The following is a 115,343-nucleotide window of genomic DNA, read 5'->3' as shown; positions in this document are numbered from 1 at the left end:
GGAAAAGGAGATAGGCAAATAGACATTGAAGCGATGAGAGCAGGTGCTGCAGATTATTTAGAAAAAAGTCAGTTGACAGCTCCCATGCTTGAACGTTCTATTCGTTACGCAGTTGAGCGCAAGCGAGCAGAACAAAAGATTCGCGAACACGCCGCACTCCTTGATGTTGCAACCGATGCCATTTTTGTACGGGATTTAAACAAGAGAATTTTATTTTGGAATAAATCAGCCGAACAACTATATGGTTGGAAGGCAACTGAAGCGATTGGCAAGAATACATCAGATCTTTGGCATGAGAAAGATATAGTACAATTTCAAGAAGCTATTGCAACTTTATTGAAAAATGGTTCCTGGGAGGGTGAACTGCATCAAATAACAAAATTTGACAAAGAAATTATTGTTGAAAGTCGCTGGACACTTGTGCACGAATTTGATAAACAGGGACAATCAATTCTTGTTGTTAATACTAATATTACACAAAAAAAAGAATTAGAAGCACAATTTTTTCGTGCTCAGCGTTTAGAAAGTATAGGAACTTTAGCAAGCGGTATCGCCCACGATCTAAATAACGTTCTTGCACCCATTTTAATGACCGCTCAACTTTTAGAATCGCAACTGAATGATCAGCGGAGTAAACGACTCCTGCCAATATTAATATCTAACGCGAAACGAGGAGCAAGTTTGGTTAAGCAAGTGCTATCATTTACTCGCGGAATTGAGGGCGATCGCACTCTTTTGCAATTAAGGCATTTAATTAGAGAAATTCAGCAAATTATTAAAGAAACATTTCCCAAATCTATTGAAGTTTCCACTTCACAAGACCAAACCCTTTGGACAGTTTCAGGTGATGCAACTCAATTGCATCAAGTCCTGATAAATTTGTGCGTTAATGCTCGTGACGCAATGCCTAATGGCGGTCAATTGACAATCTCGGCGGAAAATTTCATTATTGATACAAATTACGCCAAGATGTATATTGATGCTCAAGTTGGTTCGTATGTTGTCATTACTGTTAGTGATACTGGAGGTGGTATTCCACAAGAAATTATAGACCGCATTTTTGAACCATTTTTTACAACGAAAGACTTAGGCAAAGGAACAGGACTTGGTCTTTCTACTGTACTTGGGATTGTTAAAAGCCACGGTGGTTTTGTTAACGTGTATAGTGAGGTAGGGAAAGGCACCCAATTTAAGGTGTTTTTACCAGCACAAGAAGCTAGGGAAACTCCAGAAGAACGAGATTGCGAATTACCAAACGGTAATGGAGAACTCATTTTGGTTGTGGATGATGAAGATTCCATTCGGGATGTTACGAAAACATCCTTAGAAAGCTATAATTACAAAGCAATAACTGCTAGTGATGGGATTGAGGCGATCGCTCTTTATGCAGAACATCAAGATAAAATCTCTGTGGTCTTAACAGATATGGTTATGCCTTCTATGGATGGAATAACCACAATCCGGACCTTAAAAAAAATGAATCCTGCAGTCAAGATTATTGCCGTTAGTGGACTCGCTTCTAGTGAAAAGGTGAATACAGTCAATAACATGGGTGTTAAAGCCTTTTTATCTAAACCGTATACCGCAAAGCAGTTATTACAGACTATTAGTGCTGTCAAAAGTGGGAATTAAAATAAGGGAAATCGTTAATTGTTAGTAGTGACTAACTACTAACAATTAATAAACAACATTTGCTATTCCCAATCTCCACGAAGAATAATGACTAACCAATCTTCTGAAGTTTTAGCCGTCAACGCAGCTTTTTATCGAGCTTTTGAAAAAAAAGATATTGAGGCAATGAGTACTGTCTGGTCTCAAGGAACTGGCAGTTTTTGTGTTCATCCCGGATGGAATGTACTGCGCGGTTGGAAGGAGATTCGCTCCTCCTGGGTTAACATTTTCAAAAATACTGCTTACATTGAGATAAATACGGAGATAGTGACGACAGTTGTGCGTGATCACATCGCCTATGTTGTACTTGTAGAAAATGTTCTTCAAATCATTAACGGTCAGAGAAGACTAGAAGCACAATCAATTGCTACGAATATGTTTGAGCTTCTAGGCGGTAAGTGGTATCTTGTGCATCATCATGCCAGTCCAATTATGCGCTAAAGGAGTGATAGGAAGATAAGGAACTAATCTCCAATCAACTCCACTGCATCACGTCTATCCCAATTGTCTAAGTAAACTTTGACAATCTCTTCTTTAGCAGTGGGTAGTTGCTTACCAACAAAATCTGGATGAATTGGTAACTCCCGATGACCTCTATCTACCAGCACGGCTAGACGAATAATTTCTGGTCTGCCATACTCGTTTACCGCATTCAAAGCAGCACGAATTGTCCGTCCTTTATAAATGACATCATCGACGAGGACAACTGTTTTCCCTGTTAAATCAAAAGGAATATCAGTTTTTGCAGGAGTCCGCAACCCAATTTGGTCGAGGTCATCACGATAAAATGTAATATCCAACGCTCCGGTCGCTATCGGTATACCTTCAAGCGCCTCAATTTGACGCGTCAGTAACTGAGCTAAAGGTACACCTCTAGTATAAATACCTAACAGTACGAGTTGAGACAAATCACGCGTTTTTTCTACGATTTGAGAAGCGAGACGATTCACGGTACGACGGAGTTCTTCAGGTGAGAGAATCTCAACCACTTTGGTTTCGACAGACGCAGTCATAGACCAATACCCCTGAACAATGAGTTAAACGACAACAAATCGGTCATTGTGACTGGTAGCTTTGGTGGTTAGTCGAATTTTCTACTAACCACTAACTATTCACAACTAGCCATTCCCAATTCCCTATTTCCATGATGATTCACGTTCACGCTCAAATTCAAAGTTTGCTTGTTCAAAATTCAAAAAAATACATCTGATGAACTGTGTTCACCAATTTGTCCCCTAAAAAATGGGCAGGCTTTGGCGCACTCAAAGGACGCGCTTCACTCCCTCAGTTACTCAGCAGTAAAACTACTGCAACCCCCAACCACAGCAAAAAACAATATCGAGTGAGTTGCAAAGCTTGATAAATGCAATTTGGGGTGATGGGATGGATGGCGTCTCCCAGGAGAGGTTTATGTTTTGCTACCCCACGATACCAATTTGTACCTCCCACCTGCACACCTAAAATAGCAGCATAGGCGCACTCACTCCAGCCAGAGTTAGGACTAGGATCACAAACAGCATCCCGACGGCAAATTTGCCAAATATATAAGGGTTTCCCGGACAGAAGTGCCAAAGTCATCACAGTGAGGCGACAAGGAATCCAAGTTAAACAATCTTCTAACCGTGCACTGAACCATCCTAAATATGTATAAGGTTTTTCTCGATAGCCTACCATTGAATCAAGAGTACTGCTGGCTTTATATGCCAAAGCCAGGGTTGTCGGACCGATAACAGGGATAAATGCACCAAGAATCGCATAAAAAAGAGGAGCCATAACTCCATCAGTCGCATTTTCTGTTACTGTTTCTAGAACGGCTCGTAAAATTTCTAGTTGTGTTAAATTTTCTGTATCTCGTCCTACGTAATGACTTAAAGTAGAGCGGGCATCTACAATATGTCCTGTTGTTAATGGTTGTAAAACTGTTTCGGCTGCTCTTCTTAAACTTTGAAAAGCAAAACAGCTAGCTAAGAGAATACTTTCTAACGCGACTCCCAAAAACGGATGCAGTAATCTAGCTCTTTGAATAAGTAGGTAGCCTATAAACCCGCTACCAATTATTAGGATAATGCCTAGCACAATTCCAGCAAGGCGCTGTGTCAGGGAATTTTGACAATATGTGATACTAAATTTGGTAAAGCGAGAAATTGCCCACCCCATGACTCGTACTGGATGAGGCCAACCCCACGGATCGCCAATAAAGTAATCTAAAGTAGCAGCAATAATTAAAACAGCAGCTGATGTCATTAGTCAATGGTCAAAAGTCAAGAGTTAACGATCAAAACTTAAGAGTCAACAGTCAAATTACTAATGACTAAACAATAAAATTGGCTTCTTCCCCAAGAGAAGCCTGCCAACTACGAGCGTCGTAATAAAGATCTGCCAAGGTAATACTGTACAATGCTTCTTTGAGCTTTTGGTGCAGCCTTTGCCAAAGAGTAAATGTGACCCAATCTTCTGCTTGTGTTTGAGAAGCTTGGTGGTGGGGTAAAGGTTCAATAGTTTCTCCAACTGCTTCTAAAACTTCTCCTAGAGAGATTTGTGCAGGTTCTCGAGCCAATTGGTATCCACCGATGCTACCACGCATTGATTTTACTAATCCAGCACGACGCATTTCTATGAGCAGTTTTTCTAAGTAAGGAGCTGGAATATCTTGACGAGAGGCGATCGCCTTAGTAGAAACAGGACCATACCCAGGCTGTAAACTCAAATCGAGCAAGGCTTTCACACTGTAGTGTCCTCTAGTTGTTAGTTTCATTTTGCTAAGCTTTGTCCTTTGTCTTTATGTAATGACTAAGAATTAGTTTTGCTTATCATTGTGTGTGCCAGTGATCAAATTTTGTAAGTAGACAACTTTTTTAGGTATGCTTTATGAAACTTAAACAAATACAGCCTAGTCGTCACCACCAAGCCAGAACTGTAAAGTATGAATTATCCTGTACCATCCATCTGGGGGGTGAAAACAGTGAACAGTGAACTAGGGGTGGACGAGTCCGTTTCCTACCTGATAACTGATAACTGATATTGCGCTTCCTTGATAACTGATAACAGGTTGAAGTAAGGATACTGCACTGGAATATTTTCTCTAGGGTTCAATCGAGGACTTGTTTCCTCTTACTTGACCCTTAATTTGGTCATTGACAAACATACAAACTATAGTTATCACCATTGCCTATCTTCTTTAAAATATATTGTATTGTTAATGTTGGTCATCCCGTCAAAATTTTGCTATCTGGGTGCAATCTACTTGGCAATAGGACCAGATAAAAAATAAATAATGGCGCTCGCATTAGCATAACATCAGCTAAAATAAAATCGATTCACTGTATTTGACCATTCGTTTTTGAATTAAGTTGATGGCTAAACAGAAAAAAATTGAACCCCTAGTTGGTGAAGATCTGCTCAAGAAAGTCAAAGAGCTAGAAAATCTAAGCAAAGAAGAAAAAGCTAAACACTGTGGCTACTATACCGTAACCAAAAACGGTATAGAGCGTGTCAACATGATGAAATTCTTAAATGCTCTTATTGATGCTGAGGGCATTCAGTTAGACAGTGCTCCCAGTGCAAATGGTCGAGGTGGACGCAGTGCAAGCTATAGAATTAGCGTGCAGTCAAACGGTAACTTGCTGATAGGTTCAGCCTATACCAAACAAATGAATCTCAAACCTGGAGATGAGTTTATCATTACTTTAGGCAAAAAGCATATTCGTTTGAGACAAGTAGACTCAGACGAGAGAGAAGAGATCGAGCTAGCAGAAGTTGCTGTGTAAATAGTTATTAGTCGTTAGTCAAAAGTCATTAGACTGTAAAGCTGTTGACTAATGACCGTTACGGCGAACCCCAGTTCCCTGCGGCGGGAGACCCGCCTACAGGACTGGACTAACTTTTGACTGTTGGCTATTGACTAATGCTGACACCTGTTTTGCGAGTCATTGGTAAGTAGTGGCGAAGTGCTCTGCGCGTTACAGCGACGTTGCAGGTTAATCCAATTTGCTCTCTTTCTAGTAAACCTAAAATACGCTCTTGGTTATCTCGTGAAACCACTGGTAAGTGATGCAAACCTTTAAGAGCCATGCGGTCTAATGCTTCGGCTAGAGGTTCATCTTGTAATGCATAAAGAATATCAGTGGTACAGATATCCATGAGTGTTTGATTGCCTGTGTTAGCTTGGATTTCACTTGAGGAATTTGGATATTTTTCCCAAAGGCAAAGAGCTCGGTTGACATCTTCTAAAGAGACGATACCGACTAATTGCCCTGCTTCATTAATAACTAAAGCACTCTGGCAGAGATCACCGCTCATTTCCAAAGCTGCTTCTATCACATTCATGGTCGGTAGCAGCTTTTTCGGACTAGAATACATAGCATCTTCTACCAAGATTTGCTGCAAAATTTCTGCTTGCTCGTCTTTTAACTCAGGAAGACCGATTTGCTGTAAGTTTGAATTAGAGTTAGAAGTTGGTTTGATTCGTTCTACAAGCCAAACACTCAAACCCACTGCTGCCATTAAAGGTAAAACAATGCGATAGTCTCGCGTTAATTCAAAGAGCAACAAAATTGCTGTTAATGGAGCTCTGACAGTTGCAGCTAGAACTGCTGCCATCCCCACCATTGCGTAAGCAGGAGGAGCTGCCATATACTGTGTAACTACAGGTACTAGGCTTGCTAAAATTTTTGCATAAGCTGATCCAAAAGAAGCACCTAAAAACATGGCTGGTGCAAACACACCACCAACAAAACCACTACCAGCACTAACAGCCGTCATGAAGAGCTTCACCACCAGCAGCACGAGCAACAAGTTTAGAGAAAACTTCACATCCTGAAGCATAGCTTCTATAGTGCCGTAACCGATGCCCATAATTTGAGGAAACTTTAAAGCAACAATGCCAACAATGGTTCCACCAATAATCGGATGAATCGGTTCGCGTATGTTACCTAGCCATCGCAAATAAGGTATTTGCCCATGAAAGCAGGCTTTTGCCAAAGCAATGAGTTGGGTATAAGCTAGAGAAATTAAACTGGCTCCCAAACCTAAGCCGAGATAAAGCGGTAATTCCAGAAGGCTGCGGACTTGGTAAGCGGGTAGGGCAAAAGCAGGCTGTGCACCCAAACCAATTTGAGCAACTAATGCCGCAACGACCGCTGCAAGCAGCACGACACTCACGGCAGAAGTGGCAAATGATGTTGCGCCTAACACCACCTCTAAGGCAAAGAAAACTCCGGCAATGGGCGCATTAAATCCTGCAGCTAAACCAGCAGCAGCACCAGCAGCCAAAAGCAACCGCTGTCGTTCTTGAGATACTTGTAAAACAACAGACAGCAGCATACCAAAACTTGCGCCAATTTCTACACTTGGCCCCTCTGGTCCTAGAGAAGCACCACTTCCTAAAGATACTGATGCTGCCAGCATCTTTGTGACTGGTCGTAATTGTCCCTTGATCTCTCCTCCTTGGGATGCGGCGATCAAAGTTGACAGTCCAGGACCAAAATCTTGCGTGCGCCAGCGCATCAATCCGATAATCAGTCCACCAAGGATGGGAACACAGGCTAGAGTCCAAGAACCCCAAGCACCAATGACACCCATAAAATTTTCCAAGGTCAAGCGGTGAATCAGCTCAATCAAAAAGTGAAAGGTCACCACACCCATCCCAGCACCACCGCCTATAAGGACGGCTAAAAGCAGCACAACAGTTTCTGGGGATGGTTGAAAACGGTTAAGCAGATCAGTCAAACGGGCAGAAGGAGTGGTAAAAGCAGGTTGTTCTACCACCTTCCTTAGTTCAGTTGAAGGCAGAAGAGTCATTGAGTGGAGAAGTAAATCTAATAAAAAATTTAAATTTTTCCGTCTTACATTTCATTGTGAGTGATCATTTAGCAACCAGACAAGTCAATTGCATATGTTAGTTTTACAAAGCTTTGGTAAATTAATTCCCGTTGCTGGCAATTTGTGTAAGGACAATGCTTAAATGGGAAAGAATTGAAGGTGAATGGTTATTTGCAGCGCTCATTTAGAGTTGTGAGGAGTAAATTGAAGGTTAAACAGTGTAGACGCCCTATCACCATGAGACAGCGCTATGCACGAGGGCAGCCACTGCAAAGGAAGCGGGTTTACCGACACTCAGTGCAAGTGGCGTTTTTCCGTGTCTTGGCGATTGTATGTCTCTTTGAGAGACGCACTCACCTTGGTGTAAGCGCAAAACGCACGAACTCTTGCGTTGCAAGAGCATGTGCCTTTGGGATTTACAAAGCAGCGGGCAAGGCAGGGTGATAAAAACACCTAATAGCCCTCCGAGTGTGCGCTCCACCATAGGGGTTGCCATAGCTACGATAAATCATTAACTAAAGGCAAAAGTGGATATACACCTTGAGGATGACTCCCTACAGAATGGTACTCACGATAATGTGAAGTATGGAGTTATTGATCCTTTATTATTTTTTGGTCATTCTCACAAAAATCTAGCTATACTCGTGTTGCAATCACTCAGCCATGCTTGTAGCACAAGCTTTTGCTTGTCTAAATTATGGATATTTTCTGTGTGATTTCTGACTGATGTCAGATCACACTAGGTAATTTACACACATTTTGAGCAGAAATTATCGCTCAGGTATTGAAAAGAGCAAGTAAGTGGACTAGACGGACGAGGTAGATGAATACACACACCTTTGATAATCATTATGTGACTTGCCCAATTTGCCAAAAAAATACTAAGCCAAAGCTAGTAAAAACGTGCATGGGATTGTATACCTGTTCGTATTGCCAGGAAAGGCTAGTAGTCTGTCAAAGCGGTCATTATGTCCGCGACCCGTTTGCCTACAAACAGATAATGATATCGTCGGTACTCCGTCGCCAAAGCCGACCTTTAGCTAGGATTCTCAGGGATTTTACCATCCTCAAGGGCCCCTTAGTCGCTCTGGTTATAGGAGGTGCTATTCTCTTGAGTGTCATTGGTATGACACAGCAAGCCTCAGACCAGAATTCTCCAACGTTGCCAAAAACAGAAAAGCAACGTTGACATTAGCCTTAGCTTAATTCAAAGTATGCCCTATATTCACAAAACACGCACTCGCGTGTTTAACAGCTTCTCCCGACAAACGTAATTTGGATCAGACGAGTGCTGTTAAACAGCCTCTCTACTAATATATATTGACAAAAACAAAATTATGTGGATAAGGTCAAAATGATTTTTTGCGGCTTAATTTTTCGGTCTGGTTTTTAGCAATACTCTAAAACTTCGATTAACACAACACCCATATCCTGCATTTTACGTCAAGACTTCTACTAGCTACCGCTCCAACAGTTGTTGGAGCGGTAGCTAGTACAGCACGGCGTAAGTTAACCAGGTATTACTGTGGGAGAATGAGTAATTAGATTAAAAGTAGTTTTTGCTGAGAAGCGGAGAATTAGGATGTGGCAGGATTAGCTCCAAAACAATTAAACTTAAGCGATGGCGATCGCTCAGAACTGCAAGAGTTGGTAAACCGACACAATACAGGGCAACAAATAGTACTACGTGCAAAAATAATTCTTCTAGCGTCAGAGGGGAAAAATAATGGCGAAATTGCTCGAACATTAAATATAAGTCTGGATATGGCTCGTTTATGGCGAAACCGATGGTTTAAAACTAGCGATAAAAAGTTGCCTACTTTTGAGAGACTACGAGATTCGGAGCGTATTGGGGCACCAGTAAAATTTAGTATGGAGCAAGTAATCAAACTGTTTGCCCTTGCATGTTCAAAACCCGAAGACTACGGACGACCAATAAGTCATTGGACACCAAGAGAACTAGCAGACGAAATTATAAAGCAAGGGATTATTGAAAGCATATCTGTCCGCCATGTTGGAAGATTACTAGAAGAGGCAGAACTTAAACCCCACCAGAGTAGTTACTGGTTAACCCCCCCCTAAGGACGAAGAATTTGACGTAAAAGTTGAAGATATTACTGGTTTATACATAAGTGCGATTGAACGTTATCAAAACGCAGAGCGTACAATATCAATTGATGAAATGACGGGTATTCAAGCTACAGAGCGTCTAGAAAAAGATTTACCGATGCGACCTGGTAAAGTTGAAAGAAGGGAGTTTGAGTATATTCGTCACGGTACACAGAGTTTAATTGCTAATTTTGATGTCGCTACTGGTAAGATTATCGAGCCTACTTGTGGAGATTCTCGAACAGAAGTTGATTTTGTTCTCAATATTCGTCGAATCATTGAAAGTGAACCCAATGCTAAAAAATGGCATCTAATCATGGATTGTCTGAATACGCATCAGTCTGAATCGCTGGTTCGTTTGGTTGCAGAAAAAGAAGGTTTGAATATCGATCTGGGTATTAAAGGAAAAAGGGGAATACTCAAATCCATGAAATCCCGTGCTGCTTTTTTAAGTGACAAAACACATCGAATTGTTTTCCATTACACCCCTAAACACTCTTCTTGGCTCAACCAGATTGAAATTTGGTTCAGTATTTTGGTTCGTAAGTTACTTCAGCGTGCTAGCTTCAAGAGTCAGGATGACCTAAAAACCCGAATTCTTGAATTTATCGACTACTTTAATAAAACAATGGCTAAACCTTTTCAGTGGACATATAAGGGTAAAGTGTTAGCTGTCTAATACTTGGTTTATTTACGCCGTGCTGTACTAGTAAGTTCGATCCTTTGCTTATTTGAGGGGAACTCTGACCACGCATCGGGCGTAAGTGCTTAGCGTACGCTAAGCACCCCCTTATTCACTGCACGGCTAAGGTCTTTACATGCTGTTGTGTATGTGATTCAAATCACAAGATTTATATTTTCTTGTCTTTTTTAAGATTATTTAGTATTTTTCGTAACTAGTGACCAACCAGAATCATGTTTAACTACCTTTATCGACTCTAATTTAAGATTGTTAAGTGCAGTTTTATCTAGCAGAAAGTAAGGTTGTTTGTCAGATTGCCAATAATCCTTTAGTTCAGTAGAGGAAGCTGGAAGAATAGTGCGATCGCTATAAAAATCCAATGATGGACGACGGTAATCAAAAGATGTGTAAATTTTCTTTGCGGGTGGGTTTGCCTGCTGGATCATCTGTGCTACTGGCTTGACTGGATAAGCTTCATTCAGTTCCCAAACCCAGTCATTGGATTTCATCAACAACAATAGCGAAACATAACTACCCCAAAATAGAATTTTGAGGAATTGCCTATCACCTCGCCTTGCCAAAATAGCGGCTATTGCCATTGTGATCGCGACTGCTGCAAAAATCTGTTGTAAGTCTGGTTGTGTTCTATCCTCTAAACTATAGTAAATACAAACTCCACTTCCCAATATAGATATAAATACTAAAGATAAGAGCAAATACCGAGGATAAGATGATAGTATTGGGGTATTTTCAATTTCCGCAAGCTTAGCACCACAAGCTAAGGCTATGCCTGGGTAGATTGGAAACACGTACCAGGGAAGTTTTGTTTCCATCAATGAAATAGCGATCAAATAAACAGCACACCACACCAATACTAGTTTAGCCCAGCTCAAGTTTCGATTTTCCCAAGTGAATCGCAAACTAGAAGGTAAAAAAATGAGCCAGGGCCATGTGTACTGGAAGATCTCTAGTAAATAATACCACGGCGGTCTAGAATGACCTTCAACAGATTTCCAAACACGCCTCAGGGATTGCTCCATCATGCCAGTTTCGGTAAAACTGTTGCCATAGTGTACAAACTGGGCACCATACCAATAAGCCACAGGTAAAATGCCAAGTAAAATTCCTGTCCACATGTATCGACTGGTAAGCAGTCGGGGTGTGTCCCAAAACAGAAAAACTAGTGCGATCGCCCCTAACAAGAAACCCAACAGACCTTTGGTCAGGCAAATTAACCCAAAAGCGATGCCAACACCCAGACAGTAGCGTAAGTTGCGGCGCGATCGCAGCAAACACAACATCATGACCATGAAAAAACAAACAGCCACCCCATCCAACATTGCTAACCGCCCATGACGTACCACTGGTAGCATTGTTAGGTAAGTCAAGGCGCTATAGATAGCTGCCCAACGTTGGTGAAATATTTCCCGCCCAATGTAATACAGTAAAGGTACTGACAGAGCGCTCAACAGTGCTCCAGGTAAACGTGATGTCCACTCATTGACTCCTCCTAAGGAGTAAGCCCAAGCAATCAGCAAGTGTACGAGCGGTGGCTTATTATGATATGGTTGACCCCCAAGCGTTGGGTAAAGCCAATGCATTGAACCAAATGGGGCACGCCATATTTCGCGCGCAACTTGTGCGACAGTACCTTCATCCCAATCTCGCAGCGGCAAATGTCCCAAATTTATGGTATAGAGTAAAACTGCGGCTAAAAGTAGCACTAGGACCCATACCCAATCAATCCATTTGTCTACTGTGCGATGTTGCTTTTCCAGACGACCCCAAATAAAGCTTCCTTCTTGCATGTTCGGTGGATATTTATTGTGCTTGCTGGTTTGATTCAACTCCAGACGCTTTGGAGTCTTGAATGTTGCCACTTGTTACCACAAGTGTTGTTAAACAATCTCTTCTTCTTTAAATTAACTTATATTTTCTCGTCAATACATAAGATTTCTTACGAAAATTTTCTCTTTTTTTCATTTTATTTCATACTCTTTGCTTTGGCAAAAGTGCTACAACTATTACTAATCAAAATACCCAATTCGTTTTTTCGGGAGAAGATGTATGAATCTACCTGTTATTGTAGATATTGCTGTTGGCTTGATTTTCATTTACTTAATTTTGAGCTTACTGACTTCGGAAGTTCAGGAATTAATTTCCACTTTTTTACAATGGAGAGGTAAACATTTAAAAAAATCAATTCAACTGCTTGTTGCCGGTGGTAGCGAAACTCAACAGCAAGATATTGATGATGCCACAGTTTTGGTACATAAGCTTTATCAAGATCCTTTGATTAACACGCTGAATCAACAAGCCCAAAAACTAGTAGAAAAAGAAGTACAAGAAATTAATCAATTTAGATACAATTCAAAAGCCTTAAAAGAAAAACAAAGTTCTCCGTCTTACATTCCTTCAGAAACATTTGCCATTACGTTATTAGAAGCTTTAAGAATCCCAGAGTTGGTTAATTTTGTTCAAACTCCCTCTGAGAGAAAAACAAACTTGTATATGGTTTTATCTTCTTACAAGCAACTGAAAACAGCTATTACTGATAAGAACAGTGATAGCTATCAGCAAATTCACAATATTTATGGAGACATTACTGAAAATAACGAATTTAAAAAGCTTGTTCAAGATTTACCTGAGTACGTACCAAATAATCTCATCACGAGTCTTAGTGTTCTTGCTCAGCGGAGTAAGTTAAAAATTGATAATATTAAAGATGAGACGAGTCAGTTTCAAAAAGAGGTTGAAACATGGTTTGATCGTTCTATGGATCGCGCAAGCGGTGTTTATAAACGTAATGCCAAAGGAGTTGCCATTTTAATTGGCATCTCAGTTGCTATATTAACCAATACCGATACATTTTTCCTACTCAAAAGACTGTCGCAAGATTCGGCTGTCCGCTCTGCCATAACTGAAAGCGCTATTCAACAAAAGGATTTTCTGAATGACCAAAATGCCAGAAGTCAATTTCAGGAACTTTTAGGCAATGCTTCTGTACCTATTGGATGGCAAAATATTAGTCAACAATTTGAGCCATTAAAGACTAGTCGGGGGAATAGCGCTCAAATGTTTATACTCAGAATTTGGCTAGCTTTTAAAATTCTTTTTGGTTGGATTGTAAGCGGTTTAGCTATTGCTATGGGTGCGCCTTTTTGGTTTGATGTTCTCAATAAAGTGATCAATGTGCGTAATTCAGGACCAAAACCTGTTGCATATACTAAGGATCAACCACCTGAAAAGTAACATTTCTATTCAATTAAAAAATAAAAAGTATTTGCAATTTCCACTCTTTATCTTGACGAAGAATCTCAATGTGCCGAATAAACTCTCGGAAGTAAAATCGTCGCTCTGTTTCAGATAAGTCTAACCAAAATTGCTGAATTGAAACAGCTTGGGCGACAGAACGCAAATTAACAGGTGGTAAAGTTGCTAGTTTTGCTTGAAGTGTAGAGATTTCCGTGCGAAGTTTGTATGCTCTTAACTGAGCAGTTTCTGCATCCAAAACTCCAGTTTCTAACAACGAGGGTAGCTGATTGAGTATTTCTTGATGACGGGTAATGTTTTCAGTTAAGCTATTTTTGACTGCATCCAACTGAGGAAAATTCATCCCCGCCACAGCAAGAGGTAAATCACGACAAACAGCTTGAATTGTCTGTTCTAAAATTTCTTGGTAGCGAAGGGCGCGACACTTGGGATTTTTGGGACAGTTAATCGGACGCAAATAAAGATATTCTTTGTCTTGGTTGCGCATAGTCACACGAGTGACACTCATATGAGACTGACACTCCTGACAGACAACCAACCCAGCCAGAGAACGCGGTGCGCTAGCTGTGCGACGAGGTAAACGACTGTTGCGGCGTAACAGTCGATCAACTTGGGCGGCTTCTTCTTTAGTAATAATAGGAGCATGGGTATTGGAGATAATTTCTCCGTTTTGATAAGCTGTATCACCTCGATAAACTGGATTTGTCAACCAACGGCGTCCAGTGGTGACAGAGATTTTCTTGCTGTATTTTTTCGCTAGGTAACGTACTGCTCCCCGCAGAGAACCATACAATAAGAAATGTTCAAAAAAATCTTTGACAACTGGTGAAGTAGTACGGTCAATGATGTATTTTGCTTTACCTCTGCGGTAACCGTAGGGTACTCTACCGGGTGGTGGCGCAGCATTCAAACGGTTGCGGGCGTGTCCTTGGCGGATGCGGCGGCTATGTTGCTGACGCTGAATTTCGTTGAGTAATTTCAGCAACTGGGCGTGGAGGTTGGGATTTTGTTGGGAAGAATTGTAGCCTTGCTCAACAGCAATGAGTGTTATTCCCATTGCTTCAAGTTCTGCAAGGCGCGAACTGACTTCTTCTACAGTATCTCCTAATTCTTCTAGGCGACGGATAAGGAGACAATCAGGCGGTTGTGTTTTGCAGTCGTTGAATAATTGTTGTAGTTGAGAGCGTTTTCCTAAGTCTTGGTAAATAAAATCTAACTCCCATCCCCAGGTTGTGGGGTCAGGAGTGGGTTCTAGTATAGGGTTAGTGTAGGTGTAGGCGAAGATTTTCATGAGGCGATGTGCTACTTTCCCTAACTCAGATCTTGCACCTTGACTGAGTACGCCTTGAACTTCAGTTCAAGGCTTATAGGCAAAGTCCGTTAAAACGGACTGGGTAAGTTTTTGAGGAGGCACTGCGTTGGGGAGCCAGTACTGCAGGAGGGTTTCCCTCCGTAGGTATCTGGTGAGACAGCGCTGCAGGAGGGTCTCCCTCCGTAGGCGACTGCGAACCCGAAGGGCATCCGGCAATGCCCGACTTGTAGCATGTGCCGTTCCGTTTTAACGGACTTGAGCTTTGAGCCAAGAAATTTATTTCTTGGCGGACAAAAACTATGGTGCAAGATCCTATCTAATGAAAATCGTAACCGTTCAGGAGGGGCTTGTCGCCAGATATAGCTATTTACCCAATAAAAAATACGGCAAAATCATTTACTACTTGCCCCACGAGACTCATCTCTTGATTGTGCAGCACTCTTTCTTTTTCTTTTCTCTTCTTCTTGCTCGTTATGCATTTCTTCATACGCTTCCACTGCTTCAGGATCTATTCCGAGATACTCGTTATTTTTATCTATCATTTCTTTTATATCTGCTAACGGGGAATTTTTGGATGTAGGCATACCTTGTTGAGTTAAAACATCTATTGATGGAAAAAACACTTCATCAACCAATGCAACTGTTTTTGTAATTAATGTACCTGTAATAGATGTTGCTAGCATGAGAAAAGCTGGTAAATTTTTACTAGTATCAACAACTTGTTTCAGAAAGTTTATCAAATCTGTAGCGTAGTCTACAGGTTCTTTAGCTTGTTCATTCCGAGGTGCTAAATCACCAGCTTCTACTTGTTTAGTCTCATTCTCAGATACCGTTGCTGATTGCGTGGATGAATTTCCACTTTTAATTGTTGAACCAGTCGTCTGATTAGTATTCTGTTTTTTCTCTGAATAGTGCTGGAGAGGTTCAGAACCCCAATGTTGATTAATTTCAACGAGACAATCGGCAGTATATTTAATTTGAGTTTGGGCTTGCTCGCATAAACTTTCTATTTCAGCAAACAGTGAGGCTAATTCATCTGTGGAACATTCAAAAAGCTTGTTTGCTAGCTGATTGACTTCTTCTAATGTTTCGCTTGACTTAGCAGTATGCGTTTGGAATTGCTCAATATCATCAGTAAGAGTCATATTTTTAGCCCCAACGTGAGCGGATATCTTCAAGTACATCATTAGCAGAGCGTAGTTCCCTCTCTATTTCTCCTAAATTATCCATAAGCCCTGAAAACTTTTTAGTTAGCTCACTTGCAGATGTTTCAGGAAGCGTTTTAGATGATGAATTAATTTCCTCAAGTTGGTCAACAATTCTACTAATCATTGTGCGGAATTCTTCAATATCGGATGAAAGGCTCATGTAAGTATCTCCAGTTATTTTTCAAAAAGATTTATTTTTTAACGTGAATATTAGCCCAAAGAGTGTCAGATATTTTGACTTTTGATCCAATAGGCATTTTGATGAGAGGAGTGTTCACAAACTTTGCACCACTATAACCACTCAAGTAAGCTCTACCTTTAGCATCTTTGGATATATCGCCTGCGCTCGCATCTTCTAATATGCGATAGCTAGCATCTGGACTCACCCTAAAAACGACTTTTTCTTCACATTGGTCAGTCACTTGTTTAGTTATAACTTCAGTAGTTGGTCTTTGGGTACAGTAAATGATATGAATTCCAAATTTACGACCTTTACGAGCATACTCTTTCAGTCGCTTTTCAATGGTGTCTCGCAGTTTACTGGAAACATCTGCAATGTCAGCGGCTTCGTCAATAATCCAAAGTGTACGGTCAATTTCAACTCCTTCCTCCTGCAATTCTTTCAGGTTAGAGACTCCATACTCCTGCATTAACTGCAAGCGTCTTTCGTACTCTTGTTGATGAATTTTCTCTACTAAATTTGGGCAATTCTCTGGAGTTGTCTCTATCTCAACATTAACTTTCATATGATTTAACCATTGAAAGTCAACTCCACCAAAATCAGCAATGTAAATCCTACGTTTTGGGTTAACGTATAAAAATTGGAAGATGATCCATTTCAGAAAATTGCTTTTTCCAGCGCCAGACACCCCAGCTACTAGGCGATGGGGAATTTCACTCCAGCTAGATATTACAGGATTATCTTCATCATCTAAACCAACTATATATTCGTCTTTTGTCATCAGGTGTTTATAGTTGTTGAAGATTTCCTCAGCAGTGCTGTAAGCCAAGCGAGTTGTCGCCATACCCGGAACTGGAGTATTCCCAGGAATGACAAGGCGGAAGAATCCACTAATTTCTTCCAGTGTTGCAAGACGGTGTAATGGTTTTAAGTCTTTTATTTGTGCAAGAGGAAGCCTGCGTGAATTATTTGAAGATTGAGTTATTGCTGAAGCGCCAGTCCGGATTATTGCGCCTCCAGATGAGGGTAAAGCTGGATGACCAAAATTTGCAGAATTAAAAGAGTTTGAGTAAATATTTGTCGAACCATCACCCAAGTCATTGCTAAGTTTGGGCTTCATAGGTTGTCTTATGTACTTCTCTCCAAAGTCACCTTCCCAACTTTTGCGTTCAACAGCAGTAGAAATGTCTACATTTTCAGTTGCTCTCAAGGTTTCTAAAAACTTTTGCTCGTCTCTATCCCGACTGACAATTTCAATATAATCTTGTTCTCCATAACTATTAGATTTGGTTGCACTCTGTACTAATGTCATTAAAACAGTACGAATATTGCTGCGGGTTTCTGCCAGTGCTTTGATACTGTATTTAAATAAATTTCTATTTACATATGATTCTTGATATTGTTTGTAAGTTTTTAAGGCTGTGTCTATAAAACCATCCTTGCTTTTAGTTGTGAGCAGTTGCAGTTGAGCTACCATTTGACTAAGAGCATTAACCCACGTTTCCCTATCTTCTGAACTTTGACAGACTTGAAGAGTGATTTCTAGTAAAAACTTTTCTTTTAATCTATGGAGAACATCACAGACAGCTAACATGTTGTTATCTTGGTTAGCTTCAAATAAGTAAGGTAAATAGTAACCTTGCAAATTGAAGATTTCTGGCTTGATGACTTCTCCAATGTGGCTAACCCATTTGAAATCATGAATTTGAGATAACTCTTTTTGCAATAACTCAAATTTATAAAATGTGCTTAAGTTCCCAACCTCAAAAAAACTAGCTATCTCATCTCTCGCCTGTTGAAGGTTATGAAAATCATTAGCTGAATAATTAGCGATTAGATAAAGCTTTAATTGTTGTTCACTGGATTCTTCAGGATTATGAAAGTAACGTATGGATAGCGTTGAGTTATGAACGTTGTTTAAGCTGAGCCAATGCAGTAATAACTCTCGCTGACTATTTATCACTAATTTATTAGTTGAAGTGCCATATTGTTTAGTAAATTTATGAGAATTGTGATTAGGTAGTTCTACTACTTTCACAGAAAAAACACTGCGTTTCATTTTTATCTATTATAAAATAACGCTTACCTATTTATATACTGTAAAGATATCAACCAAAGCATCACGAAATACATCAATAAAACTATCAATAACAAAAATACAATGAATAAAGCAGGTGGATATATTATACTTAAAAACAAAAGTCCAAAGACTGCGAAAGCAGTAATTAGTACATTCTTTCTTTGTTCTTCCGCCCGCCTTCTTCGTTTTTCGGCTTCTTCTTCAATCTGCCTTCTTCGTTCTTCCGCCCGCCTTCTTTGTTCTTCAGCTTCTTTTCTTTGTATATCTTGCTTCTGGGCATCTAGCTTATTGATACAACTTTCTATATAACCGTTATACTCTTTCAGCTTAGTTGATAAAAATCTTTTGACTTCAGTAGCATCAGCTTTACAGCTAGAGATTGCATTTTGAAATCTTTTGTCAAAATCTTTCTGATACAGCCTTTTGTCCCCAATCTTTCTATCAATTTCTCTAATCGTCATAGTTTTTACATCAAAATCTTCCAATTGAAATTTAAAATCTAGTCCTGTCAGGATGTAATTTGATTTCATATCAAGTAAATCTTGATGCGGTTTCAGAAGTGATACAGTTGTATCTCTTATCTTTTCTTCAGGATGTTGGAGAAATTCTGAAAAAGTTGTGACTTGTTGCTCAACATTATAAAAATAAATTCTACTAATACACCGAACTGCTTCTACTTGTTCTCGTAAGTTATCTTGTGTGTCAAATTGAAGTGAACCTCTAACAGCCTCTATCAAAAATGGAACTGATGCTTCACCTAGTTCTTCTAATTTCTTCCAGTCCCTTAATATAATCGCTGCTTTAGCCCTGATAGTATCATTCAACCAAGACCATGATGGCTCTACCTCATTAATTAATTCAGCAGCAAGTCGCCGTAAATCAATATCACTATTATCTAAAAAAGGAATCAGAACATCTGATAATCTTCTTTGTGTGCCAGCATCCTGATATTGTCTATATTTGATAAGTAAGCCGGCTAAATGCAAAGCAGCTTCTACAACAAAGTTCTGTAATGTAGAAGCGGAACGAGCGATAAACTCAACACCTACAACACCGAGTCTAGCTATAATTCTCTCAACAACATCCAGGTAAGATGAAGGAATTGTCTGCAACAGTCGTAACAGATGTCTTTTAGGTGCATAAACCCAAAAATCAATGTATTCTTTAGAGATTGACCGATTGTTAAGATGATTTAGACTTTCACTAATAACTTGACTTTGAATATCCTCGGCTGACTTCGGAAGAAATCTTCCTGTAATCATCGCAGAGTAACCTATTTGCTGAATTGCCCAAGCCGCTGATAAACGAATCAAATCGCTACCCGATTTAGCTTCTTGACACAACTTTTCAAGTATCCTGACATTATGCCGCTTGTACTCTTCTGGATCAGGTAGCAGAGAGATTTCCTCAAGAGGTTCGTCAAGTCCCTCAATATAGTTGAGTGTTGCAAGTTGCGCTTTGATTTGCGGGTTAGTAATATAGCCAAAACTCTGAAGCCCCATAGCCAAGATGAATTCATCTTGGTAGTTCAACAACTCTTCGATCGCTCTTAGCGGTACATCTTGTCTTTGGGCTGTTTCCAAAAATAGCTGGATTTTCTCCCCATCGTCACGACATTGGGCGAGGTTGTCAAAAAAGTCTTTGCCAAATTCGACGGGGGTGAACTTACTTACACTAGCGCCTTGTCCCCCTAGTTGGATTTCTGAGAGATTGTCCATAACTCTGGATTATAAAGATTACATCCGTGACATTGTTTATTTTTTTACTTTTATATTGTAAGCGTTTTAATATGTGAAGTATAAATAAGAACTTTAAAATTTTGATTTTGATTTTGATTCAAGTTACAGCTCTTTTCAGTTCTCGCTCTACCTCACCCCGGTTTTGTCTTGCGCCAAAACCTCCCCTCTCCTTAGTAAGGAGAGGGGAGGTAAAGCGTAGCTTTAGGGGGGTGAGGTCAAACCAACGTGGAATTTACTTGAAATGCGCTCTAATCTAACCTCTGCCCAATCACTTACTGGTTTTTACTCTGCTGCGTAGAAGTGCTGAGGCTTGTCGCTAGATATTGCCCAATACTTGAGAAAAAATAGGCGATGCAGAAGCCGCCGGCTTAAACTCAGATCTTGCACCATACTTTTCGTCCGCCAAGAAATAAATTTCTTGGCTCAAAGTCTAAGTCCGTTAAAACGGACTGAAAAACTTACGAGAGTCCGTTTTAACGGACGCGTGTTTATGAGCCACGAACTTGAGTTCTGGGCGTACTCAGCCGGAGGTGCAAAATCTGAGTAAAGGCGATCGCCCCAATATCATCCGCCCAAAAAGTACAATTTCCCCAACTTCTCCACTTTCCACCTCACTGCTGACTGAGTTCCACAATATTCCCATCAGGATCTTTGGTGAAGAGGGCTGGGCGTCCGGAGGCGCTGGGTTGAATCAAGCAGTTGTTATCTAAAAGTTGTTGTTTGGCTGCGTCTAAGTCAGCAACTGAGAATGCAACGTGGGGATTGCGCCCCCATTTTTCGTTTTGCTCCTCAGTGGGGACTCCCTGGGCAGCTATCAGGTGAATTTGATGATTCCCAACTTGGTACCAAGCGCCAGCATATTTCAGAGATCGCTCTATTTTGGGTAATCCTAACACCTCTGTATAGAAATGTTCGGCTCGTTCTAGATCCGTGACAAGAATGGCTGTGTGGAGACACTGAGTAATCTGCATTGGTCTTGGTAGGTTGAGAGTTTTATCATAGAGCTAGCTTACAATCCTGGCTAGCTTTAAGTTATTTCTTCCATCACCTGCAAGTAGTAATTGTAGGCATTTTGCCCAAAACACACGAAGATGATTTGTTCGAGAGAGTTATTGCTGTGTAAAAATTTATTAACTTCATTGACAGCTATTTTAGTAGCACGTTCTAGTGGAAAACGATATGCGCCTATGCTAATGGCTGGAAAAGCAATAGTTTTTATTCCGTTTTGTACTGCTAAGGCTAGACTATTGCGATAACACTCTGCCAATAACTCATCTTCTCCAGAATTTCCACCTTCCCACACTGGACCAACAGTGTGAATCACCCACTTTGCTGGAAGATGATAACCTTTAGTTATCTTTGCTTGACCAGTATCACATCCGTGTAACTTGCGACACTCCTCCAAAAGTTCTGGTCCGGCTACACGATGTATTGCGCCATCAACACCACCGCCTCCTAGTAAAGAATTATTGGCAGCATTGACAATAGCATCTACCTGTAGGTGGGTAATGTCCCCTAAAATAACGGAAACTCTATTTTCCATAATTAATACCAAGCAAGTTGCAGGTAAAAAGCCTCACCCCATCTTTACGGGCACCCCTCTCCTTAATAAGGAGAGGGGTTGGGGGTGAGGTGACACGTATGAGTACAACGCGCGTATGAGGCACAGTTGCTGCAAATGAAGTGTTCTGGTTAATCATATTCCCCGCTTAGCAGAGGTGGTAAGGTTTATAGAGGAATATCCTGTATTTTTTACCTATTTATTATATTTTTATGATTGATTTAACATTTTAATCAACGGATTTTTGATAAAGCCTTGTAATAATTACACTAAACTGAACACCAGCGCTATGCAAACCGATGAAACTTGGACAACTACCAATGTAAGTGCGGTTGAGGAAAATTCCTCCCTCAACTCAGAACAGTACCGTAAAAAGATGCAGCGACGCCAAGAAGTCCAGGAGATGCGAATCAAGAATGCATCTAACGAAAAAGGGTTAATTGTTGTTCATACTGGTAATGGTAAGGGAAAAACCACAGCTGCACTGGGGATGGTGTTGCGGGCGCTAGGTCATGGGTATAAAGTTGCTATAATCCAATTTATCAAAGGAGCCTGGGAACCTGCAGAAAAAAGAGTTTTCAGTATATGGCAAGATGATTTATTAGAATTTCATGCTATGGGGGAAGGCTTCACTTGGGATACTCAGGATCGCGATCGCGATATTGAAAAAGCCATAGCCGCTTGGCAAAAAGCATTAGGATATATCCGCAATCCACAGTTCAAACTGGTGCTGTTGGATGAAATTAATATTGCTCTTAAACTTGGTTACTTACAAGTTGATGAAGTTTTAGCTGGGCTAGCTCAAAAGCCAGTTAACAATCATGTTATTCTCACAGGCAGAGGTGCACCTGCGGCATTGATTTCACGCGCTGACTTAGTTACGGAAATGACTTTAGTCAAACATCCCTTCCGAGATCAGGGTATAAAGGCACAACCAGGAATTGAGTATTAAGAAGTGCTAAGTGAGGAGTTAGGAGTTGTATTCTTACCTCCTGACTCCTCACTTTTGAACATTTGCCTGACAGGTTTGTAAAACTTGGCGATCGCTACTACTAATATTATTTATCTGATTATAATCTTGCAACGTCACAGAGTGAGCATAAGTGCTTGACTCACCATCTTTGACCTGAGGTAATGTATTGTTTGCTGCCACTTGAGTTGGGCTTTCGTCACCTGCGAAACCATTCACTGTCATTGCCAACTCTCCAGAGGAACGGAGTGTGCCATTAAAACAACTAAACTCAGAACTAGGCATATATAACGCACCTGTCACTTTGTTTTGGTGCTTTTCAAATATGATATATCCTTGCCCCAATTGACCAGACTTGGGTGATTGACCGTAGAGGTAAACGCCATCTTGTTGAGGGAACCGGGCTGCTGTAGGCGTAATACTGGCAGTTTTGGTGGGTGTTTGGGGTTGTGCAATTGCGACTGTGCTTGTGGCTGCTTCCAAACCATTTGATTTGGTGACATCAGTTGGAATAGTAACCGAGGCGAGTGCTTTACGCAGTCGGGTTTCTTTGTGTGCAGTTAATTCAGAGGATCTAGAAGAGGCTTCAGAAGAATTTTGGTGCAACCAAGTGTAAGTTGGTAACCCAGAATCTTCAGCCGATTCAGCGGATTGGTCAATATATGCAAGCTGATTACTCATTACTGGTTTTGGGCGATTGACAACTAAGCCAACCAACACAAGTGCACCTACTAAGGGGATTCCTAATAAACCTGGGGAAACAAATTTTTTTATGTTGTTTTGTTTTCTTATGTTGTTTTGCATCTGATTCCTCCTGTGAAAAAAATCTTTTGGTTTTCTGGAACTTACCTACAAACGTATCAAAGTATTCATCTGTATAGGCTCCCTCAATGGTTTGATTTATCTTGTATAGAAAATATCTCGGCTACAAAATCAATTTTTATTGTATTTCTAAGGGGTCATTTTGAGTGATAATCATAACTTACCATTGTTCGGGCTATTATTACCTCATTCATAAGATTTACTCAATTGGATAATTTTTTGAAATGAAAACTCAAAACGAAATGCTAATTTTCCATATTTTTCTTCTTTTGTAATTTAATTTAAAAAAGAATTGACAGCTTCTTGGTGTAGTCCTCTCTCTAATGTCTGAACTATTTGAACAAGGAAAACTACACAAGCAATTCTCTTGATTCCGGATGTGATTCAAAGATTTTGGCGAAGAGTAGGGGTGTGGGGGTGTAGGGGAGAAGAAATTATAGCAGGGAGCAGGTGAGACAGCGCTGCGGGAGGGTTTCCAACGCCAGATACCAAGTGAGGGAAACCCTCCTATGGCACAAAGTGCCACGCTGCGCGAACAGTACTGGCTCCTCCGCAGGCGACTGCGTTCGCCGAAGGCGTGTCGAAGACATACCCGAAGGGGAGCAGGCTGGGAATTGTCCCGTGGTTTCCGTGTTTTCTCATTAGTTGATGTCCTAATCTACCTGGCAACTGCTATACATCGGTAATCTTACACGCAGTCAGGGAAGTCACCCCTAGCCCCTCAAATTTCTTGATGGGGTTCCCCTACACCCCTACACCCTTACACCCCTACACCCTTACACCCTTACACCCTTATATCAAGTTCGCCTAATTAGTTACGATAAAACGACCTCACCCCCAGCCCCTCTCCGAACTCCGGAGAGGGGAGCGTTTGCGATACTCAAATGCGGGGTGAGGTTCTTCGTTTTTTATAAGTGTTCATCCGAACTTGATATTACACCCTGCCCAAAGGGCGTTGACAAAAAAAATCGCCCCCTGAATTCAGAGGGCGTATGATCACCTTGTGACATAGCGCTGCTACGTCTTAAGTTTCACTTTGAGTGTTAACTAGCAATGTACTCTTTAACGTTGGCACGACGGCGACGCAGATGAGCAAGCGCTTGATGTTCTAACTGACGAACACGTTCGCGGCTAAGGTTCAAGCGTTCGCCAACTTTTGCCAAAGACATTTCGTTACCATCTAATAAACCGAAGCGCAGGGCTAAAACTTCTCGCTGTTGGGGGGTAAGTTCTGAGAGCATGTTATTTAAGTCTTGGCGTAAGAAGTCCTGCGTCATGTAATACTCTGGGGATGGGCCTTCATCTTCGAGCATTTCTTGCAGTTCGGTATCTTGGTTATCACCAACCTTGACATCCAAGGAAACTGGTTGACGCGCCATGTTCAGATACTCACGGATCTGAGCTGGTTCTAATTCTAGCTCTTTGCCAATTTCAGCAGGAGTTGGTGATCTTCCCAACTTCTGAGCTAGTTCGCGCTGGACTTTCTTAATTTTGTTTAGCTTCTCGGTGATGTGGATAGGTAGGCGAATGGTACGACCTTGTTGGGCGATCGCACGAGTAATGGCTTGGCGAATCCACCAGTAAGCGTATGTTGAGAACTTATAACCCCGAGTTGGGTCAAATTTCTCTACACCCCGCTCTAATCCTAAGGTTCCTTCTTGGATAAGATCCAGAAACTCCATGTTTCGCTTCTGGTACTTTTTGGCGATCGCTACAACCAAGCGCAAGTTTGCTTCTATCATCTTCTGCTTTGCTCGCTTGCCTTGGTGTACAATCTGTTTGACATCTGTCTCAGACTTACGAACATGAGCAGCCCACTCTTCTGAGCTAGGTTCGCGGCTTAATTTCTTCGCCAAAGCCTCCTTAGCATCCACGAGTGTCATCATTTGTTGAACCTGCTTCCCAAAGACAATCTCTTGCTCACGGGTTAGCAGTGGTACACGACCAATCTCGCGCAGATAGGTTCGCACCATATCAGCCGTGAATTTGGCGTTAAGGTTTTCGGTTTGGGTTTCTACAGTGGGCATTGGTGCGTTTTCCTCTACTCCGTAAACAAAAATTAATACTCAATAACTAAGGCGGATTGGGAAAGTTAGTACACGTATTACGCAACCAGGGAAACGATCAGGTGAAAATTGATTTCTACAGACTCTACTTAGACGATCACTCTCTTGGATTGGTTTCCCTACCTTCCCTAAATTTTGAAATCACTTATGAGCATGCTGGCTTGTTTTCAATAATTCTTATAATCCTTATGTCGCTAAGACGACCCTAATTATACGAACTCGGTATGACTTCTACTTTATCTATGATACGACAAATCATCCCAAGAGTAAAGTAGTTCTGTTAAATCTTTCTATTGTAGTGCAAATTTATCTAGTTACACAAAAAAGCTGATTTTTTTTTCCTAACTTACTACATATATAGTGACTCTAAGATCCCATGATCAGTCCTCCATCTATAGCCGGATAACCGAACAGAATCGATTCTCCTGATGGAGGGATGTCACGAAATCTATAAATCAGGAATAGGATATTGGGAATTGGTAGTTGATATGTTTTTCCGTTAAGCCGCATTTACAGCTAGCACTTTTTCCACTAAGGACTCAATCGTTGAAAAACAAGCCCCTGATTTTAGAGCAACTTCAAAAGCCACGTAGGTTTGTGGATCATGAATTTTAAGCCAGTTCCAACTCTCTTTTGAACCAAGATACCACTTCTGACGTAAAGCAAAGTAGTCTTCAAGCAGTGCATACAACAGCCACACACGACGGTAGTCAGCCTCAATATTTCCTTGCGAGATGCGCTTTAACATTTTACTGAACCAAGTACGTCGCAGTTGAATTTCACTTGCTGATAGCGCCGCAGGACCAGTGGCAAATAACTCATCCATTCGCTTGAGGAGTCTTTGCCCAAAACCTTCGCATTCTCGCAATACTACGCCCCCGAGAATTCGCAGGAAGGAACTATCTACTATAATAACATCTTTCTCGTTATAGATGAAAATATCCAGATAGTAATTATTCCAGAGGCGAGCATCGTGTAGACTCTCGCCAGTTTCTCTCACGGCAAAGAGGTCGTAGTCACTTTCAGCAGTGTGTGTGCCTTTCGCTCTTGAACCGTATAAAATCACAGTATGACAGTTATGAACATGACACAGTTCATCTACCAAAGCTCCAAGATAGTGGTCATCTTTAAGTGGATTTGAGTGGCTGGACATAGTCGCATTTATCTGGCAATTGGGTAATGGGTTTGTAGTGACGCTTAAATATTAACTACCAATTACCAAATCGCAAATCCCTAAAAGCCAAGATCTGCTTTAGCTAGTTCAGCCGCAGCAAACACTTCTTCATCTGGCTTTTCCTCCCAAGCAGTCTCGCCAATTTCTTCATAAAATATGGTATCGTAAGGACGAGTACGCACAACCACAGGCATCGGAACAGCGTGTCCTAAAATCAAGGCTTGTTGTTTAGAGTCTAACTTTGCCAACACAGAACGCAAGGCACCTCCACCAGACACCCCAGTAAAAATCGCCTCAATATCTTTTTCATCGTTCAGCAAAGCGGTAATACGAGTACCAATCTGGGACATGACTTCATTATCTATGCCCGATGGACGTTGATCAACCACAAGAAGCGTTACGAAGTATTTCCGCATTTCGCGGGCGATCGTTCCGAAAATAGTACTTTGTACCGTTGCAGGGTCGAGGAAACGGTGTGCCTCCTCAATTGTAATCATCAGTTGCGTTGGTTTATCGTTGGGATTTTTGGTTTGTAAAAACTTTTCTGCTTTGGTGACATAATGTTGGTGAATCCGCCGGGTAATCATATTTGTCACCAACATATAAGAGAGCATATTTGACTGAGAGCCAAACTCCACGACAATATTCTTCCCAGCTTCTAGGGAACGCAACATTTGATTGACATAATTTTGCGGACAAGCTGCACGCATATACTTTAAATTTTCCAGTCGCAGGAGTTTGCGCTGTAGTGCTGTAATCGAACCTTGGTGTCCCCGCTTCTCTTCGCAGAAAGTCTTAATTTCTTCGTTCGTCATATTTATCAATTGAAGAATCCAAGACTTGCCAAATTCAGCAAATAAAATATTGGCGTTATCTAAACTTGCTTCTGAAAGTCCTAAATCACGACTGCATAATTTTATATCTTCGACTTCAATTTGATCGTAACTTAAATAAAGTTCTTGAGCATGAGGTACGCCTCGACGCTTGGTGGATTCTGGATCAAGAGTGTAGACTTCAACTGAACTGGGAAAAAGCTGTTTTAATCCTTTGACAGTACTCATTTGCTTGCCTTCAGAAACGGCTTCCCAGCCATACTCTGAGTGCATATCAAAAATCAAGTTCACCGCCGCATTTTTGCGGATTGTCCCAGCTAAAAGTAAACGTGTCAAGAAGGATTTACCAGTTCCTGATTTGCCAAAAACGCCGTTGCTTCTTTCCACAAACCGATTTAAATCAAGACAAACAGGTACCTCCATGTCCAGTGGTTTCCCAATAGAAAAATTCTTCCTTTGAGGATCGTCTTCCCAACCAAATACCCGGCGAAAATCTTCTTCAGAAGCTTCATAAACTTGGCTAAAGTGGCTGGGAATCGTTTTGACTGGAAGGAGTTCCATTGTTGTACTGGTTTGAGGCTGGAATGATGCCAAGCCAGTCGCTGATGGAACAAAAGGATTTGCAGATTTGCCGTTTGTTGCAGAATAAGATTCTTCAGATTCGGGGGTAAACATCAACATCGGTGCGAGGTTGATGGTACCGTATGTCCCGCCTCCTGCTAAAATATCTCGTAAAAAAGTGTCTTCCCAACTCGGAGGATTCGCAATAATTCTTTGGTTGGCAATTCCCAATGCTACGTCTGTGAGCATACAAAAAAAACGCGATCGCACCCCTTGGACAACTAAAAACTTACCAACGCGCATATCTTCTACCGAAACGTCGGGGTGCAATCTAACTTCTAATCCTCCTGTGAGAGAGCCTTGTATAACTGAACCTAATGGCTGTCCCAAATTCATTTCATTAATCACACAGTGATGAGCTTGCTCTTATCAGTTATCAGTTATCAGTTATCAGTTATCAGTTACCAGTTATCAGTGAGGCAGCGCTCTTTGGAGGGTCTCCCGACCTAGGCGACTGCGTTCGGGCAAAGCCCGTCGTGCTGGAGGCATACCCGAAGGGTTATCAGTTACCAGTTACCAGTTTCCACTGTTCACTGTTCACTGTTCACTGTTTACAGTTGCATTGTAATTGTAAAAGACAAAATTGGTGATGTAACTTTTGTCTTTTGTCATTTATTGAGAACGAATGATTAATGACTCATGATTAATAACTAATCAGTCAATGTTAATTGAAGTAGGCGCACTTGAACCTCCTGTTGTGGTATAACTTAGAAGCGGTCTACGATATTGGGCGTAAAGGCGATCGCGCCAAGTAAAGAACGGTTGATAAAGTAGGTTATCAGCCAATTCAGGGACTCCCTTACCTATGATGGTTTCTGGCAAATTCAAATAAACAGCATTAGGAAACTTCAGCAATATTGATAAACCAGCGACAGCAAAGTCGGCTAAAGTTGGTTCATCTCCTACTAGATAGGGACTATCTGCTAATAATAATGTCAGGGCTTCCAAATCTTGCTTTAAGTCGGCGATCGCACTGCGTATTGCATCTGGACTATAACCAACGCCAAAACCCAAAACTTTCAATAGATCGTTAGGAACTCCTTCTACCAGACTTTTCAGGACATCTGGTGTCGCCCTAGGTAGTAAGGACTTGCGGAAATTCTGGTTTTGACTAATGGCAGAAAACAGTGCTTTGCGACCTTTGATGCCAATTGATTCATCCGCCCATTCTTCCATCATTAAACATAAGCCCCGCTTTTTTGGATCGGTTGGTATCAATGGGCGTGCTGGATATTGTAAGTCTAAATACTTAGCTATCTCCGTTGAATCTGCTATATATCTGCTACCATCTCTTAATACGGGTACTTGTCGCTGACCAGTCAGCCGATATAGTTCTACCTGTCCTACTCCTGGTGTTACCTCGATTTTACGGTACTCCAGCCCTTTATAATCAAGGATAAGACGCACTTTCTCTGAGTATTGAGATAATTCAAACTGATATAATTCGAGCATGTTTTGTTTCCAGTACGTGGTTCACTTAATAAATTTTACAAGTTTATTTTGGTTCGGATAATTTATCTTCACGATTTACGTCTGAAAAATTGAATAAAAATGGATTTATTTGTGAGGTTCTTTTGTATTCTCAGTTTTTTTGACACAACTCTGCGGTGAAATTCTACTGAACTGAATTTTTCTCTATCAAAGTCCATCTGTTACGCCTTCTACAAGCTGGCATAATGCAACTATGCGATATTTTTGCTTTTGCACAAACATGCGGGGGTAATTCTATCGTCCTTGGCTTCCTTCGTTCTTTATACAGACAGGCGATTATACTCATAATGAGGCAAATTATTCAATGTTTTAAGATTGATATATAATGAATTCCTGCTTACAAATCTTGTTTCTTTAGTTAGATTTTCTGTGTGGCAAGATGATATAAATCATTATTGTAATGTGTGGAAATGAAAGCCAAACAAAATTTATGAAGGTTGAAGACAGCAATTTGCTGACCAAGTTGGCTGGTATAATAGGAGTGACGGGCATCAGTCTTCTTACTGGTCTACCCACTGGAGCAAACGAAGTATTAAATTCTAACCCTGGTATTTTCAAAGAAGCGTCGTATCATGGCGAGCAACGTCTTTTAGTAAACGCTGAGTATACTCAACCTAGTGAGGCCACAACAGCAGCAACAAAGTCCAAAAAAATCTCACCAGCTAAAGACACAACAGTAACACAGAGACCGAGAGGATTAAACCCTCGCCCGAGTATTTTGCAGGAGTGTCCTTACAACCGTGCTGCTTGTCCTGGTGGAGGTGACACTTCTACACCTCCTGCGTCTCCTCCACCAGGGGTACCCACAACACCTGGTGGTGAGATACCCACAACACCACCACCTGCCACACCCACGCCTCCTAGTCAGCCAGGAGCGGGTACAGAGAGTAAAAATATCGTAGCAGTTGCAGAGTCCAATGGTTCCTTTACAATGCTAACCAAGGCTTTGAAAGCAGCTGGATTGGTACAAACCTTGCAAGGCAAAGGCCCTTTCACCGTCTTCGCACCTACAGATGCAGCATTTGCCAAATTGCCACAAGACGCTGTACAAGATTTATTAAAGCCAGAAAATAAAGAAGTCCTGGTGAAGATTTTGCGATATCATGTGCTGCAAGGTTCAGTAGTATCCAAAGATTTGAAATCTGGTGAAGTCAAAAGCATTGAGGGTGGTCCGATTAATGTCAAGGTAGATCCAAAAACTGGTGTAACAGTCAATGACGCCAAGGTGGTTCAGCCTGACATCAAAGCCAGTAACGGCGTTATTCATGTGATTGACAACGTGATTTTACCTCCTGACTTGTAAGTTTTTGACACTGGTGCATTATGTAACAAAACTAGGTTGAAATAAATATTTCAAAAAACCCGTATCAAGAGTGATTTGGACGGGTTTTTTCATATTGGGAAACCTGTTATCTCAAACGATGTTCCTAACGAGATCGATATATTGTAATAAAAGAGTTGGATGAATCTTTATGCTATTAGAGTTAAGACAATTGAGGATTCAACCGGGACAGCAACTACTACTTGAGGACGTTAGTTGGCAGCAATTTGAAAGTATTTTGGCGGAATTGGGAGAACATCGTGCAGCCAGACTTTCTTATAGTCATGGATTTTTAGAAATAATGGTTCCTTTACCCGAACATGAAAAAGCCAAAGAAAAAAATTTTATTGGAGGCACGACAAATTGCGTTTGAGTCGTTGGGTTCGACAACTTTGAAAAATGAACGCATGACTCAAGCAGTCGAACCGGATGCCTGTTTTTACATTCAAAATCAAGCGGCAGTTATTGGTAAAAATCGCCTCGATATGAGTGTCGATCCACCCCCAGATTTAGCTATAGAAATTGATTTAACTTCCCGCACGCAGTTGGAGAATTACCAAATTTTGGGAGTACCAGAACTTTGGCGATATGGAAAACAAGGGTTACAAATTAATGTCTTGCAAAGTGGAAAGTATGTAGAATCGAATTTTAGTCCTACATTTCCAGAGATTCCGATAATTGAGCTAGTAAATCAATACGTCCAGCAGAGTCAAGTTGTTGGTAGCAGCCAAGCAATTCAAGCTTTTAGAAATTGGGTGCGGGATAATATTTAATTTTGGCTTTAATTTGAGGGAGTTAGTGGAAATTGTTGGATGCCTGACTTACAACTTCATTCTCTCGTTCCCATGCTCGGCATGGCAAGGCCCATCAAGAGGTTCTGCCTCCAGAAGAATAGTGAGGTAGAACCTCACAGTATGCATTTCCAGCCGGGGTCTGGGAACAAGAAATCAAGTAAAATCAAAACTTACGCCACCAACCCACCATCAATCAGTGTGAAAACAGACACAATATTCTACCGCCTATTCCAAAGCTTCCCCAGCATTTTTTTTGAACTCATCAACCAACCTCCCGAAACCGCTGACACCTACCAATTCTCATCCGTCGAAGTCAAACAACTTGCTTTCCGCATCGATGGCGTGTTTCTCCCCAAAAGTAATCCATCATCCCCCATCTACTTTGTAGAAGTCCAATTTCAGCCCGATAAAAAATTCTACTCTCGCTTGTTTACGGAAATCTTTCTTTACTTGGATAGAAGCGAACTTACCAACAACTGGCGCGGGGCGGTGGTTTATCCAAGCCGCAGTCTTGATGTGGGAGAAACAGAACGCTATATTGAATTACTCACATCTGGGCGAGTTAGCCGCATCTATCTTGATGAATTAGACTCCGCAGCAGAACAGTCGATTGGTATTGGTACAGTTAAACTGGTTATAGAGCCACAGTCAGGCGCAGCTACCAAAGCCAGGGAATTAATCAACCTTGCTAAACAACAAATAGCTGATGAAATTACCCAACGGGAATTTCTCGAATTGATAGAAACGATTATTGTCTATAAATTCCCTTTGAAAAGTCGGGAGGAGATAGAGCAAATGTTGGGATTAAGCGAGTTAAAGCAAACTAAAGTTTATCAAGAAGCTAAGCAGGAAGGTAAATTGGAAGCAATTCCTTTTATGTTGACTTTAGGTGCAACTGTAGAACAAATAGCTGATGCGTTAAAGTTGGATGTTGAGTTAGTTAGGTTGGTTGCTGCTAAAGCTAAACCAAACCAAGAACAAAGCCGCGAATAGAACACTCTCTCCTACTTGCGGGTATAGCGATGCTTCACCCCAACGGGGAAATATTCTGGATCGCCTGTAGGAGCTAGTGCAACTCGCGGGATTTGGTATTCTGGAGGAACGTAGTTAGCAAATTCGCTATTGAGGCGCTGGAGTTGGGTGAGAATGGAAGATGCGATCGCCTCCCTTTTCTCTTCACTTTCCTCCATTCTCGGTGCTAACTCCACAACCACCGATAAAAATCGGTTCTTGTCTGCATCTTCTTGCACTTGCAACACGAATTTACCTGTCACCCATTCTCTAATAACTGGTTGCTCTAATCCCACCGTCACATTTTCTGGGTAGATATTCGCTCCAAAGTAAGAAACTGTAAAATTAGAGCGTCCGAAAATATAGACGAATGGTAGCGCACGAACACCTCTTCCACCCATCTGTTGTATTTCCGCCACTGGATTGAAGCCCCATTTTGCTAAAAACTGGAGCATGGCATCATAACTCATTATCCCTCCAGTATCCAAGATGTTGTAACGCACCAGAGGAATGCCATTATTTCCAGAAAATAGCAACGTGCCGTCTATAACTTCAAAAAAGCGGCTGATGGGATCATATTGTACCAGTGTGGGTAAACGAGACTCCCCAAACAAGGCACGCGCCGCTTCTGGATTTTGTGCTAAGAAACGACGAATGCAGATACTCAAAGGTGTTTCGTTACCCAATACACCTGCATCTGCTGTTCCATAAAGCGAGACAGAGTCGTAGCAGCAATGTTGGGAACCAACTCTTTCACTCACTAAACTGCGCCATTCCTCGCTGAATACTTCTCCCGCCATCACCAACTTTATCTGATATCGCTGCCATTCAATTCCACGGGCAATTCCAGTATCAATAATATCTTTGAGAAATGGTGGATATCCTAATAAGACAACCTGCTCAAAAGCCGAACCGAGTTCTTGAACAACTCGAAATATTTCTTCTTTATTATTACCAGGAGTTACCAAAGTAATCGGATAACCTTTGCTGGCAAGATAGCGGCAGCAATTGGTTGTGAACATTCCGCCTACCCAGGTACCTAAACTGAAACAAATCACAGCTAGAGTTCGTCTACTATCTGCATGAAAACTATCATGAAATACCTGCTCAAAACGGGTAGCAATTTGCATTTCATCTGCAAAAAAGCGAGGCCAAAATGTTGGTTTTCCTGTGGAACCAGAAGAAACAGCTATCATGTCGCATGTTTCTAGCTGTCCGTTGCGGCATAATTCAGCTAGAGGATAACGTTGCAGGTAATTTTCTTTTACGAGTTGCGGTAATCTTTGGAAATCTTCTAAGGTTTGGTATTCATCAGGATTAACTGCGTGATTTGCTAAAAAATGTTTGTAAGCAGGTACACTAGCAGCCATATCATGAAATAACGCCAAAGCTGCCTCTGTTGTATCAGTGTTTATATGCTGTTGTAGGAGTGTGTCTAAGGGAGTATGTAAAAAATCTGTAAAGGCTTTAATTGCCCGCTGGCGTTGTGCTTGCGAATTCATGGCGTTGGTTTGTGTAAAAAATTTCGATTGTTCATCCCACCAAGTAAAACTCAGACCACTGCTACCTACTGTCAGTATTTTAACCTTTGTTGCATTCTTTCTCATTCTCCTGAGCAAAGGAGTGCAAAATATATAGAGAGAGTATGCGTAATTGTGGCTTTCTGTTTTGTAGCAACTTATAAAAACCTTCTATTCATGCTTCAGCATCATGGATGTTTATTGCAGCAAACAACACGTAAACAACGAGAAGAACCGCTTTTGCACTCAGTGTGGGGAGCCGTTACCTCTGGCGGTAGGGCAAGTTGTCGATAACCGCTATCGGATTGTACGTCATTTGGGACAGGGTGGCTTTGGACGCACTTATTTGGCTGAAGATTTAAATGAATCTCAACAAAAGTGCGTGCTCAAGGAGTTTGCACCCCAAGTTGAAGAACAGGATTTAGAAAAAGCCAAAGAACTGTTTGAACGAGAAGCGACTGTACTCAAAAATCTACAGCACCCACAAATTCCACGTTTCCACGCCTCGCTACAAGTGCAGTTGAGTAACAAAGATTTTTTCTTTTTGGTGCAAGACTATGTAGAGGGTGACAACTACTGGGATTTGTTAGAAAGCCGTATAAATCAGGGACAAACTTTTAGTGAGGAAGAAGTTGTCAAACTGCTGCAACAAATGTTGCCTGTTTTGTCTTACATTCACAGAGTGAATGTTGTTCACCGTGATCTTTCTCCTGATAATATCATTTTGCGGCATAGTGATCAATTACCCGTGCTGATTGACTTTGGTGGAGTGAAGCAATTACCAGCTTCTAAGGGTTTTTGGTTTACGCAACTCGGTGGAATTCGGACTATCTTGGGTAAGAAGGGCTACGCACCAGAGGAGCAATTACGTCAGGGAAAAGCATTTCCCAGTAGCGATTTGTACTCTTTAGCTGTGACGGCGCTTGTGTTATTAACTGGTCAAGATCCACAAAAACTGTATGATTCTTATCAGGGAAATTGGCGTTGGGGAGAACAAATAAAAGTCAGCCCCAAAATAGAAGCTGTGTTGAAAAGAATGGTGGAATATAAACCAAGCGATCGCTACCAAAAAGCTGACGATGTTCTCAAAGATTTACAGTTTTACAAGGGCGCTACCAAACCTATAAATACTCAAATGACTAAGCTCAAGACGATGATCGCTGCTCCTGGCGGTAAACGTGTCAAAACTCTTGTTGGTAAGTTCCATAACAACACTCAAATGGCTGCTCAGGCGTTACCTCTGCCTGTTTGGCTTCGTCCTTTTGCAGTCAGTCTGATCAGCACAAGTGTGATTGTTTTGACACTAGCAGGGACTTGGGCAGTTGTCAATGCAGTTTTTCACGCTGTAACATCTATTTCTCTACCAACAATATCATTACCTACAATCCCCAAAGGTTCAAATCCTCCGGAAAAACCAACTACTACTAGAAGCCAAGAAAATCGCGGTAACCAAATTATCCGTCGCCGTCAGGAGCTAGAAATACCAGAAGTCTTTTTTACAAAAATGGTAGATCGAAAATTTTATACTAAAAATCCGGATGCAAAAGGACGTACTCTCACGGGGAACTCAGAAGATAACGCTTTACGAAAGGAATGGTTTGCGATCGCACAAGATGTGTTAAATCAACTAGAACAAGCGAATCTCAGCAAATCAGCGCGTCGGAAACTGGGAAGCTACACTGCGCGAGATTACGACAATTGGAGACAACAAGCACAAGCAGGACAACTGGGTAACTATACCATTGACCAACTCAACAAAGACACAAACAAAAAATTTGACCGATTGTTTCCGGGAGAGCGACGCAATAATGAGAAACTTGATAAACAGACACTCGGTCAAATATGGTATGCACTTGCTGCTGACCAAGTGAGTAAAGTAGAATCTGCGAATTAAAGTAAAAGTCAAAAGTACCTGACTTATGAGTCATGACTCATGAGTCATGATTAATAACTATGAATTCTGTTTATTGCTCTAAAGGACACGAAAATCCAACTGGTAGTCGCTTTTGTTTACACTGCGGCGAAAGTTTGGATCACCCAGTGAGTCAAGGTATTCAAAATGGGCAAACTTTGGGCGAACGCTACTTTATTGTCCGTCAATTAGGACAGGGAGGTTTTGGACGTACTTATTTAGCTGAGGATGTTAACCGCTTTCGCGAACCTTGTGTTTTAAAGGAATTCTCCCCTCAAGTTCAAACACCATACGTTTTACAAAAAGCTGAAGAACTGTTTCAGCGAGAAGCCAGCGTTCTCTACAAGCTGCAACACCCGCAAATTCCCCGCTTCCGGGAACTTTTGCGCATTAACTTAGGTGGTAAGGAATACCTGTTTCTGGTGCAAGACTTTGTAGAAGGGCAAACTTACGGCTCTTTGTTTGATGCAAAGAAGCAGCAAGGTTTACGATTTACAGAAGCAGAAGTCAGTTTGCTCATGCAGCAAATTCTGCCTGTTTTGCAATACATCCATTCTATAGGAGTGATTCACCGTGATATCTCTCCTGACAACTTAATTTTACGCAACACTGACCAACTCCCAGTATTAATCGATTTTGGTGGAGTTAAACAAGTCGCTGCAACAGTCGTCTCGCAATATTATCAACCTGGTGCAGTTTCTCACGGACTCCCAACACTATTGGGTAAGATAGGATACTCACCTCCAGAACAGATGCAGACTGGGTTAGTAGAGCCTCATAGTGATTTGTATGCTTTAGCCGCAACAGTACTCGTTTTGCTGACAGGTAAACAACCCCAAGAATTAATAGATGAGTATACCCTCACCTGGCAATGGCGACGAGAAGTTAACCTCAGCCCGAGTTTCGGGATGGTGTTGGATAAAATGCTATCGCCAAAACCAAAAGAACGCTATCAAAGCGCTAATCAAGTTCTGCAAGCACTAAACTTATCACCTGTCAGCTATCCTTCTCCACAGCAACCTGTTCCGATTTCACCACCACCACAAACACAACAAACTCTAGCTGTATCCCCGACTCCCACTCCTCCCACTCGACAGGAATCGTCACCTTACACAAACCCACCCTCTCCTACTCCCACCCTCAGCTGGTGGACACCTGGTAAAATCATTGCCATAGTCGTGGTTTTGGCTACTGCAGTGAGTGTGGGTGTGTGGGGAGCAAATCAGTTATTTGATTCTTCGTCCCTGTCGCCTAACGATCCAAAACTTTCCTTACAAGAACAACAGCGTAAGGAAAAATTAGATCAACGCCGTCAACAACTCAATATCGACAATAAATTTTTTACTAACTTAGTTAATCAAATTTTTTGGGAGAAAAATCCAACTCTACGCAACCGTACTTTGACAGATGAGCCAGAAGATGAACAATTGCGGGCACAATGGGACAGTTTAGCAGAACAGCTGCTAGAAAAACTCACGGTTTTGAGTTCAGATGCACGTCAAAAATTGGGTAGTTTTGGACAAGCAGAACGCGATCGCGCAAAAGTCGAAGTCAACCAAATCAACGTTGGTAGTCGTTCTTTATATGATTTAGCAGATGCAGCATTTTATCGGCAATTTCCACAACAGCGCGGCAAGAATTTTATTGATCAGCCGATTGGACAAGTTTGGCAAGGTTTTGTCAGCGACAAACTCAATGCTATCCTTTCTGGCAGTGCCTTCAAGAAAATAGCCTTTGACAAAGGAGCTATTACTAGCAGAGTCAGTGGTACTCTCAAACCAGGAGAAGGTAAAGTTTTTATCGCCCAACTTAACGAACAGCAATCGATGAGAGTCAGGCTCAATGCGAATTCTAAAATTTTGCTTTCCGTGTATTCCCCCAGTGGAAAATCGCCATTTTTGGAAGATTCAACACAACGTAGTTTATCCGTTCAACTTCCAGAAAGCGGATTTTATGAATATGTGATTGTTGCGACGGGGTCAAACACATCAGATTATACACTTGCAATTACAGCAGAAAATCCTGCTCCACCTCCATCGCCTACCCCAACTCCTATAGAAACCGTTACACCAACACCCACACCTACAGAAACACCGACACCCACACCTACAGAAACACCGATACCCACGCCTACAGAGACACCGACACTCACGCCTACAGAGACACCGACACCCACGCCTACAGAGACACCAACACCAACATCAACACCAACACCAACACCAACACCAACATCAACACTCACACCGACACCGACACCGACACAGACAGCACCATAAAATACGCTTGCTGTTAAGGATTGATCCCAATACCTCTTTGTTAAGGGGAAAAGGGATGAAAACCAAGCTATTTCCCCTTTGCCTTTACCCCTTGCCCTTTAACCGAAAAGTATTGGGATTGATCCCCTCTAGGGCGTGTTTTCAAACTCGTTATTTGTCTCGGTAACTCTTGAACAAACCCATAATTTTGAAAGTGTAACAAGAGCATAGAAGGTGAGGGAAAGTTACTCGCTCAAACCTCCACTACCACCAAGCGATTCTCTTATATTTTCTTGCGGAGAATTTTTAATTTCCCATTTCAAATAGTACAAATCGACATCTGATAAATTCAATAATTCTTTTATGAAATCAACTGGATTTTCAGGATATTTCTCCAATTTCCAGTTTAACTCTTTAACACCTTGACTACAATAACAAACGGCTGAAAGGTTTAACATGTTTTCTTTGTTAAGTTAACTTCTCCTAGAATTCTTCTCCTTTTGATGTTTTAATTTTTTACTATAGGTTGTTGAATTTTGACTCTTACTTTAAAACCATTAGCTTGAATAACTAAAGTAACACCTCCTATTACAGCCCTATAATTCGTATCATTCAGTTTATTAAAAAAATCCGATTTTTATTCAATATTTTCGTTAATAATGATGTCTTCTAAATGTATGTAAAAAATGATTTTTAAAAATTATATTTAAGTAGGAAACGTCATTAAACTAACACGAATAAAAAAAAGACACAAGGACAGTTAAGACAGTTAAGACAGTTAAAAAAATAGGTTACTCAAATTTTCCCGGAGTCAGCTAAAAAAGGGTTTCTTTTCTTAAACGCCGACCTAGGTGACTGGCGTCGCCAAGGACGCCAAGAAAATCACAAAGAAGATAGGTAATCTTGCACGCCTGATGGGAGTAAGACAGGAAGTGATTGCCGCATTTTTGCGTAAGTCCTAAATGTATCTTTGCTTCTCCAATCTGGGAATAATCAACCCAGTAGACTTGTTGAGGATGGGGAATTGGGACAAGAACGTGCATATTGGCTAGCTTGGTCGCAAATTTCAGGAGTTGGTCCAATATTATTACAACGGTTGCAGCAGCATTTTGGTACACTGGCAGCAGCTTGGGACGCAAAACCTACAGAGTTGGGACAAGTAGAAGGTTTTGGTTTTCAAACGCTGCAAAAAGTAGTGCAACAACGTTCTCGTTTACATCCTGAACAATTTTTGCAGCAACACCAACAGCAAAACCCGAATTTTTGGACACCAGCAGATGCAGACTATCCTCGCTTACTATTGGAAATACCTAGTCCACCGCCGATTGTGTACTATCGTGGTGAAATAGATTTGCAAGAAAATCTGGCACAAAAACAACTCGTCGGGATTGTAGGGACACGCCAACCCTCAGAGTATGGTATGCGATGGACTCGCCAAATTAGTACGGCTTTGGCAAAAAATGGGTTCACGGTTGTTTCTGGTTTGGCAGAGGGAATTGATACTGAAAGTCACGGCGCTACTGTGAAAGCTGGAGGACGCACAATCGCAGTTTTAGGTACAGGTGTAGATGTTGTCTATCCATCTAAAAATATCGAACTCTACAAACAGATTTTGACTGCAGGCTTGGTTGTAAGTGAGTATCCAGCAAAGACACCACCTGATCGCACCCATTTTCCTCGTCGCAACAGAATTATCGCAGGTTTAAGTCGTGCTGTGCTGGTGATGGAAGCACCGATCAAATCAGGTGCTTTGATTACTGCAAGTTACGCAAATGATTTTGGGCGAGATGTCTATGCACTTCCTGGAAGACTGGATGATCACTCATCGCAAGGGTGTTTAAAACTGCTTAGCCAAGGCGCGACTCCGATTGTTAAGGAATTAGACGAACTATTAAAAATGCTGGGAGCAATACCACAACTAGATTCTGTTGAAGCATCCCCATCAGTGCAGCAGTTAACTTTACCAAGTTTACCACCAGAACTTCAACGAGTTATGGATGCAATTACTTCAGAAGCTTTAGCGTTTGATTTTATTGTTCAACAAACGGGCATAGCTACGCCTGAGGTTTCGAGTGCTTTGTTGCAATTGGAGTTGATGGGTTTAGTTTCGCAATTACCGGGGATGCGGTATCAGCGGTGCTCATAGATTTTTGGATTTTTGATTAGTCAACTACTTCCTCACCCTGCCTTAACCCCGCAATTTTGGGTTGGTCGAACACTAGTAGTCCACCATACTAACTTTGCGGGGTAAACCCATTTTTATATTTATTCTTCTTTCTCTTCCTTTGCGTTCTTGGCGCTTTGGCGGTTCGTTCTTAACTCATCAAAGTTGCTGTGGTCGAGTACTAGTAGGACATAATTTCTAAAAACCGTGTTTTCATTCCTCATGGAACTTGCGTTGAATAAGCGTTTTACAGAAAACAAAAACACGGGTTTTAACGATTAAGAACTACTAGGCCGTGTTTTCAAACTCGTTATTTGTCTTGGTAACTCTTGAACAAATCCAATGAGTTGGTACTGATGCAGGCCATCCCTTTTGTATAGCTTCTGGACAAATGGCATGAAGCGTTAGCTGACAGTCGATAAGTTCCAGCCCAGCTTTTTTCACTTGTTTGGTCGCTTGTTTGATAATAGCTTGATTGCCAAATTCAAGACCCTGATGACATTGGACACAAACAATATGATGGTGATGAAAATTAGAGGTGGTGTTGAGTTCGTAGTACTTTTGTGCCTGTGCTAATTCTAATTCTCGCAAAATTCCCATCCGCGCCATAATTTTTAGAGTGCGATACACTGTAGACAAACTCATCCCCTCTCCACGCTCAACCAGTAACTGGTGTACTTTTTCTGCGCTGAGATGATCACCTTTAACCACATGTTGAAAAATTTTAAAAATAACTTGACGTTGCGGGGTGAATCGATAACCTTTTGCCTTGAGTTCGGCTTTCAGTGTGTCAGAAGTATACATATATAGTGATTTTCATTTGAGTTTTATACATTTCCACGAACTGCTGTGAAAGTGGATGCATTTTCACATTCACAGCAGTTCGTGTGTATTGGACTCATGTGCGATACCGTTTGCGTCCAGTGGTTTATGGCCTACACTAACTTTTGCCCGATAGCGATACCACCACATGACAATACCACTCACGAATAGAACCAACGGTATATATCCAACAAAGACGTAGAAAATGCGAGTAGGCAAGCCACCAAATGTACCATAGTGTAGGGGAGTAAAAGAGTTGAGGATGCGATCGCCCAATGACACCTTCAAAGAACTATCAACTCGCAAAACCTTACCACTATATTGGTCAAGATAAACACTGCTTTGACCATAGTCCTCAGTTTCGTGGGGAAGTTTAAAAGCAACATTTAAAGCTTCTTCTGGTTTAGTTGGAAAATAAATTCTCCTGAGTTCTCCTTGAGGTAAGGCAGCAATAGCTGTTTGTAATTGTTCTTTAAGTCCTAGTGGAGACTTACCAGCAACAACAACAGAAACTGGAGTTGGTTGCTGCTTGGAGAAACTGAGTGTGTAAATCATCGGGTTGACGACTTCAGAGAAGCTCCAGCAAAATCCTGTGAAAAATGCGAAGATTAAAAATACTGATGCAATAGAGCCAGCAACTTTGTGAATATCAAAATAAAGCCGCTTGGGATGGGCATTCCACTTGATTTTGAATCCAGATATCAACTTACGCCAACCAGGCCAAAGGATAATACCTGAAATACTCATAAACGACATCAGTAAACCAATAATCCCCACAAACTTATAGCCAATGTCACCGCCTAAAAGAGCATAGTGGAGTGGGTAGAGGATTTCAAAAGACTTTTGGATGAAGCTTGGCTGCAAGTTATTACCCAGAATTGCTCCAGTGTAAGGGTTAACGTAGTTTTCTGTCCATTCCTTTTGTTTGGTTTTCAGGATTACATTCATCGGCTCATTTGGCTTTGAGGGCAAGTGAATCCTCTGCACTGTTGCGTCTGGTTGATCGGCATAAATTTTTTTGACAGTGTTGAGAACAACCTCAACTGGCAGAGGTTCACCTTGAGGGGTGATTGTGCCAAAAAGGCGCTGCTGATCGAAGGTGCTAATTTCGGAATGGAAGACTAATAAACTACCGGTTAAGCCGACAATAATTGCAATCAGTCCCACCGCTAAACCGATGTAGCGGTGTAGGGTAAATATCAAGTCGCGTAGTTTTTTAGAGTTCATAGTAGGTACCTTAAAATATAATTGCTAAGCTAGAGGAGAGTTGGGTATTTCCCCTACACCCCTTGTTGGTCAAAACTCCCAATAAATCGTTCCTTGAACTGTAAACGGTGCTGTAGGATAGGCTGTGTCAAAAGCAGCTGTCTCGAATTTTTGTTCATGAGCGCTGTATAAGATAGTATTGAAAGATTTTTGTATTAAAGAAACAAGCTTAATGAAACTAAAATCAACAAAAGTTTACATATGTGCAGGTAAGTACAACACCGCTTAATGAGCAACAGCACTATGGCAATCTGAAGGGGCGATCGCTCTTTTGAGGTTACGCAAGGCTTAAAAAAGCGATCGCTCTTTTGAGGTTACGCAAGGCTTGAAAAAGCGATCGCTCTTTTGAGGTTACGCAAGGCTTAAAAAAGCGATCGCTCTTTTGAGATTATGCGATCGCGAAGCGCTGACTTGTCAGTTGGCGTTGGCGTGGGATCAAAACTGTACGGAAACTGTCCCTAGTACTGTAAACGGTGCGCCGGGATATACGCTAGTCCGGCTCAAAGCACTTTCAAAGTAATACACATCAGATAAGTTCTTGAAATTCAGTCCCACTCGCAAGTTGTTACGACGGTAATAAATAGCTGCATCGGCTCGGACATAGCTAGGCAATGCGAACGTATTCGGTAAGTCTCCTTGTCGCTCGCCTACAAAAAACAATCCGGCTCCAAATCCCAGCCCTTTCAAGCTTCCCGTCTGAATTTCATAGGTTGTCCATAAACTGGCACTATTTCGAGGAACATTACTCGGCTCGTCACCTTTAAAAGCAGGTCTGGGATCTTCGGTGAATTCCGAATCAATGTAGGAATAGCTGGCAATGATGTTCCAACCGGGCAAGATTTGTCCGGCAAGGTCAAATTCAATACCCTGACTTTGTTGTTCACCGACTTGAAGGCTGAGTCTTGGATTCACTGGATCAGTCACAACAATGTTTTGTTTAGTAAGTTGGTAAGCCGCCAGTGTTGCTGCAAGTCTGCCGTTGAAAAATTCTGTCTTCACCCCAACTTCAAATTGTTCGCCCGTGGTTGGTTTAAACGGTGTACCGTCTGCATTGCCTTGAACCGGACGAGAAGGTTGAAACGATCTCGTCCAACTGGCGTATAAGGAGACGGGTTGAATCGGTTGGTAAACAATACCAACACGAGGGCTGAAGGCACTATCTTCTTGTTCGCTGGGTAGACCCGACGAGAATTGATTGTTAGTGGAGCCTGCTGCATAATCAAAGCGACCACCTAGCAAAATTTTCAGATTGTCACCAATTGAGATTAAGTCTTGGGCATAGACACCAATGAAATTTTGAGGTTCATTTTGATTTCTCGTCAATTGGCGTTCAAGGGGAGGGCGGCTATAGTTTGGATTGAAGATATTGATCGGCGGTACAGCAATACTAAATCTTTCTAGTGTGAGATTGTTTCTAGCCAACTCTAAGCCGAATAGCAAATCCTGCTTTACACTACCCGTTTGAATCTTGCCAAAAACATCTGTTTGCAGAACGTAATTCTCTGAGTCACTGTTGTCGAAGCCAGCACTACGATTTAGGGTTCGATTGTCTGCTTGCAGGCTTCCTGCAAATACATAACCCTCCTCATAATTTTGAAATTCGGCTCTGAACCCATTACGAATTGACCAATTATCACTGAATTTGTGTTGCAAACGATAGCCGAGCGCCACTCGATCAAGGTCTAGATCCAATTCTGGGTCATCAAGATACCGGGAGCGAGGAATTTCTCCAAAAGGACTCTTAATTACTGAACCAACTGCTGGAATACCAGCAAGATACTCAACTTTAGAGACATGGAAGTATTCACCTTCCAGGGTCAAAGTGGTATTTTTACCAAGTTCAAAGCTGATAACAGGCGCAACAAATATCTGGTCAGACTCAACAAAATCTACATAGCTACCAGAGCTTTCATAAGCAGCATTCAACCGATAGCGAATTGTTTTATCTGCATTTAAGGGACCAGAAATATCCAGGGTCGGACGGTAGAAATCAAAGCTGCCGATGGTTGCATCAACCGCGTAATAAGGGGTTGAAAGGGGTTGCTTAGTTGTGATATTGAGAATGCCCCCCGGTTCACCCTGACCATAAAGAACAGATGCGGGTCCTTTGAGAATCTCAAGTTGCTCAACATTCGCGGTATCCGAAGCGCGGTTGCCAAAATATTTTCTAAAACCATTGACAAACGTGCTACTGGTAATAGCGTTTTCTGCAAACCCTCGGAAAATCAAGGTTGCACCAACCGCAGTTTGAGAACCTGCGCTTCCAGGAGTCACCCCACTGACGTTCTGAACTGCTTCCCTGGGTCGCGTAATTAGTTGATCCTTCAGCACGGTTGCTGGGATGACCTGAATCGACTGAGGAATGTAGAGGATGGGCGTGTCAGTTTTCGTCGCAGTTGTCGCATTAGGCACCTTATACCCATCTTGCTCACCCGTCACCACCAACTCAATTGGTTCATCACCAGTAGAGTACGGTTGAGTGGGTTGTGTCTGACTTTCTGGCTGCTGTGCAGGTGATCGTTGTGTTTGAGGTTGCTGCCCCTGTTGTGCCAAAGATGCAGTACTGGCGACACTGAAGATCAGACCTTCTTTTGGACTGTCATACAACTCTACAATTGGTGCAGCTGCTGAACCTATCACCGTCACCCGGATAGTATTGGCATCAAAGTTTGTTACGGTTATCTCAGTAATACCCGCAATTGGTTTTTGTGAGCGGAATACGAACGGGCTGTTATCAGGTGAACGCAGTTGAGCGTTTGGAATGTCAACGATGAAGGTATTACTATTTACCTGAGTACGATTCTGCAGTTGCAGGTTAGCAGCAAGTGATGTTTGTAAAACTAGTTCCAAACCTTTGTTTGTGGGATTTGCCTTCACGAAGCTGACTTGTACGATTTGTTCAGCAGGTGTTGTTTGTGGGGTTGGCGACTGCACCAGCATTCTGGCACTACGAAGTGGATGCTGTATCTCGCTGAGTCGCGGAATTTTTGTTGTCGGCGTCGGTTTTGAATTACTGTTTGCACCAGAATTGCTCGCCGTGCTTAAAACGGGCGACTGTGTTGTCTGATTTACCCCCTGTTTAACCCTGAGCGTAGCCGAAGGGTTAACTTTGTCGCCTAAAATCGTGGGAGCTACAGCATTTTGGTAAGAATTTTCCCTACTCTCTAGTTTTACCTGTGCCGATGCACTTTGAACAACAACAGCACTCAAGCATCCTGATAAACCTACTGCCAGCCACTGATGAACACCACACTTCAATTGCCAACGCTTCATCACAACAGTCCTCAAACATTAAGTTAGCAAAAGTTCAAATTCCCTAACTCTGCTTAAAAACAGGAACTCAAATTCCAGTTCCCTTTTTTATCCGGAGCTAAGGCAAAGTGAAATCTTTATTGCAAACGCTTTCTAGTATTGATTCATTGAGTATAGAGAATCGCTAGCAACTGAGTCTATGACAAAAACGGTATCATGGCTCTGAAACGGACATTTTACCTAAAAAACATTCACTTGGCGTGATACCATACTTGCGCTTGAAGGTAAGAGCAAAGCGCCCCTGATGGGAATAGCCAATCCGATTGGCAACTGCAGCAACGGTAGTGTTACCTTGTCGCAAGAGCTGCTCTGCCCACTCCATACGTTTATCAGTCAGGTAGCCAAATACTGTTGTACCAAAAAGTTTCTGAAATCCGCGTCGGAGGGTGCGATCGCTCACCCCCACCTGCTGCGCTAATTCCAATATCGATGGCGGATTCTCCAAACTAGAGAGCAAAATTTCACGGGCGTAATTAAGTCGGGCGATGGTTTGTGCCTTCAGTTGCCCGGAAGAATGCACTCCACCCTGATCCGCCAAAATCGGGGCTAACTGCAACGCCATTAGTTCCAACACCTTTGCTTGCAAATATATCCGCTTTGTCATTCCTTGGTAGGGACAGTTAATCATTTGTTGTGCCACAAAGTTTATAGCTGTCGTCGTTTCTGGATAAAGCAATGTCTGCCAATCGTTGGCCTTCACCAGCAGACTCAACTCAGGGGAAATTTGCCCGTCGTGTGTGGGGAAAAAAGTTGCCAGCAAATCTGGCTGCATATGGATGTCAATGCCAACGTGCTGAGATTTTCGTATTTCAAAAGTCATTGCTCGTTGCACACCACTGCCAGAGATGAGCGTATACCCTCCACCAAAGTACTCACCTGTTCCATCTCCCACCATGCCAGAAAGCAGGACTGAAAATTGCACGGGGTGATTGCGAGCAGGCGCTTTCAATAACACATCATCGTGATATTTATAGTCGGAAATTGAAAGCCAGAGTTGGGGATACACCTCGATGTCTCGCACATAACCTTTACCCAGTTGCTTAGGTATTTGACATATAATTTCAAATGGTTCTGATGCTGCATTCCATGTACTGTTTTGCTCAGCTTCCGCCCACAATTGAGCACTGTCTTTTTGTGTAAGGGTAATCGTCATGGCAAGTATTAATAAGAAAATATATTAATAAATGTATGACAGTATGACATGCCGCAGCAGACACAGCAGGCGTCTCTTGCTGCTTTGCTCAGCTAGGCGAACTTGATATAAGTCCTAAATGTATCTTTGCTTCTCCAATCTGGGAATAATCAAGCCAGTAGACTTGAGGATGGGTAATTGGGACAAGAACGTGTATACTGGATAGCCTGGTCACAAATTTCTGGAGTAGGTTCAGTATTATTACAACAGTTGCAGCTGCATTTTGGTACACTGGCAGGAGCTTGGGATGCAAAACCTGCACAATTGAAAGAAGTAGAAGGTTTTGGTTTTCAAACGCTGCAAAAGGTGGTGCAACAACGTTCTCGTTTACATCCTGAACAAGTTTTCCAACAACTCCAAGAACAAAACCCGAATTTTTGGACACCCGCAGATGCAGACTATCCTCGGTTACTACTAGAAATACCCAGCCCACCGCCCATTATCTACTATCGTGGTGAAATAGATTTGCAAGAAAATCTGGGACAAAAACAACTTGTTGGGATTGTCGGGACACGCCAACCCTTAGAGTACGGTATCCGATGGACTCACCAAATTAGTACGGCTTTGGCTAAAAATGGCTTTACTGTTGTTTCTGGTTTGGCACAGGGAATTGATACAGAAAGACACGCTCATACCACGGACGCCAGGAGATTTTCAAGCCTGTTTCCTGTTAAGCGTTAAGCGTTCCCTATTCCCTGCCTCCCATAACAACTATTGTGATTCACCGTATACCATATCATTCACCTGGGCATAACGATTCATAAATCTCATGAATCGTTCCCAATGCTCTTCTTGGTCTACTTCAAATTTACATTCTACGCGCTGCAACTCATCACCTTCTGGACCGCCAAAAATGAATTGTGTGGAAGATGGAGTGACGCTGATTTCACCTTCTTCGTCTTTTAAAAGCATGGAATTTAAAGGTTGTTTTGTAAAGGTATTAAATCCTTCCAACGCTTTGAGTTGCTTAAAAATCATCACAACAATACGCTTACCAGAGGTGAGATTACGTCGCAAGCTAACATTGTTGAGTTCTTCAGTAATGCCAGAAAAAAATTGGATTGACGGTGTGATAGATGTCATGAAAAAGAAAAATTTATCGCTGGTAAGGATAATAATACTGCGGATTCATAACCGGAGGTGGAACCAGTGGCGCAACGGGAGGCTGATAACCGTTGGGGGGTATAGTGCTTCCCATACCATTGGGTAGAGGCGCAGTGATCACTGGCGGTTGATAACCGTTGGGGGGTATAGTGCTTCCCATACCGTTGGGTAGAGGCGCAGTGATCACTGGGGGTTGATAACCAGTTGTAGGGATTGTGCTTCCTGTGCTGTTGGGTACAGGCGGAGTCATTACTGGGGATTGAGAACCAGTTGTTGGGATAGTGCTTCCTGTCCTGTTAGGTACAGGCGGAGTCATTACTGGGGATTGAGAACCAGCTGTAGGGATTGTGCTTCCTGAACTAGGAGGTATGGGAGCATTTGGGCTAAATTGTTGATAAGCCGCACGAGAAATTGAGCTAATGAGTTTTTCGGCACGGGGATCGTTATTAGGACGTTGTACCATAACCGCAACTACATAACGCTTACCACTGGGCATATCAACTAAACCTGCATCTGCAAGTGTTGTGCCAATATCGCCCGTTTTATGGGCAATAGTTGCGCCTGCTCCTAAACCAGTAGGCAAAAGCTGATTTCTCACAGTGCGACGCATAATATTTAGTATGCGATCGCGCGATGCGACACTTACCAAATTTCCTTTATTCACCATCCCTATCAGCTTCGCTAACTCCTTTGGACTAGTCGTGTTTGTCCCTGACAAATCAGGTAGGGGATTGCGAATTGTAGTTGTTGTCAAACCCCAATTGCGGAAACGCTGATTCAGTGTCTCGATACCACCTAAGCGCTCAATCAGCATGTTTGTTGCTGTGTTGTCGCTGACTGTTATCATCTTAGTCGCCACTTCCATGATTGTGAACTGAGTTCCGGCTGGTTTATATTGCATATCCCCAGAACCACCAACAACCATTTGCTTGGTCATGGTCAGTGTTTCATCTAAACTAATTTTGTTATCATCTATATCTTGGAAAAAGGCAATCAAAATAGGAATCTTAATCGTGCTAGCAGCAGAAAAAGTGGAGGAGCCATTCACATCTATATAATTGCCACTGTCTAAATCTACTAAGAAAACTCCTGGTGTGAGATTAGGGCTAGCAGCTGCTAAATTTTGTACTATAGTTTTTAAAGAAGAAATTTCTTGAGTCAGGAATAACCCTGAAGCGGTTTCTGAGGGATTTTGGAACTGTCGCTGTGCCTGCCCAATAGTTGTATCAGATGATCTGCCATTTGATGTGTTGATGCGACTTGCAGGATCTAACACTGATAACGCCGTACCTACGATCGCACCAATACCAACTCCTACAATTAACAGCCGTAGGGCATACAAAAATGTTCTTGCCATCGGCTTTAAGCGCTTCTTTTGTCGAGATGCACCGATTTTTCTTGGTAACGGCTGCTTCCGCATTTCCACATTTTTTGACTGTACTTTCTTTGGATTGTATGGTGAAATCCTTCCTTTGGCAGCAGCTGTTGGTTTGGCTGGTGTTGGTGGTACTCCTGATCGCTTTGTGGGCGAAGTCACAGGGATTAAGGGGGGAATCGATTTTATACGTGTAGGCATTGTTCGGCTGTAGGGGGCTTGCTGCTGCTTTGTCGCTTCGACTTTATTTTGCCCCTGCTTTGGAACTTTGCTTTTAACCGGACGGCGGCTGGTTTTTGGACGCCGTGAGACTGTTTTTATAACGGTTCTCGTTGGCATAAGATAGGGTAGCAATAAAAGTGTAAAATAAAGAACACATCTAGAAAGGTTTTACTTTATTGGCTAAAGTCGCTTTCGAGCAATCCCTGATGGGAATTGAAATGTCTTTTGTGTGCGAACTTTGTAGCCCACTCTTTCAATTTACCTCTAAGGCACCTTATTATTTACATTAATTTTTGCTTATAATAGTTAGTTTTTTGAGTTGAGCTTAAGTTATTATGACAAGTTTTGGGACGATAAGTTAGTATACAAGTTAAGATGAGTTAAAAGCCTTGATGATTGTTCCGGTTCTCTAGCGCCCATTCTACCTGTCGTAAAATACCTCGCAACATCGCAACTTCTCTAGTTTGTAATTGAGCACGATTATACATTTGCCGAAATGTTTCCATACGGCTAGCTGCTGTATGAGGATAAAGATATCCAATCTTGAGTAGTAGTGATTCTAACTGTTGGTAGTATTCTTCCAAGATGTTCAAAGGTGCAGACTCGTTAACAGATGCGGGGATGGGCACAGCAAAAGGTACAGATAATTTTTCACTAGGAATCTCCGTGTTTTCTCTAGGCGTATCCTCTTGATTTTCTGTGTCATTTTTTGCTAACTCATAACAGCAAATAGCCACAGCAGTCGCCAAATTCAACGATGGATAATTAGAACTGGTAGGAATACGAATAAACCGCTGAGCATAATTTAATTCTTCATTACTCAGTCCTCGATCTTCCCTACCAAAAATTAGCGCGGCTGGTTGTTGTGGTTGCTCCAGTAACCAAGGTAGTGCTGTGGAGGGATTTTCCAGGGGGGAATCCCAGTGACGAACACGAGCGGTGGTGGCGATCGCCCGCGTACATCCTTGCAATGCTTCTGGTAGCGTCGTCACTGAGACTGCTGACTCTAAAATATCCTTAGCATGAACCGCCATTTTAAGTGCTTCACCTGACAAAGGTTTACATTGAGGATTAACCAACACAAGATGATTTAACCCAAAATTTTTCATCACCCGTGCGATCGACCCGACATTAATTGGTCCTGCTGGTTCTACTAGGATAACTCTCACCTGGTTTAATGCCATTTACTGCCCCTGTGTGTATTTACCTGGTTCAAAAAGAAGGCTTCTGCCATGATCTTGTTGGGTTTGCTGGCGTAAGCAAAGGTCCTCTGTTCGGGTTTTCTAGTCCACGGTTTAATCCTCCATTCGGGTTTGGTGGCGTCAGCAAAGGTTCTCTGTTTGGGTTTTCTGGTACACGCTTCAATCCTCCATTCAAGCTTCCGGGTGTGATTACAGCCCCGTTAGGGCTAACTCTATTGGTGTTGATGTTAACGCGCGTCCCATTCTGATAATAGTAGGTGGTAGAGCCATTGCCATTATTGATTGTTGTGGCAGGAGTAATCGTACTGCCATCTGGTGTGTTAATCACACCATTTTGATGAACGCGCGTCCCATAAGGATAATTGAGAATGTTGCCTACACCAGGACTAGAAGTGGAATTACTTTGTGCCTTAGCCGCAGATGGTGTTAAAAAACTGACTCCTAATGTTGTCAGGGCTAATATCAAGAGCTTGAAGACCTTTGGGCGATGATATGTAGAATATCTGGTTACAGGACGCGGCACAAGACAATTAGCCCTAGATATTTCACCTACCTCTACAATAGGACTTTTGCTAGAGTTGGGTAAAGGGTAAAGAGTAAAGGGTAAAGAGTTTTTATTTTCTCTTCCCCGTTTCTCAACCTTTTGCCTGACTTGTCCAACAAGTCTAGTTGAGACTTTACTGAACAACTTAGACGACAGCTTATTTATCGAAAAAACCTTATTCATCTTTCTTTTGTTCAAAGCTTTTTTTTATAAGTGTTGCATTATGGAAGCAAGCCTTGTAAAAACTTAGTGGGGCTTCTATATCTATGATAGAAAACTCTTGAAAAAATCAGATCCCCGACAACTTTTAAAGTTGTCGGGGATCTCAATAGGACTTAATTTTTAGACTACCGAGCTAGTGGAAACTCATATAGCTGTGATCAACAACACCAGTGATAAACTACATATTGGGTTGCTGACGACGAGCACCGTACTTAACTGCTTAATAACTCTTTAGAAATTCCTCAATTTTCGCTCTGGTTGTCACACACCTGTTGTGCGGTATCTTTTGACTCCAAATTGTCAAGGAAAAGTTGAGTTGATTACAATTCAGTTATAATATATAACTCTTCCTTGATTCGATTCCAAGCAACGGGTAGCAACGTTTAGTGTACCCCGACGCTGATTTCTTTGGTCCCAAACCAATACTTTCACTCCATTATTACCACTGCGAGAAAATTTTCCAGTTGCTACTACAGTGTAGTATTGACCAACTACTAATGGTGAAACTGCTTGTCCACTCATGTTGTAAGCCATGCAATTGTTGATAACATGAACCCTCGGAGGAGCAGCAAAAGCTGACGTAACAGACAAAGAAAGAGTTACAGTAGAGACAGTAGCGGCAGTAGCAACAGTAGCAATAAATTTGTTAAACATTTGAGTGACTCCTTATACTTTTAATAATGTTGTAGCTAGGACTTACGCATTGACGAAAGTCTGATTATGTGCGTTAAGTTATACCGGTTTACTGAACGGAAGTTTGTGATTAAGAGCTAACCTTCGTATCTTCTTTCTTATAGGGGTCAGACTCATCAAGTTATGCAATTAGGGGATTATATGGGAAAAAATGGCAGCAGAATTTGAAATGTTAAGCAGGCGAGACTCGTGAAAAAACAAGATCCCCGACTTCTCGCGAGAAGTCGGGGATCTTAATAGGACTTAATTTTTAGACTGCCGAGCTAGTGGAAACTCACATAGCTATGATCAACAACACCAGTGATAAACTACATATTGGGTTGCTGACGACGAGCACCTTTTTCCTGGCGGTATTTTTGCAGTTGTTCTTTTTGTTGTACAGTCAGGACTGCTTCCATTTGCGTTTTCTGTGACTGCATGATTTGTCGGAATTGGTTTTTCTGATCATCAGAAAGATTTAAAGCAGCAAATCCACCTCGTCCCTGGCGGTTTTGCATAGCGGTTTTTAACTGTTCCCGTTGTTGTTCGGTGAGAATTTTGTCAACTTCAGCGCGGGCATTGGTACGAATTTCTTTTATTTTAGTTTTTTGCTCATCCGTTAGTCCCAAACGTTGGAATGGTCCTTCTTTTGGCTGAGATTGTGCAACTACTAAGGGTAGAGAGGAGTTTGCTTCTGCTTTAACGGCGAAGGAGGTTGTAGTTAAACTGAGGGCGATCGCTCCACAAATTAGTGATAAGTTTTTGAGTTTCATCCAAGTCTTTCTGTGCTTTTTTCCTAGTTGATACAACTATGGTAAGAGTTCAATTTTCAAAGCTACATGAGGAAAAAGTCATGAATAGATCCATGACTTTAGTCATAGATGTATACAATCAGTAAATTCATCCAGCAATCATGAAGTCTTTGGTTAGGAAATTATCTCTGTAACTAAGAAAAAACTCACAACTTTCTTTGGCATAGTAAAGATAAAAGGGTAATAGAAAATACTTTCTCTGTTAAAATTCTCACCAGCAAACCTTAAATGAATAGTCTTGATTTATAGTTTTACTATAAAACTAGTTGAGCTTGAGTATATTTTTGTGAGCCGTTCGATTCAATTTTACAATCATCCTTTCCGGTTTCTACTATATTTGGAGTGGGTATTGCTAGCGTTAGCTGCTTTTACAGCAGCTCTACCATCTCACCCAGATCGACATCAAACCAGCTTTCCTGAACTGACTATTTGTAGTCTGGTGCTTTTTGGCTTAATGGGTTTGAGATTACCAACTCGTAACCATATAAGTAAAGTCATTTACACCGCACTGGAGATATCTCTAATTTTGGTAACTGGTTTTTGGGGAGTTAAGGGTGATAGAATCTTTGCTTTTCTTGACATCATTTTAGTAACTCGCAGTTGTTTAATTTTTCAGTTACCAAGTCGTTTAATTATCACAGCCTTGTCATTTTTTTTATTTGTGCTAACACTGACACGTCGTTTTGCACAAATACGATTTTTTCCAGGAATGCAGGAGCGTTTTTGGTTTTTTACTCTCAATTTTGCCTTAGTCTTCGTCTTAGCGTTATTATTTGTTTTACTATTAATGAATACAGTTTTATCTGAGCGAGAAAGTCGAGAAAAACTAGCCATTGCTAATGATAAACTGCGTCAATATGCTTTGCAAATTGAAAATCAAGCTACTCTTGAAGAACGCAACCGCATTGCTCGCGAAATACATGATTCCTTAGGACATTCTCTGACGGCATTAAATTTACAATTAGAAACTGCATTGAAACTTTGGGAATCGAATCCAACCAAAGCACAAACTTTTTTAGGAAGGGCAAAAGAATTAGGTTCTAAAGCATTACAAGATGTCCGTCAATCAGTGTCTACAATGCGTTCTCATCCCTTGCATGAGCAATCTTTGTCACAGGCGATCGCTGGACTTGTAGAAAATGTTCAACGTTCAACTCCTATAACAGTAATTTGTCAAATTCACTTAGATCACCCTATTCCAGTTGAAGTTAACACTACTGTTTATCGCATTGTCCAAGAATCATTTACAAATATCTGTAAGTATGCACAAGCTACAGAAGTTAAACTGGAAATAATCACGACTCAAACTAGTTTGCATTTAAAGGTTGAGGACAATGGCATCGGGTTTAATTTAACACAAAATACCACTGGTTTTGGACTTCAAAGTATGCGTGATCGCACTTTGGCACTCAATGGTCATTTTCATATTAATAGTGCTCCTGGTTCTGGTTGCACAATGACAGCTTATATTCCCTTATCTAAAGTTACCGCAAACTAATTTCCAGATAAAAAATCAATAACTTATGACTAATATGATTAAAGTTTTGATTGTAGATGATCAAAGTTTAATTCGTCAAGGATTAAAAGCATTATTGGAATTAGAAGAAGATTTAGAAATTGTCGCAGAGGCAGAAAATGGCGAAATTGCAATTCATTTCGTTGAAGAATTCTATCCAGATGTGGTACTCATGGATATTAGAATGCCTATTATGGATGGTGTTGCAGCAACTAGGGAAATTCAAAAGCGTTTTCCCAAAACTAAAGTTTTAGTACTAACAACCTTTGATGATGATGAGTATGTAAAAACCGCTTTACAGAATGGAGCGATGGGTTATTTGCTAAAAGATACACCTTCAGAAGAGTTGGCTGTCGCTATTCGTGCTGTTAACAAAGGATACACTCAATTGGGACCAGGAATAGTTAAAAAACTTTTCACCCAATTTTCTAGTGTTCCACCAACCAAGTCACCATCTCCACCAGATAGCTTAGCTGAACTAACTCCTAGAGAAAAAGAAGTTTTGCGATTGATTGCTACAGGTGCTAGTAACAGAGAAATTGCACAACAGCTGTATATTTCTGAAGGGACAGTGAAGAATCATGTCACAAATATCTTGAATCGTTTAGATTTGCGCGATCGCACCCAAGCTGCAATTTTCGCTAATTCTTTTTTACCCTATTTGAATCATCCTAGTTAATTTTTTTTACTGAAAGACTTTGATACACTCTTCTCTTAAAACACCTCTTGTGACCTTGACTTTTCTAAAACTCTTAACGATAACCTCTTGACATGATATGTGAATTTGAGATTGATTAACTGAAACTAAATCTTCAATAGAAGCACCGTATATAATTTCTGATAAACCGGTCCAAACGCAAGCAGATGCACACATCGGACAAGGTTCACCAGTAGTATATATGGTATAACCTTCTAAAGAAGGGTTTTGTAGTTGAGTGGTTAAACTGCGAATGACATTAATTTCTGCGTGAGCAGAAGGATCGTTGTCTCGCTTCACTGTATTATGAGCTTGGGCAACCACTTGGTTATCTTTGACAATCACAGCACCGTATGGGGCGTCTCCTTTTTTTGCTTCTTCCAACGCCAAACGCATAAAATCTTCTGGATTCATAACTACCTTGAGATTCCAACATTATATTTTTCCAGAATATAGCATATCCTACGAGAACGCTTTTAAAACTCAGGATTTTTGAAAAAAACTTTTTCTATTGCTAAGCTAGTCTTTAAATCCACAATTAATTGTGGATTCTTTATATTACTGAATTTATGAGTAGCCACTTCTGAATTTTATGTTACTTAGCAAAGAAAAAACAGCATTTTACTTGAAAGACTTAGAGACACCAGTAGGTAAAATTGTGAATTTAACTATTGCTGGTTTAGTTTTATTCTCCTCTGTTATTTTTGTAGCACAGACTTATAACATATCTGATGATTTACGGCTGATTTTAAATTTCATAGATACATTTGTGTTACTGATTTTTATTGCTGAGTATCTACTCCGTATCTGGAGTGAGGAAAAGAAAATTAAGTACTTTTTTAGTTTTTATTCTTTAATTGACTTAATAGCGATTTTACCCTATTTATTAGGCGGTGTTGATATCAGCTTTGTTCGACTGCTACGATGGTTCAGGATTTTGCGTTTAATTCGATTTATAGATAACAAATTTCTCTTGGGTGTCAGCACAGAAGACAGTTTAGTTTATACACGAATATTATTTACATTATTTGCTATTATTTTTGTCTACTCAGGTTTAATTTATCAAGTAGAACATTCTGTTAATTCACAAAATTTTGCTACTTTTTTGGATGCTTTTTATTTTTCTATAGTCACGATGACCACTGTTGGTTTTGGCGATGTGACTCCAATTTCTGAGTTAGGTCGTTTATTGACAGTATTAATGATTTTAACAGGTATTGCTCTGATTCCTTGGCAAGTAGGTGATTTGATCAAGAGGCTAGTCAAAACTGCAAATCAAGTAGAAACAATTTGTTCTGGCTGCGGTTTATCGTTCCATGATACAGATGCTATGTTCTGCAAAATTTGTGGTACTAAGTTGAGAAATAATTCATAATTGATTAAACAACCAAGTATCCATAGTTACAGAAAATGCCTATAACTTAAGAAAGAAGCATTTGTTTGTTTTTTGAGGTAGCCTGTAGTAAATTTTAAATTTTCTGACTTAAAGAAATGTATTCACTCCGTTTCAGTATTTACTTAATACCTATTATCCTGACAATCATCGCTAACAATTTGGTATATTCAGCAACGGCAAAAGCCGAAGTAAAGTTTGGAACAGTAAAATCACCTCAAACAAAGTTTTTTCAAGCACAATTACTTGTACAAGAGTTATCAAAAGTCCGAACTCCCATTATTCAGTTTTCTAAGGATACATATCCTGAAGTCAACTTACCTGATATTACATCTGGGCAAATTCAAGTTCAGGAAAATCAATACTTAACTATTATTACGCTGCCAGCAGATCTTTTATTTGACTCTAATAAAGATACGATTCGCCCAGATGCAAAGAAAATCTTGCGTCAAGTTAGTCAGGCAATCAATAATCATTATCCTAACACTTGGTTACAAATCCTAGGACATACTGATTCTAAAGGCTCCAAAGATAATAATTTAAAATTGTCAGAGCAATGGGTAGCAGCAGTACAAAAGTGGCTGAGTGAAAAAGGTGGCATAGACATGTCTTTGATATCGAAAGAAGGTTATGGGGAAGCGCAACCCGTAGCAGCAAATCAAAAATCTGATAGTTCAGATAATCCCGTAGGACGGCAAAAGAACCGTCGTATTGAAATTGTGATTCAAAAGGTGGCAAATCATCAGGTATAACTGATACTTATAAAGCAAATAAGCGGCTATTAAGTTGTTAAAAACACTACTATAGACAATACTGATTTGAAATTGTATGTTGTTGTATTAAGAACTTTACTTTTATAGCTAAATAGGGTGTAACGTTGTTTTATTTAAGACAACTGTAAAAATACGTTCTTATAGTATAAAATTCATCGTGCTGTCTCACAAGCGAGACAAATACTTTTTGCATCTGCCATTTTCAAAACAGTGACTGCATCTACCGAACTTAGTTATCAGGATTTTTTCAATTCATGAGTGTGCTTCACTTGACGAAAGTGACAAAAAGACTCATGTAGGGAGCGCTATTTTACCAAGATCCAGAGTGAGGTTAACGAGATGTTGCAGGCAGATGTGGCGATAAGTAGTACTTATAATCCATTCCTTGTTGCCCTTTCAATTGTGATAGCTGTGTTTGCTTCGTACACCGCTATTGATTTGGCTGGGCAAATAACGCTAGCTAAAGCAAAGGCAAAACTAGCTTGGTTAATTGGCGGTGCTGTTGTCATGGGAATTGGTATCTGGTCAATGCACTTTGTTGGCATGCTTGCCTTGAGTTTACCAATATCGATGGGCTATGATGCGTTGACTGTGCTGCTTTCGGTGCTGCCTGCTATTGTTGCCTCTGGTGGTGCGCTTTTCCTGGCGAGTCGCCCAGTCTTAAGTACACAGCAATTGCTGAGTGGTGGTGTGTTAATGGGCATTGGTATTGTCTCTATGCACTACATTGGTATGGCAGCAATGCGGATGGAAGCAGCTATTCAGTATAATGCAGTACAGTTTATGCTTTCTGTGGCGATCGCCATAGGTGGATCAATTCTGGCGCTGTGGATTGCTTTCCAACTGCGTTTGCAAACGGGGAAAACGCTTAGGCGACGCAAGATTTATAGTGCGTTCGTCATGGCAATTGCAATTTCCGGCATGCATTACACAGGAATGGCAGCTGCCTGTTTTAAAGCAACTAAAGTGACTAACGTTGCAACCATGCAAGTATCCCTGGCTAAGTTAGCTATAAGTATTGGCGTTAGTACTATCATTATCCTAAGTTTCACACTGCTAACTTCCTTTGTGGAGCGGCGAATGGTTTCCCAAACACTATTACTTAAACAGGGAGAAGCTCAGCGATCGCAGCTACTGATGGACATTACCCTGCTGATTCGGCAGTCTCTCAAGTTAGAGGATGTTCTCAACACAGCGGTTTGTGAAATCCAAAAAGCACTGAACGCAGACCGCGTTATCATCTATCGTTTCAATGCTGACTGGGGCGGTACCATCATTGCCGAGTCAGTAGGAAAGGGTTGGATAAAAACGTTAGGAAGAACTGTCTTTACTCTGTTTGGCAAAGATGACATTCAAATGTACAAAGATGGTCAAGTCCAAGCTGTAAATAACATTTATCAGGGGAATTTTTCAGACTCTTACCAACAAATTCTTGAAGGCTTTCAAATTAAGTCGATTTTGGTTGCACCTATCTTAAGTGAGCATCGGCTTTTAGGTTTATTGTGTGCTCACGAATGCTCTGAATTTCGGAATTGGCAGCGGCTAGAAATTGATTTATTTGGGCAATTAGCCATTCAAGTAAGCCTTGCTTTAGAACAAGCAAATCTTTTGCATGAACTTAACACTGCACAGGAAGTGCTGCGAGTGCGTGACCGTGCGATCGCCGCTGCTAGAAATGCAATTGTGATAACAGACCCTCGTCAGGAAGATAATCCTATCATCTTTTGCAATCCTGCATTTGAAGCCTTGACCGGCTATTCACCACAAGAAGTTTTAGGACGCAACTGCCGATTTTTGCAAGGATATGACACTAATCCACAGACTATTGAACAAATACGCAACGCATTGCGACAAGAGCAAGAATGTCATGTTGTGATTAAGAATTACCGTAAGAACGGTACCCCATTCTGGTGTGAATTAAGTATTTCTCCAGCACGAGACGTCACTGGACAAGTGATAAATTATATTGGGGTGCAATCTGACATTACCTCACGCAAACAGGCGGAAGAAGAATTGAGACGCAGCAAAGAGTTCCTCCAACATCAGCTGATGGAACTTATTGATGATGTTAAAGAGGTAGCCAAAGGTGACCTGAGAGTTCGAGCTCAAATGACAACCGGTGAAATCGGAATAGTAGCCAACTTTTTTAATACCATTATCGAAAGCTTGCAACAACTAGTCCTTCAAGTCAAACAAGCGGCTATACAGGTCAATGTTTCTCTGGGGGACAACTCTGATGCGATTCGTCACTTAGCAGATGAAGCACTCCAACAGGCTGAAGAAATTAGCTGCACCCTTGAGTTGGTAAATCAAATGAATTTCTCTATTCAAGAAGTCGCCAATAATGCTTTTCAAGCAGTGCAAGTGGCTCGCACGTCTGCCAATACTGCTTTGAGTGCAGGTGAAGCAATGGATTATACCGCATCTAGCATCTTTAATTTGCAAAAAACAATTACTGAAACAGCCAAAAGGATAAAACGTTTTGGCGAGTCATCCCAAGAAATTTCTAAAGTTGTCACCTTGATTAACGAAATTGCATTACAAACCAATATACTAGCTATCAATGCTGGTCTGGAAGCAACGCGTGCAGGTGAACAATGTCAGGGTTTTATTGTTGTGGCTCACGAAGTTGGTCGCTTAGCAATACAGTCAGCCGAAGCGACTCAAGAAATTGAACAAATTGCAGAAAATATCCAATTAGAAACGCAAGCAGTTATCCAGACCATAGAACAAGGAACCACTCAGGTGGTAGAAAGCGCTGAGCTAGTCAAAGACGTTAAGCAAAGCATGGAGATGATTGTAAAAGTATCTCGTCAAATTGACGAGTTAGTTGAGTCAATTTCTCAAACAACAGTGTCTCAAGCTGAGACTTCCCAGGCTGTTGCTGTTTTTATGAAGGAAATTGCCAAAGCATCAGTTGGCACTGCTGATTCATCTGGTGTTGTGTCAACTTCTTTACAACAAACTGTAGAAGTCGCGCAGCAGTTACAAGCATCAGTTAGTCTGTTTCAAACTGGCGTCGGTAGTTGACTCTCGCTGAGCGCTCTTAGCGTGCGCTTTGCGCTTACGCTCAAATTCAAAATATGTCCTGCGGACACGCTGCGCGAACAAAATTCAAAGTTCAAAAATAATTAAGAAATTTTGAACTGAGAAATTTGAAATTCTTTGAATTTTGGAATAAGCGTTAAGAGCGATGCACTGAGCTTGCGTTGCCCTGAGCTTTGTCGAAGTGTTCCCTGTTCCCTGTTAAGCATTCCCTGTTCCCTGCTGTAAAACAAAAAAAGGTGGACAATAAAGCCCACCCCAAAAGAAAGAGAATAGATACTCTGTTGCTAATTAACCCAACAATGCCTTAGACTTAGCTAACACATTATCAACTGTGAAGCCGAATTTCTCTAAGGCAACTGCACCTGGAGCTGAAGCACCAAAGCGATCAATACTAACAGTATCGCCTTCGGTGCCGATATACTTGTGCCAACCGAAACTGGCAGCAGCTTCTACAGACACACGCTTGGTGACAGCTTTAGGCAGAACAGATTCTTTATAATCTGCATCTTGTACTTCAAACAGTTCCCATGAGGGTAACGAGACAACACGAACTTTCTTACCTTGAGCTGTGAGTTTCTCCGCTGCAGTTACACAGAGGCTCAATTCTGAACCAGTACCAATCAAGATCAGATCTGGTGTACCTTCAGAATCTACCACTGTGTATCCACCCTTCGCCACGCCCTCAATTGAAGTACCTGCTAAGTTGGGGACATTTTGACGGGTAAACGCCAACAGGGTGGGGTCGTTTTGTTTTGCCTTCTCGATCGCAACTTTGTAAGCGCCAGAGGTTTCGTTACCGTCTGCGGGACGAATCACCGTTAAGTTAGGAATGGCTCGCAGGGAGGCGAGAGTTTCAATTGGTTGGTGCGTTGGACCATCTTCACCTTGTCCAATCGAATCGTGAGTCATCACCCAAATCACGCCTGCTTGGGATAGGGCGGATAAGCGGATGGCAGCACGCATGTAATCTGTGAAGATCAAAAAGGTCGCACCGTAAGGAATCAATCCAGATTGATCCAGCGCGATACCATTACAGATTGCGCCCATACCATGTTCCCGCACGCCAAAGTGGACGTTACGGTTTTGGTATTGCCCTTTCTGAAAATCCTTGGAGTCCTTGAGTTCGGTAAGGTTGGAGTGAGTCAGGTCAGCCGAACCACCAATCAGCTCAGGTAAAACCGCCCCCAGTTTGTTGAGGCAAGTTTCCGAGTGTTTGCGGGTGGCCAATCCTTTATCTTCCGGGGTATAGGTAGGTAGTACCTTATCCCAACCATCGGGCAATTTGCCGCTGAGGTACCGCTCAAGTTCAGCAGCTTCCTCGGAATATTTGCCTTTGTAGTCCCTGAAAACTTTGTTCCATTCTTCTTCCAGGTTTGCCCCGCGCTCAACAGCTTTGCGCCAGTGCTTAAGAGCATCTTCTGGTATTACAAAAGGCTCGTATTCCCAACCCAAGTTGTCGCGGGTGAGTTTAATTTCGTCTCCACCAAGGGCTGCACCGTGAACGCCAGCTGTGTTTGCTTTGTTGGGTGAACCGTAACCGATGGTGGTGGTGACTTTAATGAAAGAAGGTTTGTCAGTAACACCTTTGGCAGCTTCAATAGCTTTGGCAAGACCTTCTAAATCAGTGTTACCTTCTGCAACGTGCTGCACGTGCCAACCATAAGCTTCAAAGCGCTTGGAAACATCTTCGGTGAATGCTATATCTGTAGAACCATCGATGGAGATGTGGTTGTCGTCGTACAGAGCGATGAGTTTGCCTAATCCCAGGTGTCCCGCGTAAGAACAAGCTTCACCAGAAACGCCTTCCATGTTGCAGCCATCACCTAAAATTACGTAGGTGTAATGGTCAACAATCTTGGCATCGGGTTTGTTGAACTTTGCGGCTAGATGTGCTTCAGCCATTGCCAAACCGACTCCATTGGCAATTCCTTGCCCCAAGGGTCCGGTAGTCACTTCTACACCAGCAGTCATGAAGTTTTCTGGGTGTCCGGGGGTTTTGGATTCCCACTGACGGAATTGCTTGATGTCCTCAATGGTCACGCTGTCGTAACCAGTCAAATACAGCAGGGCATACTGCAACATTGAGCCGTGACCGGCAGACAGGACAAAGCGATCGCGGTTGAACCACTTGGGATTTTTGGGGTTAAACCGCAAAAAGCTATTCCACAGTACAAATGCCATTGGCGCAGCGCCCATTGGCAGTCCTGGGTGACCAGACTTTGCCTTCTCTACAGCATCAATTGCCAGAAAGCGGATCGAGTTAATACAAAGTTCTTCGAGGGTTTGGGTTGCAACAGCCATAATCAGATTGTTCTCTACGACGGGTTAGCAGTCTTTGAGCATCAGCTGGGGGGTTGTTTATCAGTTATCAGTTATCAGTTACCAGTTTTCACTGTTAACTGTTCACTGTTAACTGTTCACTGTTTTAAAGGTCCCCGCCAGTATCCTCATCATCCCATTGGTGCTTGTTGACCGACAAGCGGCAGATCTTGGGATTTTTGATGAAAATTTTGGATTCATTTTATGGGGGATATCTTCTATTATCCGTTGCTGAACCCACTGAATTACCAAGATTTCTGCCCAACATCTCAATGTAGACAATGCTTGAGTTTTATGCTTTTAGGTCAAATCCACGCATCTCAAATTTCCCACCCTAGACATACTTCTTAAAGGCTAGTGTCACATTATGACCGCCAAAACCGAAAGAATTAGATAGTGCCACTTCGACTTTTGCTTCCCGGCTGGTGTTAGGGACGTAATCCAAGTCGCACTCAGGATCTGGGTTTTCCAAATTAATTGTCGGTGGAATCCGGTCATTGGCGATCGCCAGTACTGTTGCTACTGCTTCAATACCACCAGAACCACCCAACAAATGACCTGTCATTGATTTGGTGGAGCTAACTGCTATCTTATAAGCATGTTCACCTAAAGCTTTTTTCATTGCAGCTGTTTCCGTCGGATCATTCATTGGGGTACTCGTGCCATGTGCATTGACATAGATCACCTGTTCTGGTAGTATATTACCGTCTTTTAGTGCCAGTTGGATCGCTCTTGCTGCACCTTCGCCTCCCGGTACTGGAGAGGTCATGTGGTAAGCGTCGCAAGTCATACCATAGCCAATAATTTCTGCATAAATTCTGGCTTTGCGACTCAAAGCATGCTGCAATTCTTCTAAAATTAAGATGCCTGCACCTTCACCCATAACAAATCCGTCACGGTCTTTGTCAAATGGGCGGCTTGCATGAGCGGGGTCATTATTGCGAGTTGAAAGTGTTCTAGCTGAAGCAAATCCTGCTAAAGACAACGGTGTAATTGCCGCCTCACATCCTCCACTAATCATCGCTTGGGCATATCCCCCTTGTATGAGGCGAAAAGCTTCCCCGATAGCGTTTGAGCCAGCAGCACAAGCAGTTACCGAGCAGGAATTTGGTCCTTTAGCACCAGTGTGAATTGCTGTCAAGCCGGCTGCCATATTGGCTATCATCATCGGTATCATGAAAGGACTACAGCGATCCGGACCACGATCCAGGTAAATTGTTTGCTGGTCTTCTAAAACTTTAATGCCACCAACGCCAGAACCAATAATAACGCCAATTTGTTCTGCGTTTAGATCGTTGATGACTAACTGCGCGTCTGCTACAGCCTGTTTTGCTGCCGAGACCCCAAATTGGGCAAATCGATCCATGCGCTTGGCTTCTTTGCGCTCCATGTATTCATGTGGATCGAAGTTTTTGACCTCACCAGCAATGCGACAATCGTGACGAGACGCATCAAACAAGGTGATTTCACCAATCCCATTGCGTCCGCTGATCAATCCTTCCCAATATTCGGCTGGTGTATTACCAATCGGTGTAAGCGCGCCAACACCAGTAACAACAACGCGTTTACGTATAAAATCAGTCATGTCGATAGTAGTAGTGGCTATTGATGCAGGCAGAACAAAACAGTGCTGAGCAATGAGTTGGTGAGCTAGTGCGCCGTTAGGGAGCACAGTGCCGGGATGAGCTGCGCTGGCTCACGCCACATGCCTCAACGCGGGGAACCCGCGCACGGTGAGACAGCGCTGCAGGAGGGTCTCCCGACCTAGGCGACTGCGTTCGCGTAGCGTCTCCGCAGGAGATACCCGAAGGGCAGTGGCTCCCGTTGTCGCACCTGGCGTACACCTTTGGTGTGCGTTTTGCGCATACCCTATGGGTGAGGTGATGAGTTTTCAAGAGGGACAAAGGGACAACGAGATTAGTCATTGCTACATAGAACTTCTCCATAGTTGTACCAAACAACTACTTGGTCTACTTCAGTGCTTTTGCCAAAGCAGATAGATATAAAAGTACTATATTTTACATTTAGAAAATAAACCTACGTAGAATCACTTCATCATTTTCAACGAGTGATTTGGTGTTAATTGGTTTATTTTTCGCCATTTTGACTAACTCTCGCTCATTCTAGCAAGTTCAATTTGCTACTTCTTCAAGCTCTTGACTCTTGACTCCTGACTTTTTACTCAGCAATGCCAGTCGCCTGCCTTCGGTTACCCTCCTGGAGTTTACGCTCTTTGGCACACTCTCCTGGAGACTGTCCTTTGGAGGAGATAGCAACTCCAGTCATTGTACCCGTAGCCTCAATAGCACTCAGCACTCAGCAATTTTTAGGCTGATGGGACACGTTGCTCGTTAATGTAGTCCACAGCCTGTTGTACAGTTGTAATTTTTTCGGCGGCTTCATCAGGAATTTCGATGTCAAACTCTTCTTCCAAAGCCATAACCAGTTCAACCGTATCAAGGGAGTCAGCTCCTAAATCGTTGGCGAAACTAGCTTGTGGTGTTACTTGTTCGTCTTTAACACTCAGTTGCTCAACAACAATTTTTTTTACCTTATCAAATGTTTCCGCTTGGCTCATAGATACAATTCCTCAACCAGTTGCTAAAATCCGCTGTTTATGGTGGATATATTTTTGGGCATATTCATCTTATCGGAAAGCGCGAGCACCCGTACACTGTTAAGGGATTTTCTTTGCTGAAAATCGTTCGACCGCTTCCTCAAAATAAACAAGTAATGATAAAACAGTTATTGACGAACTTTGATACTATGCTAACCCATACATTGAAATACGCATACTTTCCAGGTTGTGTTGCCCAAGGAGCTTGCCGGGAGCTTCACCAATCAACTGTTGCCCTAACCCAAGCCCTAGACATTGAACTCATAGAACTCAAAAAAGCTGCTTGCTGTGGTTCTGGCACGTTTAAAGAAGATTCCCAAATGTTGGAAGATACGGTAAATGCACGCAACATTGCTTTAGCAGAACAGTTAAATCTACCACTGCTAACTCATTGCAGTACTTGTCAGGGTGTTATTGGTCATGTTGATGAACACCTTAAACAATGCCAAAAAACAAATCCAGCATACCTTGAACAAGTGAACGGCTTGCTGCAAAAAGAAGGGTGTTCGCCCTATCGAGGAACAACAGAGGTCAAACATTTGCTTTATGCTTTAGTAACCGACTACGGTTTAGAAGAAATTCAAAAACGTGTCAATCGTAAGTTAACTGGATTAAAGTGTGCAGCTTTTTATGGCTGTTATCTCCTGCGTGCGCAAAAATCCATGCCTTATGATGATCCCTTCCAACCAAAGGCGATGGAAAATGTCTTTCGTACGGTAGGAGCAGAACCTATTTATTACAAAGGTCGTACGCAATGTTGCGGTTGGCCTCTTTCTAGTTATGCCACGGCTCAATCTTTTAAAATGGCTGGAATGCATATTCAAGAAGCCATAGAAGCTGGTGCAGATTGTATTGTGACACCTTGTCCTCTTTGTCACCTGAATTTGGATTCTCGTCAAAAAGAGGTGGAAAAAGTTATTGGACGGGAACTCGATTTACCAATACTGCATTTACCCCAGCTGATTGCTTTAGCTGTTGGTGTCAGTCCTAAGGAACTTGGTTTAGATCGGCATATTGTTTCCACCAAACCAGTTTTGGAAAAATTAGGATTTATTTAAAAAACTTTTAACATGGTTAGGGTAAGCAACTCTTGGGTAGCTTTTCCCCTACCATACGTTGTCTAGTCTTAGATCGCTTTGTCAAGATTCCTTTGAGCGATTATTGTGTATTCTCCGTCTTGAGTTCTGTGTTGTTCTCAATCATTGATTTTGGTGCTTGCTCAATTGGTGTTATTGTCACTGCTGGAGTCGGTGTGGCTTCGACTTGTGATGTGGGTGTTGGAGTTGGAATTGGTGTAAAAGTCGGAGTAGGGGTAGGTTCTACGGTTGGTTGATTTTTTTCAACATTGGGTGTCACCGACGGTGTGACACTTGGGGTAGGGGTGGCTTGTAGTGTGGGTGTTGGTACTGTAGTTACGTCTGGAGTTGGTTTTGTGAATGTAGGTGCATCTGATGTCGCGGGTGCTGTTGTTGGTTTTGTGAATGTGGGTGTATCTGATTTTGTGGGTGCTGTTGTTGGCTTTATTTTTGACTTCTGGCGTTTAGGAACTATTGGCTGTTCGTCTTGTAGATCTGGTGTGAGTGGTGGACTGACTTTGATTGTTCGTGGAGGAAGAGGTGACGGCGCAGTAATAATTGTGGATGGAGGTTCGACAATTGGTAGCGGTGTGGCGGTTACTGTGGGTTCCTGTTTGGGAACAGGTGAGGGTTTAACAGTTGTTGTGGGTTTAGAAGTGGATTTTGGGGGTTGTGAGGGTGTGACACGATACCAATGAAAGAAAGCGAACAATCCTCCTGCTGCTAAAATTCCAGTTGTGATGATTTTTGTTGAAGAAAGCAAAACTTTTTTAGAGGCAGTTTTGTTGGAGTGAATATTATTATCTGGTAATACTATATTCATTCTCGTCACCAGGTGCGGAGCTGGGGGTGGCTGCAATTTGGTATCTTCTTCTCCAACTATTTGATCGGCAATATTTGTACCGATATTTTTTTGCTGACTGGCATGAGTTTGTGAAGATGAAGACTGGTTGAGCAATTTAAGATTGTGGCGAGTTGCTGCAACTCCCATGTCATCATCAAGAGATTCTCGTAATTGTATTGCTTTGGTTAGGTAATTGTAAGCTGTGCTGTTTTCTTCCAAACAAAGAGCACGAGTTCCTAGTTGATGCAATATCCACGCTTGCACAGATCTATCTTTTTCGGCTTGAGATGCTTGTAGTCCCCTTTGGAGTACTTGTTCCCACAAACCCCATTGCTTAGTTAAAGCGAGTGTACCTTCCACTACTTTTACCAAGCGTAAGATATCTTGCCAACGACTATTTCTGACTGCAACTTCCAAGATTTGTGCGATCGCATCAATTTCTGCTAATAAGATATTGGGTTGCTGTTGGTGGCGTTCAGTCCAATTTACAAAGTAGGCGATCGCATTTTCCAAAGATGCTGTCAACTTCGATTCTAGCGGTAAAATCTCTACTATAGTTTTAGTGACTTTATATCGAGATCCATCAAGCTGCACAAGATGATGCTTACGTAGTTTTTCGAGTTTATCAGAAGCATCTGAAATTTGTGTAATTTCAGTAATTTTTTGATTGTCAAGCCCAACACCACCCATAATAGTTAACAACTCCAGAATTGTTTTTTCTGATGTTGATAACGATGCTATTATTTGTTGAAGTAGATAGTTGCTTGAAGCAGAGGTAGGCAATTGACTAACTACTTCCAAAAGCGAACGCCTTTGTTGGTGTATACTCGCCATCACTATCCGCAGGCGCATTGGCTGCCCATCTAAAATCTTATATAGCGATTTTGCTTTCTCTTGTTCTTCTATATTCAAAGGACGTTGCAATTCCCTTTGCATCAAAACCAGAGCATCATTCATGGGAAGTCCAGAAAGCTTCATTGAGCGCCCCTTTTTCTTGATGCGACTCGTTGATGAAGCAACCAGGAAGGTGCAGTTGGGTACTAAATTTATCAACTCTTGCAATTCGTCTTGAATAAGTGGATCATCATCTAAGACGACAAGAGCCTGTTTTGTGTGAAGTTGTTGATAAATTTGCTGAGGAGTTGGTTTATAAGGAATGTTGCTTTCATAAAAAGCATCCCATATGAACTGAAGTAAATCTCCTACATTTGGATGGACAGGAGATAAGCTAATGACACCAGCAGCGAAAAGTGATTTGACTTGAGGATTATGCTCTAAGTGACGTAATAAAACTGTTTTCCCAAAACCAGATGGACTGTAAAATTCTACTGATTGCCCAGCTTGAAAGGTAGCAATAGCTTCTTTGACTAATTCTTGTCGATCCAGAAAATTATCTGAGGGTTTACCCTGAGCGAAGTCGAAGGGTTGGTGAAGTATCAATGGGGTGGAATGCAAGCGCAAAGTCGGTTTTTCTTCCTCAGTTGCTATATTTACACTAGCACCGTGAGGTGAATTCATCTTTATGACCCAATCTCCAACTACCAGTTGATCATTCACTTTTTCCAAGACGTTTGTTATTATAGTATTTTCAGTCATAGTTTTTTGTTGAGCCAGATTTAGATTACTGTTTTTCTACTAATCGCAATGTAGCTATCATTAATCATATGTATATTACATAGATTTTTTAATCATTCCAGAAAAACGAAGTATAAATATTTATTTTAAGATTGTGTTCTTTCCATAACTTAATTAATATAAAACTCATATTTTATTTTTGCTAAGCTAGGTACACTTTCTGTTAAGCGTTAAGCGTTTCCTTCCTCCACGAGTCAATTCATCAAATCAAACCGAACTCCTATACATAAAGCGAAGCGTAGAGTATTTAGCTAAAAATTCGTTGACGCGATAGTGATAAAACTTAAGGCTATGTTAAGAAAGCTTGCAAAAACGAGCTATAGAAAAAAGGGTTTCAAAACTAAACTTCAATATTATAGATATTCCCCATGAAATGCATATATCCGGACACTTTTCATGGGGATTCGTTATTTAATATCTGTTATGGTCCAATACAGTTCAGATAAGACTAAAACTGTTATCAAAACGTCAATGTAGAGACGTTGCATGCAACGTCTCTACACGTGTGCTTCGCTATCACCGACAATCCTTAACTGAACCGTATTGTGTTATGGTCAGTTAACCTAAGTTTTTTGAACCGAGAGATCAACGACTGTCCCAGAGTCAGAATCAGTTAGCACCTTATTGTCATCAGTGAACTTGAGTTTCACAACTTTGAATCTGGCTTGTTCTATTTTAGGTAGTGTTAAAGTCAAAATACCATTTTTGAACTCTGCTTTAACCTCCTCATTCTTGACTGGAACAGGTAGCGAAATAGTTCGTTGAAACTTTCCATACCGTAACTCAGATCTGAAGTAGCCACGTTCTGAATTGGTGCTTTCATAACGAGTTTCACCAGCAATGTAAATTGCTTGTCGTGTGACTTGAACTTCCAAATCTTTACCTTCCACACCAGGAAGTTCAGCACGTAAGGTCAAGTTTTCATTTGTATCTTTCAGTTCAACTGCTGGAGTCCAACTTGTTGTCATTTCGCGACTGTGACTGAAAAAGTCGTCAAAAATTTTATCCATTTGACGATTCAGGATTTCAATTTCTTGGAATGGTCGCCAACGTATTAGTGCCATACTGTAATTACCTCCTTTGTACCAGTGTTATTCCTGAACAAAAGGTTGACTCACGAATTTCCTACAAACACACAACCAAGATCTAAACGTTTGAGTTTAAAGTGAAGCTTTCTTGATTGCCTTTATTTTTATATTATATCAAGTTCGCCTAATTAGTTACGATAAAACGACCTCACCCCCAGCCCCTCTCCTTACTAAGGAGAGGGGTGCCCGATAGCGTAGCGTGCCGTTAGGCATAGGGCGGGGTGAGGTTCTTCGTTTTTTTATAAGTGTTCATCCGAACTTGATATTATAAAAAATTTCAAATCTAGGAGCGTACAGATTTCATTATGAGTTCATTTATAATACCAATACTATGTGAAGTTAGATTTTCTTAACCCACACGCTAAAGCTTGGGATCAACACAGGTAAATAAATGTAGACGCCGGAAACGGTGATCCCGACTGGAGAAATCCAATTTACAACAGGGGAACACGGTTTAGTGCTATTTGTTCACGTTTAGAAAAGCAAGGTTTATTGCCTGAGTTACGTAGCGATCAACCAATATGGCAAATATTTTATACTTAATCTAGTAAACTTGATCTCCGGAAACAAATAAAACCAGGGTGTAGATACTTGAATGGAGTTAACAGCTATAAATTATCATTTTGGTAGGGATGGGGTAGTCACTCATGGGTTTGTCTGGGTATGAGATAAAAAAAATAAGAAAAGCACTGAAATCTGCTTACCCTAGGCGAGACAAATTGATTGTCATGCTGCGTGAAGAAATTGATATAGATGAGTCAGAAGTTCCTCAAGATTCAGATTATGATAGTGTTCTGTTCGATTTGATAATAAATTTTGATAGTAAAGGCAGTATTAATAAATTAATTGATGGGGCGCGTAAGGGAAATCCTGGTAATTACTGCTTGCAGAAATTATCTACTACAATGAATGCTTTTAAAATACTCGCTCCTTTAAAGGGAAAATATATTGAACAAATGAAGCAGTCTTATCTTGCCTGTTGTCCTGAAGATTGGCATATAAATCAATATACTGAGATTGCTGATGATCTTGAACAAATTTTAGATAATCTTGAGGATATGCCTCAAGGAAGAAATTCTGACACTCGTACTGAACAGTTTGTGACTCGTTTCTTAAAAGACGCAACAAACAGGCTATCTTCTGAAGAATTAGATAAATTAAAGGAATTAGGCAAGCGGTACTTTAATATTTTTGATAAGTTGCCGACTCCGAAAGATGAAACACCAACAATCGAGCGAACACAGAATATACCAAATCACTTAATTGTTCACATATACCCAAGTAAACAACAGAAAGAGTATTATTTTGTTTCGGCGTCGTCCTTTGTTGGTGACAGGAAAACCGGGGACAGGGAAAACTTCTTTAGCTTATGCAGTGGCTAAAGAATTACAACTGGGAGAAGTGTTGCGTTGGAATATTACGACTCGCTCGACTTTACAGCAAGGACTTTATCGTTATGATGCCATTGGTAGGTTACAAGATGCTCAAATGAGTCAGGATAATAAAGATAATTTAGCGGAAATTGGCAAGTATATTCAATTGGGTTCCTTGGGAACGGCGTTACTTCCTTCAAAAAATCCCAAGGTGTTATTAATTGATGAAATGGATAAAAGCGATATTGATTTACCCAATGATTTATTAAACATCTTTGAGGAAGGGGAATTTGAAATTCCCGAGTTAGCACGGATAGCTGATAAAGTTTCAGAAATTGTTGTACAAACTTACGATAACCAAACAACAACCATCGTTAAAGGAAAGGTGCAGTGTCAGGCGTTTCCGTTTGTGATCCTCACGAGTAACGGCGAACGAGAATTTCCACCGGCTTTCTTGCGGCGCTGCTTGAGATTAGACTTACGGGAACCGACTCGTGAGGAGTTAGAAGCGATTGTCAAAGCGCATTTAGGCGATATTATTGGACAAGCAGACAAAGTTATTGAGAAGTTTGTCAACCGACGGGATAAGGGAGACTTGGCAACAGACCAATTACTCAATGCCATTTATATGTTAACCCGTACGGCTGATTTGCCTGATTCTCCGATGCTGGATTCTGGGGATGATCAAGAAAAAGAACAGAAAAAAGAAAAGTTTATCGAACGGTTGCTGCAATACTTGAGTAGTACAGAGGGGATATGATTTCGCGGGCGATTGCCATTCTACAACAAGCAGGCTTTGACCTAACCGCCCGCGAGTTAGCAGAAATTATCTGGTTGGCGGTTCATATAGAGGAGTCTGAACAATCACAGCAGCAACCACAACAACAATCCCAACAATTAAACCCACCCGAAACCCAAACTCAAGAAACTCCAGAGATAGCATCTTCACCTCAAGTCACAGAACCTGGTGCTGAAATTTCTCTTCCCTCTGCTGTGTTAAGTTCCGCAAAGTCTCCAGAAAGTCGGGAAGCAATTGGGATCAAAGTACCTGCGGCTGTAGCACTAAGAAATTCTCTAGCTTTAGGACGTGCGCTTCGCCCTTTAATGCGCAAAATTCCATCTCCTATAGAAAATATACTGGATGAGGAAGCAACCGTTTACCGCATTGCACAAGAAAAAATTTGGGTACCAGTTCTAAAACCTGCGCCAGAAAGATGGTTAGAGTTAGCGTTGGTGGTTGAACAAAGCAGTTCAACTGCTGTCTGGAAACAGACTATCACCGAACTCCAACGCCTCTTAAAACATCACGGTGCATTTCGAGATGTGCGAACTTGGGAATTAAAGGTTACAGAAACAAAAGCACAATTATTCCCTCAAAATAGTACAGGTGCTTATAGTTCAACTCCTTATAGTCCTGAAGTATTGATTGACTCCAAGGGACAGCGTTTAATTTTACTGGTGAGTGACTGTATTTCTCCTGCTTGGCGAAACAAGTTTATTCATCCACTGCTAGAGTTGTGGGGACGTAAGGGTTTAATGACTATTCTGCAATTACTCCCCGAACGGCTTTGGGAACGAACAGCTTTAGCTTCAGAAATTCCTGTTCAACTGCATTCCCTTAACCCTGGAGTTTTCAATTCTCAGCTGATTGTAGAAACTTGGGATGACGATATAACTGATGAAATTGAGAACACTCTCCAAGAAGACGCAAACAAAATCAAAAATCCTATCCCTGTTCCCATTGTGACTCTAGAACCTGAACCTTTACTATTATGGTCACGAGTCATCGCAGGTTTAGGGAATGTAAAAACAGCAGGGTTTAAATTTTCCTCTGAATTTTCCTCTGTAGATGGAGTTGAACACAGCGACACTCAACAATTTACAGAACACAAACAACTCAACCTGACTCCAGCAGCGTTAGTCAGTCGATTTCGCGCCACAGCTTCTCCCCTTGCTCGTCGGTTAGCTGGATTAATGGCAGCTGCACCTGTGAGTTTACCAGTCGTGCAACTGATTCAGCAAACTCTCCTCCCACAATCATCACAAATTCATGTGGCGGAGGTGTTTATGAGTGGACTGCTTAAACCTCTAACACCAATTCACCAAAATACAGACGCTGATTATATTGAGTATGAATTTGTTGAGGGGATAAGGGAATTACTGCTAGAGTCTGTCCCAGTGAGTAAAACAATTTCAGTTATTGATAACGTATCTGAGTTTGTCGCTAAACGACTCGGTTTATCAGTACGGGAATTTGAAGCGCGTTTACTTGTACCCGCGTCTGGGGGTGAAGATTCTGTGGAAACAAAGATTCGTCCCTTTGCACAGCTAAAGGCTCAAGTTTTACGACAATTGGGAGGGGAATATGCGCGTTTGGCTGACGAGATTGTAACCGTTCACTTTAAGCAGGGATTAGCGCTGTACAAGCAAGGCAAACTCGATGAAGCGATCACCTCTTACCAAAAACCGTTGCAAATCGACCCAAATAATCCAATCGCTCACAATCATTTGGGGATTGCGCTGAAAAATCAAGGCAAACTCGATGAAGCAATCGCCTCTTACCAAAGAGCGTTGCAAATCGACCCAAATTTAGCAAATGCTCACTATAACCTGGGGAATGCGCTGTACGATCAAGGCAAACTCGATGAAGCGATCGCCTCTTACCGTAAAGCCTTGCAAATCGATCCAAATTATGCAAATGCTCACCGTAACCTGGGGTTAGCGCTGAAAGATCAAGGCAAACTCGAAGAAGCGATCGCCTCTTACCAAAGAGCGTTGCAAATCTACCCAAATTATCCAGACGCTCACAATAACCTGGGGAATGCGCTGAAAAATCAAGGCAAACTCGATCAGGCGATCGCCTCTTACCGTAAAGCCTTGCAAATGGACCCAATTTATGCAGATGTTCACTTTGTCCTGGGGAATGCGCTGTCCGATCAAGGCAAACTCGATCAAGCGATCGCCTCTTACCAAAGAGCGTTGCAAATCTACCCAAATTATGCAGATGCTCACAATAACCTGGGGATTGCGCTGAAAAATCAAGCCAAACTCGATGAAGCGATCGCTTCTTACCGCCAAGCCTTGCAAATCGACCCAAATTATGCATATAGTCACAATAACCTGGGGAATGCGCTGTACGATCAAGGCAAACTCGATCAAGCGATCGCTTCTTACCGCCAAGCCTTGCAAATCGACCCAAATTATCCAGACGCTCACAATAACCTGGGGATTGCGCTGAGAAATCAAGGCAAACTCGATCAAGCGATCGCCTCTTACCAAAGAGCGTTGCAAATCGACCCAAATTATGCGAAAGCTCACTTTAACCAGGGGTTAGCGCTGTCCGATCAAGGCAAACTCGATCAAGCGATCGCCTCTTACCGCCAAGGGTTGCAAATCGACCCAAATGATGCAAAAGCTCACAATAACCTAGGGATTGCGCTGTCCGATCAAGGCAAACTCGATCAAGCGATCGCAGAACTGGAAATAGCTGTTCGCCTTGATCCTAGTAGTACGCTGTATCGTAAAAACTTAGAAAATTATAAGAATGAAAAGAAGGATTTTTAGAGGCGTTTATTTGGTGGGTAGAATATTCTCAGTTACTTAGTATTATTTTGTACTTTTGTCCTTTTCCTCTTTGCTCTTTTCTTTTTTCCCTCTTCAAGTGAAGCAAACTGGAATTTTTTCGCGAATAATTGCGTTGCATAACCCCACCCCGGTTTTGTCTGACGCCAAAACTGCCTCTCCCCTTAGCAAGGCTACAGTGTACACACAAGTTCTTGGATTTCCACTCGTTCGCGCAAAACCTCACCCTGCCCTATCGGGCATCCCTCTCCTTAGTAAGGAGAGGGAAAGATTTTAGCGCAGCTAAAAGCGAGGGTGAGGTGAAATCAACGCGGGATAAAAGAGATTGAGTAAATGTGTATTTCAGCAGCCACTAACCATGGGAGCATCCCAATTTTGCAAAAATACCTGGCGATTAGAAATCGCGGCTACACAAGCGAAGTCCGCCTGCGCGGACTAATTAGAGCCTGCGGAGGCAGGCTTTGTTTGTGTAGCCCCAGACTTCCAGTCTGTTAGCGAAGCGGCACGAAGTGCGGGCAATTTGCACATTTGGGATGCTCCCCTAACCATTACCATTATTAATCTGACGCTGTAACTGTTTCAGCGTTTGATACATCTCCGGTAAGCGAGCGAGAATAGCTGACACCTTCAAGTACTGTTTGTGCGGCAAAGATGGACTTCCAGAAACAATTTCACCTGGTGCGATATCATTATGAATTCCAGTTTTTGCAGATGCGATCGCCCTATCCCCAATCTTCACCTGATTGGCAATTCCCACCTGTCCAGCCAAGATAACACCATTGCCAACTTTCACACCTCCGGCTATACCAACTTGACCTGCTATAGCACATCTAGTACCAACTTGACAACCGTGACCTATTTGCACTAAATTGTCAATTATAGTATGGCGACCTATCCGTGTTTCTCCTACGGCTGGGCGGTCAATAGCGCTATTACAGCCGACTTCTACATGATCTTCTAAAACAGTGCAGCCGGATTGTTCCATTTTTACCCAACCAGTGGAACTGGGAACAAAGCCAAAGCCTTCTGAACCAATCACAGCACCACTGTGAATCGTACAATCTGCACCAATACGAGTCCGTTCGTGGATGGTGCAATTGGCGTGTAAGGTTGTGCGATCGCCTATCTTAGCATCTGGATAAATCACCACATTAGGATGAATGCACACATCATCGCCAATTTCTACTCCCTGCTGAATCACAACATGAGCACCGACATACACTTGTTGCCCAATTTTTGCTGTGGGGTGAATAACTGCAGTGGGATGAATTTCTGGAGTTGGACGCCAGGGTTTATAAAATAATGCGATCGCTTTGGCAAATAACAATCGTGGTTCTGGCGTTGCAATCCAAACAATACTCCGTTCTTGTGCTTGCGCCTGTAATGTTTCATCTGCAGGTAAAATTAAAGCACTAGCACTCGTCTTGCTAACCATAGAAGCAAATTTTGCTCCTTCGATGTAGCTGAGAGTACCCGTTGTCGCTTCATCAACTGGTGTAACCCCTGTAATTTCTGGGTCATTTTCTTTGTCGAAACAGAAGCTATTGCAGGAGCCGCTATCACCAAGTTTTTCTACAATTTTACTGAATTTCATGGTTATGTAAAATAATTGTTGCTTTTGATTAGGATTATGTTCTTTGCAGGTAGTGAACCTTCAGCCTGCCACTTTGTAAGATGCATACAGATAAACACAAATATATTATCTGTGTACATCTGCATGCATCTGCGCTTCAAAACACCCTACAACTATATTTACAGGTAGTATTAGCTTGACAAATTACCTTAGAAGAAAAGATTGATAAAGTTGCCAGAGTTATTGCTTCAACAATAAATAATACAGCTTACCATTGCCGCCTGTGACACCAGCGCGATCGCCAGCTAATTTGCCAGTTCCCATAAAATAATCAACTCGTCCTGGTCCTTTAATAGCGCTTCCTGTATCTTGATCAAGCACGTAGCGGCTTACAGTACGATACGCAAGCTGTCCACCTTCAGTGGGAAAAGGCACACTGGTGTTAATAAGCGCTAGTGCTCCTGGAGGCATAACAGATTTATCAGTTGCAATAGAACGTTCTGCTGTGACAGGGACGCGGATACTTCCTGTTGCAGGTGCACCACCAGTTTCCTGGAAGAAGACGAAGCGTTTCCAGCGCGGCAGATAAATATCCATCTGGTTTGGGTTCTGCTGAAAATACTGAGTCATAACTGGTAATGTTAAACCACTCAAGGGAAGTTTGCCATCTTTCGCCAGTTCTCGCCCGATGCTTGTCCACGGGTAATCTGTTGCACCTCCATAACCCACAGATGTTGTCGTACCATCAGTTAACGTGAGTTGGGCAGAACCTTGAATTTGAATCATGTACGCATCAAAGCGATTGGCAAACCAAAATAACTCCAAACCACGTAAGCGGCTTCTATCCCCGAGTAAAGCATCTTTTCCTTCTAAATCAACCCGTTTTGGATGTGGTTTCGCCCATCTCTCAAAGTCGTATGGTCGTCGATAAATGGGATACTGATAGACTGGTGTGCGTACGCGACTCGCGGTATATACAGGCTCGTAATAAGCAGTAAACCTCACGTTACCATTGTGATCATTTCCAGAAGACTGGTAAAAGACAAACTCCTGACGAATAGCAGCTTGCAGTTGTGCTGGTGAATCATAGCTAACAACCAGCTGGCGGAAACGCAGCAAACTACGTCGGACGCGATCAAGGGTAATCCCTCGAATCGGATAATTTCGATAAATTGTTGCAGCCTTATTAGTTGTTAAGTAAGACAAGCTGTTATCTATTGCTGCTAAGAGTGCCTTGCTATCGCCTGCTTTGCCATTTTCACCCCAAATTTGCTCATCCCAACCCAAGCAATTGTATGAAGAGCTACAGATTCTCGCCACATTTACAGGCGTTAATGCTGATATAAGGTGTCTAAATTGAGTGGGTTTGGGTACTGGCACTGGCACTGGCACTGGCACTGGCACTGGCAAAGTCTCAGGTTGGCTTGGGACTGGTATTGGTATCGGTGATAAGTCAGGAACCTGAGCAAAAACTGAGCAAAGTGGAATAAAAAGAGCAACTCCTAGACTCAAGAAAAATAAAGTAAGCGTTTTTCTCATGATTTAGGTAAATCTTTCCACACTAGAGCAAAAAATGGGTTTTACCCGAATAGCCACAATCCGAGACAGACGCACGATCATGTACTCAGGACTAAATATTTTTGATTGGTACCCGGATATTGTCATTAGAAGCAGACTTCGGCACAGGTTCGCCACCATACCACTTCTAAAATTTTTGAATTGTTGGAAAACGGGTTTTTTCACGGTGAGCATTTTCCAGTAGAAGGTATACGGTGTACGATTTGGTGTTTTGGGCATCACGTTAAATCATTTGGAACACATTTAATTGATTGTTAACCACGCAGCCCTCAAATGGGAAGAGAAAGAGGGACAGGCACAAGCACAAGGGTAAGAAATTGTTCCATTCTCCTACTGCTTCATTTCCTTGTCCTTGTAGCTTTTGACGATTGTTATCCCACTAACAGTTCCCGCCTAGCTATAATTAACAATAAGAGGAAATAACTCATGTAGTAGAAGTTTGGGTGTTGTTGTTATTTAGAAGCTTCCCACCGGTGCCGACTTCTGTTGTTCCCTGTTAAGCGTATTTCTTCAGAAGGCATCTGGGTGTAAGCTTGTACAAAGTTGAATAAAAAGAGACACCTGAAATAGCGTCTTATGTCAATAATTGCTCTTAGAGCATGGTATCTAGAGAATTATGAGCCGATTCCAGAACTGGAAAAACGTCCGCCGGATATTCGCCTCAGTAAGAAAAGCCTGCTGAAATCAGGGCTAAGAGCGGACTTCTTGGAAGAGAGTCAGGAAGTCAGAAAATCCCTATGGTTCGGGCGCTATCTAGAAGGAGAAAACGTTGAATTTTATGTTGAAGGTAGTGGTGGTTATTGTGTCGCTAATATTGACTTGATAAGTCACGAAATATATTTCACCAAGCAGGCTGTGTTAGCGCAGTTAGAACCCACAATTTTTTTGTGCTATCAAACTGAGTATTCAGTTGCAAGTGAGGCTTTACGAGAAGGACTACTTCAGAGTTTGGAAATTTTAAACTTGCGCTCGCGTTTACCTCTATCTTTGGTAGAGTCTTTCCGTCCCAAGGAAGGTTCTGTACGACTCAGCCGAACAATAATGCGAAAAATTCATAGAAGTTTGTTGTTTATTGCTGACACGACACCTATTACTAAAGTTGATGGTAAAGAAACGGATCTACTGCTTCCTAGCCCATATGTCTGTATTGAAATTGGTTATGCTATTCAAAGTAAGCGCTCAGAGCAAATTCTACTAGCCCAAATGGAGCGCTCAGATATAGCAGGGCAGTTTCCTTTTGACTTACCACCATCACAAATTTTGCAATTTCGAGACACTAAAGAACTCAGTAAAATCTTGCCTCAAGCCATTGAAACCCACCTAGCAAGATTTAAATTATTTGCTTGATAAGCTGTTAAACACAAAAGCTTGCGTCAGACAATTTTGGATATTAGATTTTGGATAATGGAATTGATCCCACGCCACATGCTAACTCTTGCGGATACGCTGCTATGCCCTTTGGACGTGCGCCTTGCGCTTACAAATCGCTTAACTCCCGCCTGTGCAGTGGCTCATGAATCCGGGGGCTTGTACCATGAAGGCAGATTATCAATAAGCAAATTCTAATGCTATTGCTTAATTTTTTATATTATGGTATTGCTTAAAATACTCTCCCTAGAGTCTAAAAAAAGCAACGCTTTTATAACAATTAGAATATAAAGAAATTAATTTACACTTACAAAATTTATATCCGAAATAGAGTCTTTAACAGGTGTATTCAATATTAAGTTGTTAAGAAGGCTATAAAAACTTCTGAAAATTCACTCTCATGTGTGCCATGTTCTTTATGACACACTCATTTGCATTTTTATGTGTCATTGTTCTGCAATATTATGCAGACAATTAAGGTACATATTTTCAACATCAAAAGACGACTAAATGAAGAATAGTGTTGTGAATAATAAAGTATGTCCCATGATCACCACAAGAACAATCTCACGTAGACCTAGAGAAAAAACATTTCAACGACAACTGTTAGATAATATAGAGTTGCATGATTCTCAGCGAGCTTATTTTTTCCAAGAAGTTATTGAAGGCTTACAAGACGGTATTTTACTTTTAAACGAGACAGGCGAACTGATTCATGCAAATACATCTGCTTGTAGTATCGTTTCTGAAATTAATCAAGACAGTTCCAACTCAAATTGTATACCACCTGCTATCTGGTGTCTTTGCGAGACTTTATTGGAAAACCGTAGTATTATAGCCAAAAAAACGATGATTATATCTCATGAGATTGTAGTAGATAAGTCAAAAGTTTTTTCTGTTCGTGTTAGATGGCTTAATTTAGAAAAGTGTAATAGTTCTTATCTATTAGTGAGTATGGAAAACAAATATGAATCATTAAAAAATCTTGCAATTTTAGAAGTAGCTAAATACAAATTAACACCACGAGAAGCAGAGATTTGGTATCTTTATAGAAGAAAACTTAGCTATAAAGAAATTGCTGAGCAACTTTACATTTCTATGAATACAGTGAAAAAGCACATGAGAAATATTCATGCAAAGCGACAAGCATTTTTAAATTGTGAAGATTAAGCTTTTTCAATAAAAGAATTATATATAAAAATAAAATTAGGAGATTCAAAGCGTTTTTTATTTTGGCTTTTACAGGTATTTCCTTCACAAGACACTGCTTTGCTAGCTGTTTAACTCAGTGGTGGTGTAAGCCATAGGCTATGTTTATCTTGAAGGGGCGATCATCGCAAAGGTGACAGATTAATTTTTTCTTGTGTTTACTGGTGGTTTGATAGTTCTTGATAAAAAGAGTACCCCTAAGGGTACTTTCTGACTGTATGAGAATCGTTTATTATGTACTCACTACAAAAAACGGGATATTTGATACATAAATGTCATTTTGAGTAAAGTAAAGATGCTTAGTTTTTGGGGGTTTCCAAAAGGTGAAATTTCCGAAAAGCTTTGTTTTTCTGCATAACGCTCAATCTGACATTTTTCTATTTTTTATAAAATATGTATATCAACATGTGCGTTGACAAAATAAATACTAATTGCAACTAAATTCCTAACAAGTTGTGCATTTCAAAATAGCTTCCTTCTCACTACAAGATGACTTATTCTCTTGTTGACGTTCTTGACGTGCTAACGCTCTTGCTTTCGTGCAGGCTTGGTTGTATGTAACCTACGGACTCTTGGTATACCTGCGACACGGCAAGAGTGGACGTTAAATAGATATTTTTAAAATGGCGTTAGTATGACACACTGTTACCATAATTCTCTTACCAAAAGGTTCGACATCAAATTATCGACTATGAGGTTTGCTCTTTTCTGAAGAGTTACAAGATCTAAAATGCTTATATCATTTTAACCAGGACAATCAAGATTTTTTTTGATTTTTTTTACAGAGATTTAGGCACTTTTTGTTGCCGAAGTAATTCATTGTACATCTTCCGTTTTAAATCTTCATTACCTTGAACCTGTGTCGTAATTGTGTTGTACCTATCAATTGAAAGACCATTATCTTCAACAACTTTTTGATAGCGTTGGCAGTAATTGACAGCAATATCTCTTGCTTTACCAGGAAGACCATTTAAGCTGTTGTTATCGTTACAAACAATCTTTGGAACATCTCCAGCATTCATAATTTTTTTTATTTCGTCAAAGGCTTGTTGACGCTCAGGCTCCATTCTTAGCATAGCTCTGGCATAGTTTTTAAGTTCACCAGAATTAACTCCTTGTGGAGCTTGAGCATCGGCTTTTGAACTCAAAACTAAAGTACTAGAAACCAAAGTTGCAGTTACAACTGTGCCCAGAAATAAGGATTGGGCAATTATCGGAATTAAACTAAGTCGGAAAAAATGATGGTAATATCTTTTCATTTTTTTGATGCAACAACTACAGTCGGGATATCTTAATTACTGTGAATTATTTTATGAGTGAGAAGTTCCAGAAAACACTCAAGCAACAAAATGTTTATTTTTTTGGTTAAGTTCTTTGATAGACTTGACAAAGCTCTATGACTTTAGTCTGTAGTGTGGACATCTCTGAAACTCCTTGTTTGAGGCTAACTTCTAAATCTAACAATATAGGTAAACTAGCAATAAGTTGCTGTACAGAAACATATTGAATTTCTTTCTGTAGATAGTAAATGCGATTGGGGTTGCCTATCTCCGCAGCTTTAGCAATAACTTGTGAATTGCGCTCACCACTTTCTACCATGAGCTTGACCCATAACCAAGTGCGAAATTGCCCAATCAAGGTGGCAACTATTCGCAAAGGAGGTTCACAAGCGTTAATAAGATCAATTAATATCCCTAAGGCTCTAGCAGTGTCCCCTATTCTGATTGTTGCGGCTAATTGTAGGCTATTTTGAGTGGTATTTCGGACTAACTGAGCGACGGCTTCTGTGTCCAAAGGTTGATTGCTACCTTCAGCGTAAAGCCGTAATTTCTCCAACTCACTGTAGAGAAGGCGTGTATTATTGCCTACAGCATCCGCCAACATCTCTACACTCGATTGAGTTAGTTTTACTCCTACTGTTTGAGCAGCTTGACTGACAGACTGCATCAGTAGTTCCGTCTTCCAAGGCGGAATTAAAGAAAATTCTTTGAATTCCGCGAATTTTTTCAGAATTTTGGTTGATTTGAGGCGTTCATCTGGTTTGTGACTACTGGTGAGTAACAAATATGAATTTTCAGGGATGACTGGCAAAGTTCGCTCCAGTTCTGATAACACATTCTCTGAGGATTGCTGGCAGAGGGTAGTATTGGCAAGCCATACCAAACGTCCGCCAGTGCCAAAGGGTGGTGTCATCACTTGATTTAATCCTTGGATCGGCGCATCAGGTAAATCTGGAGGTAGTACTGTGTAGTTAAAACTTGTCCACAGGGGATCTAGGATGCGATCGCGCACAAGAGCGATCGCCTTTTCTATCGCAAAATCATCCTCACCCCAGTAAAAGTAGACTGGCATAGGGAACCTCACTGTTTTTAGAGAAAGTAGATCCAATCAGACCAGAGTAGTCATTATTTATAATATTTCTTTGTGTTCCTTATTTTCCTGATCACCCTACTACTACGTCGGGCGCGTAAATAGGGCAACCCTTCGGGTTCACCATTTCAAATCCCTAAAAAGCCCATTCCATAATACTTTTGAACGCCAGGTGCTACAAGTCGGCATAGCCGCCCAACGCACTGGCTCCTTTTGAACGCCAGGTGCTACAAGTCGGCATAGCCGCCCAACGCACTGGCTCCTTTTGACTTTTGCGCAGCGGTACTACCTCATAAAAGCTAAATACTTTTTAAATCGCTGATTTAATGCAGGTGATTTTGCCTACAATCAATAAGCGTGGAGTAGGAGGATATGAACGTTGGACGACAAATATCAAATTTACTTAAATCGTTTAGTGCGGATGACGCTAAGCGAAGCATACAAAACTCAGGTCCAGCATATCCAGACATCTTCCAAATTTCAGCCGCATTCAGATCAAGGAAGACAAGCAGCACCTTTTCCTGGCTATACAGTGATCACCCCACCTAGGGAAGAAGAAACAGACAACTCTACTTTCTACGCACACTTACAGGATTACCAACAGGAACTTTTACAGCTAAGAGTCAACTCTGATTGGATCGTACCTGTACCTCCTGCAAGCTTTCATTTGACTTTAGCGGACTTGATTTGGGACAGTGCTTACTATGACGCTCGCGAAAAAAACCCAAAATTTGAAGAACAGTTACGCTCTTGCTTTGCGGACATCTTTAAGCAGTATCAACAATCCAAGCAGAAGCAAACTCACCCCATTCGCTGGCAAATGCAGGGGCTGTTGGTGATGCCAAGAGCTATAGGCGTTTGTTTAGTACCTCAGGATGAAGCGTCCTATGATCAAATTGTTAACTTGCGTCGAGCAATTTATCAAAATTCCAACTTGATGGCGTTGGGGATTGAGCAACATTATCACTTCAGCGCTCATGTGACATTGGGCTATTTTGGAGAAATTGCGCCCAATCTAGACTACGAGCATCTTGCTAACATGTTTTCTGAGTTGAATCAGCAATGGGCAGAGAATTCCCTGGAATTTAGCATAAGCCGTGCCGAACTACGGAAGTTTGACGACATGACGGGCTATTATCGGGAATCAGACTGGCCAATTTTAGATTTTAGTCATGACTAAAATTTGAAAATTTTTGATATGCAAGGTAAATAGCTTCTAAAAGTACATCTGGGGTGACAGCTTCTGGTATATTTTCTAAGTGAATAATAGCTTTAATATCCTTAGCTAATTGTAGAGCTACTGAGGTTCTTGCCTTTGGTGCCATTGCAGAACGTCTGTACAAATATTCCCGAATAACGGCAAAATCATCAGGTAACATGGCTGACAAATCGGCAATTTGTAGCAATTGCTCGCTCAACGACTTTGCCTGTTCTGAAATAGTCAAAGTTCTTGATGTAGTGGGTGTTTGAGTTTGAATCACAATTGTGCCAGCGGCTAAATCACCCAAACGCTTTTCCTGGTTACTGAACATGATAAGAATTGCTCCAATAAACAGAACTTCGTCAAATAGTCGCAGTAAAGCACGCAGTGTTGCTTGTTGCAGTCCAATAGGTCTACCATCATCTCGCACGACACGAATTTTTGTAAAGCGTTTACCAGGGGTTTGACCTTGCCATAGTGTTTCAAAAAATACAAAATATCCACCGTAAATAGCGAAACCAATAAGGAATGCGATCGCCACCAACCAAAAACCTGCTTGATCACGGAAAATAGATTTCCACAAATCAGCCAGTTGAATGGAAAGTGTTATCCAAGCAATTAGAAACAGTATCAATATCACACTCAAAACGAGATAGTCAATCAGTAGTGCCCAAGCACGATTACCAATCCCAGCAAGGGTAAACTCCAGTTCGACACTTTCTGGGGTGTTGAATTTAACACGATTAAATATATGCATAGCAATTTTTTTGCTAACGTTTAAATCTCATGGTCGCGTAATCTCAACCCTAATCCCTCACGACGACTCCGCAGGTCATAGTAAACAACTGCTTTAATTGTTTGCCAGAATGGTAAAACGACCGGCCCACCGGCAAAACTTAAAATCCAATTTAACAGAGAAACAGTAGTACTAAAAATACTAAAAACTAATGGATATTGTTCTACTAAAGCAGCAAAAATCAACTGAATAATAGTGGGAAGAATCTGAACAATAATTTGAAGAGGTAGTGTAATTAAAAAGGCAACTAAATAAATCAAAAGAATCCGCCAGACGTAACCTTGAGTTAACTCCTTACTTCGAGCAATCGTTGACCTGCCATCAATATTATCCTCAATAGCAAGCGGCACTTCCACTAAAAAATACCGCATTAACAACCATAAAAATGCTATTATTATAATAATCGCGAGCACTACATAGAGCACGGATACACCTGCATTTCCTTGCTGAGCTATCGCGTCAAATGGTATTCCCAATAAAGAAAAAATAAAACCTAAAATTCCACCTAAAATTACACCTAAAATTACAACACCGAGATAAATCCCCAGTATCAGAAAAAACATCAACAGTATCGTAAGAAAAAACTGCCCTAACCGAGAATTGACAAAACGCTGACCAGACGAAATACTTTCAGGTTGATTCACCAATTCACCAAAAGCCAATCGGGAAATCAGCGCTGATAAAGCATAAAACTTTGCCCACCCATAAAATGGAACAAGTAGCCATACATAAGCTTTCAAAGCGAGTAAAAAATAATCCTTAAAATGAGAGCGATATAACCGTAATCCTGCGCTGACAACATTTCCAAGACTGAGAGGTTGTATTGGACTCGGAGAACCAATATTATATGACATGATGTCTAAGTCTCTCTTGTAAAGTAGGGCGGTAAATGTGAGGCTATTTTAGGATAAGTTAATACTCGGTATTCTGAAAATTCATGAATATTCAACGATGGATCGCGCGGCGAGAACCAAATTGGCAGCGATTGGATGCCTTATTAAGCCAGGTAGAGAAAAAAGGACTAAAGTCTCTAGGAGCAGCAGAAATTAGAGAATTAGCAAGTTTATACCGTTCAGTAGCAGCAGATTTGGCTCGCGCTCGTACTCAACAATTAGGTAATATTTTAGTACAAAATTTACATTTATTAACAAATAGAGGTTATAGCCAAATTTACCAAGGTTCACGACGACAAGAGTGGGAAGCCGTAGTGCAATTTTACAAATGGGGATTACCAGGCGTCGTGCAGCAGACATTCCCATATACAGCGACTGCCATTGCCCTATTTTTAGTAGGAGCGATCATTGCTTGGTGGTATGCTTGGCAAGATCCAAGTTTTCTGTCAATTGTAGTTCCAGAAAAACTGATCAAATTGGTACGAGACGAGCATAAATTGTGGATGGGGTCTATTGTCGGCATTGAACCCCTAGCATCTACCGGTATCATGATTAACAACCTGTCCGTATCCTTTGGTGCTGTTGCTGGTGGAATCACCGCAGGAGTTTTTACAACCTATTTGATGGTTTTTAATGGCTTGTCCATTGGTGCGATTGCTACCTTGGTGGGTCAAAATCATCTTGCTTATCCTTTTTGGGCATTTGTTTTTCCGCATGGTTCCCTGGAATTACCAGCCATCTTTTTTGCAGGTGGTGCAGGTTTTTTACTTGGAAGAGCTATTTTATTTCCTGGTAAATATCGCCGTGTAGATGCACTTAAATTCTATGGTTCTCAAGCGGTACAGTTAATATTTGGTATTGTACCAATGTTGATTATTGCTGGTATTATTGAAGGCTTTTTATCTCCTAATCCTAATGTTCCAGAAGTTTTTAAATATCTTGTAGGGATGGGATTATTTATATTTTTGGTGGCTTATTGTAGTCGTAAATTGAAAACGGAACCTCACCCTGCCCTGTCGGGCATCCCTCTCCTTATAAAGGAGAGGGAAAGATTTTTGCGCCGATTCAAGCGAGGGTGAGGTGATGCAGGGAACCTCACCCTGCCCTGTCGGGCATCCCTCTCCTTATAAAGGAGAGGGAAAGATTTTTGCGCCGATTCAAGCGAGGGTGAGGTTTTGAACGAGATATGAGTTAAAGCAGATTCCGTGCTTTGATTTGCAAATATTTATCTACTAATTGATCTGTCACTTGATTTGCTGGTGCATCTAACACCAACACACCTTTGTGTTTGAGTTGGGCAAACGCGACTTGTCGTTGTGCTAATAAATCTAGGGCGACAGCACGGGTATAAGCAGCTGTAACTCCACCTTCTAAACTGGTACTCTGTGCCAAATGATCAACGAGAGGATCGCGTAAGGTGACACAAAACGACAAATAGCGAGGTGTAAGCACAGAAAGTGCTGCTAGAAGTTCTGAAGAGGCGGTCAGATCAACTAAATCGGTAATCACCACCACTAGACAACGCTTAGTTTGCTGCCGCACAACACTTGTGAGTGCCCCTACGTAATCAGATTCTAACAACACTGGTTGAATGGGAGTTAAGCGGTCAATAAGGTGACTCAGGCGATGTTGACCGCGTTCTGGAGGAATCCAAGTATGCATTTGGCGATCAAAGACACCCACACCCACGCGATCGCCCCGATGTAATCCAGCCAAAGCTAACGATAAAGTCGCATTCAAACCCCAGTCAAATCGCTGCAAACCCTGTACTTTTGCCGTCATTAACCGTCCCCGATCCAACAAAATCAGCAAGGTTTGCTCTTGTTCCGGTTGAAGTACCTTCACCAATGGTGGTGTACCATAAGCGTTCACACGACGGGCAGTTGCTTTCCAATCAATAAACCGCAAATCATCACCAGCGCGATAGTTCCGGAGTTCAGCAAATTCTGTGCCAATATTGAATTGGCGAGATTGACGGTTGACTCCTGATGATTGCAGTACTAGGCGAATTGAGAGCGATCGCAACCCAGCCCTTTCAACGCGAACAAATGAACTAGGATTTTGAAATCTAAAACCCTGTGCCAGTCAGGAATCTGAGGTACAACTTCGATGTATCCTCAAGATATAAGGGCGAGTTTGGGTGTCAAGATGCTACGCTCCATTTTTGAACAATTTGTCCAAGAAAGTCCAGTAAGTGTAATGGCACGAGGATTAATGGAGCGTGTATTTGCCCCGGAACGGATGGATAAATTATTTGAAACTCACGCGAAAGTACAGCACCAGCAAGAATTACTATTTTCCAGCCAAGTAGATTTGATGAGTTTGGTGGTGTGTGGAATTCAAAAATCGGTTCATGCCGCCTATAAAGCCAGAGCAACAAACCTGATTGTGAGCACCACAGCACTATATAAAAAGCTCTGCGGTGTAGAACTGAGTGTGAGTCAAGCATTGGTAAGAGAAACAGCGAGCGATTTGCGAGTGCTAATTGAAATCATGGGTGGAGAACAGCCAAATCCACTACCAGGATATCGGCATAAAATTGTAGATGGGACTTGTTTGGCTGCTACAGACCATCGATTAGATGCAATTCGTTTATTTGCAGCTAAAGCTTTGCCAGGTAAAGCAATAGTTGTATTAGATCCACTATCAAAACTGGTAATAGATATTATTCTTTGTCAAGATGGTCATGCAAATGAGCGGAGTTTATTTGATAATGTGCTGTCTGGTGTACAACCAAACGATGTTTGGACTGGAGACCGGAATTTTTGCACAGCCAAGTTTCTGTGGACGATTGCACAGCAAAAAGCTTTCTTTGTGATTCGGCAACATGGGTCTTTAGGTTGGACAGAACTGAGCACCTTAAGAGCTTTGGGTCAAACCGATACAGGAAATCTTTTTGAGCAGTGCATCGAAATTTGTTACGAGGGAAATCGTTTAAAATGCCGACGAGTTGTGCTGAAGTTGTTTGTGCCAACACGAGACAAAGAATGGGAAATAGCGATTTTGACAAACTTACCCTTAAGCCACGCTGATGCGGCAAAAATAGCCGAGTTATATCGTAATCGTTGGAGTCTAGAAACCCTTTTTCAAACCGTAACTGAAAATTTTAACGCCGAAATTCAAACGTTAGCCTATCCTAAAGCTGCCCTGTTCTCGTTTTCGATGGCGTTAGTAACATACAACATTCTCGCCACTCTAAAAGCCGCCTTAGGAAGCGTACATGGCATCGCCAAAATTGATGCAGGTTTGTCTGATTTCTACTTAGTAGATGAAATTCAAGGCACATATCGCGGGATGATGATTGCTATTCCATCCCAGCAGTGGGAAATATTCAGGACATATTCTTTAGACCAAATGGGACAACTTTTACAACAGCTGGCGACTGGCGTGAATCTCAAACGTTTTCTCAAAGCCATAAGAAGTCCGAAGAAAAAACGCCAACCTTTAATTGTTGATCATAGACATCGTCATGTTTCGACTGCACGCCTTTTAGATATCTATTGAGATAAGTAATCTTTTTTTGAGCCTGTCGCAGCGAAGCGGTTCGCAGCGCGTTGCGGGGGTTCCCCCCGTTGTAGCGACTGCGAACCCGAAGGGTGAGTGACCGCCACGACAGGCGATGCCGCTTCACTCGCTATTTTGATAGCGGCGGTCGCTCAGCGACAGGCAACGGGGGGAGTCCTGAGGGAGGGCGCAGCCCCCCTCGTGCCTCCTGGAGACAACTCGAGCATTTCCGCTTGTTCGCTCATCACACCTTTTGCTCACGCCTAAGCGAAGTTTCTACTGTCGATGGCGATCGCCGATTTTTAGTCTCAACTCCACTCATAACTCTCAGAGTTAACACACGCTAAAATTGGTCGAAAATATCTATTTTCCTACTCATCTGCAACTTGTGTCATTGGAATGACTCACTAGTTCATTTGTTCGCGTTGAAAGGGCTGGCGATCGCAACCCCACTAAATCTGGATAAACTTTCACTTTCAGACTGTGAAAAATCTTTCTATCATCCCAAGCTAATCCCCAAGCACCAAGTTGTCTGACTTGAATATCCCCCCAAGAAAACTCTCCACGCTGTGTGGGATGGACGGTATAAGTTAATTCTTGAGTCGTGTGACTAGGAACAGTGGCGCGTAGTGCAGGGACAGACACTCCAAAACTACTTGGGTAGTCATCCCGGATTTGAATCATCGCGTTGGCTTTTCCTGATGTCACCTTGAGTAAAACTGGATTCTCTCGTCCAATGGACAATCGCGATGGTATTTCGCGTGTCATCTGCACGCGATGTTGTCGAACTTGCAAACCATCCACAACCATCAATCCCAGCACGATAACATCAAAAAGCAAAGTTATAAATAAACTTGCCCAAATGCTGGTAAATAAGGTTAAAGTTGGGGCGATCGCAATTCCTAATATCAATAAAAAATAAACTCGTTTAGAAGGAAGCATAATTTAACAGTTACCAAGTACCCGCAGTATCAGTTATCAGTTACCAAGTACCCGCAGTATCAGTTATCAGTTTTTTGGTCACTGTTCACTGTTTACTGTTTACTGTTCACTGTTCACTGTTCACTGTTTTAAATACTTTATCTTGGGACTGGCACTTTATTTAATATTGATGCGATCGCCCCATCAATTTTGAAACCATCTAACATCGCTTCTGGTTTCAAAATCAAACGATGACGTAGTAGTGGTGATGCAACTGCTTTCACATCATCCGGCGTTACAAAATCTCGTCCAGCTAAGTACGCTGCTGCTTGTGATGTCTGCAACCACAAACCAGCAGCACGAGGAGATGCACCTAAACTTAAATCAGGATATTGTCGCGAGGTTCTGACTAACAAAAGCAGATAATCAATGATTGTTTCAGAAACTTTAACATCTCTTACGACTTGTCGTGCTGACAAAATTTGAGATATTGTTGTCACTGGCTGTAAACGAGCAATATCTAGGCGTCGTGCTGCAAATCCCGCCTGACGATTGAGTAACATTTGCTTTTCAGCAGCTTGGTCAGGATAATCTACCACTAGTTTGAAGACAAATCTATCCAATTGTGCTTCTGGTAAAGGATAAGTACCCTCAAATTCCAAAGGATTTTGCGTTGCAATCACCCAAAATAAGTCTGGCAATGGCAAACTTTCACCATCCAGTGTTACCTGCGTCTCTTCCATTGCTTCTAGCAAAGCTGCTTGAGTTTTGGGGGGAGTTCGGTTGATTTCATCTGCAAGCAGGACTTCGGTAAAAACTGGCCCTTTTTTCAAGCTGAAACTGCGGGTGTTTAGATCGAAAATATTTGTTCCAGTAATATCTGATGGCAGCACATCTGGTGTCAATTGAATTCGGCGAAAATCGGCTTGAATCAACTGTGCCAGGACTTTCACAAGCAGTGTTTTACCTGTTCCTGGCACTCCTTCCAAAATCACATGTCCACCTGCAAGTAAAGCTATCAAAAGCTGGTGTATTAGGGTGGATTGACCAACCACAACTCGATTAAGTTCTTGATTAAGACGATTTAAAACAGGATTGATTTCGCTCATTATTATTTATAAACAATTAACGTCAGGCACAAAAGCATTTTTAAAAACTACAGAGGACGCAGAGTTAAAAGCTATAGAAAATCTCCCTAATTATTTAAAATACTATAGCAATCCTAAATTATTTGTGAAATTCCTCTTCCTTGGCGTCCTTGGCACGCCAGTCACCTACGGAGGGAAAGCCTTCATTCGCGCTGGATCGTCTTGGCGGTTCGTTTCAAAGTAATTTTGCTATATATAGTAGTTCTAAATCATATGCCCTACGGGCACGCTACGCTAACGTGAAAACCTCTCTTTATTCTTCTCTGTGCGTACTCTGCGCCTCTGCGGTTCATTGAAAAAGTCATTTTCACTTTGCAGATAGGATTGCTATAGAAGGTAACTGTTAATTATGAATTTTTAATTCTCCGAAGAGTTTGCCATTTCTCCAACCAGCTTAACAGTTCTGATTCACTCATGTGGCGTTTTTGGGATTGTCGTTTTAACACCTCTTCTAGTTCTGTAGGAGGAATCCCTGTTTGCTGTACCCAAGCATTGATTATAGTTTGCTGATCCAGTAATTCTTGCCCCAATCCTAAAGCTTTTTGTAGTTGCAATTGTTCTGCTTTTCCTACCATTTCTACAACAAAGTCGCTGGATTTAGCTTTTTGCAAAACTCCTGCCAAAGCTTTGATGTAGGCTTCACTGTTGTCAACGACTGGTGATAATAATGCAACTGGCTTGCCAAAGCGTCGATTTTTTGACCAAATGAGCACCAATAGCAGTATGCCTGCTTGTAAGAAAGCTGGAAATACAGGAGTTTTGGTAAAATAACTTAATAAATCTCCTTTGCCTTCTCTTTTTCTGACACTGGGTTCCTTGTAGCCGTGGATGTATTCATCTACAAATAATAAATGATCTTTTTGACTGACTAAATCTGATAAATACTGAAAATTACTTTGATAGTCTTGATAGGCATTGGCAGCTAAGTAGGGAGTCGTAGAAAAAATAGCTTTTCCTTGACCGTAATTTTCTTCCCAAACAACAGCCCCAAAGCGATCGCCTAAAGAAACCTTTTCTTGATTTTTGAGTCGTCGCCGTCTTCGCGTCTGAATTTTGACATCTCCTCTGGGAGATTTTTGCATGGTGGTGAAGTCTGCTGATGTTACGTGTTCGCCTACACCTAAAATAACCAAATTATTACCTTTTTCTACCCATTGTTTCTCGTCATCATACAGCCCAGAATCGCTCAAGCGGGTGTTGATTTGTAATAAAGTAATGGGGCGTTTTTCTGTATTTAAATCACTAAAAGGCTTTTGCCAACGCTTGATACCAGTTTTTTGCTTTTCCATATAAGCATACCAAGCGCCGTAACCGTCGGGAGCGCGGTTGTAAGTGGAACCACTATTGATGTTGGTGCTGGTTGGGGCGGTGAAGAAACTGAGTAGTATCATCACTCCCAAGGCGATCGCCCCAATCCAAGCCAGACGGTTTGAGCGTTTCATGTGTTGGAAATCTCCCGATACGCTTGCTGACAATGCTCATAATTGTCTGCCGAAATTTCAGCATTGCCAAAACACAATTGTTCGTGAGTAGTCATCAAAGTCTCATAGGGCTGTATTGAAGTCGCAAACATTTGCAGCAATTGCAAATATTCGCCATCTGTACGGCTAGATTTGTGAGGGAGAATTCCCTGCCCATGCAAGTGCTGCAACATTGCGAAATAAAGATAACGGCATGCTTGACGGTAATTACCCTGACGGGAAAATTCTTGCGATCGCGTCAAGCATTCAGTTACAGATAATTCATTTTCTGCAGTTTTTGCTTGAGAATTTGTCCAATTGTGACCAGCTAGCCAAGAGTTAAAATAAGGGCGAAGTTCCTGCCATAAACGCCAACCAACCCAAACTAGAAATAACCCCAGTAACAGCCAAAAAATAAAGTTCACCAGCTTCAGCACCCAGGGACTAATAGACGACTGAGGTGAGAACTTTGGCAAAGCCCAATTAAAGCGAGATAACTGGTACTCAAACCATTCTCCAACTTGTTGTTGAAACTGGGAACCCTGCCAAATCCAGCTTGTTTTTTCAAAAGCATCTGCAGACATACAAATTATGAATTATGGAAAATTCAACATTGAACACTCATAATTCATAATTTTTACCGTTTTTTTGTACCAATACCAACCCAACGATAACAAGAAACGCACCGAGGGCAAGAAATCCTAAATCCCAGGCTAGCTGATTCGGTCCTGGTTTTACATGATGGATGCCAAGAATATGATGGTCAATCACTCCTTCTACCAAGTTGAACAACCCAGCACCGGTAAGTATGGATCCAAAGTAGATGTTGGATGACCAAGGAACATCTTCACGCCCTCCTGCCCGCCACAGCAACACCACTCCAATCACAGTCATTATCCAATCAAAGGCGTGAAATAAGCCGTCCCAGATTGTATTCATATCTATATTAGACATTGTGGTCAGAGGTCGAATGTTACTCAACATATGATGCCACTGAAGAATCTGATGCAGTACAATCCCATCAAAGAAGCCACCTAGACCTATACCTAGGAAAATTCCAGCAACAATCAACGGGGCGCTTTGGTTGCTCTTTTCACTTTTTGCCTGCATTATTAACCTCTCGCTACGACTTTTCACTTCACAATAGAACTCTGTTTTGAACGCAATCTTCTACCTTGAGACAAGTACTGCGGTGGAATTCAAAGCAGACTGTTTATTGGTAGTATCTACCGTGATAGTGGATATTAATGTATCAAACAGCAATTTTCAAATGACTATTTACTTTTACAAGGTTTGGCAGCCCTACGGCTGTTTTTCCAATTTTTCTTCTCATGGAATCGTCATGCAAGACATCTTTTGGTCAACAGTTGAGCATTATTATCAAGCTCAAAAGTTTGTTGGAACCTCAGATGCTATGATCATACCTCTTATCCATAGTGCTGAAACACCAGAACTTGCGGCAGCATTAGGACGCGACTGCACGCGCCAAGTTCGTTTAGACTGGGAGGAGGTCAAAACTCAAGTGATGCGAGAAGCTGTACTTAAAAAGTTTATGACACATACCGAGATTAGAGAAATCCTTTTAATGACTGGTGATAACTTGATTGTAGAAAACTCACCAAACGATTATTTCTGGGGTTGTGGTGTAGATAAAACGGGTCACAATCATCTCGGTAGAACCCTTATGAGTGTGCGTGAAGAAATCCGCAAAATACCATCTTTGTCAGTCGTTTCTGATTAGTTTAGGACTTACGCACGAGTTACGAAACAACAAGACTGTGAAATTACGGACTCCTCGTCGCAACGGGTGCAAGTACGTTATTTTTGCGTAAGTCCTGTATCCATTAAAAGCATAAAGGGCAAGAGTGGCTGGGAAAAGTCTTTGAAAGCTTTAGCAGCAGCTCTACCCGCTTCCGGTGAGCGTCGGGAGTATGTCACGCAGATAACTTTCTACTTAAAATAAAAAATATTACTATACGGGGATTAAGGTTCCTACAGTAGGCGACATGGGTGAATTTCCTACTACCTTCCCCTTGTTCAGCTTACCTACAGTTCCATTCACCTTTGAGACACTCTCAATTCTCTTTTTTTTCAAGAAACACAGGGAACGCTTAACAGGCAAGAAGCTCGATGAACTGACTCATACCCCAAGTGATAAAAATAGAGACGTCCGGAGTTTTATATGTCATCGAAAACCAAATCTATGTTTTTGAAATTTTCATGATTTTTATAAAAAAAATACTGTTTCTTTACATAAAATTTGCAAATGGATTTTAGTATAGTAATTGCAGACTACTTGTGTCAGTAAAAAAGCGCTTTAGTAAATATGTAAGTTTTCTTGGCACATCATGATTACAACAGCAGCAAACTACAAAAACCGGCTGCAGCAAAGCCGTTATAGTAGTCGAGGAAGTATTTACTTATTCGCTCCGATGGTTGACTTGAATGTAATGGCTGATGTTGGAGATACTCCTCCTTGATTCAGATGTGCTTATATCTGCTTGGAAATTTCATCACAGACTTAATAATTGAATCTTTGTAGAGTGAAAAGATTTTACTCTTCCTTCTGAGATCTTGAACCATTCTTTTGTTGATGTTATCTTACACCTACTACTAATTCATAATTTAACTCCAGGAACGCTAGCACATGCTATTAACCTGCCATTGTGGAGTGTGGCAGTAGAATGGCAAATTTATTTTTTGTTTCCACTGTTGTTACTACCTTTACTGAGACGTTGGGGTTGGTTATCAGTTATTTTAATTGCTTTTATAATTGGACTGACACCCCACTATTTATTCAACGGTTTGATGGACGTAAGCCGTCCTTGGTTGCTAGGTTCATTTGCTATAGGGATGCTAGCCGCTGAAATTGGATTTTCACAAAAACCTGATTGGATCAGGTTAAGAAAGTCTGTACCATGGTCTGTGTTAGCAGTTATTTTTGCTGGCATTGCTTTTTTAACAGAATGGAAAAGACTAAGATTAGATGCATGGATTTTTGAAAGTTTTGCTGCGCTAGCTGCAGCTTGTCTGATCATTTACTGCACTAACTTTATTCTTGAAAAAAATACGTTACCAAAAGGGCTGCGCGTATTAGAATCAGCTCTTGCAATCACACTCGGATCATTTTCCTACAGTCTTTATCTTACTCACGGAGTGATAGTGACGCTAGTGCATCACTTTCTACACGACTTGCAACTACCTGCGATTACGTATACAGTGTTACTGTATCTAGTTAGTCTGGGAATATCGTTAGTATTTGCCTACTTGTTCTATTTAGCTTTTGAACGGCGATTTACAACTAGTGGAAGATTAAAACACAAATCAATTGACTTAAAAAGCCACTAAATTTTATGCTACTTGAGATTTAAGCTAGAAGTTGTAAGCACTGTTTGCATAACCGCTATTGCGCTTTGCATATAAGACGCAGGCAAATAGAAGATTTTGCCAGTGGTTATGTAGTATTTTTTTTGTGCAAGTGTGTGTTTTGGTAAATCCCATGAAAGAGCTCCTCAATCGAGTTTATAGCTGGAAAAAACGCATCCAACGGCTGCTTCTGCCGACGGTGATGGTTACTCTGGCTTCTTTTGTCTTTGCTGCGTCTGCTTGGGCGACTGGTGTTTATGATATGCCAACCATTAAAAGTGGTGAATCCACTTGGGTTGTTGATCAAGCTGACGTCATCAGCCGTTTAAGTGAAGGTAAGCTTAACAGCACCCTTGAGAATTTAGCAAAGCAAACCGGAAAAGAAGTCAGATTTGTCACAGTTCGTCGTCTTGACTACGGTGAAACTCCGGAGAGCTTCACCAAAGCTCTGTTTGAAAAATGGTTTCCTGCAAAGGAAGCACAAGCAAATCAGATAATATTAATGATTGATGTCGCAAAAAACGGTACCGCAATTATAACTGGCGATAAAGTGAAATCTTTGATGCCAGATGATATTGCTCTGAGTGTAGCTTCCGAAACTTTGACAGTACCATTACGGGACGGTGACAAATATAATCAGGCATTTATAGATGCTGGCGATCGCCTAGTCGCCGTTCTATCTGGCGAAGCAGATCCCGGACCTCCCCAAGTTACGGATAACGTAGCGGTAGAAAGTACCTTTGCAACAGCAGAAGACACCGATACCAACAAAGGTAATGCAACTGCTTGGGTGATAGGACTTTTAGTCGCCGCCACCGTTATTCCAATGGCGACTTACTACATTTATCAAGTGTTTCAGCCATCTTCTAACGGATGATGTTCGCTTATTAACCAGTTAATCAGTTATCAGTGAGCCAGCGCTGCAGGAGGGTCTCCCTCCGTAGGCGACTGGCGAACCCGAAGGGTTATCAACTTTACTGTTGACTGATAACTGTTTACTGTTTACTGTTTACTGTTTACTGTTCACTGATAACTGTTCACTGTTTTAATCCTGAACATAATCTTGTCCTGTCACTAAAGAAATCTCAGATCGGACAAACTCACGACCCAAATAAGCCGCATGGGTTAACTGAGTCACAGGAGGGGGCTGAGTTTCCTCAAAAATTTTCACACACAATTCTTTTGCCGTTCTTCCACTAAACACAGTCGTGTGAGTGCGTTCCACCTTTTCCCGTGCTGGAATGACCTTGCCAGTTTCTGGATCAACAGCTAAACCACGCTCATCAATCACATTCGTGAAATGCTTGGCACAAATTAATCCTTCCTCCCGATTTAAATAAATAATGAAATACCCACCGGGGTCAAGGTCAATGTGACGTTGAGAAAGTTTATCGTCAATTGCCGCCAAGTTTTCAACAGTCAAATCCATAATCACCATAAAAATTAACTTGTCTTAAGGGTTTTTTACCCCTTATAAAGTGTAATTCTTATCTTCGTTGCTGTTGATCACATTTTGGTGATTCTAGCACAAGAGCGTTGCGGAAAATGCATAACAAAAATTCGTATTAGGGATTGGAACTACTAAAAGGCAACTCGGCATTTATTGCGGAAATCTCCTGCTGTTCAAGTTCATTCACCTCACTGATATAATTTCGCAGAATTTGTCCAAGACGAGCATTGTAAAAGCGGTGTAAACTGTAATTGGCAGCCGCAGGGAAACCGCGACGTTTTTTGTGGCGTCCACCAGCACCAGGGTCAAAAATTTGGATACCGTTGGCGATCGCCCACTCTACTGGTGAATAATAACAAGCATCAAAATGCAAGCAGTCTATTTCTTGAAAAGAACCCCAGTAGCGTCCATACATCCTATCGTCCTTAAACAGACAAAAAGACATCCCCACTGGTTGACGAGAATCCTGTTCTGTGTATGCCGCAAAAAACACAACTCGATGGCGATAATGTGCGTATAGCTGTTCAAAAAATCTCTTTGTTAAATATTTACTACCCCACCAGCCAAATTTATCACAGGTATCAGCGTAGAACTGATACATCAAAGGAAACAGTGACTGGGGAATTTCATCGCCAGCCAGAGGTTGTAGTCTCAAACCAGCTTTTTCCACTGCTTTGCGTTCACGCTTAATGTTACGACGCTGGTTGGCGTTGAACACTGCCAAGTAGTCATCAAAATTGTTAAACCCAAGATTTTCCCAGATGTAGCTGTGATGCAGCCAAGGTGTGAAGCCTTGGCGTTCCAGAACAGGACGCCATTGGGGGTCTACATAAAGAAAATGACATCCAGAAATACGGTGTTTGGTGCAGAAAGCATCAATCTCGTGCACCATCAATGCCGTGATCTCATCTTCATCTTCCCCTGGTGCGATCAAAAATCGATAGCCTTCAGCCGGGGTAAATGGAGTCATCCCCAGCATTTTGGGGTAATACTTTACACCAATCCGTTGTGCTAAGTCTGCCCACTGATGGTCAAAAACAAATTCGCCAGAACTGTGTCCTTTCAGGTAAAGTGGGGCAGCAGCAATCAGCGTTCTGTCTCGCCATACGGTTAAGTGATTCGGTAACCAACCAGTGTTAGCTGTAGCGCTTTGGGAGGCTTCGAGATTTTTCAACCACTCCCATTCTAAAAACGGAGTTTTGAGTGGTAATGCTAAAGTATCCCACGCCTCTTGGGGGACTTCAGCTATTTTATTTATCCAAGCGACAGAATAGCGAGGTTGCAGTTGTTCCACCATTAGAGGTTTTAAAGATGATACAAAATTTAGCACAAACTTTATTTAGCCTAGTCTAAATCTGTTGGTCGTTGCAGGCGATTATGCACAAAAACTTCCAGACTCTATTGTATGAACTTCCAGCAACTGCAGACGGCTTAGGGACTAACCTCTATACCGGCGCGTTTAAGTCAAAATTAGCTTAAATTCTTGACGTTATTTGCAAAAAAGCGCTCCTGCTGTTGTCATTACTTACCAACGCAAGACTTGCTGCTGAAATAATCGTATTTCCGGATTGAGGCTAGCAGAATGTGTAGTAAGTATATGGACAGGTTGGGAAAGCTTTCACGCCTGAGTTCGTTGTTGCAGCAGTTGTGGGTGCGATACAGTTAGGGTTGTACCAGCACCGAATAAAACAGCATCTGAAAAAAAGTGATTTGCTCTTCCAAGTGTACAATGTCCGTCTTGGAACCAAACCGAGCAGGCGATGCTGCAAAGCAGCCGCTACGCGATCGCCTGACATCCGCTATTTTGCCGTCTGCACTCATCGCCAAAATCACAGTGGTATATGGGCGATGTTGTACCATTGGGTTGGTCTGATAGTTTTTGTTTTCTGTACAAAATGCTGATTTTCAAAAATAGTGATATAGGAAACCTCCTGTCTCCCTATTTACTCTGTAATATTTATATGCAACAGCAACCCCTGTATGAGCTAGTCTGTGTGAGTGTTTGTATAATAAGTTTTTTTTCGATTTTAAATTACTTTATATTTTTAATATGATTAGAAAATAGGATTTTTATAACTTAACACTACTAGCTGCTCTAGTTATTTAGGATTACTGTTGTGATTGGCACATACTAAGAGAGACTGCCGATGGCTAAACCCCGTCAATCATCCTTTCGTCGGATTTTAGTATCAAAAATCTTGCTTCTGTTAGTTCCGGTTTTATTGATAGGGGAGATTGTAGCCTATAAAAAGGCACGTTCTAGCCTTCTGGAAACTGCCCGTCAAAATTTAACAGAAAGTGCCGTTATCAAAGGTGAAAAAATTGTAGAGACGAGCGCTGCCTTGAAAACAAACTTGCTCAGTGCAAGTCAAACAACGGTTATCCAGTCAGGTTCGCCTCTGGAAGTAAAACGATTTCTTAATCAAGTAGCCCAACGACTACCAAGGCAAATAGAGTGTATTCAGCTGACGCAGCCAGAAAGCGGTAATGTTGTTGCAAGTACTTGCGGTGATCAACCAATTGGTGAATTAAAATTTCCCATACCCAATGATGGGATTAATGTTGAAGCTATTTTACCACCCAAGCTGGGAACAACTGGTAGAAAAGACTTACCAAATCAACTACGATTGCTGTTATCATCTCCCATCTACGATAGTATGGGAGACTTACGTTATGCCTTGATTTTTCGTGTGACAATACTCCAAGAAAAAGGGCGAACTAAGCCAGGTTCGCTAACAGGCTCAACGATGGTTATTGCTGATGATGGAACAATTATGGCACACCCAATTCCTAGTCGCGTTGGGACTAATATTGCTCAACATACAGATGCTGGGCGACTCAAAAAAATTCTAAAAGCTGGTCTGGCTGGTAATAAATATTTTCTGCATTTATTTTTTGAAAATGAAGGTGAAGAATTACTTGCTGGCTATACTGCCATACCCAGTCCTTTAACAGAAGGGCAAGAGGGAAAATGGGTGATTATAGCCGTTACAGAATTGGATAATGCTTTATATGGTCTTGAGGGAATTAAACTTATCCTCATTGTTTTAACATTGGGTTTAATTGGCGCCAGTGTTTTGGCGTCGCTGTATTTAGCTCGTTATTTGGCACGTCCTGTAGAACAATTGCGAGACTACGCTATAAATCTTCACTTGAACCAATCAACACAACCAATTCCTGACAACTTCAAAATTCGGGAGTTTAACCAATTAGCGCAAGCACTCGGGCAAATGGTTGAACGGTTGAAAGCTTGGGCAGAAGAATTGGAAATAGCATGGAAAGAAGCAAAAGCTGCCAATCAGGTGAAAACTCAGTTTTTAGCGACGACTTCCCATGAGTTGAGAAACCCGCTACATACCATCATTAGTTGTGTTCGTCTGGTTCGAGATGGTATGTGCGATGATCGAGAAGAAGAAATGGAGTTTCTCAGTCGTGTAGATGACGCAGCTATTCACTTATTAGGCATTATTAATGATTTACTTGATATTTCCAAAATAGAAGCAGGAAAGCTTTCAGTAGTTCTGCAACCTATTGATCTACGGCAAGTTCTTATAGAGGTTATCAACATACAATCAGTGAATGTTCAACAAAAAGGCTTGCAACTAAATATCCCTCAACTGAATGAGACAATTCCAGTTAATGCTGATGCAGCCAAGCTTAAACAAGTGCTGATTAATGTCATCGGTAATGCAACTAAGTTTACCGAACAAGGAAGCATTACAATCTCAACAGAAATTCAACGTATAAATGATAAATCTGAAGTCATTATTTCTGTTACAGATACAGGTATAGGAATTGATCCCGCTCAACAACAAAAACTATTTCGCCCTTTTGTGATGGTGGATGGTTCAGATTCACGTAAATTTGGTGGTACAGGATTAGGACTTGCCATTTCACGAAATTTAATGGAACTAATGGGGGGTACTATTACTCTTGAGAGTGCAGGTCTTGATCAAGGCACAACAATGATAGTAACTTTGCCTTTAATTGATGATCCACTGTTACCAGGCGCAGGAAGAAAAGAAAATTCACACAACCTCGGTGTTCCCTTTGGGGATCAAGCAGTAAGAGGGGTAAAGCAAACAGCAGAAGAAGTTAGTTTACAAAAAAACTGCTTTCCGTCTACTGTTAACAAGGAATTGAATAATTCAACACTGAGTGTATAAAATGCAAAGTTTTGATACTTCCACAGCTACGCTACGCAGTCACTGAATTTTGGATTTTGGATTTTAAATTTTAGATTGACAAGGCAGCTTTCGGGTAAGAAGCTTCTTACCCGAAACGTGCCGCCCCATATCTGTAAGACAGGGGCTTGAAACCCTTTTTTAGATTCTAGATTTTAATCCAAAATCCAAAATCTAAAATCTAAAATTGTCTCGGTCATCCGGCAAATTAAGAAAAGTATTGTAGCCGTGCTGCCCAAAAACCGTAGAATTTCAGTCTTCATTTGGATCAAGAAAAACAGGCTTGCCACCATTATTAAGAGATTCTGTCAAAGCAGCAAGAATTTGCACCAACTGCGTGCCTACCTTACCAGAGGACACTTTGGAGGGACTATTTTCAAGCACACAAGTGATAAAGTGATTGCACACTCGCCCTAATGGTTCACCTGTTTCTATTTCCAGCACTTGTTGCTTCTGATTCACAGGAATAAATCGATTTTCTTGCACCTCAAACTCGCCGTGCAGTATCGTCAAAGGTGAAGTACGAGACATTTCATCAAAAATCAGACTGCCAAGATTTCCAACAACTCCTAGTCGTCGTTGTTTATCAGGATTAAGCCAACATAAGTGAATATACGCTTGAAAGTTGTTCGGATATGTAAGTGTCACCCAGACGAGGTCGGATAATCCTTGGACTAGAGAGGAATTTGACTGCTCCCCTGCAAGCTTTGGTTGCAGCCACACTGTACCTGTTGCTTGTACTTTCACTGGAATTTGATTTAGCCAAGAATTAAAGATGGCAATATCGTGAATGGCTAAGTCCCAGAGTGCATCAACATCTTGGCGAACTGGTCCTAAATGAGTGCGAGTAGCGTAACCATAACGTAAATCACCTAATTGACGCGCCTGTACAACAGCTTTCCCTTGCTCAACTGCTGGGTGAAATAAGTAGGTGTGGTCAATTATCAGGTGTCGTTCCTGTTTTTGGGCAAGTTGGCACAGTTCTTGACATTCTGCTGGGTTAAGAGTTAAAGGCTTTTCTGCTAAAACGTGGTAACCCCAATGCAAAGCATCGCTAATTAAGGAGTAATGCGTGCTGGCGGGAGTGGCAATAACAACGGCTTCTAAACCTTCCACTTGCTGTATTGCTTGCCACTCTGTTGTCAATAGAATTTCGTCACCTAAGTTATGCTGCCGTTTCACCCCCGCCAAACATTCTGGGTTCGGATCGACTACCGCCACTACACTTGCTTGCGGATGTTCTAAAAAATTTCTTAGCAAATGAACGCCCCAACGTCCAACACCAATTACAGCAATTTTAATTTTTTTAGTCATTAGTCATTAGTTATTGTCATTAGCCATGACGTAGACGCCCACCAGAAGCCTTATCCCGTTGCTACAGTTCCGTATGCCCCGTACTGTAGGCATACAAAGTAGCGTCTGCTGACAGGAGAAGAAAGAGTAAGACAAAAGATAACTCACATTAGCTTATCATCTACTTTTTTATTTCAGGGCTTTTCCTGATTATCCAGTGATAAAAAAGCAACTTTTGCAGCAGCTTGTTCGGCAGCTTTGATAGAGCGTCCCTTTCCTTGACCGAGTTTTTGTCCGTGTAGCCATACCTCAGCCAGGAAACGCTCTTGAATGTGCTGGGGTTGATTCATTTCCATGACTCGATATTCAGGTAAGACTTTATACTTTGCTTGAGTCCATTCTTGCAGGGCGGCTTTGTAATTAAATCTAGCCGGATCGAGGCGAATTTCTGCTGCAAGTTTTTTGAAATGAGGATCTAGCCAAGAGCGGATCAGTTCGAGACTGTGTGTACTTAAATAAAGAGCACCTAAAATTGCTTCAAAAGCATCAGCCAGTCTTGACTCTTGACCAACTTTATCAGCAGTCGCACTGCCTGCAACAAGTAAATGTAACTCCAAGCCGTATTCTCTGGCTAGTTGGGCGAGAATGCGATCGCTCACCAACACCGAACGAATAGCTGCAAAATCTCCCACTGGACAATTAGGATAAGTTTCCCATAGAACAATAGCAGCCACTAATCGCACGACTGCATCGCCGACAAACTCCAAATGTTCATAATTTGCTGACTCGGAGACAGTGGGATGAGTCAGCGCTAAGTCCAGCAGTTGCCACTTTATCGGCGCATCTGCCTCAAGACCTAATTTTCTGACTAAGCTTTCGAGTTGTCGTTGACGGCGTGGATAAGCAATGCTCATTAGTTATTAATCATGAGTCAGAAGCGATCAGTCTTTAGTCATTGCTTGTTAACAAACGACTAAAGACTAATAAGAAAGGACAAAAAAGAGAGAGAGAGTCGGAACGTAAGCCGGGTTCTGTTCTCTTTTATAGAAACGTAACATATTACGTTTCTAGATTTAAGAGGGCGGTTATCTATCTGGGACGCTTGTTACCAAACGCCTCTAGCGGATCTTATGAGAGCGGAACTGGTAAAAGACCAACCGTAGTTCCTTCACCTTGCTCCCAACCGGGGTTTACCGAGCCATGATCTCTCGATCATGCTGGTGCGCTCTTACCGCACCTTTGCACCCTTACCCTCTTCAGTTACCATTTATCAGTTACCAGTTATCAGTTACCAGTTATCAGTTATAAGGTAGGAAACGGACTCGTCCACCCCTTGTTCACTGTTCACTGTTTACTGTTGACTGTTGACTGTTGACTGTTGACTGAAAAAGGGCGGTATGTTTCTGTGGCACTATCCTCGCGATCGCTCGCACTGGGAGTTACCCAGCAAGTCTGGTCTTTCGGGAGCCCGGACTTTCCTCAAACCAGTTTCAACGAAACTAGTCTGTAACCACCTGCGCCTACTCTCTCCCAATATCCAGTGTAATCTTTGAATGACCGAACCACTCGTTTAAGTTTACCGCCTCTGATTCCAAGGCAAGGCATACGTCCAAGGGAGTTTTCTAACAGTGAAGGGACACTTGACAATGCAAAGGGGAGGTGCTTTTGTACCGTGAGCGATACCAATATTTGTTTCGGCTAGCCTGAACACTAAATCTAGTGAGAAATCAAAGTCACGTTTTCTGCTCATAAATCTGTTAAATTCTTTTCTTTGTGCCCTGATAATGCTTGTTTTCCATTTGAGGACATTGGCTATCGAGGTTTTTGTTGCTGTGTATTTTCCAGATAACTTATCGAACTCGAAAACACTTTCAGATGAAACTGATTCTTTTAGTGTTTTTTTAGGAACAATGAGACTGGGGCTTTGAGACACGCCTAAGTCACGAGTGATGTCTGGTGACATCCGAATAACTCGCTTTGAGGTTCCGTCAAATTCCTCAAAAGCGCAATTGTCCCAATCAACGTATATTGCTACATCCTGAGATTTATTTTCGATATTAATTGACAAAGATTGTGGTTTTTCAATATCGTGCGTTTTTGCCAGTCCCCCAAAACTAATCCCAATCATGTCTTGAAGACTTTGTTCTTTCAGTTGTTCGTCTACAGATGCTTTATTAAAATCTATTTTTATTTGTTCGGCAATTGACTCAATCATTTGATTGATGGTGTAACTAATGCCAATTATATAAAGCGTCAAAATTAGTAAATTGTTGTCAGTGTTTCCCATAATTTTAGTCTATAAACTCCTTTGTATTCACTTTTTATCTTCCACTGAGTGCTCATGTCAAATTTTGGCATCAGGATTAATTTTAGAAAAATTCTTAAACCAGCCTCTCCGCCAAAAGAATAAGACCTGCACAATCGCAATTACTGCCATCACTGCTAAACACATAGGATAACCCCAATACCAATTGAGTTCAGGCATATTCAATGGCGATTTTTCCGTACTGAAATTCATACCATAAATTCCGGCGAGAAAAGTGAGGGGAATAAAAATTGACGATATAACAGTCAAAAACTTCATAACTTCATTCATTTTGTTACTTACTGCCGAAAGATAAACATCCATCAATCCTGTGGCAAGTTCCCGGTAAGTTTCTAGCATATCCATTACCTGCACCGTATGGTCATAACAGTCTCGCAAGTAAATTCTCACTTCTTCACTGATGAGTTCACTGCCATCGCGAATCAAAGAATTTATTGCATCCCGTTGAGGCCAGATGTAGCGACGCAGTTGTAACAATTCTCGCCTGATTTGATAAATTTTTTGTAGTGTGTGCCGCGAAGGATTTAGCATGACTTCTTCTTCTAAATCTTCAATTTGCTCACCATAATCCTCCAGAACAGGAAAATAACCATCGATAATTGCATCCAATAAACTATAGGCTAAATAATCTGCTTGGCGCTTGCGGATAATACCTTTGTTGTTACAAATTCGCGCTCGCACTCCTTCTAAGCAATCATGATCTGGTTCTTCTTGTACTGTAAGTAAATAATTTTTTCCTAGCACCAGACTCACTTGCTCACTATAAAATCCATATTTTTTTTCTTTTGGCACAACCATTCGGCAAATAATCACCAAATGGTCTTCATAATCTTCTATTTTTGGACGCTCTACCAAATTGACAATATCTTCTAGAACTAAAGGATGTAAATCAAACACATTTCCCAGTCTTCGCAAAATGCCTTCATCCCCTAAACCTTGGACTTCTACCCAAGAAACAGATGCTGTATCTAGATAAGAAGCGCACTCTTCCGGGGTTTTGATTTGTTTACGGATAACATCGCGAGTATTATAGTCGATCAATGTCATCTGTGGTGGTGAAGCATCTGTGGGAATAATGATGGTTCCTGGTATGCTTGCTGGTTGGTGATAGAACTCATCTTCGTTATCAGGTTTAGTGAGCATTTTAGGGGAGCGACGAACTTTTCTTGCCATGAATTTTACCTAATTGAGTTATTAGTCATGAGTTATTAGTCATTTTTTTCTGACTTGGTGACTCTCGACTTTTGGTAACGCGATGGATCGAATTTCTCTCTATTATTTATCAGTAATTTCTGTAGTACTATAGTGCATTTGTTCTATAAGTAGATTTTAGTTCTCATTTTATTATGAGAGCGGTATCTTCTGTGTCTTATATTAAAGGCAGCTCAGATATCCATTTCATAAAAGCGATCTTCAACACAGCCAAGACCACTATAAATTAGCAATACCATGAAAAAACAGTTTGGCTTGAAAAGACAAACTGCTTCAAAAATCTTAATACAATATTTGATTAAGTAGATCAACATTACTCCGCTGACTGCGTGCAAGATTACTTTGCTTTTTGTGCGACGGGCTGGACGCGCAAACCCTCTGTTTCATCAACTGTAGGAGTGGTAATCAGCGATTCATTTCCTGTCAGACCTGAGGTAATTTCTATTTCAGTGCCGTAATCTCGCCCAACGCCAACTTTTTGATAATGCACTGTCTGGTTTTTGGTGACAGTTGCGACCTGAGTACCCTCGGCGTTAACTACTAGGGCACTACCAGGTATAACAAAGGGAGGATTAGGGCGGTTGATGGCAAATTTGACAGTGGCATACATCCCTGGTCGCAGCGCACCGTCCAAATTCTGCACTTCTAACTGTGTCAGCAAAGTGCGAGTATTTGGATCTATGGCATTGCTAGTACGCACTACTTTACCCGAAAACACTCGTTGTGGTAACTCTCTAACTGTAATTTGTGCTGTTTGACCAGCTTGAACTAACGCTGATGAACTTTGTGGAACAGAAACATTCACGTTCAGGGCATCGTAAGCAGCAATGGTATAAAGGCTAGTATTGGTACTGCTAGTACCAGTGGTATTACTAGTACTGGTGGTATTGCTAGTATTGGTATTGCCAGTACCTCCTGTAATCAAAGCACCTGAATTTACGTTACGTGCGGTAATGACTCCTGCAAAGGGAGCAGTTACTTTCTTATAAGACTGTAGTACAGAATAACGTTGGAAATTTGCCCGACTAGCAAAGACGTTAGCTTGTGCTGCCTCGACATTGGCAGAGTCTGAATTAACAGTATTTTGTGCTGCTTCAACGTTAGCTAAATTAGCCTGATATGTGGCATATCTTGTATCTGCATCTTGTTGAGCGACTGCACCTTGGTTGACAAGAACTTTCCAGCGTTGCCAGCTTTGAAGTGCTAATAGCAGGTTAGCGCGGGCTTGCTTCAAATCAGCAACACCTTTAGCTAAACTAGCACGAGTTTGAGACACATTGGCTTGTGCTTGTGCTAACTCAGCTTTAGCTTGCAGAACTTGCTGATCGGTGTCTGGTGAGTCAATCTCTGCCAACAACTGACCAGCCTGTACGCGATCGCCAATGTCTGCGTACCACCGCCGCAAATACCCAGTACTACGAGCGTAAATGGTCGTTTGGTTAAGGGCTACAACACTGCCAGGCAGTTCCAAATTGGTTGTAGCAGCAGCGCGATGAGCAGTCATAACGTTGACTGAGGGTAGAGTGCTTGCTTCCTTGACTGCTGCTTCTAATTCTGACCTTTGGCTTAACCGGGGCAAAATACCTATAGCTAGTAAGCTACCAAAAAAAACAGTACCAATTATAGCCCAACCAATTCCACCGATACCGTGCCTTTGTTGTCTAGAAGTCCTTTCTTGTTGAGAATCCATAGGTAAGCTGTCCCATATTATCGAATTTGTATAAATTTAGTAGCTACGTTCATTACCATTATTGGCTTTGACAATTTTGAAATTTGAATTGCTTATCGTCGCTCCGCTTCCTAGGAACCTCACCCTGCCCTATCGGGCATCCCTCACGCCAGGTGCTATCTCCTTCGGAGACGCTGCGCGTTCGCGTAGCGTGCGCCTTGCGCTTACAAGTCGGCAAAGCCGCCCAACGCACTGGCTCTCCTTATCAAGGAGAGGGAAAAATTTTAGCTACGTTCAAAGTGAAGGTGAGGTTGTCACAAGTGTGTAGACTTTTGCTTGAGTGTGGGGGTATAGGGCAACGTTCAAGTACAAGCCTACACACCCCATACACTGTTGCCAACTGGCTAGGGTGTGAATCCCCATAATCTTGACAAGGCAGGTTACGTTCGGAAGTTCCGAACGTAACCTGCTGCCCCTTACCCCTGTTCAAGACTTACCTTGGGATGATGACAAGGAGTATGCGGTATGCTTATCCACCAGAGTTAAATCCTCATCATCCTCATCAAAACGACGAGGTTGTTGACGCCGTAATATGCTGTATACAACAGGTACAAAGATGAGAGTAGCGACTGTTGCAGCCGACAAGCCGCCAATCACAGCACGACCTAAGGGTGCATTCTGTTCACCACCTTCACCAAGACCAAGAGACATTGGGATCATACCAATGAGCATCGCTAAGGCAGTCATCAGCACAGGACGTAACCGCGTGTAACCCGCTGCCTGGGCTGCTTTATAAGCATTTTGCCCTTCAAAACGCTGGTCATTAGCAAAAGTAATCATTAGAATACTGTTTGATGTCGCTACACCTATACTCATAATTGCACCCATTAACGAAGGGACACTGAAGGTGGTGTGAGTGACAAACAGCATCCAGACAATACCAGCCAAGGCACTTGGTAGTGCCATCATGATAATCAGGGGATCAAGCCAGGATTGGAAGTTCACTACCATTAAGCAGTAAACCAGCACAATCGCAAACACCAGTCCCAAACCAAGTCCAAGGAATGAAGAGTTCATTGTTTGCACTTGCCCGCGTACAGTAATCTGACTACCGCGAGGCAACTTTTTCTTATAATCAGCTATGATTTTATCCACATCACGGGCAACTCCCCCAAGGTCACGACCAGAGGAGTTAGCGTAGATATCGTAAACCTGCTGAATGTTGTAGTGATTGACAACTTGCATCACTGTGTCGCGTCTAACAGTAGCCAAATTATCTAAAACTTGGGGTGCGGTTTGACCGTTGCCAATAGGCGTATTCTTGAGGCTGTCAATAGAGTCAATTTTGTACTGTGGAACTTGTACAGCAAGAGTGTAACTCACACCTTTTTTGGGATCAAGCCATTGGTTGACTGCCGCTTGACCGCTTGAACTTAAGGAAGTGAGGACGCTATTGGCAACATCACGCTGGGTCAGACCCAATTGTTGAGCCTGGGTGCGGTCTACATCAAGACGTAACTCTGGGGCATCGATAACTTGCTGCATGTGTACATCTACAGCACCAGGAACGCGTGTCATCCGCGCTTCGATTTGTTTGGCAATTTCAAAGTTTTTCTTTGAGTTTTGCACAGGACCAGAGATTTGAACGTCAACAGCAGCAGGCAAACCGAAATTTAGAATTTGAGTAACAATATCTGCTGGTTCAAAAAAGAAGGTGTAACTAGGAAATGTCGCTTTCAATTTCGGGCGTAGTTGCTTGATGTAAGAAAAAGTAGAACCAGCTTCTTTTAGCGAGACAAGAATATCAGCATCAGCCGGACCAATTGTGGCACCGTTGTAGCCATAGGTAAGGTTAATACCACTGTTGGGTAAGCCGATGTTATCCAAAATCAGAGCGAGATTGTCCTTCGGTACAGTCTGGCGGATAACACTTTCTACTTGACTGACAATTTTTTCTGTCTCTTCCAAGCGGGTACCAGGTAAAGCCCGAACATGCAGACTAAACTGACCACCATCGACATCAGGGAAAAAGTCTTGACCAACAAACGGCAACAAAACTCCTGCACTGACTATAAAAGCGCCGAACACCACAAAGACTATGCTGCGGTAATTTAATGCTGAGGTCAGGACATTGTAGTACCAGTTGCGAAATTTCTCAAATTGTCGGTTAAATTTTTCGTGCAGCCGCCAGATCCAGTCTTTCTTGACAGGTTGGGTCTTTTGTGTCGTGTGCTCTGAAGTTTGGTGGTGGTTGTCATGACCATTATTTTGGACTGACGAATCAGTGTTGTGGTTGTCGGGGCGATAGCTTCGCTGCTGCGCGGAGCGCAGATCGTGAATTTCGATTGGCGAATGAGTGTTGTAGTTGTCACGACCATTGTTCTGGACTGGTGAATCTATATTATGGCGATCGCCATTCCTATTATGGTCTTGGACTTGGGAATCATCTATATTATGGCGATCGCCATGATCATTATGAGCTTGGCTTTCTTCTCTATGCAAGTCAGCTTCATATGGTAGCAAATAGCTTGCCATCGTCGGTACTACAGTCCGAGATAGCAGATAGGAAGCAAGCATGGCAAATACCACCGCCATCGCCAAGGGAACAAACAGGTACTTTGCCACTCCACTCAGAAACACGACGGGTACAAAGACAATACAAATACATAATGTTGCTACAAGTGCTGGAGTTGCGATTTGCTGAGCACCATCTAAGATTGCTCGCTTGATTGGTTTACCTTGTGCGAGATTTCGGTGGATATTTTCAATTTCGACTGTGGCGTCATCTACGAGAATACCGACAGCTAAGGACATACCACCCAAAGTCATGATGTTAAAAGTTTGTCCTAAACGACTCATCACAATAATCGAAACCAGCATCGAGAGTGGAATCGAGACGGCTACGATCACAGTGCTGCGCCAACTTCCCAGGAAAATCAGAATCATCAGCGCGGTGAGAGTAGCTGCAATCAATCCTTCTTTAAGAACACCTTCAATGGAAGCTTTAACAAATATGGATTGATCGAACAAAAATGATAAATTTAGTCCTGGGGGCATGGTGGATTGAATGCGAGGCAAAGCTTTTTTTACCCGATCAATCACATCAATAGTTGAGGCACTGCCACTCTTAAGAATACTGAGTAAGCTTGATCGCCTTCCATTCTGACGTACAACGTTACTTTGCACGGCAAACCCATCTCGTACTTGGGCGACATCGCGAATGTAAATCACGGTACCGTTGACTTGCTTAATTGGCAAGTCGTTGAGGCCTGCCACCACATCTGGACTATTATTGATTCGTACGGCGAAGTCGCGAGTGCCTATCTTCATATTGCCTGCGGGCAATACCAAGTTTTGGGCACTAACAGCGTTAGTCACGTCTTGGGCAGAAACACCTTTAGCCAACATCGCCTGGGGGTCGATATCAACCATAATTTGCCGAGGTTTACCACCATAAGGCAAAGGTACACTTGCCCCTTGCACTGTTGCTAACTGGGTGCGGACGAAGTTGGTAGCATAGTCGTTGAGCGCTTGTTCCGGCAAGCTTTGGCTGCTCACACTCATCTGGATAATCGGTACACTCGAAGCGTTGTACTGAATGATGAATGGCGGTGTGATACCAGGTGGCAGAGGGCGCAGAATTGTTTGGCTGACAGAGGTAATTTGAGCGACCGCTGAGGCTATATCAGCGTTGGGTTGGAAGAAAACCTTGACGACACTAACACCACTTAAAGATTGAGACTCAATGTGTTCAATGTCACCAACGGTTGTTGTCATGGCGCGTTCGCTAATTGTAACGATTCGCTGTGCCATCTCTTCTGGTGTAGTACCTGTGTAAGTCCAAACTACGCTGACAACCGGAATGTTGATTGATGGAAAAATATCAACAGGTGTGCCAAATATTGTTACCACACCTAGAATAACAATCATCAAGGCAGCGATTACGAATGTATACGGAAGACGTAAAGCAATTTTGACGATCCACATGCAATTCCCCCTGAAATGCGTTTGCTGCAAATGCCCCCAACTCGCATTGTTAGAAGCTGCTTGTAAATAGACATTAACCTAGGGCTAATGCATCTAAATCTCACAAAACACAGTTGAAACTTATTTAAATTTATGGTAAGTAAAAGAATCGGGTTTATGGCTAAAGCTGATTTTTGTGATAGATAAAGATGTCAGCGAAGTTATAAGTTTGTGAGTCAAACTATTATGGTACATATAATAAGAATACGAATTATTACAAGATAAGTAAAGTAAAGTTATTAGCTGGAGTTTAGACTAACTGGAGTTTAGACTAAAAGCGATATGAGGGAATGTAAGTCAAATGGAATTACAGATAAAAAATACTCTCAAGTCAGTCTCAAAGCATCCACGACCTCTGACAAGTGTGTAGTAACTTCGAGCTACAACCTATTACAATAATGAGAATCATGAAAAAATGGTGAGAGGAACGAGCTAAGCACGTTCTTCTCACCTACCCTGTATTAGATTATCATTATCATTAAAGATTCAAGAAAGAAAAAGTGGTCGTGGATTGTGCAACCGACCACTTTATGGTCAATGCTGGAATTTGGAGAAAAATCAGCTTCACCATGACAACTATCGAACAACTTAAACAATCAAGTTTTAACGACCTAATCCTTGTGGCGCTATCACAATCTCGCACAAAAGCATCAGTCCTAAGTTCAATAACACTGTCGGCAAAGCTACCTCTTGCGAGGCATGTCATTTAGTGTCAATTTGTCATTAAATGACAAGTATTGAAAAGAAAGACGGCTATGAGGAGTGATAGTGACAGCGATACGACGAACGATCACAAATCAGGGGGGATGCGTGAGCAGCGGCATCAGCGGATGCGTCTGGAGATTTCGCGGGAGGCGGCGCGTTTGTTCTGGGAACACGGTGTCGCCGCCACGAGCGGTGAGCAAATCGCAAACGCGGTAGGAATCTCGGTACGTACCTTGTGGCGGTACTTTCGTAACAAGGAAAGCTGTGCTGAGCCTGTCTTGGCGCAGGATGTCGAGGAGTGTGTGGCGGTGTTGCGCCGCTGGCCTCGGGAGGTTTCCCTCGAAGATCACCTCTTCGAGTGGGCGACGAATCGCCCCAAGAATCCCGATCAGCAGTCCTACGACGATGCCGTGATCAAGATGACCGTGCTAGCTGAAAAAGAGCCGGATCTGCGTGCGGCTTGGCTAATGACTCACGATCGAATCGAGCGCGAGTTGGCTGAGATCATCGCGGATCGCCTGCGCCGTTCGGCTGACGATATCGAGGTGCGGCTGCACGCGGCGGCTGCCACCGCAGTCTTGCGCGTCATTAGTGAAGATGTCAGTGCCGCCCTGATGGCAGGAGCTGATCGCGCCTCTCTCGGCAACCCGATCAAGCACATGGCTCATGCCGTGCGCGTAGCCACTGGTGGAGCCGTCGGGGACCCGGTCGATCCCTGAAAACAATCGCAAAGGCAACTAGCAACCCGATCCAAGCACTACATATACCCATGAGTGAGGGGATAAAGATGAAGATCGAAGCAACCAAAGGAAAGAAGAGAAACCTAACCGAAGTCAAAGACGCGACTTACGTGGAGGCTGCCCAGAGAGGTGGACATCGGTGGTGGCGGTATCTCCTGGGACTGTTAGTCATACTCGTTTCGTGGTTGGTTGTCGGCAGCGTCGCTAGCGCGCTCGTGGCGTTCGCGCTTGACGGACAGGAGGGTTTCGCGGCGTTCCGTCGGGCGGATTTCTCCGGGTTCGGTTCCGTGGGGAGCTTCCTGGTGATCATGATGGGGTTCCCGTTCTTTCTCGGCGGGATTCTCATCGCCGTCTCCCTCATCCACCGTCGTCATCCCCTGACACTGATCACGGCGCGGGAGAAGATAAGCTGGCACCGTGTCGGTCACGGGTTCGTGGCGTGGTTCGTGCCATTCTGCCTGATAGGTGGGCTGGGACAGTACCTCTTCTACCCCGACAGCTTCTCCTTCAATTCCGACCTCACGAGCTTCGTCTTCTTCGTCCCGATCGCACTGGTTCTTACCGCGATCCAGACCACCACCGAGGAGCTTTTCTTCCGGGGATATATCGTGCAGGGCGCAAGCCTCATTTGGACCAACCGCGTCTTTCTGGCGCTCCTGTCGGCTGTGATATTCACCCTGCCGCACCTCCTCAACCCGGAGGCGCAGGCAGGCGGCTGGCTCACGGTTTTTTCCAACTACTTCCTCGTTCCGGGTCTGTTGTGGACTGTGGTTTCGTTGATTGACGGAACCACTGAACTCGCCATCGGCGTACACTTCGCGAACAACATCGGCGGTATCCTCCTGTTCAACATCACTGGAAGTGCCGTGACCACACCAGCTCTGTTCACAATCAGCAAGTACCACGCGACCTACGGGGCGCTATCAGTGCTGGTTGCAATCCCCGTGTTCCTGGCGATCGCCTACGGAGTGTTCGAGCATAAGGCCCCAACCCGTTTTCTAGAGCGATCGCATTGATCTTCGCGATCGCTCACGGCATCACCGTCTTCCCCGCAG

General features: G+C 42.0%; 89 protein-coding genes, 1 other RNA gene and 6 pseudogenes (1 of these 96 running past the window's edge). 35 read left to right on the top strand and 61 right to left on the bottom strand.

The genetic code is table 11. The features are described from left to right. Both DP114_RS26800 and DP114_RS26795 read left to right on the top strand, forming a co-directional pair. A protein-coding gene (locus DP114_RS26800; RefSeq protein ID WP_169266727.1) for a hybrid sensor histidine kinase/response regulator crosses the window boundary here: on the top strand, nt 1–1,632 show its 3' portion. The gene continues 261 nt to the left of window position 1, outside the view; the window shows 1,632 of its 1,893 coding nt (coding positions 262–1,893); its start codon lies beyond the left edge, outside the window; the stop codon is at nt 1,630–1,632. An 87-nt stretch (nt 1,633–1,719) separates the two neighbouring features. Continuing rightward, nucleotides 1,720–2,112 carry a nuclear transport factor 2 family protein gene (locus DP114_RS26795; protein WP_169266726.1) on the top strand — a complete coding sequence of 131 codons (393 nt, stop codon included), beginning with the start codon at nt 1,720–1,722 and terminating at the stop codon, nt 2,110–2,112. A 23-nt stretch (nt 2,113–2,135) separates the two neighbouring features. Here DP114_RS26795 and pyrR read toward each other — a convergent pair whose 3' ends face one another. The 3 genes from pyrR to DP114_RS26780 all read right to left on the bottom strand — a co-directional run bounded on the left by pyrR (nt 2,136) and on the right by DP114_RS26780 (nt 4,426). Beyond that, the gene (gene pyrR / locus DP114_RS26790; protein ID WP_169153629.1) at nt 2,136–2,684 is read right to left on the bottom strand and encodes a bifunctional pyr operon transcriptional regulator/uracil phosphoribosyltransferase PyrR; all 549 of its coding nucleotides are present in this window, start codon (nt 2,682–2,684) and stop codon (nt 2,136–2,138) included. A 271-nt stretch (nt 2,685–2,955) separates the two neighbouring features. Further along, nucleotides 2,956–3,915, bottom strand: a complete 960-nt coding sequence (gene cbiB / locus DP114_RS26785; protein ID WP_171977567.1) for an adenosylcobinamide-phosphate synthase CbiB — start codon at nt 3,913–3,915, stop codon at nt 2,956–2,958. 67 nt (nt 3,916–3,982) lie between these two features. Beyond that, nucleotides 3,983–4,426 (bottom strand): Rrf2 family transcriptional regulator, encoded by a 444-nt coding sequence (locus DP114_RS26780; RefSeq protein WP_169266724.1) that lies wholly within the window; start codon nt 4,424–4,426, stop codon nt 3,983–3,985. Nucleotides 4,427–5,024: 598 nt separating this feature from the next. On the opposite strand from DP114_RS26780, the gene DP114_RS26775 reads away from it, so the two are divergent. After that, nucleotides 5,025–5,438, top strand: a complete 414-nt coding sequence (locus DP114_RS26775) for an AbrB family transcriptional regulator (RefSeq protein WP_169266723.1) — start codon at nt 5,025–5,027, stop codon at nt 5,436–5,438. Between the two features lie 127 nt (nt 5,439–5,565). Here DP114_RS26775 and DP114_RS26770 read toward each other — a convergent pair whose 3' ends face one another. Then, entirely contained in the window at nt 5,566–7,470 is a 1,905-nt protein-coding gene (locus DP114_RS26770; RefSeq protein WP_169266722.1) for a chloride channel protein, read from the bottom strand. Between the two features lie 844 nt (nt 7,471–8,314). On the opposite strand from DP114_RS26770, the gene DP114_RS26765 reads away from it, so the two are divergent. The 3 genes from DP114_RS26765 to DP114_RS26755 all read left to right on the top strand — a co-directional run bounded on the left by DP114_RS26765 (nt 8,315) and on the right by DP114_RS26755 (nt 10,279). Next, nucleotides 8,315–8,680 carry a hypothetical protein gene (locus DP114_RS26765; protein WP_169266721.1) on the top strand — a complete coding sequence of 122 codons (366 nt, stop codon included), beginning with the start codon at nt 8,315–8,317 and terminating at the stop codon, nt 8,678–8,680. A 395-nt stretch (nt 8,681–9,075) separates the two neighbouring features. Next, nucleotides 9,076–9,573: a helix-turn-helix domain-containing protein gene (locus DP114_RS26760; RefSeq protein WP_169263472.1), complete on the top strand. Its 498-nt coding sequence runs from the start codon at nt 9,076–9,078 to the stop codon at nt 9,571–9,573. 31 nt (nt 9,574–9,604) lie between these two features. Beyond that, nucleotides 9,605–10,279 (top strand): transposase, encoded by a 675-nt coding sequence (locus DP114_RS26755; RefSeq protein WP_256379389.1) that lies wholly within the window; start codon nt 9,605–9,607, stop codon nt 10,277–10,279. A gap of 197 nt (nt 10,280–10,476) precedes the next feature. Here DP114_RS26755 and DP114_RS26750 read toward each other — a convergent pair whose 3' ends face one another. Beyond that, complete coding sequence (locus tag DP114_RS26750; RefSeq protein WP_169266736.1) at nt 10,477–12,090, bottom strand: ArnT family glycosyltransferase; 1,614 nt, start codon at nt 12,088–12,090, stop codon at nt 10,477–10,479. A 259-nt stretch (nt 12,091–12,349) separates the two neighbouring features. On the opposite strand from DP114_RS26750, the gene DP114_RS26745 reads away from it, so the two are divergent. Further along, complete coding sequence (locus DP114_RS26745; protein WP_169266720.1) at nt 12,350–13,534, top strand: hypothetical protein; 1,185 nt, start codon at nt 12,350–12,352, stop codon at nt 13,532–13,534. Between the two features lie 13 nt (nt 13,535–13,547). On the opposite strand, the gene DP114_RS26740 is transcribed toward DP114_RS26745, so the two are convergent. From DP114_RS26740 to DP114_RS26710, 7 genes are all read right to left on the bottom strand, one after another. Further along, nucleotides 13,548–14,846 (bottom strand): recombinase family protein, encoded by a 1,299-nt coding sequence (locus tag DP114_RS26740; RefSeq protein ID WP_171977566.1) that lies wholly within the window; start codon nt 14,844–14,846, stop codon nt 13,548–13,550. Nucleotides 14,847–15,259: 413 nt separating this feature from the next. Next, nucleotides 15,260–16,012, bottom strand: a complete 753-nt coding sequence (locus DP114_RS26735) for a hypothetical protein (protein ID WP_171977565.1) — start codon at nt 16,010–16,012, stop codon at nt 15,260–15,262. A 4-nt stretch (nt 16,013–16,016) separates the two neighbouring features. Continuing rightward, on the bottom strand, nt 16,017–16,235 hold the full coding sequence (locus DP114_RS26730; RefSeq protein ID WP_169268839.1) for a hypothetical protein: 219 nt from the start codon (nt 16,233–16,235) through the stop codon (nt 16,017–16,019). A 31-nt stretch (nt 16,236–16,266) separates the two neighbouring features. Beyond that, nucleotides 16,267–18,315, bottom strand: coding sequence for an FtsK/SpoIIIE domain-containing protein (locus DP114_RS26725; protein ID WP_171977564.1), 2,049 nt, complete (start codon nt 18,313–18,315; stop codon nt 16,267–16,269). Nucleotides 18,316–18,338: 23 nt separating this feature from the next. Beyond that, the gene (locus DP114_RS26720) at nt 18,339–19,919 is read right to left on the bottom strand and encodes a hypothetical protein (protein ID WP_171977563.1); all 1,581 of its coding nucleotides are present in this window, start codon (nt 19,917–19,919) and stop codon (nt 18,339–18,341) included. A 767-nt stretch (nt 19,920–20,686) separates the two neighbouring features. Then, nucleotides 20,687–21,046: a VOC family protein gene (locus DP114_RS26715; RefSeq protein WP_171977562.1), complete on the bottom strand. Its 360-nt coding sequence runs from the start codon at nt 21,044–21,046 to the stop codon at nt 20,687–20,689. A 56-nt stretch (nt 21,047–21,102) separates the two neighbouring features. Next, the gene (locus DP114_RS26710) at nt 21,103–21,618 is read right to left on the bottom strand and encodes an O-acetyl-ADP-ribose deacetylase (RefSeq protein ID WP_171977561.1); all 516 of its coding nucleotides are present in this window, start codon (nt 21,616–21,618) and stop codon (nt 21,103–21,105) included. Between the two features lie 307 nt (nt 21,619–21,925). Between DP114_RS26710 and cobO the strand changes: the two genes are divergently transcribed. Next, nucleotides 21,926–22,588, top strand: a complete 663-nt coding sequence (gene cobO / locus DP114_RS26705) for a cob(I)yrinic acid a,c-diamide adenosyltransferase (protein WP_171977560.1) — start codon at nt 21,926–21,928, stop codon at nt 22,586–22,588. Between the two features lie 48 nt (nt 22,589–22,636). Here the strand turns inward: cobO and DP114_RS26700 are convergent, their stop codons facing one another. The 7 genes from DP114_RS26700 to DP114_RS26680 all read right to left on the bottom strand — a co-directional run bounded on the left by DP114_RS26700 (nt 22,637) and on the right by DP114_RS26680 (nt 29,574). Further along, complete coding sequence (locus DP114_RS26700) at nt 22,637–23,410, bottom strand: hypothetical protein (protein ID WP_169266466.1); 774 nt, start codon at nt 23,408–23,410, stop codon at nt 22,637–22,639. Nucleotides 23,411–23,935: 525 nt separating this feature from the next. Continuing rightward, nucleotides 23,936–24,070, bottom strand: a complete 135-nt coding sequence (locus DP114_RS35860) for a hypothetical protein (RefSeq protein WP_256379286.1) — start codon at nt 24,068–24,070, stop codon at nt 23,936–23,938. Between the two features lie 401 nt (nt 24,071–24,471). After that, nucleotides 24,472–25,455: an RNA polymerase sigma factor, RpoD/SigA family gene (locus tag DP114_RS26695; protein WP_169268175.1), complete on the bottom strand. Its 984-nt coding sequence runs from the start codon at nt 25,453–25,455 to the stop codon at nt 24,472–24,474. A 405-nt stretch (nt 25,456–25,860) separates the two neighbouring features. Beyond that, nucleotides 25,861–26,004 carry a hypothetical protein gene (locus DP114_RS34535; protein ID WP_169268176.1) on the bottom strand — a complete coding sequence of 48 codons (144 nt, stop codon included), beginning with the start codon at nt 26,002–26,004 and terminating at the stop codon, nt 25,861–25,863. Beyond that, nucleotides 25,994–26,647: a nucleotidyltransferase domain-containing protein gene (locus tag DP114_RS26690; protein ID WP_171977559.1), complete on the bottom strand. Its 654-nt coding sequence runs from the start codon at nt 26,645–26,647 to the stop codon at nt 25,994–25,996. The genes DP114_RS34535 and DP114_RS26690 overlap by 11 nt, the downstream gene beginning before the upstream one ends. A gap of 80 nt (nt 26,648–26,727) precedes the next feature. Then, nucleotides 26,728–28,458, bottom strand: coding sequence for a helicase HerA domain-containing protein (locus DP114_RS26685; protein WP_169268184.1), 1,731 nt, complete (start codon nt 28,456–28,458; stop codon nt 26,728–26,730). Between the two features lie 318 nt (nt 28,459–28,776). Beyond that, on the bottom strand, nt 28,777–29,574 hold the full coding sequence (locus DP114_RS26680; RefSeq protein WP_171977558.1) for a glutathione S-transferase family protein: 798 nt from the start codon (nt 29,572–29,574) through the stop codon (nt 28,777–28,779). A gap of 469 nt (nt 29,575–30,043) precedes the next feature. Here DP114_RS26680 and DP114_RS26675 point away from each other — a divergent pair, with 469 nt between their 5' ends. From DP114_RS26675 to DP114_RS26665, 3 genes and pseudogenes are all read left to right on the top strand, one after another. After that, complete coding sequence (locus DP114_RS26675) at nt 30,044–30,916, top strand: fasciclin domain-containing protein (protein WP_171977557.1); 873 nt, start codon at nt 30,044–30,046, stop codon at nt 30,914–30,916. A gap of 169 nt (nt 30,917–31,085) precedes the next feature. Further along, a pseudogene (locus DP114_RS26670) lies at nt 31,086–31,707 on the top strand (Uma2 family endonuclease). Nucleotides 31,708–31,926: 219 nt separating this feature from the next. Continuing rightward, the gene (locus DP114_RS26665) at nt 31,927–32,721 is read left to right on the top strand and encodes an Rpn family recombination-promoting nuclease/putative transposase (RefSeq protein WP_171977556.1); all 795 of its coding nucleotides are present in this window, start codon (nt 31,927–31,929) and stop codon (nt 32,719–32,721) included. 11 nt (nt 32,722–32,732) lie between these two features. Here DP114_RS26665 and DP114_RS26660 read toward each other — a convergent pair whose 3' ends face one another. Further along, entirely contained in the window at nt 32,733–34,241 is a 1,509-nt protein-coding gene (locus DP114_RS26660; protein ID WP_171978311.1) for a phenylacetate--CoA ligase family protein, read from the bottom strand. Nucleotides 34,242–34,449: 208 nt separating this feature from the next. On the opposite strand from DP114_RS26660, the gene DP114_RS26655 reads away from it, so the two are divergent. After that, nucleotides 34,450–36,153 (top strand): serine/threonine-protein kinase, encoded by a 1,704-nt coding sequence (locus DP114_RS26655; protein ID WP_169268181.1) that lies wholly within the window; start codon nt 34,450–34,452, stop codon nt 36,151–36,153. Nucleotides 36,154–36,212: 59 nt separating this feature from the next. Further along, nucleotides 36,213–38,447, top strand: coding sequence for a serine/threonine-protein kinase (locus DP114_RS26650; RefSeq protein ID WP_169268182.1), 2,235 nt, complete (start codon nt 36,213–36,215; stop codon nt 38,445–38,447). 224 nt (nt 38,448–38,671) lie between these two features. On the opposite strand, the gene DP114_RS26645 is transcribed toward DP114_RS26650, so the two are convergent. Continuing rightward, nucleotides 38,672–38,884, bottom strand: coding sequence for a hypothetical protein (locus DP114_RS26645; protein WP_171977555.1), 213 nt, complete (start codon nt 38,882–38,884; stop codon nt 38,672–38,674). Between the two features lie 566 nt (nt 38,885–39,450). On the opposite strand from DP114_RS26645, the gene dprA reads away from it, so the two are divergent. Further along, complete coding sequence (gene dprA, locus DP114_RS26640) at nt 39,451–40,572, top strand: DNA-processing protein DprA (RefSeq protein WP_171978310.1); 1,122 nt, start codon at nt 39,451–39,453, stop codon at nt 40,570–40,572. 306 nt (nt 40,573–40,878) lie between these two features. On the opposite strand, the gene DP114_RS26635 is transcribed toward dprA, so the two are convergent. From DP114_RS26635 to DP114_RS26620, 4 genes are all read right to left on the bottom strand, one after another. Next, nucleotides 40,879–41,394: a Fur family transcriptional regulator gene (locus DP114_RS26635; RefSeq protein WP_171977554.1), complete on the bottom strand. Its 516-nt coding sequence runs from the start codon at nt 41,392–41,394 to the stop codon at nt 40,879–40,881. 69 nt (nt 41,395–41,463) lie between these two features. Beyond that, complete coding sequence (locus tag DP114_RS26630) at nt 41,464–42,639, bottom strand: PepSY-associated TM helix domain-containing protein (protein ID WP_171977553.1); 1,176 nt, start codon at nt 42,637–42,639, stop codon at nt 41,464–41,466. A 474-nt stretch (nt 42,640–43,113) separates the two neighbouring features. Further along, on the bottom strand, nt 43,114–45,951 hold the full coding sequence (locus DP114_RS26625) for a TonB-dependent siderophore receptor (protein WP_171977552.1): 2,838 nt from the start codon (nt 45,949–45,951) through the stop codon (nt 43,114–43,116). A gap of 193 nt (nt 45,952–46,144) precedes the next feature. Further along, nucleotides 46,145–47,143 (bottom strand): AraC family transcriptional regulator, encoded by a 999-nt coding sequence (locus DP114_RS26620; protein ID WP_171977551.1) that lies wholly within the window; start codon nt 47,141–47,143, stop codon nt 46,145–46,147. A 177-nt stretch (nt 47,144–47,320) separates the two neighbouring features. Between DP114_RS26620 and DP114_RS26615 the strand changes: the two are divergent. Next, nucleotides 47,321–47,812: pseudogene (locus DP114_RS26615) on the top strand (DNA-processing protein DprA); the annotation flags it as partial. Between the two features lie 81 nt (nt 47,813–47,893). Here the strand turns inward: DP114_RS26615 and psb28 are convergent. From psb28 to DP114_RS26585, 6 genes are all read right to left on the bottom strand, one after another. After that, entirely contained in the window at nt 47,894–48,265 is a 372-nt protein-coding gene (gene psb28, locus DP114_RS26610; protein ID WP_169266376.1) for a photosystem II reaction center protein Psb28, read from the bottom strand. A gap of 13 nt (nt 48,266–48,278) precedes the next feature. Next, on the bottom strand, nt 48,279–50,000 hold the full coding sequence (locus DP114_RS26605) for a serine hydrolase (protein ID WP_169266375.1): 1,722 nt from the start codon (nt 49,998–50,000) through the stop codon (nt 48,279–48,281). A gap of 263 nt (nt 50,001–50,263) precedes the next feature. After that, nucleotides 50,264–51,067: an RNA methyltransferase gene (locus DP114_RS26600; protein ID WP_171977550.1), complete on the bottom strand. Its 804-nt coding sequence runs from the start codon at nt 51,065–51,067 to the stop codon at nt 50,264–50,266. Between the two features lie 28 nt (nt 51,068–51,095). Beyond that, a complete protein-coding gene (locus tag DP114_RS26595; protein WP_169266373.1) occupies nt 51,096–51,812 on the bottom strand; it encodes a hypothetical protein in 717 nt (238 codons plus the stop codon). Nucleotides 51,813–52,178: 366 nt separating this feature from the next. After that, nucleotides 52,179–52,505 carry a hypothetical protein gene (locus tag DP114_RS26590; RefSeq protein ID WP_169266372.1) on the bottom strand — a complete coding sequence of 109 codons (327 nt, stop codon included), beginning with the start codon at nt 52,503–52,505 and terminating at the stop codon, nt 52,179–52,181. Nucleotides 52,506–52,852: 347 nt separating this feature from the next. Continuing rightward, entirely contained in the window at nt 52,853–53,296 is a 444-nt protein-coding gene (locus DP114_RS26585; protein ID WP_171977549.1) for a Spy/CpxP family protein refolding chaperone, read from the bottom strand. Nucleotides 53,297–53,621: 325 nt separating this feature from the next. Here DP114_RS26585 and DP114_RS26580 point away from each other — a divergent pair, with 325 nt between their 5' ends. Continuing rightward, complete coding sequence (locus tag DP114_RS26580) at nt 53,622–54,833, top strand: sensor histidine kinase (RefSeq protein ID WP_171977548.1); 1,212 nt, start codon at nt 53,622–53,624, stop codon at nt 54,831–54,833. Nucleotides 54,834–54,867: 34 nt separating this feature from the next. Then, nucleotides 54,868–55,530 carry a response regulator gene (locus tag DP114_RS26575; RefSeq protein ID WP_171978309.1) on the top strand — a complete coding sequence of 221 codons (663 nt, stop codon included), beginning with the start codon at nt 54,868–54,870 and terminating at the stop codon, nt 55,528–55,530. A gap of 6 nt (nt 55,531–55,536) precedes the next feature. Here the strand turns inward: DP114_RS26575 and DP114_RS26570 are convergent, their stop codons facing one another. Continuing rightward, nucleotides 55,537–55,962: a nucleoside deaminase gene (locus DP114_RS26570; protein ID WP_169266369.1), complete on the bottom strand. Its 426-nt coding sequence runs from the start codon at nt 55,960–55,962 to the stop codon at nt 55,537–55,539. Between the two features lie 178 nt (nt 55,963–56,140). On the opposite strand from DP114_RS26570, the gene DP114_RS26565 reads away from it, so the two are divergent. The 3 genes from DP114_RS26565 (at nt 56,141) to DP114_RS26555 (ending at nt 60,744) form a co-directional block, all read left to right on the top strand. Next, entirely contained in the window at nt 56,141–56,923 is a 783-nt protein-coding gene (locus tag DP114_RS26565) for an ion transporter (protein ID WP_171977547.1), read from the top strand. Nucleotides 56,924–57,039: 116 nt separating this feature from the next. Beyond that, nucleotides 57,040–57,693, top strand: coding sequence for an OmpA family protein (locus DP114_RS26560; protein WP_169266367.1), 654 nt, complete (start codon nt 57,040–57,042; stop codon nt 57,691–57,693). A gap of 360 nt (nt 57,694–58,053) precedes the next feature. Continuing rightward, nucleotides 58,054–60,744 (top strand): MHYT domain-containing protein, encoded by a 2,691-nt coding sequence (locus DP114_RS26555; RefSeq protein ID WP_171977546.1) that lies wholly within the window; start codon nt 58,054–58,056, stop codon nt 60,742–60,744. Between the two features lie 306 nt (nt 60,745–61,050). Here the strand turns inward: DP114_RS26555 and tkt are convergent, their stop codons facing one another. From tkt to acpP, 4 genes are all read right to left on the bottom strand, one after another. Continuing rightward, nucleotides 61,051–63,063 carry a transketolase gene (gene tkt, locus DP114_RS26550; protein ID WP_171977545.1) on the bottom strand — a complete coding sequence of 671 codons (2,013 nt, stop codon included), beginning with the start codon at nt 63,061–63,063 and terminating at the stop codon, nt 61,051–61,053. Between the two features lie 352 nt (nt 63,064–63,415). Then, a complete protein-coding gene (gene fabF / locus DP114_RS26545) occupies nt 63,416–64,666 on the bottom strand; it encodes a beta-ketoacyl-ACP synthase II (protein WP_171977544.1) in 1,251 nt (416 codons plus the stop codon). A 593-nt stretch (nt 64,667–65,259) separates the two neighbouring features. Next, complete coding sequence (locus DP114_RS26540; protein WP_169266363.1) at nt 65,260–65,397, bottom strand: hypothetical protein; 138 nt, start codon at nt 65,395–65,397, stop codon at nt 65,260–65,262. A gap of 10 nt (nt 65,398–65,407) precedes the next feature. Next, complete coding sequence (acpP, locus tag DP114_RS26535) at nt 65,408–65,659, bottom strand: acyl carrier protein (RefSeq protein ID WP_169266362.1); 252 nt, start codon at nt 65,657–65,659, stop codon at nt 65,408–65,410. A 188-nt stretch (nt 65,660–65,847) separates the two neighbouring features. Here acpP and DP114_RS26530 point away from each other — a divergent pair, with 188 nt between their 5' ends. Further along, the gene (locus tag DP114_RS26530; protein ID WP_171977543.1) at nt 65,848–66,756 is read left to right on the top strand and encodes a CoB--CoM heterodisulfide reductase iron-sulfur subunit B family protein; all 909 of its coding nucleotides are present in this window, start codon (nt 65,848–65,850) and stop codon (nt 66,754–66,756) included. 100 nt (nt 66,757–66,856) lie between these two features. Here the strand turns inward: DP114_RS26530 and DP114_RS26525 are convergent, their stop codons facing one another. Both DP114_RS26525 and DP114_RS26520 read right to left on the bottom strand, forming a co-directional pair. Further along, nucleotides 66,857–69,214 (bottom strand): NACHT domain-containing protein, encoded by a 2,358-nt coding sequence (locus tag DP114_RS26525; RefSeq protein ID WP_171977542.1) that lies wholly within the window; start codon nt 69,212–69,214, stop codon nt 66,857–66,859. Between the two features lie 602 nt (nt 69,215–69,816). Further along, nucleotides 69,817–70,317, bottom strand: coding sequence for an Hsp20/alpha crystallin family protein (locus tag DP114_RS26520; RefSeq protein ID WP_169266359.1), 501 nt, complete (start codon nt 70,315–70,317; stop codon nt 69,817–69,819). 671 nt (nt 70,318–70,988) lie between these two features. Between DP114_RS26520 and DP114_RS26515 the strand changes: the two genes are divergently transcribed. Genes DP114_RS26515 through DP114_RS26505 form a run of 3 tightly spaced genes read left to right on the top strand, consistent with a single transcriptional unit; the run spans nt 70,989 to nt 75,278 of the window. Beyond that, nucleotides 70,989–71,723, top strand: coding sequence for an effector-associated domain EAD1-containing protein (locus tag DP114_RS26515; RefSeq protein WP_171977541.1), 735 nt, complete (start codon nt 70,989–70,991; stop codon nt 71,721–71,723). After that, a complete protein-coding gene (locus tag DP114_RS26510) occupies nt 71,647–72,474 on the top strand; it encodes an AAA family ATPase (protein WP_246162799.1) in 828 nt (275 codons plus the stop codon). Before DP114_RS26515 ends, DP114_RS26510 begins: the two co-directional genes overlap by 77 nt. Beyond that, nucleotides 72,471–75,278, top strand: a complete 2,808-nt coding sequence (locus tag DP114_RS26505; protein WP_171977539.1) for an SAV_2336 N-terminal domain-related protein — start codon at nt 72,471–72,473, stop codon at nt 75,276–75,278. The genes DP114_RS26510 and DP114_RS26505 overlap by 4 nt, the downstream gene beginning before the upstream one ends. 559 nt (nt 75,279–75,837) lie before the next feature. Here DP114_RS26505 and lpxD read toward each other — a convergent pair. The 3 genes and pseudogenes from lpxD to DP114_RS35390 form a co-directional block, all read right to left on the bottom strand. Then, nucleotides 75,838–76,890, bottom strand: a complete 1,053-nt coding sequence (gene lpxD / locus DP114_RS26500; RefSeq protein WP_171977538.1) for a UDP-3-O-(3-hydroxymyristoyl)glucosamine N-acyltransferase — start codon at nt 76,888–76,890, stop codon at nt 75,838–75,840. 219 nt (nt 76,891–77,109) lie between these two features. Continuing rightward, nucleotides 77,110–78,408 carry a murein transglycosylase A gene (gene mltA / locus DP114_RS26495; RefSeq protein ID WP_169268431.1) on the bottom strand — a complete coding sequence of 433 codons (1,299 nt, stop codon included), beginning with the start codon at nt 78,406–78,408 and terminating at the stop codon, nt 77,110–77,112. A 3-nt stretch (nt 78,409–78,411) separates the two neighbouring features. After that, nucleotides 78,412–78,666 (bottom strand): annotated as a pseudogene (locus DP114_RS35390) (hypothetical protein). A 357-nt stretch (nt 78,667–79,023) separates the two neighbouring features. On the opposite strand from DP114_RS35390, the gene DP114_RS26490 reads away from it, so the two are divergent. Beyond that, entirely contained in the window at nt 79,024–79,794 is a 771-nt protein-coding gene (locus tag DP114_RS26490; RefSeq protein ID WP_171977537.1) for a hypothetical protein, read from the top strand. Between the two features lie 531 nt (nt 79,795–80,325). After that, nucleotides 80,326–80,985 (top strand): helix-turn-helix transcriptional regulator, encoded by a 660-nt coding sequence (locus DP114_RS26485; protein WP_246162798.1) that lies wholly within the window; start codon nt 80,326–80,328, stop codon nt 80,983–80,985. Nucleotides 80,986–81,803: 818 nt separating this feature from the next. Here the strand turns inward: DP114_RS26485 and DP114_RS26480 are convergent. Beyond that, nucleotides 81,804–82,283 (bottom strand): DUF4168 domain-containing protein, encoded by a 480-nt coding sequence (locus tag DP114_RS26480; RefSeq protein ID WP_169268433.1) that lies wholly within the window; start codon nt 82,281–82,283, stop codon nt 81,804–81,806. Between the two features lie 106 nt (nt 82,284–82,389). Then, nucleotides 82,390–83,376: a DNA polymerase III subunit delta gene (gene holA / locus DP114_RS26475; protein WP_171977536.1), complete on the bottom strand. Its 987-nt coding sequence runs from the start codon at nt 83,374–83,376 to the stop codon at nt 82,390–82,392. A gap of 397 nt (nt 83,377–83,773) precedes the next feature. Here holA and DP114_RS26470 point away from each other — a divergent pair, with 397 nt between their 5' ends. Then, the gene (locus DP114_RS26470; protein ID WP_171977535.1) at nt 83,774–84,574 is read left to right on the top strand and encodes a DUF1868 domain-containing protein; all 801 of its coding nucleotides are present in this window, start codon (nt 83,774–83,776) and stop codon (nt 84,572–84,574) included. Here DP114_RS26470 and DP114_RS26465 read toward each other — a convergent pair. Together DP114_RS26465 and DP114_RS26460 are read right to left on the bottom strand one after the other, a co-directional pair. Then, nucleotides 84,561–85,352, bottom strand: a complete 792-nt coding sequence (locus DP114_RS26465; RefSeq protein ID WP_171977534.1) for an RDD family protein — start codon at nt 85,350–85,352, stop codon at nt 84,561–84,563. The two genes, DP114_RS26470 and DP114_RS26465, sit on opposite strands and share 14 nt — an antisense overlap. A gap of 20 nt (nt 85,353–85,372) precedes the next feature. Next, nucleotides 85,373–86,245 (bottom strand): DUF975 domain-containing protein, encoded by an 873-nt coding sequence (locus DP114_RS26460; protein WP_171977533.1) that lies wholly within the window; start codon nt 86,243–86,245, stop codon nt 85,373–85,375. Between the two features lie 83 nt (nt 86,246–86,328). Here DP114_RS26460 and DP114_RS26455 point away from each other — a divergent pair, with 83 nt between their 5' ends. Continuing rightward, on the top strand, nt 86,329–87,363 hold the full coding sequence (locus DP114_RS26455; RefSeq protein ID WP_171977532.1) for a stage II sporulation protein M: 1,035 nt from the start codon (nt 86,329–86,331) through the stop codon (nt 87,361–87,363). Between the two features lie 112 nt (nt 87,364–87,475). Here DP114_RS26455 and DP114_RS26450 read toward each other — a convergent pair. Beyond that, nucleotides 87,476–88,312 (bottom strand): annotated as a pseudogene (locus DP114_RS26450) (DUF58 domain-containing protein); the annotation flags it as partial. Nucleotides 88,313–88,393: 81 nt separating this feature from the next. Here DP114_RS26450 and DP114_RS26445 point away from each other — a divergent pair. Beyond that, on the top strand, nt 88,394–89,788 hold the full coding sequence (locus DP114_RS26445) for a transposase (RefSeq protein ID WP_246162595.1): 1,395 nt from the start codon (nt 88,394–88,396) through the stop codon (nt 89,786–89,788). Between the two features lie 438 nt (nt 89,789–90,226). Here DP114_RS26445 and DP114_RS26440 read toward each other — a convergent pair. From DP114_RS26440 to DP114_RS26420, 5 genes and pseudogenes are all read right to left on the bottom strand, one after another. Next, nucleotides 90,227–90,730, bottom strand: a pseudogene (locus DP114_RS26440) (DUF58 domain-containing protein); the annotation flags it as partial. A gap of 137 nt (nt 90,731–90,867) precedes the next feature. Next, on the bottom strand, nt 90,868–91,818 hold the full coding sequence (locus DP114_RS26435) for an AAA family ATPase (RefSeq protein ID WP_171977531.1): 951 nt from the start codon (nt 91,816–91,818) through the stop codon (nt 90,868–90,870). 386 nt (nt 91,819–92,204) lie between these two features. Then, nucleotides 92,205–93,299 carry a DUF4350 domain-containing protein gene (locus DP114_RS26430; RefSeq protein ID WP_171977530.1) on the bottom strand — a complete coding sequence of 365 codons (1,095 nt, stop codon included), beginning with the start codon at nt 93,297–93,299 and terminating at the stop codon, nt 92,205–92,207. Then, complete coding sequence (locus DP114_RS26425) at nt 93,296–93,901, bottom strand: DUF4129 domain-containing protein (protein ID WP_171977529.1); 606 nt, start codon at nt 93,899–93,901, stop codon at nt 93,296–93,298. Before DP114_RS26425 ends, DP114_RS26430 begins: the two co-directional genes overlap by 4 nt. 37 nt (nt 93,902–93,938) lie before the next feature. Further along, on the bottom strand, nt 93,939–94,427 hold the full coding sequence (locus tag DP114_RS26420) for a DUF2243 domain-containing protein (protein ID WP_171977528.1): 489 nt from the start codon (nt 94,425–94,427) through the stop codon (nt 93,939–93,941). Nucleotides 94,428–94,587: 160 nt separating this feature from the next. On the opposite strand from DP114_RS26420, the gene DP114_RS26415 reads away from it, so the two are divergent. The 3 genes from DP114_RS26415 to psb32 all read left to right on the top strand — a co-directional run bounded on the left by DP114_RS26415 (nt 94,588) and on the right by psb32 (nt 97,560). Further along, nucleotides 94,588–95,058, top strand: coding sequence for an NADAR family protein (locus DP114_RS26415; protein ID WP_169268368.1), 471 nt, complete (start codon nt 94,588–94,590; stop codon nt 95,056–95,058). 833 nt (nt 95,059–95,891) lie between these two features. Then, the gene (locus DP114_RS26410) at nt 95,892–96,665 is read left to right on the top strand and encodes an acyltransferase family protein (protein WP_171977527.1); all 774 of its coding nucleotides are present in this window, start codon (nt 95,892–95,894) and stop codon (nt 96,663–96,665) included. 151 nt (nt 96,666–96,816) lie between these two features. Beyond that, complete coding sequence (gene psb32, locus DP114_RS26405) at nt 96,817–97,560, top strand: photosystem II repair protein Psb32 (protein ID WP_169268370.1); 744 nt, start codon at nt 96,817–96,819, stop codon at nt 97,558–97,560. 168 nt (nt 97,561–97,728) lie between these two features. Here psb32 and DP114_RS26400 read toward each other — a convergent pair whose 3' ends face one another. The 3 genes and pseudogenes from DP114_RS26400 to DP114_RS26390 form a co-directional block, all read right to left on the bottom strand. Continuing rightward, complete coding sequence (locus DP114_RS26400; RefSeq protein WP_171978308.1) at nt 97,729–98,112, bottom strand: DUF4346 domain-containing protein; 384 nt, start codon at nt 98,110–98,112, stop codon at nt 97,729–97,731. A 136-nt stretch (nt 98,113–98,248) separates the two neighbouring features. Further along, on the bottom strand, nt 98,249–99,430 hold the full coding sequence (locus DP114_RS26395; RefSeq protein WP_171977526.1) for a GNAT family N-acetyltransferase: 1,182 nt from the start codon (nt 99,428–99,430) through the stop codon (nt 98,249–98,251). A 231-nt stretch (nt 99,431–99,661) separates the two neighbouring features. Next, nucleotides 99,662–99,993: pseudogene (locus DP114_RS26390) on the bottom strand (dihydrofolate reductase family protein); the annotation flags it as partial. Nucleotides 99,994–100,280: 287 nt separating this feature from the next. Between DP114_RS26390 and DP114_RS26385 the strand changes: the two are divergent. Beyond that, nucleotides 100,281–102,299 (top strand): ATP-binding protein, encoded by a 2,019-nt coding sequence (locus DP114_RS26385; RefSeq protein WP_171977525.1) that lies wholly within the window; start codon nt 100,281–100,283, stop codon nt 102,297–102,299. Nucleotides 102,300–102,569: 270 nt separating this feature from the next. Here the strand turns inward: DP114_RS26385 and DP114_RS26380 are convergent, their stop codons facing one another. The 7 genes from DP114_RS26380 to DP114_RS34530 form a co-directional block, all read right to left on the bottom strand. Then, nucleotides 102,570–103,631, bottom strand: a complete 1,062-nt coding sequence (locus DP114_RS26380; RefSeq protein ID WP_171977524.1) for a Gfo/Idh/MocA family protein — start codon at nt 103,629–103,631, stop codon at nt 102,570–102,572. Nucleotides 103,632–103,804: 173 nt separating this feature from the next. Next, the gene (rnc, locus tag DP114_RS26375; RefSeq protein ID WP_169267024.1) at nt 103,805–104,524 is read right to left on the bottom strand and encodes a ribonuclease III; all 720 of its coding nucleotides are present in this window, start codon (nt 104,522–104,524) and stop codon (nt 103,805–103,807) included. 90 nt (nt 104,525–104,614) lie between these two features. Then, an RNA gene (gene rnpB, locus DP114_RS26370) (RNase P RNA component class A) lies at nt 104,615–105,137 on the bottom strand. A 49-nt stretch (nt 105,138–105,186) separates the two neighbouring features. Continuing rightward, the gene (locus DP114_RS26365; protein ID WP_171977523.1) at nt 105,187–105,897 is read right to left on the bottom strand and encodes a hypothetical protein; all 711 of its coding nucleotides are present in this window, start codon (nt 105,895–105,897) and stop codon (nt 105,187–105,189) included. A gap of 57 nt (nt 105,898–105,954) precedes the next feature. Then, entirely contained in the window at nt 105,955–107,109 is a 1,155-nt protein-coding gene (corA, locus tag DP114_RS26360; protein ID WP_169267023.1) for a magnesium/cobalt transporter CorA, read from the bottom strand. 376 nt (nt 107,110–107,485) lie between these two features. Continuing rightward, a complete protein-coding gene (locus tag DP114_RS26355) occupies nt 107,486–108,838 on the bottom strand; it encodes an efflux RND transporter periplasmic adaptor subunit (RefSeq protein WP_171977522.1) in 1,353 nt (450 codons plus the stop codon). A gap of 465 nt (nt 108,839–109,303) precedes the next feature. Continuing rightward, nucleotides 109,304–112,804 (bottom strand): efflux RND transporter permease subunit, encoded by a 3,501-nt coding sequence (locus DP114_RS34530; RefSeq protein ID WP_216669942.1) that lies wholly within the window; start codon nt 112,802–112,804, stop codon nt 109,304–109,306. A gap of 845 nt (nt 112,805–113,649) precedes the next feature. Here DP114_RS34530 and DP114_RS26345 point away from each other — a divergent pair. Then, the gene (locus DP114_RS26345) at nt 113,650–114,267 is read left to right on the top strand and encodes a TetR/AcrR family transcriptional regulator (RefSeq protein ID WP_246162796.1); all 618 of its coding nucleotides are present in this window, start codon (nt 113,650–113,652) and stop codon (nt 114,265–114,267) included. Between the two features lie 68 nt (nt 114,268–114,335). After that, nucleotides 114,336–115,304 carry a CPBP family intramembrane glutamic endopeptidase gene (locus DP114_RS26340; RefSeq protein WP_171977521.1) on the top strand — a complete coding sequence of 323 codons (969 nt, stop codon included), beginning with the start codon at nt 114,336–114,338 and terminating at the stop codon, nt 115,302–115,304. The last annotated feature ends 39 nt before the right edge of the window (nt 115,305–115,343 follow it).

This window comes from Brasilonema sennae CENA114 (genome assembly GCF_006968745.1).
GTDB lineage: Bacteria > Cyanobacteriota > Cyanobacteriia > Cyanobacteriales > Nostocaceae > Brasilonema > Brasilonema sennae.
Note: the sequence above shows the minus strand (reverse complement) of the source record. Positions and strands in the feature narration are given on the sequence as shown.

Excerpts from the sequence above, each read along its gene's own strand:
- tkt (WP_171977545.1), bottom strand. The coding sequence starts at position 63,063 with ATGGCTGTTGCAACCCAAACCCTCGAAGAACTTTGTATTAACTCGATC.
- DP114_RS26595 (WP_169266373.1), bottom strand. The coding sequence starts at position 51,812 with ATGAATAAGGTTTTTTCGATAAATAAGCTGTCGTCTAAGTTGTTCAGT.
- DP114_RS26645 (WP_171977555.1), bottom strand. The coding sequence starts at position 38,884 with ATGTTAAACCTTTCAGCCGTTTGTTATTGTAGTCAAGGTGTTAAAGAG.
- DP114_RS26505 (WP_171977539.1), top strand. The coding sequence starts at position 72,471 with ATGATTTCGCGGGCGATTGCCATTCTACAACAAGCAGGCTTTGACCTA.
- pyrR (WP_169153629.1), bottom strand. The coding sequence starts at position 2,684 with ATGACTGCGTCTGTCGAAACCAAAGTGGTTGAGATTCTCTCACCTGAA.
- DP114_RS26400 (WP_171978308.1), bottom strand. The coding sequence starts at position 98,112 with ATGGATTTGACTGTTGAAAACTTGGCGGCAATTGACGATAAACTTTCT.
- DP114_RS26430 (WP_171977530.1), bottom strand. The coding sequence starts at position 93,299 with ATGAAACGCTCAAACCGTCTGGCTTGGATTGGGGCGATCGCCTTGGGA.
- DP114_RS26490 (WP_171977537.1), top strand. The coding sequence starts at position 79,024 with ATGTCAATAATTGCTCTTAGAGCATGGTATCTAGAGAATTATGAGCCG.
- DP114_RS26730 (WP_169268839.1), bottom strand. The coding sequence starts at position 16,235 with ATGAGCCTTTCATCCGATATTGAAGAATTCCGCACAATGATTAGTAGA.
- DP114_RS26465 (WP_171977534.1), bottom strand. The coding sequence starts at position 85,352 with ATGCATATATTTAATCGTGTTAAATTCAACACCCCAGAAAGTGTCGAA.
- DP114_RS26530 (WP_171977543.1), top strand. The coding sequence starts at position 65,848 with ATGCTAACCCATACATTGAAATACGCATACTTTCCAGGTTGTGTTGCC.
- DP114_RS26385 (WP_171977525.1), top strand. The coding sequence starts at position 100,281 with ATGGCTAAACCCCGTCAATCATCCTTTCGTCGGATTTTAGTATCAAAA.
- DP114_RS26395 (WP_171977526.1), bottom strand. The coding sequence starts at position 99,430 with ATGGTGGAACAACTGCAACCTCGCTATTCTGTCGCTTGGATAAATAAA.
- DP114_RS26680 (WP_171977558.1), bottom strand. The coding sequence starts at position 29,574 with ATGCTCGAATTATATCAGTTTGAATTATCTCAATACTCAGAGAAAGTG.
- DP114_RS26750 (WP_169266736.1), bottom strand. The coding sequence starts at position 12,090 with ATGCAAGAAGGAAGCTTTATTTGGGGTCGTCTGGAAAAGCAACATCGC.
- DP114_RS26735 (WP_171977565.1), bottom strand. The coding sequence starts at position 16,012 with ATGACTCTTACTGATGATATTGAGCAATTCCAAACGCATACTGCTAAG.
- DP114_RS26600 (WP_171977550.1), bottom strand. The coding sequence starts at position 51,067 with ATGGCATTAAACCAGGTGAGAGTTATCCTAGTAGAACCAGCAGGACCA.
- DP114_RS26460 (WP_171977533.1), bottom strand. The coding sequence starts at position 86,245 with ATGTCATATAATATTGGTTCTCCGAGTCCAATACAACCTCTCAGTCTT.
- DP114_RS26365 (WP_171977523.1), bottom strand. The coding sequence starts at position 105,897 with ATGGGAAACACTGACAACAATTTACTAATTTTGACGCTTTATATAATT.
- DP114_RS26605 (WP_169266375.1), bottom strand. The coding sequence starts at position 50,000 with ATGCCAACGAGAACCGTTATAAAAACAGTCTCACGGCGTCCAAAAACC.
- DP114_RS26685 (WP_169268184.1), bottom strand. The coding sequence starts at position 28,458 with ATGAATTTGGGACAGCCATTAGGTTCAGTTATACAAGGCTCTCTCACA.
- DP114_RS26650 (WP_169268182.1), top strand. The coding sequence starts at position 36,213 with ATGAATTCTGTTTATTGCTCTAAAGGACACGAAAATCCAACTGGTAGT.
- DP114_RS26435 (WP_171977531.1), bottom strand. The coding sequence starts at position 91,818 with ATGAGCGAAATCAATCCTGTTTTAAATCGTCTTAATCAAGAACTTAAT.
- DP114_RS26745 (WP_169266720.1), top strand. The coding sequence starts at position 12,350 with ATGAATCTACCTGTTATTGTAGATATTGCTGTTGGCTTGATTTTCATT.
- DP114_RS26695 (WP_169268175.1), bottom strand. The coding sequence starts at position 25,455 with ATGCCCACTGTAGAAACCCAAACCGAAAACCTTAACGCCAAATTCACG.
- holA (WP_171977536.1), bottom strand. The coding sequence starts at position 83,376 with ATGCCAGTCTACTTTTACTGGGGTGAGGATGATTTTGCGATAGAAAAG.
- cobO (WP_171977560.1), top strand. The coding sequence starts at position 21,926 with ATGCAAACCGATGAAACTTGGACAACTACCAATGTAAGTGCGGTTGAG.
- DP114_RS26555 (WP_171977546.1), top strand. The coding sequence starts at position 58,054 with ATGTTGCAGGCAGATGTGGCGATAAGTAGTACTTATAATCCATTCCTT.
- DP114_RS26575 (WP_171978309.1), top strand. The coding sequence starts at position 54,868 with ATGATTAAAGTTTTGATTGTAGATGATCAAAGTTTAATTCGTCAAGGA.
- DP114_RS26770 (WP_169266722.1), bottom strand. The coding sequence starts at position 7,470 with ATGACTCTTCTGCCTTCAACTGAACTAAGGAAGGTGGTAGAACAACCT.
- fabF (WP_171977544.1), bottom strand. The coding sequence starts at position 64,666 with ATGACTGATTTTATACGTAAACGCGTTGTTGTTACTGGTGTTGGCGCG.
- rnc (WP_169267024.1), bottom strand. The coding sequence starts at position 104,524 with ATGAGCATTGCTTATCCACGCCGTCAACGACAACTCGAAAGCTTAGTC.
- DP114_RS26765 (WP_169266721.1), top strand. The coding sequence starts at position 8,315 with ATGAATACACACACCTTTGATAATCATTATGTGACTTGCCCAATTTGC.
- DP114_RS26420 (WP_171977528.1), bottom strand. The coding sequence starts at position 94,427 with ATGCAGGCAAAAAGTGAAAAGAGCAACCAAAGCGCCCCGTTGATTGTT.
- DP114_RS26565 (WP_171977547.1), top strand. The coding sequence starts at position 56,141 with ATGTTACTTAGCAAAGAAAAAACAGCATTTTACTTGAAAGACTTAGAG.
- DP114_RS34535 (WP_169268176.1), bottom strand. The coding sequence starts at position 26,004 with ATGCGGCTTAACGGAAAAACATATCAACTACCAATTCCCAATATCCTA.
- DP114_RS26660 (WP_171978311.1), bottom strand. The coding sequence starts at position 34,241 with ATGAATTCGCAAGCACAACGCCAGCGGGCAATTAAAGCCTTTACAGAT.
- DP114_RS26780 (WP_169266724.1), bottom strand. The coding sequence starts at position 4,426 with ATGAAACTAACAACTAGAGGACACTACAGTGTGAAAGCCTTGCTCGAT.
- psb28 (WP_169266376.1), bottom strand. The coding sequence starts at position 48,265 with ATGACATCTATCACACCGTCAATCCAATTTTTTTCTGGCATTACTGAA.
- DP114_RS26725 (WP_171977564.1), bottom strand. The coding sequence starts at position 18,315 with ATGAAACGCAGTGTTTTTTCTGTGAAAGTAGTAGAACTACCTAATCAC.
- DP114_RS26445 (WP_246162595.1), top strand. The coding sequence starts at position 88,394 with ATGTATCCTCAAGATATAAGGGCGAGTTTGGGTGTCAAGATGCTACGC.
- psb32 (WP_169268370.1), top strand. The coding sequence starts at position 96,817 with ATGAAAGAGCTCCTCAATCGAGTTTATAGCTGGAAAAAACGCATCCAA.
- cbiB (WP_171977567.1), bottom strand. The coding sequence starts at position 3,915 with ATGACATCAGCTGCTGTTTTAATTATTGCTGCTACTTTAGATTACTTT.
- DP114_RS26355 (WP_171977522.1), bottom strand. The coding sequence starts at position 108,838 with ATGGATTCTCAACAAGAAAGGACTTCTAGACAACAAAGGCACGGTATC.
- DP114_RS26620 (WP_171977551.1), bottom strand. The coding sequence starts at position 47,143 with ATGACGATTACCCTTACACAAAAAGACAGTGCTCAATTGTGGGCGGAA.
- DP114_RS26520 (WP_169266359.1), bottom strand. The coding sequence starts at position 70,317 with ATGGCACTAATACGTTGGCGACCATTCCAAGAAATTGAAATCCTGAAT.
- DP114_RS26515 (WP_171977541.1), top strand. The coding sequence starts at position 70,989 with ATGGGTTTGTCTGGGTATGAGATAAAAAAAATAAGAAAAGCACTGAAA.
- DP114_RS26625 (WP_171977552.1), bottom strand. The coding sequence starts at position 45,951 with ATGAAGCGTTGGCAATTGAAGTGTGGTGTTCATCAGTGGCTGGCAGTA.
- DP114_RS26340 (WP_171977521.1), top strand. The coding sequence starts at position 114,336 with ATGAAGATCGAAGCAACCAAAGGAAAGAAGAGAAACCTAACCGAAGTC.
- DP114_RS26690 (WP_171977559.1), bottom strand. The coding sequence starts at position 26,647 with ATGTCCAGCCACTCAAATCCACTTAAAGATGACCACTATCTTGGAGCT.
- DP114_RS35860 (WP_256379286.1), bottom strand. The coding sequence starts at position 24,070 with ATGAGAAAACACGGAAACCACGGGACAATTCCCAGCCTGCTCCCCTTC.
- DP114_RS26415 (WP_169268368.1), top strand. The coding sequence starts at position 94,588 with ATGACTATTTACTTTTACAAGGTTTGGCAGCCCTACGGCTGTTTTTCC.
- DP114_RS26700 (WP_169266466.1), bottom strand. The coding sequence starts at position 23,410 with ATGCAAAACAACATAAGAAAACAAAACAACATAAAAAAATTTGTTTCC.
- DP114_RS26425 (WP_171977529.1), bottom strand. The coding sequence starts at position 93,901 with ATGTCTGCAGATGCTTTTGAAAAAACAAGCTGGATTTGGCAGGGTTCC.
- DP114_RS26380 (WP_171977524.1), bottom strand. The coding sequence starts at position 103,631 with ATGACTAAAAAAATTAAAATTGCTGTAATTGGTGTTGGACGTTGGGGC.
- DP114_RS26525 (WP_171977542.1), bottom strand. The coding sequence starts at position 69,214 with ATGACTGAAAATACTATAATAACAAACGTCTTGGAAAAAGTGAATGAT.
- DP114_RS26740 (WP_171977566.1), bottom strand. The coding sequence starts at position 14,846 with ATGAAAATCTTCGCCTACACCTACACTAACCCTATACTAGAACCCACT.
- DP114_RS26585 (WP_171977549.1), bottom strand. The coding sequence starts at position 53,296 with ATGAAACTCAAAAACTTATCACTAATTTGTGGAGCGATCGCCCTCAGT.
- DP114_RS34530 (WP_216669942.1), bottom strand. The coding sequence starts at position 112,804 with ATGTGGATCGTCAAAATTGCTTTACGTCTTCCGTATACATTCGTAATC.
- mltA (WP_169268431.1), bottom strand. The coding sequence starts at position 78,408 with ATGAGAAAAACGCTTACTTTATTTTTCTTGAGTCTAGGAGTTGCTCTT.
- DP114_RS26590 (WP_169266372.1), bottom strand. The coding sequence starts at position 52,505 with ATGTTTAACAAATTTATTGCTACTGTTGCTACTGCCGCTACTGTCTCT.
- DP114_RS26570 (WP_169266369.1), bottom strand. The coding sequence starts at position 55,962 with ATGAATCCAGAAGATTTTATGCGTTTGGCGTTGGAAGAAGCAAAAAAA.
- DP114_RS26630 (WP_171977553.1), bottom strand. The coding sequence starts at position 42,639 with ATGAACTCTAAAAAACTACGCGACTTGATATTTACCCTACACCGCTAC.
- DP114_RS26775 (WP_169266723.1), top strand. The coding sequence starts at position 5,025 with ATGGCTAAACAGAAAAAAATTGAACCCCTAGTTGGTGAAGATCTGCTC.
- DP114_RS26480 (WP_169268433.1), bottom strand. The coding sequence starts at position 82,283 with ATGAAAAGATATTACCATCATTTTTTCCGACTTAGTTTAATTCCGATA.
- DP114_RS26455 (WP_171977532.1), top strand. The coding sequence starts at position 86,329 with ATGAATATTCAACGATGGATCGCGCGGCGAGAACCAAATTGGCAGCGA.
- DP114_RS26345 (WP_246162796.1), top strand. The coding sequence starts at position 113,650 with ATGCGTGAGCAGCGGCATCAGCGGATGCGTCTGGAGATTTCGCGGGAG.
- DP114_RS26795 (WP_169266726.1), top strand. The coding sequence starts at position 1,720 with ATGACTAACCAATCTTCTGAAGTTTTAGCCGTCAACGCAGCTTTTTAT.
- DP114_RS26715 (WP_171977562.1), bottom strand. The coding sequence starts at position 21,046 with ATGCAGATTACTCAGTGTCTCCACACAGCCATTCTTGTCACGGATCTA.
- corA (WP_169267023.1), bottom strand. The coding sequence starts at position 107,109 with ATGGCAAGAAAAGTTCGTCGCTCCCCTAAAATGCTCACTAAACCTGAT.
- DP114_RS26675 (WP_171977557.1), top strand. The coding sequence starts at position 30,044 with ATGAAGGTTGAAGACAGCAATTTGCTGACCAAGTTGGCTGGTATAATA.
- DP114_RS26655 (WP_169268181.1), top strand. The coding sequence starts at position 34,450 with ATGGATGTTTATTGCAGCAAACAACACGTAAACAACGAGAAGAACCGC.
- lpxD (WP_171977538.1), bottom strand. The coding sequence starts at position 76,890 with ATGAAATTCAGTAAAATTGTAGAAAAACTTGGTGATAGCGGCTCCTGC.
- DP114_RS26560 (WP_169266367.1), top strand. The coding sequence starts at position 57,040 with ATGTATTCACTCCGTTTCAGTATTTACTTAATACCTATTATCCTGACA.
- acpP (WP_169266362.1), bottom strand. The coding sequence starts at position 65,659 with ATGAGCCAAGCGGAAACATTTGATAAGGTAAAAAAAATTGTTGTTGAG.
- DP114_RS26485 (WP_246162798.1), top strand. The coding sequence starts at position 80,326 with ATGAAGAATAGTGTTGTGAATAATAAAGTATGTCCCATGATCACCACA.
- DP114_RS26710 (WP_171977561.1), bottom strand. The coding sequence starts at position 21,618 with ATGGAAAATAGAGTTTCCGTTATTTTAGGGGACATTACCCACCTACAG.
- DP114_RS26635 (WP_171977554.1), bottom strand. The coding sequence starts at position 41,394 with ATGTATACTTCTGACACACTGAAAGCCGAACTCAAGGCAAAAGGTTAT.